The organism is Nocardia sp. CA-129566, from assembly GCF_050956075.1.
Taxonomy (GTDB): domain Bacteria; phylum Actinomycetota; class Actinomycetes; order Mycobacteriales; family Mycobacteriaceae; genus Nocardia.
This window is the reverse complement of record NZ_CP192085.1, coordinates 7690012-7802307: the sequence shown is the minus strand read 5'-3', so window position 1 is coordinate 7802307 and position 112296 is coordinate 7690012. Positions and strand designations below refer to the sequence as shown.

Genomic DNA, 112296 nt, shown 5'->3' with positions numbered 1-112296 from the left:
CACCAACGGGGCCACGGTGCTGATGATCACCAACCTCGACAGTGGGACCGGCAAGGCCGTGATCCAGAAGGCGAAGTCGCAGGGCGTGACCGTAATCGATTACGACAGACTGACGCTCGGCGGTGGGGCGCCGTTCTACGTGTCGTTCGACAATGTGAAGGTCGGCAAGCTGATGGGGGACGGGCTGGCCAAGTGCCTCACCGATAAGAAGGCGGTCAACCCGGTCGTCGCCTACCTCAACGGCGGACCGACCGATAACAACGCGACGCTGTTCAAGAACGGTTACGACAGTGCCCTGAAGCCGAAGTTCGATTCGGGTGAATACGTGAAGGGCCCGGATCAGGCGGTGCCGGAGTGGGATAACACCAAGGCGGGCACCATCTTCGAGCAGATGCTCACCGGCACACCGAATCTCGGTGGCGTGGTCGCGGCCAACGACGGTCTCGGCAATGCCGCGATCGCGGTGCTGAAGAAGCAGAAGTTGAACAGTCAGGTGCCGGTGACCGGCCAGGACGCCACCGTCCAGGGCCTGCAGAACGTGCTCGCGGGCGATCAGTGCATGACCGTCTACAAGGCCATCAAGCTCGAGGCCGATGCGGGCGCGAAGCTGGCGATCGCGCTGGCCAAGGGGGAGAAGGGCGAGGCGAACAGCACCGTCGACGATCCGGAGGCGAAGGCGAAAGTGCCCGCGGTGCTGCTGGAACCGAAGGCGATCTACAAGGACAACGTCAACGACGTGGTGGCCGACGGCTATGTCACGAAGGCCGAGCTGTGCACCGGCGAGTTCGCCAAGTTGTGCACCGATAACGGGGTTCGCTGATAGCCCGGTCGTTCCCGCGGCCGCGGCGGTGCGCGGGAACGACCGACATTTTCATGATCAACGGGGCGGGTGCCCTTCCGCGGTTGTATGAGGGGATCGCGGAAGGGCCGCCCCACACGTCAGGAGCAGTACCTATGCCCGATACAGCGGTCATCGAATTACGGGGGATAGAAAAGAGTTTCGGCCCCGTGCACGTCCTGCACGATGTCGCGTTCTCCGCGTACTCGGGTGAGGTGACGGCACTGGTCGGCGATAACGGCGCCGGCAAGTCGACCCTCGTCAAATGCATCGGCGGCACCCATCCCATCGATGCGGGACAGTTCCTGTTCGAGGGCACGCCGGTGCACGTGCACAACCCGAGGGACGCGGCCGATCTCGGCATCGAGATCGTCTACCAGGACCTTGCGCTCTGCGACAACCTCGACATCGTGCAGAACATGTTCCTCGGCCGCGAGAAGAAGCACGGCATCGTGCTCGACGAATACGGCATGGAGGAGTTGGCTGGAAAGACCCTGGCGGGTCTATCGGTTCGCACCGTGAAGTCGGTGCGCCAGCAGGTGTCGAGTCTGTCGGGCGGACAGCGGCAGACGGTCGCGATCGCGAAAGCCGTGCTGTGGAACAGCAAGGTGGTGATCCTCGACGAGCCCACGGCCGCGCTCGGTGTCGCGCAGACCCAGCAGGTGCTCGAGCTGGTGCGCACGCTGGCCGACAAAGGTCTTGCGGTGGTGTTGATCTCGCACAACATGAATGACGTATTCGCGGTGTCCGATCGGGTCGCCGCGCTCTATCTCGGCCGAATGGCCGCCCAGGTGCGAACTTCCGACGTGACGCACGCGCAGGTCGTCGAACTGATCACCGCTGGCCGCAGTGGAAGTCTCGGTCTCGGAAGTGGAGTGAAGTCATGAGTGAGCGAACAATGGGCACAGCCGCGGTGGCTACGGATAAGTTCGAGGCCACGTCCTCGCCGGTTGCCGAGCTGGTCAACTCGTATGTCGGGCGGGTGCGCAGCGGCAATATGGGTGCGCTGCCCTCGATTATCGCGCTGGCGGTGCTGACGGTGGTCTTCTGGATCGCGCGGCCGGTCTTCATGACGCAGGGCAATTTCGCGAATCTGTTCACCCAGGGCGCGGCCATCGCGGTGATCGCCATGGGACTGATCTTCGTGCTGCTGCTCGGTGAGATCGATCTGTCGGCCGGATTCACCAGCGGAGTGTGTGCGGCGGTGCTCGCGGTATTGCTCACCGATAAGGGATGGCCCTGGTACGCCGCGGTTCTGGTCTCGTTGCTCACCGGCGTCGCGATCGGGCTGACCATCGGGACGATCGTGGTGAAGATCGGAATCCCATCGTTCGTGGTGACATTGGCGGCGTTCCTGGCATTGCAGGGCATCGCACTCAAGATCATGGACAATGGGCGCAATATCTCGATTCGCGATGAGACGATCGTCGCGATCGCGAACAAGAATGTGCCGCCATTGCTCGGCTGGGTCATGTACGCGGTACTGCTGGCGGGATTCGCGGCGATCCAATACCGAAAACTGCGGGCGCGCACCAAACTCGGGCTCACCGGCGAGACGATCCCGGTCATCGCGCTGCGGATCGCGGCGGTCGCCATTGTCGCGGGCGCGGCGGTGCTGATCCTCAATGACGAGCGCAGCCGCAATCCGGCCATCAACTCGCTCAAGGGTATGCCGATCGTGGTGCCGTTGATCGTGGCGCTGCTGCTGCTGTGGACGTTCGTGCTCAACCGGACCTCGTTCGGCAGACATATCTACGCGGTCGGCGGCAGCACCGAAGCGGCTCGGCGCGCGGGCATTCCGGTCGATCGGATCAAGATCAGCGCATTCGTGCTGTGTTCGACAATGGCCGCCGTCGGCGGGTTGATCGCGGCCTCGCGCGCCAACTCCGTCGACCCGAATACCGGCGGCAGCGATGTGTTGCTGACCGCTGTCGGAGCCGCGGTGATCGGCGGCACCAGCCTGTTCGGTGGGCGCGGCCGGATGCTGGACGCGGTGCTCGGCGCGGCGGTGGTCGCGGTGATCAATAACGGGATGGGCCTGATGGGCTATAGCGCGGGCACCAAATTCGTTGTGACAGGATTCGTGCTGCTGTTGGCAGCCGGGGTGGACGCGCTGTCGCGCAAGCGTGCGTTGCCAGGAAGTTGACCGATTGACCGGGAGGAGGTTCGCCCGAATGAGAGCTGCGCCTTCCCCGGACGAGATCCGGCGGCAGAACCTCGCCGTGCTGCTGCGCCATGTCCACCTGAGCGGTCCGGTGTCGCGGGCGGTGCTCGCCGAGCGAATGGGGCTCAATCGCAGCACCATTCTGGCGTTGACCGCCGACCTCGCCGCGGCGGGTCTGGTGAGCGAGGAACTGCCGGGGCAGACGGGCAAGGCGGGGCGGCCATCGTTGGTGGTGCGGCCCGAATCGGACCGGGTCTACGGGTTGGCGCTGGACGTCGGCGCGGACCGGCTCGCGGTCGCGCGGGTCGGGCTGGGTGGGGTGATTCTCGCGCGGCGGGAGACGCCACGTCCCAGTGGCACATTCGATCCCCATGACGTGATCACCGCCTTGGCCGCCATCGCGGAAGACATGATTCGCGAGGCTGGACCCGAGACCGTGTGCGTCGGTGTGGGAGTCGCGTTCTGCGGCATGGTGCGCGAGGAGGACGGCGTCGTCCGATACGGTCCGAATATCGGCTGGGTCGATGTGCCGGTCGGGGCGCGGCTGTCCGAACGCCTCGGTCTGCGCGTCGCCGTCGGCAACAATGCCAATCTCGGCGCGCTCGCCGAACGTGAACGCGGCGTCGGCGTCGGTGTCGCGGACATGATCTACCTGCACGGCGAGGTCGGCATCGGCGGCGGAATCATTATGGGCGGCAAGTTGCTCGGCGGTGAGGGCGGCTACGGCGGCGAGGTCGGGCATATGATCGTCAATCCGGGCGGGCGGGCCTGTACCTGTGGGTCATATGGCTGTCTGGAGGCCGAGGCGGGTGAACTCGCGTTGATCGCCGCCGCCGGGCGGACCGATCTGACCGGCCGTGCGGCGGTCGAGGCGATCGTGGAGGCCGCGGCCCGCGGAGATGCCACGGCCCGAGACGCGTTGCACCGGATCGGCGATTGGCTCGGCTATGGCGTCGCCAATCTGGTCAATATCTTCAATCCGACCATGGTCGTCTTCGGCGGTGTGCTGCGCGAGATCTACCTCGCCTCCGCGGCCCAGGTCCGCAGCAGGCTGGCGGTGAACGGACTGCTCGCCGTCCGCGAGCGGGTGCGCCTGCGCACCTCGGCCCTCGCCGATGACGCTCCACTGGTCGGGGCCGCCGAATTGGCCTTCGCGGATGTCCTGACCGATCCGTTGCAGACCCTGGCCCGCATCACCAGCGGCTGACCGATCAACGCGCCGATTCGGCCTATCGGTGACAGTGGTTCGGCTCAGTTGGCAGTATCAGGGGATGACCGACCACATCGCCGCGTTCCGTCGCGAGCGTGACGCCGTTCTGGCCTTCTGTGCCCAGCTGACGCCAGCGGAATGGGCGGCACCGAGCCGAGCCGCGGGCTGGCGGGTGCGCGATGTGATCGCACATCTCGGGTCGGAGTGCCACCTGAACTTCGGTCCGGACGTGGTCAAGGTGATGCGCTCCCGGAATATCGAGCGGCTCAACGACGATTTCGTCGCCCGCCGCGCCGACTGGGAGATCGATCGGGTGGTCGGGGAATTCGCGACATGGAGTTCGCGGATCGCCATCGCGGCCCGCGCGACCCAGCCGTGGCCGCTCGGATCGATCCGTATACCGATCGGCGAGCTCGGTTCCCATCCACTGCGTTTGCTGCCGTCGATCCTGACCTTCGACTTCCACACGCACCTGCGCCACGACATCGCCCCCGCACTCGACAAAGAGATCCCCGCCACCGACGCGGACCGTATGAGATTGATACTGGAGTGGATGCTGGCTCTATTGGCCGACTTCGGTGCGAACCACCGGATCTGGCTCGACCGGCCGATCGGGTTGACGCTGACCGGAACCGGCGGCGGCACCTGGCGACTCGAACCGATCGGGCGCGGACGGCTGCGCGCGGTCGCCGGTGGTTCCGATGACCGGACGGCGGCGCAGATCACCTGTGCTGCGACGGATTTTCCATCCTGGGCGACAACCCGAACGCGCTGGCGATTCCACGATGTAGCCATCACCGGCGATGCGGAACTTGCCGAACGCTTCCTCGACTCGATCGACTTGGTCTGAACCCGGCTCGCACCCGGGTATCGCGACCAGGCGGCATCGCCTCCGCCACCAGTTCCGGCTGATCTTGTTCGAGCGGCACCTATCGGTGCCAGAGCGGTCGCTTGGGTGGTTTACCTGCGGGGATATCCGTGGCATGCTGTCGCGGTCCGAGCTCGGGGGTTGTGGTTCGAACTCATTGGGGGTGCTGCGTGGAGAGACATCCGTCGGGGCTTTCTTATGCGCCGAGGACGGAGCCGCCGCTATTGCCCTACCGGCCGGGTGGGCGTGTGCAACCCGAACATCCGCCGCGCGCGGCACCGTGCCGCACGCCGATTCCGGGTCGGCATGATCAGACGGGACGGTCCGGCCCGGCGGGACTGCGGCGCGCGCTCAGCGGTGGGCATTGCGCGTTACCGCCGGTTGTCGAAGTCGATTCGGCGGCACAGCGATTCGTGGAACGGGCGCTGCGGCTGGCGCTCGAGATTCTGGATCATCGACGGCCGGTCGCCCAACTCACCAGCATCGCCACGCCCGCGGTGGTCGCCGCCGTGCGGACCCTGGTCCGAGCCGACCTCGCACCCGGCCGCACCCTCGGTGCCGCGGTGCTGTACCGGGCGAACCTGATGATGGTCGACGCCTCGACGGCGGAGGTATTCGCGGCTTACGACCGCGGCCGCCAACACTTCGCCATCGCCGCCCGCATCGCCTGCACCCGTTCAACCGGCTGGCGGCTGACCATCTTCCGGGTGCGCTGAAATCCGCGGGAATCTGGATGCCGAGGCGTGCTCGGGATCTCGTTATCGGCGGCTTCGGTGGTGCGGCAACCGGATGTTGGGCGCGCTCCGGTCCTCCGGTTGAAGGGCTGCGGCCGGGGCGGTAGACGGCGCTTCGGGTCGGTGAATCCGAGACGGATGTCGGGTGGGTTCTCTGGTTTCGTTGGTCGCCGCGGTGCGGGCCGTGGCGGTCAACGGTGTTTCGAGTGCGGTGAGTCCGAGACGGATGTCGGGCAGGTTCCTGGTTTCGGTGGTCGTCGCAGCGGCCGACGGTCGGCCGGGCGCGGTGCGTCCAACGGCGGCGCGGGGTTCGGCACCGAACTACGCTGATTCGATGATCGGCACCCGATACAGCTATGACAAAGTGGCCGACCACTATGCCGACGAACTCCGGGACGAGCTGCGGCACAAGCCGTTGGACCGGGGGCTGTTGGATGTTTTCGCCGAACTCGTAGGCGAAGGGGTGATCGCCGATATCGGCTGCGGTCCAGCGCATATCGCCGCGTACCTCGCGGCGCGGGGTGTGCGGGCGATCGGGATGGATCTCTCGCCCGCGATGTGCGCGGCGGCGCGGCGGACCACCTCGGTGCCGGTCTGTGCGGCCGATATGACCGCGCTGCCGGTGCGGTCGCAATCGCTGGCGGGGTTGGTCTGCCTGTATGCGGTCATCCACCTGGATGAGTCCCAGCGCGCCGCGGCCTACGCGGAGTTCGCTCGGGTACTGCGCCCGGGTGGCCACGCGCTCATCGCATTTCATACCAGCGATGCGGATGTTCCGGTCGGTGGCGCCAAGACGCTCACCGACTGGTGGGGCCATGAGGTCGATCTCACCTTCCGCTACCTCGACCCGTCCACGGAATCCGAGGCCCCTGGTGGCGGCCGGTCTGGTTCCCGCGGCGCGCCTGGACCGTGCGCCGCATCCGGGCACCGAACATCCGAGTCAGCGCAGCTACCTGCTCGTCCAGCGGAATTGACGCTAAGGTCGAATCGCATTCAGGCGGAAAGGTGCGGATCGTGCTGCGGGCATTGCTCTTCGATGTACAGGGGACGGCGACGGATTTCCATTCGACGGTCTGTGCGCAAGCGCGCCGCATCGGCGGCGAGCGATACCGGGACATCGATTGGCCCGGCTTCGTCGATCATTGGCGTGCCGAGTACTTCGCAGCACTGCGCAAGGCCGAGCCCGACCGGGACAACTGGGTCACTGTGCATTCGGTCTACGCCACGGCATTGGACGGCCTACTGGGTGATTACGACATCGACCTGTCGCCCGAACAACGCGCCGATCTCACCTTCGCCTGGCAGCGCCTCGAACCTTGGCCCGATGTCGTCGCCGGATTGACCAGGCTCGCAAGCAAATTCACGATCGCGACATTGTCGAACGCGGATGTCGCCGCCGTGGTGAACATTTCGAAGCGGGCCGCGCTGCCCTGGGATGCGGTATTCACCGCGGAGATGGCGGGCGCGTTCAAGCCCGACCCCACGGTGTATCGCATGGCCGCACGGTTTCTGGGGCTGGAACCAGCCGAGATCATGATGGTCGCCAGCCACAAGTACGACATTCGGGCCGCGGGCGCCCTCGGCTTCCGGACCGCCTTCGTCGCCCGACCACTCGAGTTCGGCGCCGATGGCGATGTGGACGTCTCCTATGACGACGACTTCGACATCAACGCCAGCGACTTCCTCGATCTCGCCGACCAACTCGGCTGCTGACCCGGCCTACGCGGTTCGGGTGGCACGCAGCACGTGTGACGGAACGGTGGACGACGGTTGCGGGGGAATGCCCAGGTACCCAGCGATGAGTTTCGGCGCTTCGTAGTCGTCGACCTGGTCGAATCCCGTCTCCCGCAGCAGATCTTCGATCTCCTCGGCGGTGAAGAAGCTGAGCCACGGCTCGCCGACGGCGGCCACCCGCTCGGCCCGCGCCGCGCGCAGTACCGCATCCTCGGACCTGGAAGCCGAAGCGGGGTAGAGGTAGTCGAATACCACCTGCACCGGCGTCGCCTGGCCCGCGACGAAACGCAGGGTGTCCAGGATCGTCTCCTGGGTCAGATACATGACGACGCCGAGCCAGATGAACACGGCCGGCCGATTGCGGTCGAAGCTCGCGGCGGCCAATCCCGCTGCGAGCGTTTGGCTTTCGAAGTCGACAGGGGCGAAGGTCAGCGACGCCGGGATCTCGATGCCCGCCGTCTCCAGCCGCTCGCGTTTCCATACCTGGGTATCGGGATGGTCGACCTCGAATACCCGCACATCCGGGTGCGGATTGCGATAGGCGAAGGTATCCAGCCCGGCCCCGAGCACCACTACCTGCCGGGTGCCCGCCGCCACGGCGTCGGCAATGGTCTCCTCGGCGAAGCGGGCGCGGGCCGCCAGGAACATGCGGCGTCGGCGGCGCATCGCGCCATCGGTGTCGCCCTGCGCCATGGTCGCGGCATCGAGGTCGGCCAGTTGGTCGGGGGTGACATCCGCGATGCGGATGGCCAGGGGATCGGTGAAGATTCGCGGCTCGCTCGCGATCTGGTGGTAGGCGCGAGCGTAGGCGGTGGCGAGTGCGGTGCGACTGGGTTGACCGAGCTGCATAGGCCGAACCTACGTCTGCTCCGGGGTGCTGCGCTATGGCTCGAGTCTCGATGATGCCGTGCTATGAGCTATGTCTCAGTGATGATCAGCGAAGTCGCGATGGGGGCCAGCACCTCGACCAACTGGGTGATCGGCGGGCGCGGGTCCGCGAGAATCCACTCGTGCGCGACACCGTTGATCGCGCCGATGAGTGCGCTTGCCGCCCAGGTGATTCCGCCGCGGACGCGGATATCCGGACCCGCGATCGTGATGAGCAGGGCCTCGATGGCCGCCGCCCAGGCATGGCGGCGCTCGCGACGATGGTGTTCCATGCGCTCGCTGACACCGACCACCTCGACGAAGGCGACCTTGGCCCGGTAGGGGTCGGAACTGATGGAACCGATGAACGCGGTCAGCACCGCGGTGAGCCCGTCCGCGATATCCGTGCCCGGCCCCAGTGCCGCGACGGCCTGTCCGACGACGGCCGCGGACTGGTCCTGGATGTAGTCGTAGGACGCGATGAGGACGTCCTCCCTGGTCTGGAACTCCTCATAGAACTGTCGCTTGGACAGTCCGGCCGCGGTGCACACATCGGCCAGTGAGCAGTTCGCATAGCCGCGCTCGGCGAAGGTCCGGATGGCGGCGTCGAGGAACCGCTGCCGTCGCTCGGCCTTTCGCTCACTGACTGCGCGGCCGCCGTACTGCCTATCCACGATGGTCACCGCACCACGGTAGCCGAGCGGGTAATCGGCCCGCCCGGCCCGATGCGCCGACGCTATGGCGGATTCGGCGGGTGTTCGGTCAGCCCATGATGATGGCTCTGCCCAGCGCATCCTGGGCGCTGTAGAAGAGCAAGAAGATGTAATACAAAACCGTCGAGACCGGTTCGTTCCGATCTTGCATATTCCTCGGCGCTTCCCTGCAAGCTGTCCGGCACCTACTGGCCGGTTCGGTGTTGATCGAAAAAGCTACGGCATATGACGCCGCTCGGCACGGCGAGTCGTGAAATCGCCGGATTTCCGGCCCGTGATCGGGGCCGCAGCACGGGCTTGTTGCGACCTGCATCACGTTTGTGCGATAGTCCCACCTATGTGAGACGGGGTGGTCTCACAGTAGCGAAGGGGCTGAAAGTTGATCAATCCGTTGGCGGGTCGCGCCCGGCGAATCATGTTCTCGGCCGGGATCACGGCCATCGCACTGCTCGCGACGACCGCGGTCACGGTTGCCGAACCACCACAAGATCCGGTCGCGGTGCACCCCGCGGCACCGGTTCCGCTGCCGCCCGAATTGGATCCGGGTTTCTACCAGCCGTCCGCGGAGTTGGTGGCGAGCAAGGCGCCGGGCGAGATCATCGCGGCGCGGCAGGTGAATCTCGCCAATTTCGGGCTGATACCGGTGAATGTCGATGCCTGGCAGGTCTCCTATCGCTCGAATAACAGTCGGGACGAGCCGATCGCGGCCGTCGCGACGGTGGCGAAGCCGCGCGGCTCGGCCCCGGACAAGCTCGTCTCGATGCAGATCGCCGAGGACTCGCTGGCCGGGTACTGCGCGCCTTCCTATGCGCTGCAACAGTTTTCGGTCAGTCCGTTCGTCGGGCAGATCGTCGCGCCCGCGGAGTGGGTCATCGCCCAGGGTGCGGTGCAGCAGGGCTGGGCGGTCGTCGTTCCCGATCATGAGGGACCGAACAACGCCTACGCGGCCGGACCGCTGGCCGGGCGGATCACCCTCGACGGCATCCGCGCGGCGCGCAACCTCGAGCAGCTGCGGCTCGCGCCGGATACCCGGATCGGTATCTACGGGTACTCCGGAGGTGCCATTGCCACCGGGCACGCGGCCGAGCTGAAGCAGAGCTACGCACCAGAACTCAATATCGTCGGCGCGGCCGAGGGCGGTGTGCCCGCGGATCTGGGCGTGACACTGCATACCGCCAACAATCAGCTCACCTCCGGGCTGATTCTGGCCGCCGTCAACGGACTCACGCGCGAATATCCGGATTTCGCCCGATTCATCGATGCCAATATCGATCTGCTCGGCCGGACGCTGTCGACCGTCCAGGGCGGGCTGTGCGTGCAGTATGTGACGCCGCTACTGCCATTCCTGAACCTCGAGGGCATGATCCGGGTGCCGGGCGATCCGATCCAGCACCCGGCGGTCGTGGATGTGCTCGATAAGACCCGAATGGGCAAATCGGTACCCGATATGCCGATGTACATCTGGCAGGGCAATCCGGATGAGATCATTCCGGTCGGCCAGGTCAATGCCCTGGTCGACACCTACTGCCAAAACCCGTCCGCGAGTGTGCAGTACATCCGGGAACATTTCGCCGAGCACGCGGTCACCGAGGTCTCGGGTACCGCACCCGCCCTGCTCTGGCTGCGCGACCGGCTCAATGGTGTTCCGGCGCAACAGGGTTGCAGCACCACCGATGTCGGCTGGTTGGCCCTGGACCCCAATGGCCTGGAGTTGTTGAAGTCCACCTTCGGCGAGACCTTCGCCTCGTTCTTCGGTAAGCCGATCGGCGTCAAGTGAGCTGCCTCCGGTCCGGATCGGCCGATCCGGACCGGAGGTCACCTGAGGCGCGGATTCGTCCGCACCGCCGTGGCCACCGGATGCGGCCCGGGTCTGTCGAACAGGCTGTGCGCGTCAGCGAGCGGTGACGGTGAACATTTCTTCGGCGCGACGGGTGTCCATGTACTCGCGCACGCGGTGGATCAGGCCGTCGCGGAGTTCGAAGATGAAGCAGTAGTCGTTGTCGTAGTGATTGCCGTTCATCAGCGTCGCCCGCATCCGCTCTTCGACGACGACCGTTGTGCCCTCGGCGGTGATGGCGGTGAATTCGACGCTCCGGTCGGCCACGAATACGGTCGGAAACTCGGTGGCGAGGAAGCGCACGATGCGATCCCTGCCGACGAGGTGGTGGGTGCCGTCGAGGGCGCGGGCGGTGGCATTGCGTGGTGGTGCGAGCCATTCGGCGTCCGGGGTGAATACCTCGGCAATGCGGGCCGGATCCTGTGTCGCGAATGTGCGCCAGGCTCGGATGATCAGATCTTTGCTCGTCGGTGTGTCCATTCGGCCAATCCTGGGTGGACCGCGGTCGCCGCTCACGCCATATTCGGACGCAGCTGTGTCCGAATATGTCTGGTCAGTGTCGATCGCCGCGTGCAGACTCGGGTAATGGGATCGTTCGAGGGCGTCATCACGACCGGCATCTACTGCTTGCCGCCCTGCCCGGGACGTCCGCGCTCGGAGAATGTCGTCACGTTCACCTCGGCGGCGGGGGCCGAGGCGGCGGGCTTTCGGGCCTGCCATCGCTGTCGCCCGTATCGGGGTGATCGACGGATCGCCAGCGGATCCGAATTGGTCTGTCGCGCTGTCGATCTCATTGCCGCCGGAGCGCTGGACGACGGCAGTGAGGCCGAACTCGCCGCGCGGCTGGCGGTTTCGCAACGTCATCTGCGCCGAATGTTCGATGAGCAGGTCGGTGCGACACCGGATCAACTGGCCCGCTCACGGCGTGCGCATTTCGCCCGACGGCTATTGGACGATACCGACCTGTCGGTCACCGATATCGCCTTCGCCGCCGGATTCGGGAGTCTGCGCCAGTTCAATCGCGTGATGGTCACGACGTTTCGGGCAACCCCCGTCGAGTTGCGCAAACGGCGGCGGCGCGCGGATCGTCTCATCGCGGACGGCGGTCTCGCCCTTCGAGTCCCGTTGATCGAGGGCACCGATATCGATCGACGGTTGGCGCAGTTGGCCCGCGATGCGATCGGCGGCATCGAGAGCGCCACGGCCGCCGACTATCGGCGAACGGTCACGCTGGACGGCGATCCGGGCGTGATCGAAATCAGCAGGGCCACAATGGATGCCGCCCGGCTCGTCGTGCACCTACCGCGTATCGAAGGGCTGATCCATCTGGTGGCCCGGGTGCAGCGGCTGCTCGCGGGCGATCCGTGGGATCCATTCGAGGCCGCTGTGCGCGGCCTCATGGCGGACCGAGCCGAGCTCCTGGAGGATCTGGTCACCACCTACGGCACGCCGGTTGCCGGGCTCGGGGAGTTCGGACTGGCCTACCTGTTCCCTACGCCGACCGCCTTCGCCGCTGCCGACCTGAGTGGCATCGGGCTCGATGCTGTTGGTGCACAAACGATCCGGTGAATGTTCAGCGAGCGCGCGGTCTGCTTGCGGTGCGGTTTCTCGGCGACATGGCGGGGCAGCGTCGCCAGTGCGCGGCGAGGCGCGAATGCTAGCCGACGGAATCGTCCTGGCACGGGATCGGCCGCACCGTGGAGGGATCGAGCGCGTTCAGGACGAGTGCCGCGGTGGTGGGCGAGAAGACGGTGCCGTTGTGTCCCGCTTTGCTACTGGGGCAGACGTTTTGGAGCACATAGTTGTCGACGCCGGGCTCCGGAATCGTGGCCAGGTTCTGACCGAAGGCCGCGATCGGATCGAACCGGCTGCTGATCGTCGTATAGGCGACACCGGGCACGGTGATCGGTCCCGAGTTCAACTCCTTCAGGAAGGCCGACCCGGCCAGTAGATCCTTCACTGCGGGCGGTACCGGGAGCTCGTCGCGCACGCTCGCGGCGTTCAGCAGGGTCGCGCCGAGGTCACCGAGCGCGCCGCGCGTCGGCGAGGAGATGGTGGTCACCGAGCGGACGCCGCGGGCCAGCTCCGGATCGGTCTTCACCAGGTACTGCGCCATGATGCCGCCCTCGGAGTGACCGATCAGGTCGACCTTCGCGACGCCGAGCCGGGTGGTCAGCGCGGCGAGCTTCTGCTCGATCTCGACCGCCGAATCGGCGAGTGGACCATTGCCACCGCCCTGCATGGCATTGCTGCCGCCATAGGAGAACGAGTAGACACACAGCCCCGCATTGGCCAAGGCCGGTCCGAGATAGCCCCAGGCCCGGTACTCGTCGCCCGCGAAACCGTGGAGCAGGACAACGGGAACCGCGCCCGGCACGGTGGATGTGCAGTCGTATCGATTGACTCCCGGCGGTGTCGGCGCCTCCACCTTGCCCTCCTGTGCCCACCGGGTCTCCTCGTCCTGCACCTGCTCCCAGGTGGCCGTCGGATAGGGCCCCGGCTCGGCAGCGGCCACCGATGTCCCTGCCGTGCAGAGGGCAAAGGCGCTGAGTCCGAGGACGATTCGGCGCAATATCATGCGTGCGGTCCTTCGAGCTGAATGGTGGTGGTCAGGCGGATATCGGCGACCGATCGACCGGTCAGCAGGTCATAGGAGGTGGTGGGCAGCACCCAGTCTTCGGTTGTCTCGTCCCAGGATTCGGCGGCGCGGCGGGGGATGGGGATCGCCGCCTCGGCCGTCGCACCGGGCTCGGCTTCGACGACCGCGAAGGCGGCCAATCGCCGGTCCGGCCGGGAGGCGTGGGCGATATAGGTCTGGATCGTCTCGCGGCCAGGACGATCACCGGTATTGCGCACCCGAACGGTCAGCGTGCCGAGAATGCTGCCGGTCGCGGGGGCGAAGGTGGCGGCCTCGTACTTCCACCTGGTGTAGCCGAGCCCATGTCCGAACCAGAACCGGGGTGCGATCGAAAGCCGTTGCCAGGCGCGGTATCCGAGGTAGATGTCCTCCTCGTAGGCGAGAACACCTTCGGTGGGCGTGACATTCAGAACCGGCGAATCATCCTGGTGCGCGGGCCAAGTGGTGGGCAGCCGCCCGCTGGGCTCGGCCCGGCCCACCAGCACGTCGGCGAGTGCCGCACCGCCCTGTTGCCCCGGAAACCAGGTGAGCAGAATCGCCATGGCGTCCTGGGCCCATGGCATCTGCACAGGGGACCCGGTATTCACCACGACCACGGTGCGTGGGTTGGCCGCGATGACGCGTGTGACGAGCTCATCCTGTCGGCCGGGCAGCGACAGCGACGTGCGGTCGAAGCTTTCGCTCTCCACTTCCGGCGTGGTGGCGACGACCACCACGGCAATATCGGCCGCCGCCGCCGCGGCGACCGCCTCCTCGATGAGCGCATCCGGATCGATATTCGGTTCCTGATGGCCGAGCGCGAACTTCTCGAAGGCAATGGGCAAGTCGGGCAGTATCGTCACCGTGTGCCGCAGACGCACCGAAACAGGCTGTGCCGCTTCGAGTTCCACCTCGATCAGCACTTCGGGCGGCGCGAGGAGGGCGGCCACCGGATCACCATCGGGGACGATGGCCTCATCGAAATAGGTCTTATCGCCGACCGTGAGCTGGAACGGCCCGACGCCAGCGATTGCCAAAGTATGGGTTCCGGTCACCCGCGGTGTGAATGTGCCGGTGACGACGACACGGTGGAGTTCACCGACCGCGATCCCGTCCGGGAATTCGCCGATCCATTCGATGCTGCCCTCCAGCAGCGGATGCTCGCCGAGCGGGTTTCCATCCGCGCCGAACAGTTGGACCCGCAGGTCGAAACCCGCCTCGGCGGGCGCGATCTTGACCCGGGGATCCGCGCCGACGGCATAGACCACGTCGGTCTGCTCGTCGAGCAACGCCCGCAACCCCTCGAGCGGGGAAACCGTGTGTGGCGGGAAGACCTGGGCGCTGCCTCCGCCGAGTGCCCTGGCCTGGTCGGCGGCCTGGCCGATCACGGCGATACGCCCGACCCGTCCGAGCGGGAGTACATCGTTGTCGTTGCGCAGCAGCACGATCGAGCGTTGGGCGATCTCGTGCGCGAGCGCTTCGCCATCGATCGGTGCGGGGAGCGCGTCTGCTGCGACCATCGGCGGCGCGTCGGCCAGCACCCCGACCCGGGCGGCCAGTCGAAGCATATGCCGGGTCATCCGCTCGACCGTCTCCGCCGGAACCCGACCTGCGCGAACAGCTTCCGCCAGTGCCGAGCCGAAGACGCTGCGCGGCCCGGGCATCGCGATATCGAGCCCACCGCTGGCCGCACCGACGGTATCGCGTGCCGCCGTCCAATCCGAGACGATGGCCCCGTCGAATCCCCAGCGCGCCCGCAGGATGTCGTTCTGTAGTGCGCCGTGCTCGGTCATCGTGGTGCCATTGACGCTGTTGTATGCCGACATCAACGCCCACGGCCCGGACTGTTCGACCACGGCCTCGAACGGCGCGAGATACAGCTCGTGCAATGCCCGCTGCGATACCCGCACGTCGACGGTGAATCGGTCGGTCTCGGAGTCATTGGCCACGAAATGCTTCGGCGTCGCCGCAACGCCGCCCTCCTGCACTCCGGTGACATAGGCCGCGCCGATCGCCCCGGTCAGTAGCGGATCCTCCGAATAGCACTCGAAGTGTCTGCCGCCCAACGGGCTTCGGTGCAGATTGAGCGTCGGCGCGAGCAGCATGTGTACGCCCTTGCGCCGTGCCTCCTGCGCGAGCAACTGTCCGGCCCGTCGCGCCAGGGCGCGATCCCAGGTGGCGGCCAGCGCCGTCGGGCTCGGCAGGGCGATCGAGGGATCCTCCGGACTCCAGTGCACGCCGCGCACGCCGATCGGACCGTCGGACATCACCAGCGAGCCGAGCCCGATTTCGGGAATCGCGGGCAGGGTCCACATGTCCTGTCCGGCGAGCAGGCGGCAACGGGCATCCAGATCCAGTGCGGCCAACGCCTTTTCGACCGCTGCCTCGCGTTCGGCCTGGTGATTCCCCATGGTTGCGACTCCCTTGATGGTCGGACGCGCGGGCCTCCACCTCGAAGTATGGGCGATACACCTAGTAGTCGGTAGGTAATGTTATCGATACGTTATCAATCGGCTGCGTCGGTGACCGGCCGGATCAATTGCAGAAATTTGCGCAGCAGGGCGGGCATATCGACCTCATCCGGCGAGAGCAGCCACTGCTGCTGCAATCCGTCGAGGACCGCTATCAGCAGCGTCGCGGCGTCCTGCTGGGAGACGCCGCGCGGTGGCTCGCCGCCGAGGTCGCGCTCGAGCATGGCGGTCAGCATCGTCCGGGCCTGTGCGTACCGATCGACGAAGTAGTCGCGTGCCGGATGGTCCTGGGTGACGCTCTCGGCCGCGAGCACGGTGAACGATTGCACGATGCCGGGGCGCTCGGCGTTGCGTTCGACCAGCTCGGCGAGGAAATCGAGGGTGGTGGCACTACCCTGGGCGGTGGCCAGCAGGACGTCGAGGTCGTTCTGATCACGCAGTGCGAGCACATTCGCCAGCAGGGTCTGCTTATTGGGGAAATAGTGCAGCACGCCCTGCTGGCTGAGTCCGACCCGTTCCGCGACGATCGCGATGGTCGCGCCCTGGTAGCCGCGTTCGGCGAAGACCTCGAGTGCCGCCTCCAGGATGGCCCGGCGCCGATCCTCGTGACCGGCCCGGCTCGGCGGGCGTCCCTCGGCCCGCTTCATGCGGCCTGCTCTGCTGCTGCGTCCATTGTTCGCAGCGTAACGAACCGCCATTGACAGCAGCGGATTCGGCGAGTCTACTATCTACCAATGCTAGATCTAGCATCGATAGATTTCGGAGCAGTGATAGAAGTGGGTGTGTCATGTTCTTGGTGGTAGGCGGAACCGGCGTTGTCGGGCGGCACGTGGTCGAGAGAGCGGTCGAGTCGGGCGCGCGAGTGCGAGTGCTGACGCGTGAAGCGGGGCATGCGCCGTCGGGAGCTGAGGTCGCGGTGGGCGACCTGCGCGATGCCGACTCGGTGGCGACGGCGCTGGCCGGGGTCACGCGCGTGGTGTGCACCGTCCACGGCGGAGAAGGCGTGGGACGCAACGGTCCTCGCGGTATTGAGGGCGCGGCACTGCCGGGACTGATCGACGCCGCGGAGACGGCGGGTGTCAGGAATTTCGTGTACGTGTCCGCGACGAGTGCCGAAGTGGACAGTCCCGTAGATCTTTTCCGGGGCAAGGCGCAGGTGGAGGCTCGGCTGAGTCGCGGTCGGATGCCGTACGTGATTCTGCGGCCGACCCATCTGATGGAGACCTGGGTGCCGATGCTGGCCGATTCGCTGGTGAAATCGTCACGCGCACTCATCTTCGGTTCCGGGGACAATCCGGTTCCCTTCGTCTCCGGTGCCGATATCGCGTCAGCCGCAGTGCAATTCGCGGCGCGGCCCGGGAGCGGGCAAACCGTGGAACTGGGCGGGTCCGACGACTGGACGCTGCGCGAGTTGAACACGGCCATCGCGGGACGGCTCGGCATCGCGATTACCAAGGAAACCGTGCTATCGGCCCGCATTCTGCGCATGTCCGCCGCCGCGGTACGGCCGTTCAATGAGCTGCAGGCTCGTCGAATGCGGTTGGGGGCATTACTGGATTCCCGACCGCAGACCCTCGACGCGGCGGGGGCATGGTCGGAGCTCGGCATCGCGCCCACCCCGCTGTCCGACTGGCTCGACCGCCACTTGCCCGCCCGTGACGGCGTGCCGCGATGACACCCGCCCGCGCGGCGGGCGCCACCGGTCGCTGGGGTGTTGTCGTCCAACCAGGTCACGACCTCCCGATAGGCGTCCAGCAGGTACGCCAGATCGTGCCGCAGAACCAGTTGTTCAGATCGGCCGAACCGCTTGCAATCCCGCTGTTGCCGATCGCCTGGGGCTCGACCGGGGCCTGAGCCTGCTCGAGCTCGAGCGGGGCCTGAGCCTGTGCGGGAGCGACGGACATCAGCACCGCACCGGCCAGCAGGGCACCCGCGACGATGTGGCGATTGACTCGAATCATCTCAAACCCATTCTTCTTTAATAAAGTTTCGGTCACGGATATGACCTCGGTGACTGAATCGAGCACCGGGCTCCGCCCGTTACAAGCTCCAAAACCCCTGCATTGCAATAGAAGTGGATCGTCCCGCGTCTGGATTGCCTCGAGCGCCTCGAGCGCCGCGGTGAACTGCGGGCAGTCGGTACGCCGACCAGCGGTGAGCGCCAGTGACAGCAGCTTGCAGCCTTGCTCGCACGCCAGATGAGTCTTGGCGTCCAGCCACCCTCGGCGCGTCGCATCTCATGGTTCGAGGTATAGCCGTTCACACGGTAAACGTGGCCACCCCGACGTATCGTCCACAACGATCGACACGGCATCGTGGTAGTGCTCGCGCTGGTGTTCCTGCGCGAAAATCAGTGCCGCGGTGAGGCAGGCGGTGAAGTCGAACCGCGCGCCATGCAGGAACACCGACAGATGCACATCGGGGTCACCCGGTCTCGGGGAAACCTGCTCACTCATGGCCGGAGTTCCGCGGATGACCGGTGCGGGCCACTCGCATCGAGCGAGATGACACCAATTGCTTTGGCTGCCATCGTGTTTACGTTCATGGTCGGCCCTGTGCTGCTGGTGCATGTGGGGCGGTCCATCGCCGCACGGGCTGATACGGTCCCGAGCGGGCGCGGATCGCATCGACCACCACAAGCCCGGACGGCCGGAACGTGCATCGGGGCGGTTCGATCCAGCGCCGGAACTGTACGCCGATATCGACGGGCGATGGCAATGCGATGGTGCCACCGGTTCGCACCACCGACACGTTCAGCCGGAACAACTCGGCGAACAGGCGCACATCGTCGGGGATGTCCGGCCGAACGAGCAGGGTCCACCGGTTCGAGCGTGGATGCGACAGAATCGGCCCGATGTCCGAACCATGGTGTTGCATATAGGTTTTCACGGCTTTGCTGAGATCGGCAGGAAGGATGAGCGCCCACACGTACTCGGCCTTCATAATGATCCGGCCCAGGTGCGGCGGGTCGACGGTCGCGGGCAGGTCGCATACTCGCCGGTAGAAGTGGCAGCGGGACCCGGGTGTGTCCCCGAAAGGTATGTGTTCCATCGGTTTCAGACCTCTTGGTCGGGTTGCTCGGTGAGGGTTTGCCTGGGTTGCCACTCGTGTAGGGCGCGTAAGTACCGCTCGACAACATCGGCAGGGACATTGACCGCCAGCGCGGCAGGCAGGCCGACGAACGGGTTTCGATGCGGAAGCTCGTTATTCGGCATGTGCCGACCTCCTAGACCGTTTGTTGATGTTCCCCATGCCCGTACTTCCATCGCAGCGGCCCGCACCTTGCGGAGTCGGGTAGTCGCCGCCGTGCAAACAGCATGTTGTCGAGAGGCGATGTTTGGTACGCGGCGCGATTGGTTCGCGAAACTCGCGCGAAAGCACAGCAAGCCTTCTGTTGACAGAGCTACGCTCCTTCTGTTGGGGAAGGAAGCCGCATCGCAAGGCGGAAGGGGATCACAAGCCGTGACCGAAGACGATGGCGGGCCAGAGGACGACGGAACCACCCTGCCGCGTAGGCAATTGGGCCGTTTGCTGCGAGAGGCACGGACGGCGGCGGGCCTGAGCTTGGAGGTGGCAGCGCGGACTCTCGGCTGGGGTAACGCAACCATCAGCAGACTGGAGAACGGGCGCAACAAGAAGGTCAGGGCGACAGACCTTGACGCCCTGGGCGGACTGTACGGGGTCGACGCGGAAGACCTTGTGGCGTGGAAGGAACTTGCGGGATATCCTCCGGTCCGGTCCTGGCTGCGCACCTACAGTGACCTACTGGTGCCGAAGTTCAACACCTACATCGAACTCGAATCCGCCGCAAGCGAATTGGCTATGTTTCAGCCGCTCATCATGCCCGGTCTGCTCCAAACTCACGACTACGCACAGGCCATCAACCGAGCCAAGCAGCCGCCAGTCTCGGACGCGGATCTGGAACGGATGGCCGCCGTTCGAGCACGACGCCAGCATCTGCTCACGCGACCTCGAAACCCTTGCAAGCTCACGGCCGTGATCCACGAGAACGCGCTGCGGACTATTATCGGTGGCACACAGGTGATGGCTGATCAGTGCAGGCACGCAGCGGACATGAGTACGCTCGATAACATCGAGGTACGCATACTCAGGCAAGAAGCTGGCTTGCCGATTGGCAGGCTGGTCACCCCGTTCATTGTGATGACCTTCCCGAAGGACGGACAAGGCAAACGGGTGGAACCGGCGGTCATCTACGCGGAGAGTTACACAGGGGATGCGTACCTGGAGAAGCGCGACGACGTGCAACGGTGTCGGCAGACGTTCCGTACGCTGATCGGGGCGACGATGGATGCTCGGTCGAGCCGCACCCTGTTGAGAGAGATGGCAAGGAGTTATGGCTGTGAACGCTGAAGTCGACCTGACGGGGGCGAAGTGGTTCAAATCAAGCCGCAGTTCGGGGAACACCGGCGAATGCGTAGAGGTCGCGCACCTGGACGGGGGCATGGTCGGCGTACGGGACTCCAAGAATCCGACCGGCCCGGCGCTGGTCTTCACGCCTTCGGAATGGGACGCCTTCACAGCTGGCGTGAACGATGGCGAGTTCGATCGGCCCTAGACCGCAGACTGACCTACGGGGCGCACTCGAGCTGCTACGCCCCGAGGAACAGGAAGCCCCTCAGCCGAGCGAAGCCGAGGGGCTTCGTCGTTACGTCACCGCAGTGCGGCCACCACTTGGCGTGCGATGTTCTGTTCACCGAAGGTGTTGGGGTGCAAGGGGATGAAGGAGGGGGTCGACAGCGAGGGGATCAGCCCGTTGATCCACTGCTGGTCGGGTGCGGCGCACATATCGTGTCCGATGCTGGAGGTGGCGGTATCGACGAAGATCGCGCCGTGCGCGGCGGAGACATCGCGCAGTAGTGCGTTGAGGTCGACCAGCACGCCCTGGAGGTAGTCGGCGTCGCGCGGCCAGGCGGGCTGCTGCTCGGGGCAGGCGCCAGCGCGCGAGGCGGTCGGGTATCCGACGATCACGATGGTGGCTTTCGGTGCGCGCGAGCGGATTTCATCTATCGCGGTGCCGTACACCGGTGCCAGGGCTGAGGTACGTTCTGCGAAGATGTCGACCCCGCCTGTGGTGAAGGCATCCGCACATGACGTGCCATTGGGCTCCGGCAGCAGATTGCCGCACCGCAGTGCCTGCTTGGCCAGGCCGATGTCATTGCCGCCCATGGTCATGGTGACCAATGTGGTGTCGGGGGTCAGCGCATCGAACTGCGGCGCCGCGGTTCCCGAGACAACGCCGCGCTGTGCACTCGCGAGGTCGTCCAGAGTGGCCCCGCCGCAGGTGACGTCCTTGAAGGTCTCGACGCCGAGCTCCTTGGCGACCAGTGCCGGATAGTTGACCGCGGACCGCGAACAGGTGGTGAGTTCGGCCTGCGGAAACACCCCGGCGCCCGCGGCGAAGGAATCTCCCAACGCGACATAGTGGATGTCCGTCGTCGGTTCGGCAATGGCTTGCCCGGTGATTGCTGCGCCCGCCCCGAGTGTCATCGCCGATGCGATGACCGCCGGTCTCGCCTTTCTCATCAGGTGCTTCCAGCTGCCAAGAACTTGCATTGTGTCTCCTTGTGAACCCATGGCCGGACGAATTCGGGCACGTAACTCGCTACGGGGTTCGAACCTGTCGATACATCCGACCTATACGGGCAGAGTCTAGCCACGATCCGGTAATTGCGAATAACTTTCATGTTTCCCGTCGTCGGGTTTTCTCATGCGGCCGACTCGGCCGCGTGACGTTCGGCCCCGCGGTTCGAGGAATGTTGGGGGATAGGACATTTCGGCACGCCGGAGGTGAGCGGGTACCGTTCCGGATTCATGCGAAGGGGTGGGGCACTGTTGCGTTCCTCACTAATCGCCCGCAACCTGCGGAAAGTTCGACGACGTCGATCGATCGGGTTGACAGCGCCTGCTCGAACTGGCTACCGTCGCCATTGTTCGCGCTGAGTCATCGCCCGCCTCGGCATTCATGGTTGGACGGCCGTCCATATGGCCGCGCCATATGTTCCGACTGCGGGGAGGCTGTCGTTATTGCCGCACATTCGTCGCATTCACGGAGAAACTCGGCGCCTTTGTCCGCGTCCCGGTAATAAACTCTCGCGCCTTTTTCTCGACCGCCGAGATTCCATCAGTTCATATCGACGTTAGGCGCCAGGTTGTCCGTCTCGATCTCACCCGCCAAGTCCGTGGACGATCTCCCCGGCCCCACCCGGTGGCCGTTGCTGGGGAATCTCCCGCAGATGCGGCCCTCGCTGCTGCACCGTCAGTTCGACCAGTGGTGCGATGAGTTCGGCCCGCTCTACCAGCTCCAGATGCCCGGGCGGCGCATTGTCGTCGTCAGCGATCCCGACCTGAATCGCGAGATCTTCCGGGACCGCCCCGGCGGGTTCCGGCGGCAGTCGGCGATCGAATCGGTCATGGACGAGATGGGATCCAACGGACTGTTCTCGCTGGAGGGTGAGGCGTGGCGACTGCGCCGCAAGCTGGCGATGCCCGCCTTCAACGCCGCCCACCTGCGCAGCTTCCATCCCAGCCTGGAGACGATCACCGGACGTCTGCAGCGACGCTGGGAACAGGGCTTGCCCGAGGACATTCGTGGCGACCTGACCCGGTACACGGTGGATGTCACCGCCAAACTGACCTTCGACTACGACATCAACACAATCGAACAGTCCGGCGATATCATCCAGCGGCATCTGGAGCTGATCTTCCCGCTCATCAACCGGCGGATCAACAGCCCCATCCCGTACTGGCGCTACGTCAAACTCCCCGACGACCGGGCGCTGGAGCGCGCACTCGCCGCGCTGCGCACCGACCTGACCGGCGTCATCAGCCGGGCGCGCGCGAATCTGCCGGATAAGCCGACCAATTTCATCGAGGCATTCCTGCTGGCGCAGGACGGGAGCACCGCCTTCACCGATGACCAGCTGTTCGCCGAGGCGCTCACCATCCTCATCGCCGGTCAGGACACCACCAGCAATGCGATGGCCTGGCTGCTGTACCACCTGGCGGGCAATCCCGCTGTGCAGGAACGCATTCGGGAGGAAGTCGCGCAGATACCCTCCGCGCTGGACCGGCAGCCGTATCTGGAAGCCGTTGTCGCCGAATCGATGCGGCTGCGCCCGACCACACCCATTGTCGGGCTGGAGGCCATCGAGGACACCACCATCGACGGTGTGCGCATTCCGGCGGGCACCTGGGTGATCGTCAATGTGCAGCATGCGAGCGTGCAGGAGACGAACTTCGCGCACCCGCTGCGCTTCGATCCGGACCGCTGGCTGAACACCGGCCACGGCACGCATCGGCCCGAGGTCTCCACGCCCTTCGGCTCGGGTCCGCGCTTCTGCCCCGGGCGCGGCTTGGCGATGTTGGAGATCAAGAGCGTCACCGCCATGGTCTGCCGCAACTTCGATGTGCGCCTGCCAGCTGGTGCGCAGCCGCCGAAGGACCGCTTCCATTTCGCCGTCATCCCCATCGATCTCGATCTGGACCTGACCCGGCGCGCCGTCGCCGCGTCCTGACTGCTGAGGAACTAGATGTCGTTGCATCGACTGACCGCGACCGACGGAGTCTGGCTGTCGCTCGAATCGCCCGATATGCCGATGCATATCGCCTTCCTGCTGGAGTTCAGCGCGCCCGAGGGCGGTGCGGCGCAATTCCTGCGGCAGTGGCGGGCCGGACTGGACGCACCGGCGAGCCTGCCGCAACCGTGGAACTTCGTGCCGTTGAAGTTCCCGCCGCCCGGTGTCGCGGCGCTGGTGCGCGAGGTCGACGATATCGACCTCAGCGAGCACATCCGGGAATGGACACTGCCGGAGCCGGGCAGTCAGGACCAGTTGACCGAGCTCGTGTCGACGATCCATCACAAGCAGCTCGATATGAGCCGTCCGCCATGGGAATTGCACGTCATCGAGGGACTGGCGCAGGATCGCTTCGCGCTGCTGCTCAAGGTGCATCACAGCCTGCTCGACGGCGCATCGGCCATGCGGCTGTTCACCGATACCTTCACCGAGGACGAGACCGCACGCGATGTGCCGGACCTGTTCACGGTCCGCCCCGCCGCCGAGTCGGCGGAAACCGCTGTGCCCAAGGCGAATTTGTTCAGTGCCCTGCTCGATGCGCTGACCGGCCTGCTGGCCTTGGTGCGCGGCGTCGGATCCGCCGCCCGTGACGCCTACCGGCGGGCACGCGGCGATAAGACCATGGCGCAGAAGGCCTATCAGCAGCCCGACACCATCCTGAACGGCACCATCACCGGTGCGCGCGATCTGTCCAGACGGCGCTATGACCTCGCGCTGTTCAAGCGACTGGCGAAGGCGGGTGACTGCACGATCAACGACATTGTGCTGTACCTGGTGAGTACCGCGCTGCGCGACTATCTGTCCAACCACGCCACCCTGCCCGAGACCTCATTGACCGCGGGCGTGCCCACCGATCTGCGCGAGGAGGACGACGGCCGCGTCGGCACCCGCGCGGGCATGATGTTCACCGCGCTCGGTACCGATATCGCCGATCCGCGCGATCGGCTCAGCGCGGTCAAGTACTACATCCGTGCCGCGAAACAGCATATGGGCGCGATGGCACCGAATGCGGTCATCGGCTACGGACTCGCGGTCACCCTGCCGTGGATTCTCGGCCTCAGCTTCGGCTTCACCAATACCGCCGCCTCGCACCCGATGGGCATCTCCAATGTGCCGGGACCGCGAAACCCGTTGTACTGGAACGGTGCTCGGCTGGAGACGATCTATCCGATTTCGCTGCTGATGCACGGCAACCCGCTGAACTTCACCTGCATCGGCTATTCGGGCGGGTTGCATTTCGGTGTGCTCGGGGTCCAGGACAAGCTGCCGCCGATGGCATATCTCACCGCGGCGATGGATACCGCACTCGATGAACTCACCGACCTGCTCCTACCGGACAATGTCCGCGCCGCGGGGTGATGTCCATGTCGAACTACGATGTGGCGATTATCGGCTCGGGATTCAGCGGGCTCGGCGTCGCGGTGAACCTGCGCCGCCTCGGCAATGACAATTTCGTCATCCTCGAACGCGCCGCGGCCATCGGTGGCACCTGGCGCGATAACGTCTATCCCGGCTGCGCGGTGGACGTGCCCTCGGTGCTCTACTCGTATTCCTATGCGCCGAACACGGATTGGACCCGCGTCTACGCGACCCAGCCCGAATTGCGCGCCTATACCGAGAATATTGTCGACACCTTCGATCTGCGGCGGCATGTGCAGCTGAGCAGCGATGTCGCCGAGGCCGATTTCGACGAGGCCGCCGAGCAGTGGGTGCTGCGGTTGACCGACGGCAGGCTGATCCGGGCTCGCGCCGTCGTCATGGGCTATTTCTCGCTGCATGCCGAGGCGATTCCGGATATTGCGGGTCGGGCCGACTTCACCGGGCCGCAGATGCATTCGAGCAAATGGGATCCCTCGTTCGAGCCGGAGGGCAAGCGGATCGCGGTGGTCGGCGCCGGGGCGAGTGCGGTGCAGATCGTGCCCGCGCTCGCCGAGAGCGCGGCCGAGCTCCTATCGTTCCAGCGCACCCCGGCCTGGGTGATTCCGCGCCTGGACCGGCCGATTCCGCCGACGGTACGCAAGATTTTGCGGTACGTGCCGCCGATCCGGCTGGCTGCACGCGGATTCGTCTTCCTATTCCTGGAGACGATGCACTTCGCCGAATTCCATCCTCGGCTGGTGTCGGTCTATGAGCGGCTGGTCCGTCGGGTATTGGCGCGGCAGGTGCCCGATCCCGAAGTGCGGCGCAAACTCACGCCCGACTACGCGTTCGGCTGTAAGCGGCCGATGGTCTCCGATGAGTACTACCGGTCGTTCGCCCGTCCGAATGTGCGGTTGAGCACCGAGAAGATCACCGAGATCACCGCCACCGGCATCCGCACCGCCGACGGTCAACTGCACGAGGTCGACGCGATCGTGTGGGCCACCGGATTCCATGTCCAGGATTCGATCGCGCACTTCCCGGATTTCCGGACCGCGCAGACCTCGACCCGCAAGAAGTTCCAGCGCGACGGATTCCGCGCCTATCGCGGCATCGCGTTCGCGGGTCTGCCGAATCTGTTCGCGATCACCGGACCGAATACCGCGCTGCCGCATACCTCGCAGTTCCTCGCCATCGAACCGACCACAAAGCTGGTCGCACGGACCATCGAATACATGCGGGCCAGGCGAATTCGCCGCTACAGCCCGTCCGAACAGGCCGAGCGCGCATGGGTCACCCGCGCGCGCGAATTGCTCAGCACCCGGGTGTGGTCGACCGGCGGCTGCACCAGCTACTTCATCGATGAGGACGGCACCAACACGCTGACCTGGCCGGGTGGGACCTGGAGCGTCCGACGCGACCGGCGTCGAATTCGACCGCAGGACTGGGACACCGGAGCTCTTCGCCGTTCCGCATAACAGAATCCAATTCCATAGGGGAGGCCTTGTGCACCGCACACGATTCGAATCGATCGGCTCGTATACGCCGACATCGATAGTGTCCACCGACGAGCTGATCAATAGTCTGGCGGTGCCGAGGTCACTGAAGTTGGAGGCGCTCACCGGTATTCGCAATCGGCGCGTCTACAACTGCGATCCGGACGCCTACGAATCCTCCTTCGACTTGGCGCGCAATGCGATCGACGACTGTCTGGCGCGCTCCGGCTACGCCGCGGCCGAACTCGATATCGTGATCTCCGCATCGATCACCCGAACCAAAGGGGCCGGGCAGTTCTGCTTCGCGCCGTCCTTCGCGCTGATGCTGCGCAATGCCATCGGCGCGCAGGCGGCCCGCTATTTCGATGTTTCCAACGCCTGTGCGGGCATGGTCACCGGAATCATGGTGCTGGACCGGATGATCAAGGCCGGTGTGGTCCGCAATGGTCTGGTGGTCAGCGGTGAACAGATCACCCCGATCGCCGAGACCGCGGTTCGCGAGATCAGCGAACCCTATGATCCGCAGTTCGCGGCGCTGACCGTCGGTGACGCCGCGGTGGCGGTGCTGCTGGACGGTCGCGGTGACGACGCCGATGAAATCCACTACGTCGAGCTCATGACCTCGGCCGAGGGCGCCGAACACTGCATCGGTATGCCGAGCGACCGCTCCAATGGCATGGCGATGTATACCGACAACCGCGCGATGCAGACCGAGGACCGCTACCGCCAGGGCATCGCTCGGCTGGAGGACTATCTGCGCGGCAACGGAAGCGACTGGCGCAATGAGGAATACGACTTCTGGATCCATCACCAGTTCAGCGCGCCCGCGATCGAGTACATCGCGAAACTGGCCGAGGAACACTTCGCCACGCCGATGCCCGAGGCGCTCAATGTGCTACAGGAGTACGGCAATACGGCTTCGACATCGCATTTCCTGGTGCTGCACGAACATCTCGGGCGCAAGCACATTCCCCAGGGTTCCAAGGTGCTGATGATCCCCTCGGCCTCCGGCACGGTCTCCGGATATCTGGCGGCCACGATCTCGCGATTGGCGGCGTGAGCCATGCCGACAACCATCATCGCCGCGGCGACCAATACCGACACCGATACCGGCAGCTACTTCGAACATGCCGCACGTGCCGCCCGAGAGTGCCTGGAGCGCGCGGATATCGCACCCGATCGGGTGGGCATGCTCATCAACGCGGGCGTCTACCGGGACAGCAATATCGTCGAACCCGCCGTTGCGGCGCTGGTGCAGCAGCGCATCGGTATGGGCCTGCGCTATGCCTCGGGCAATGTGCCCTCGTTCTCGTTCGATCTGATGAACGGCGCGGGTGGCGTGGTACACGCGCTGGCCGTGGTCGATTCGTTCTTCGCATCCGACGCAATCGACCACGCGCTGGTCATCGCCGGTGACACCCATCCATCGACACAGTTCCAGGTGTCCGACTTCCCATATACCAGCACCGGTGCGGCACTGCTGCTCGCACGAGACGGTGCTGCGGGCGGTTTCGGCGGCCTGTACACCGCAGAGCCGGACGACCCCGTCGAACCGCTCGGGTTGGTGCCGCTGAGCGAGGTCGGCACCCAGGGACGCTCGACAATGGTCGTGCGCGCCGATGCCGGCGATCCACTGCATTGGGCCACCAGTGCGGTGCGCGCCTGCATTACCGGCGAAAGCATCCCCACCGCAGACTTTTCGGCGGGTTCGGCGGTGCTGCTGGCCCCGGAGCCGGTACCCGGCTTCGCGAAACTGCTCGCCGCCGCCCTGGATCTACCGAGTGAATCGGTGCTCGCGCTCCCGCCCGAGGTGGGCGATCCGCACACCGCCGCACCGATTTTCGGCTACACCAGCGCCCAAGGCAGCTTCGACACCCTACGAACAGTGCTGTTCCTGACGGCCGACGGCAGCTCGGCCGCCTGCCTGCCCTACCACCCATCGACCGAAAGGCCGTGATATGTGCGGCATCAACGGAATAGTCGACTTCGCCGCCCCGGTCGACCCGACCCCCATCGGGGCGATGAACGAAATCCAACGCCATCGCGGCCCCGACGGTTTCAGCACCTGGCACACCCACAATGTCGCCTTCGGCTTCCAGCGCCTGGCCATCGTCGATGTAGCGCACGGCGCCCAGCCCGCCCGCAATGAGGACGACACCATCCATGTCGTCTTCAACGGTGAGATCTACAACCATCGAGAACTGCGCAGCGGCCTCGCCGCGCGCGGGCACCAGTTCCGCAGCCACTCCGACGCCGAGGTGATCCCGCACCTCTACGAGGAGTACGGCACGGGCTTCGTCGAGCGCCTGGACGGCGATTTCGCCATCGCGCTGTGGGACGCCCGCCGGGAACGGCTGCTGCTCACCCGCGACCGGGTCGGCGTGAAACCGCTGTTCTACCACCAGTCCGGCAGCCGGGTCGTCTTCGCTTCGGAGATCAAGGGCATCTTCGCATCCGGGCTGGTCGAGGCGTCCATGGACCCGCAGGGGCTCAGCGACTGCCTGTTCTACGGGCACACCATCGCACCGCGCACCTTCTGGCAGGGCATCGACGATCTGCCACCGGCGACCATCGTGACCATCGATCGCCGCGGCACCTCCCAGCAGCGCTATTTCACGCCGTTCCTGCGCCGCGATCCGGATGCGCCGCTGCTCACCGGCCGGGCCGCGATCGAGCGGTTCGACGCGGCCTTCACCGCCGCGGTGCGCAAGCGTCTGCCCGACGAGGTGCGGGCCGGAGTCGCGTTGAGCGGCGGCCTGGACAGTTCCGCCATCGCCGCGGTCGCGGCTCGTCGCTGCGACGCACCGCTGACCACCGCGAGCATCCGTCTCACCGGCGAAGTACTCGATGAGACCCCGATGTCGCGGCTGGTCGCACAGTCGCTCGGCGTGCCCAATGACGAGGTCGAGATGACCGGCGCGCGAGCCTGCGAACTGCTGCCGAAGAGCCTGTGGCACTTCGAATCACCGTTCTGGTACGGCGCGGTCGCCACACCCTTCCTCGAGCTGACCGAATTCGCTCGGCGCAAGGGCCTCAAGGTCGCCATGAGCGGTGACGGCTCCGATGAGCTGTTGGCGGGCTACGACTTCTACCGGCTGATGAAGCTGAGCGCCCGGTTCGAACAGCTGAAGTTGGGCCGGGCCCAGACTGCGATCTGGCGCAATGCCACCAAATGGGTCGGTGCGCCATCGGGTCTGGACGACCACATCGTGTCCGTCGCGGGACGTCGTCCCGAATACACCGCGCGCTACGGCGAGGTGCCGCCCTGGATCTACCTGTGGAGCGCGCTCGGCGACACCACCGGCCCCATTGCGCCCGAGGGCCTCCCGGTGCCCTCGGCACTGGCCCCGCCACCGCGGCACGACAGGTTGCGCCGCCAACTGCATTTCGAGTTCTACACCCGCCTGCCGCACTGGGTACTGCCGATCTCGGACCGCCTGGGGATGGCCAACAGCATCGAGGTCCGGGTGCCCTATCTCGACCGCGATGTCATCGATGTGTGCGCCGATCTGTCACCGGAGATGCTGGTGCACTGGGGAACCGAGAAATACGCGCTGAAGCGGGCGACCGCCGATGTGCTGCCGAAGCAGATCGTGCGCAGGCGCAAGAAGCCGTTCATGACGCCGGTCGGTCCGTGGTATCTCACCGGTTCCGGTGCGGATCTCGCGCACGATCATCTGTCTCGGGATTCGGTGCGCCGCTATGGGATCTTCGATCCGGTTGCCACGGAACGAATGTGGCGCACCGCGGTCGATCGATCCGGAACCTGGGCCGCCACGGCCGCGGAATGGGGCTGTCTGGCCGTCATGTCCACGCATCTCGTGCTCGATCAATTCCGGTCGGTCGGCGCGAGTACGCCCGCAGCGCGGATGGGGGTGGCGTGATGAAGTCCGCCGCGGCGCACGAATACGCACTGCACGGATTCGCCCAGCCCGCATTGCCTTTGGTGCTCGCGGCCGGATCGCTGATCAAACCGATCCGGCGCGTGCCCAAACTCGGCTGGCTGGTCGCGGATCCGGAGCTGGCACGCCAGATCCACGGCGATACCGAACACTTCAGCATTATCGGCGACGGCGCCTCAGGGCACTGGTGGGGCCAGATGCTCGGCGATTGGGTCTTCGAGCTGTTCGAGGGCCAGCCGCATGTCGAATTTCGCGCGAAGGTCCGCGACCTGTTCACCCCGGAACGGTCGAGGGTAATTACCGAACGGTCCGTGGGGCCGATGCTGCGCAAACTCACCGACGACCTTTCGGCCGGAAAAACCGTTGATATGGCACAGTTCTCGCGCGAGTTCACCGGCCGCAGCATGGCGGAGCTGGTCGGCCTGCCGGTCGACGATTCCCCAGCCGCATACGAAGAACTGTTCGGCTTGGTCGAGGCGATGGCCAACCTCGGCAAGGGCAATTACGACACCACCGTGGTGTCCGAGCGCAACATGCGCAAGGGACGTGCGGTGGCCGATCGCATCGCCGCATCGGTGCCCGCCGTGTACGAAACCGCCGACCCGAGCACCACCATCGGGCGCAGTCGCGAACTCGGCCTCGGACCCGAGGTCACCCGCCGCATGGCGGCCTTCCTGGTCGTCGCCGGAACCGCGACGCTGGCGAGCACCCTGGGCCGAATGGTGGCACTGCTGCACGATAGCGGAGCGCAGCACGACCTGATCGAGGACCGGAGCTTGATTCCGGACGCGGTGCGCGAGGCGCTGCGGGTCACCAGTTCCATGCCGATCGTCGGGCGCGGTGTCGTCGAGGATATCGAGTTGGCCGGTAGGCGGTTACGCGCGGGAGACCGGGTGAAGATCATGACCTGGTCGATCAACAATGCGGCGGGTGGCTATGACCTGCATCTGGGCAAGGTGCACCAACTGCGGCAGCTCTGGTTCGGCGGCGGCAGACATATCTGCCTCGGCGCGAGTCTGACCCATGTCGAACTCGCGGCGGTACTGGAAGCCATGACCGCGCCCGGTCGCCCGTGGCGGATTACCAAACGGCGCTACCGCACGAATGTGTTCGTTCCGCTCTACCGGCGACTGGAGATTGCCCTGGTCTGATTTCGGTGCCCTTGCCGCGCAGCCGGTTCCAGGGAGAATGCTTGGCAACTTATTCTGGGTTCGCGGGCCTTGGTTCGCTGTACAGAGCGTTGCCGTGCGTCGTGGTTGCACACCAACCGTGATGCACGTTAATGTACCAACTCGTTGATGGGAACGAAGTAGTTCCTCATTGCCGGGAGGGTTTGGCAAGCATGATCCGACGTCGACGTCAGATTAAGGCAGTGGCTGCTGCCATAGCCACGATCACCGTGTTTGCCGGAGCCGTCGTCGCGGCCGCGCCGACCCAGGCGACGCTGGGGCTCGATGCCCAGTTCACCGCGACTCATGCCGGGCCGCAACAGTATCCGAACGTCTATATCGACTGGGACGTCCCGATCACCATGAGTGACGGCACGGTATTGAAGGCCAATGTCTACCACCCGGCGGACGCGTCCGGCCGACCGATCGTCGAACCGACGCCGACCATTGTGAACCTGACGCCCTACACCAAATTGGTGGCGAATATCGCCGACTCCGTCCTGGCCATACCCGGTCTGGCCGAGCCGCTGATGCAGGCGCTGCACGGTTTCGATCTCTCGGCCTATGGTCTGAGCGGAATCAGTGATCTGGCACAGGCTTTGGCGGGCGGCACCGCACGTACCTTCGCGGTGGATCGCAAACTGGTGCAGAGCGGCTACACCCAGGTGGTCGTCGATGTCCGCGGCACCGGTTTCTCACAGGGCACCTGGCAGGTATTCGGCGAGCGCGAGCAGCAGGACGGCGTCGAGGTGGTCGACTGGGCGGCGGCGCAGCCGTGGTCCAGCGGCAAGATCGGCATGAGCGGCATCTCCTACTCGGCGATCAACCAGTTGCAGACCGCCGAGCGCAGACCCGCCGCGCTGCAGGCGATCTTCCCGATCGTGCCGGGCAGCGATCTGATCCGCGATGTGGCCGCGCCCGGCGGCGCACTCGGCATCGGGTTCATTCCGGAGTGGCTGCTCGCCGTCGACGGTTCGAAGCTGATTCCGGATGTGGTGTCGATGCTGGCCGGGAAGTTCGACTGGACCTGGCTGGCCGACCGCGTCCGTGACCCGTTCACCTTCTTCAATATGATCATCATGGCCCTCGGCACGCAGAGCATGGATGATATTCCGGCCGAGATGTATTCGGTGCTCGACGACCAGAGTCCATTGCGCACGGCCTGGATCGGACATCCCGAGCGAATCGATGTGCCGACCTTCGTCTATGGCGGCTGGCAGGACATTTTCGCCTACTCCGCGCCGCGGGTCTACAACGCGATCAGTATCCCGGACAGCCAGAAGAAGCTGGTGATGGACAACAACTATCACATCACCACCGGCTCGGGCATGGGTGACGCCGACGGACCGGCCGCCCTCGATGTGCTGCAGCGCGCATGGTTCGACAAGTGGCTCAAGGGCATCGACAACGGCATCGATGACTACGACCAGGTGACCCTGTGGCAGCAGGGCGGCGGCTGGACGCACACCTCGAGCTTCCCGCGTCCCGATATGGATTACCGCCGTATGTATTTGAACGCCGCGACCTCGGGTACCGCGCCGGGCAGCGCCTACGACGGCAGCCTCAGCACCGAGCCGGGCGGGCCCGCGCGGGTATCGATCGCGCCCGGCCTGACCACGCTCTGCTCGCGCGACGGTGCCCAGGGCACCGCGGGCATCGTGCCGCTGCCGGATATCTGCACCAAGGATTCTCGGATCGCCGAGACCAACGGCCTGACATTCACCAGCGCGCCGGTGAGTGTGGCGACCCCCATCTCCGGCCCGATCGCGGTGCACCTGAATACGGTCTTGGACGCCACCGACGGCTACTGGACGGTGACGCTGAACGATGTTGCGCCGGACGGACGTTCGACGCAGTGGACGCACGGCCAGCGGACCGCGTCGCTGCGCGCGGTCGACGAGAGCAAGGCCAGCCGCTCGGCGAACGGCGACTATACCGATCCCTATCCGTACCTGACGCTGGACACCCGCGAGCCGATCGTGCCCGGCCAGCCGACGGTCATCGATATCGGCATGCTCGCCACCGACGGCGTACTGCAACCGGGACACCGGCTGCGTGTCGACGTCTTTGCCGGGAACTTCCCGAGCAGTCTTCCGCTGCGCCCCTTGCTGAACGAGAGCGGTCTGCGACCGCAGCACATCGAACTGGATCCGAATCAGCCGAGCTGGGCGAACATTCCGGTCGGGGGCGAGCCGGGCTGGTGATTCAGACCGGGCCGGAGCCGAGCAATACCAGCGCGGCGCGCGTGAGTGTGGGCGCCAACGCGGGTAGCTCCTGCGGCCCGGATTCGATCAGGGTGGCCCTGACCCGATCGTCGATGCCGCCGAGCAGCACATCGAGCAGTCCGGGATCGGGTTCGGCGCGAACTTCGCCCGCGCGCACACCGATTCGCGCCGCCGCGACCATGCGGTAGCCGAACATGCGGTGCGTGCGGGCCCGGCGGGCGATGAGTCCCGGTCCGGCGGCGAGGGTTTCGATATGCAGCGCCCGCGCCGCCGCCGGTTCGGCGGCCAGGAACTCCAGATACGTCCGCAGCGTCGTGCGCACCAGTTCGACGAAGGTATCCGCGCCCGATTCGGCGACCACGCGGTCGAGTTCACGGGTGATCACGTCCACCGCGAAATCGAATGCGGCGGTGAAGCATTCCTCTTTGCTCTCGAACAGCCCGTAGAACGTCCGCCGCGCCACCCGCGCCCGGCCGACGATATCGGTAATGGTGGTCGGGCCGTAACCCAACTCCGCGACCGCCTCCAATGCGGCGATATAGAGCCGTTCGCGCTGTGACGTCGCGACCTCGTCCCGGGTCAATCGATGCGGCCCCCGGGGCAGGCGTTCCGGAGAAGCGCTGGTCAACACGGTCATAATGTCGACGATTCTGCCACACCAGGCACTTTCGCCCAGATGTTGCGGCCAGGCGCGAGAAACCGGCTCAGTGCAGGGCGCTGCCCTCGAGCCACTGATCCCAGGGCAGGCCCCAGTCGCCGTTCTGCCAGACCTCGAGCGGTGCGCCGCCGGTATTGCGGACCTCGACGACATCGCCGGGAATCGCAAAGTTGAAGAACCACTGGGCATTGGTCGCGCTCAGGTTGAGGCAGCCGTGTGAGAGGTTCTGGCTGCCCTGCGCCCAGACGGTGGAGTCGAGCTGGTGCAGATAGATTCCGTCGGTGCTGATGCGGGTGGCCCAGCCGATGGCCTCCTTGTAGCCGAGCCGGGAATTGACCGGCAGGCCATAGGTGGAGGAGTCCATGATCACCGGGTTGCCCTTGTCCATCACGGTGTAGATGCCCGGTTGGGTCCAGAAGCTGAGCGTCTTGCCCGCGATCACTTCACTGCCGCCCCTGCCCATCGAGGTCGGCATGGTGCGGACCAGATTCCCGTTCTCGAAGACCTGAACCTGTTTGGTGTTGTCGTCGGCAATGGAGACGTGCGAGGGGCCGATGGTGAAGGTGGTCTTGCTGTCCTCCTGGCCGTACAGGCCGCCGCCGAGGTCCGCGCCGTAGATATTGGCCGCGACGGTCACCTTGGTACCCGGTGCGTAGTACTGCTGCGGCCGCCAGTGTGCGTTGCGCTTGTCGAGCCAGTACCAGGAACCCTCGACCGGCGGGTCGGTGGTCACCGAGAGCCGCTTCTCGGCGACGGCCTTATCGGGGACGTCCTCGTCGAAATGCGCGACGACGACGGTGCCGACGCCGAAGGTGCCGCCGTCGGCCAGCGGGGTGCCGCCGGTGGTGGTCAGATACACCTTGGTCTGGTTGTTGGGCGCGAGCGTGCTGAAGGTCGAGGTGGTCGGGCCGACGCGGCCGGTGATGGTGAGGCTTTCGGCGGAGATCGTGTAGGTGTGCCCGTATCCGAGCGGTTCGGCGGGCTTCCAGGCCGTCTTGTCCGGGGTGTAGATGCCCTCGACCGACCGGCCCGCCTCATTGGTCAGGGTTACCGAACTCAGCAAGCCGTCGTTCGCGGTCACCACGACCGGCGCGAGCGGATCGATACCTTTGCCACCGTTCGGGGTGATGGCGATCGGGGGCAGCGGCGGCCCGGCCTGGGTGGTCGGTGCTTCCGGTTCGGCCGAACATCCGGCCGTTATCAGCGCCGTCACCAACGCAAAACCCGCAGCTGCTCTCCACCGGAAACGGCGACTCGACATGACTCTCCTGTGTTTCGCCGTGCGTTCCCTGCGGCGCACCTAACGACGTACTGGCCCCTGCCGTAGTTTACCGGCCGTTTCGCGGTGACTTCTCCGCTGAAGATGTGACCTGCGCCGATATGCGGATCAGTTGACGCAGGGCACAGAGCTGCCGATCGTGGTCGCGACCGGCTTACCGGAATCGGGTACTGGCAGGGCGGAGGTGGTGGCTTTGGCGGTGGTGGTCGGGGTCGCGCTGGAGGTCGGCGTGAGTTCGGCGGGCATGGTGAAGTCGCTGGCGATGACGACGGCGATATGACCCGCTTCGACATTCGGCGATGCCGTGGCGGTGAGGCCGAGGGTATCGGCGAGTTGCGTGGCATCGGCCTGCGCGCCGAGACCATAGGTGATCGTGGTGGTCGCACCGTCGGTCTGCGTGCCATTGCCCACGATGCCCTGCGGATAGCCGCGTTTGGTGAGTGCGCCGGAGAGCTGGGCGGCCCGGCCGGGGTAACCGCTCGCATTCTGGACATCGACGATGCTGGTCGGGGTGTGCACCGGTGTCGTCGGCGCGGCCTCGATGCCGAAGGCGGCGCGCACTTCCTTCTTGATGGCCGCCGGATCGACGATATTGACGTCCTGACCGTCGATAGTGTCGTAGCGCAGCACCGGCAGGGTCCGGAATTCGACCGAGATCGAGCCCGCCGCGCCGAGGTCGCGGGCGAAATCGAGCAGATTCCAGCCGTCGGACAGCACGATATCGCGGTGCGCCACATCCATCAGGCCGGAGAGCTTGCCGAAATTGGTCAGGGTGCCGGTTTCCTTCAACGATTTGGCGACCGAGGTCAGGAAGGCCTGCTGGCGGTGGGTGCGGTCGAGGTCGCCGTTCTCCAGCCCGTGCCGCTGGCGCACGAACGACAGCGCGTTCGCGGCGTCCAGGTGCTGCGGGCCCGCGGGGAAGACCGCGCCGGAGTAGTAGCTGTCGTCGACCGCGTGATTGAGGCAGACGTCGACGCCGCCGAGCTTGTCCGCCAGGTCGTAGAAGCCGACGAGCGAGATCTCGGCGAAGCGGTCGATGGGGACGCCGACCAAGTTGCGCACGGTCTGCACGATCGATGCGCGGCCCGCCTCACGGCCCGCACGCTCGAGGGCGACCTTGTCCTTTTGGCCCGAATTTTCCAGTTTGGTCTCGGTGGCGGCCTTTTTCAGCCCGTAGGCCTCCTTGATCTTGGCGTGGTCGTAGCCGGGGATGCCGGAGACCGCGACATAGTCGTCGCGCGGAATGGAGAAGGCGACGATCTTGTGCATATCGGCGGGAATATGCAGCAGAATGAGCGAATTCGCGTTGTATCCGCCGTTCTCGCCGTCACCCGCGTGCAGCTGGTCCAGGATCTCCTTCGGCAGATCCTTGCCGTCGAGGTCCTTGCGGGTGTCCAAGCCGATCAGCAGGATATTGAGGTCGCCGCCGAGTGACCGCGGCGCGTCCTTGCCGATCGCATCGGTATGGGTGAAGCCATTGTCGAATTCGGTCTTGGCCGACCAGGCGAATCCGGTGCCGGAGAGCACGGCGAGGGCGGCCATCGAGACCAGGACGCGCGTCGCGATCTTCGCCGCGCGGCGGCCGCGGTGTCGGTGGGGGCCCGCGTGCCGGTGCCGGGCATGGCGCGCGCTCGGCCCGATCTTGGGCAGCTCGACGGTGTCGTCATCCATGGCGCCCGACTCGGTCCCGGATCATTTTCGCCGCCTCAACTCTCGTCTCGACTCATTCGACACAGCGCACGTCCGGGATTACCCGCTACCGACCAGTTGTCACGCTCAACCTTCCCAGTGATACCGGCTGCACCCGGCGCAGGCAAGAATCGGACATTGTGACCTGCGGAGATTCGTGTCTAGGGTCATAGTCATGACTGGTCGCTTACTTCTCGTCCTAGGTGCCGGTCCCGGCGTCGGGCTATCCGTCGGCCGCCTTTTCGCGCGTGACGGATATACGGTTGTACTGGCATGCCGCTCGGCCGAGGAGGCCGAGCCATTGGCGCGGGAACTGCGGGCGGAGGGGTTTGCCGCCGAGGGGGTCGGTGTCGATCTGGCCGATCCCGCCGACATCACCCGCACCGTGACCCAGGTGGGTGAGCGGCATGGTCGGATCGATGTACTGCACTTCAACCCGAGTATTTTCCGGGAGGCGGATCCGTTGACGCTGACCGTCGCGGAGTTGATCGAGGATTTCACCATCGGTGCCGCGGCGCTGCTGCCCGCGGTACAGGCCGCGCGGCCGTTCTTCGCCGATGCCGCGCGGGTGCTGGTCACCGGCAGTGCGGCGGCGGACCGGCCCTGGAATCAGGCCGCATCGCTCGGCGTGCAGAAGGCGGCGGTGCGCAATCTGGTCACCAGCCTGGACACCACCTTGGCCCCCGAGGGCCATCGCGCGGTTGCGGTGCAGATCAATGGCGTCCTCGGCGAGGGCGCGTTCACCAGGGATCGGGTGGCCCAAGCGCTGCACGCGGCCGCCATCCGCGCCCCCGATGACTGGACGCCGCACGTCGCCTACGAGGGCTGAGGTGATGTGACGCGCCGACCTGCGACTCACCCGCTCGGGATGCTGCTTCGAACCGAACGGTCTCTATTCCGGTATCCCCGTTCGCACCGGTGATCATCGGCCGAGCGGGCCGTAGCAAGGGAGGATGTATGCGGCGGTTCGCGGTAACGGCGGGTTTGGTCATTGCGCTGGTGATCTCGATGCTGCCGAGTCTGGCTACGTCCACCGCCGAACCGGGTCCGCTGCGTGTCGAAGTGCTGCGAGTCGGGTTCGAGGCGCTGGTCAGGTCGACCGCCGTTCCCGGTGGGCAGCTGGTCCTGACCGCTGACGGCAGGGATACCCAGATCAACAGCGGCGTAGGCGATCTCGCGACGGGCGCCGCGTTCCCGGATACCGCGCAGGTCCGGATCGCCAGCAATACCAAGACATTCGTGGCGACAGTGGTGCTGCAATTGGTGGGAGAGGGGCGCGTTGAACTCGACGCTCCGATCGAGCGGTACCTCCCGGATGTGGTGCGTGGTCCCGGCGGCGACGGGAATCTGATCACCGTCCGAAATCTGTTGCAGCACACCAGCGGTATTCCCGATTACCTGACCCGATTGGATCTGGACTCCCCGGAGGCATTGCGGCGGTACCAAACCGCTGATCAGTTGATCCGGCTCGGTCTGGACGCACCGTCGCGATTCGCTCCCGGCTCGGCTGTCGGCTACTCCAACACCGACTACCTGCTGGCCGGGAAGCTGATCGAGCAGGTCACCGGCCAGCCGGTGGGTGATGAGGTGACCAGGCGCATTCTGCAGCCGCTCGGATTGCGTGACACCTACTGGCCCGCGTTCCCATTGGAGACCGTGATCCGCGGCCCGCACCCGCGCGGATATCAGAATTTCAACGGCACCCTGGTCGACATCACCGATATCGACCCGGGCTGGGGCCTGGCCGATGGCGCGCTGGTCTCCACGGGCGCCGACCTGAACCGCTTCTTCGAGGGACTGCTCGCCGGAGGACTGCTCGCCCCTGCGGAACTCGCCGAGATGCAGCGCACGAGACCGACCAACAATCCGGCGCTCCCCAACGATATCGGCCTCGGTCTGTTCCACCGCACCAGCTTCTGCGGCGTAGATATCTGGGGCCACGGCGGCGCCATGGACGGAACCTTCGTCTACGGCGGGTACACCGCGGCCCGCTCTGTCACCTTCAGCCTCAACCAACTCCCGCCATTGTTCGGCCTGATGCACAAGCCCGGCATGGATGGTCTGGTAGACGCCGTCTTCTGTGGATAGTCCGGCTGGCCGAGCACGGACCGACCGGACGCTGGCCTCGCACTCGGCCAGCGACCGGTTGTCGCCGAAACGATTTCGGTTAGTTCGGCTGTGCTGCGGTGGTCGGCGCGGGCTGAGTGGTCGTGGTCGGCGCGGGTTGGGTGGTCGTCGGCTTATCCGCGAACCGGGTGGTGCCGTCCGGGGCCAACATCGTGTTGACGAAATCCACGCCAGTGGCCAGTAGCGTTGGACCACCCACGACAATCGTTCCGATGATCCCGCCGACCGTCGCACCGGTAGTGAGTCCGCCGATGCAGCCCGCGGCGATGGTGACCACGCAGCCGATGACCGCGCCGATGGCGGTGCCGACGAAGCTGCCGATCGCCGTGGCCAGACCGAACTGACTGGCGAATTCATTGCGGGCGCGCTGGTTCTCGACCATCGATGCCACCGGTTTGACGGCCAGCGGTTGGGTGATGTCGAGCCCCGCGGGCTTCTGCGGCGCCAGCTCGAGTACCGTGCCGTCCTTCTTCAGCACCGGCTCGACCGGGATTTCGGTATCGGCGATTCGGAACTGCAGCGGCAGTGTCACCACGACGTGGCCGTTGGTATCCGCGAGATCGACCACATCGACAACGTCGGCGATATCGGCGGCCTTACCGTCCTTATCGACCAGCGTGCCGTTCTTATCGGCCAGCCGCCCGTCGCCGCCCGTCGCCAGCTCACTGCTCGTGGTCTTGGACAGGGTGAAGGTGCCGCCGCGCACGCTGGCGACGACGGTTTTCTCGACCAGTTTGACCGAGTAGGTGATGTCGTGGCGCGCGGGCGCGGTGTCCGGCTCGGCATACGAGACTCCGGCGCCCATGGTCACGGCACCGATGACAAGGATCGCCGCCGCAGTGCTATCGCAAAGCTTCATTCGGTATTCCATTCCGTCATCAGAATTTTCGCCTCCGCGCCTCCCGCGCGCAGGCTCGGCTCTCCCCACGCTCGCGAGGTGGTCTCCGCGCAATGTACTCATCTGCGTGGCAAGGAGGTCGAGGGGAGCCTAGCCGAGCCTGCGGCGTGAGGCGAGCAGATTGGAAACGAACCCGATGTCGGGCTACGCCACGGTTACTTCCTCCGGCGTGTCGACCTGCGGCACGGGGCGGGTGCGCAGCAGAGCCAGCCCCAGCAACGCGGCGGCGATGCTGAAACCCGCACTGATCCACGCACCGGTCGACATCGCCGCGGTGAATGCCTCCTTGGCCGGTTCGGTGTAGCCCAGTTGGAAAGCGGCGCCGATGGATTCGCGCGCGGCATCGGGTGCGTCCTCGGGCATATGCGAGGTGAACACACCGGCCAGCACACTGCCGAGAATCGCGATACTGATCGCCATGCCGACCTGCTGCAGGGTGTCGTTCATCGCCGAACCAACGCCCGCGTGCTCGAGCGGAATGGCGCTCATGATCGCGGCATAGGCGGCCGGACCCGCCAGACCACCGCCGACCCCCATGACCAGCATGCTGGCCAGGACCGCGAAGTACCCGGAACCGAGGGCCAGAATGCCGAAGGCCACACCCATGACCAACAGACCCGCGACGATGAGCGTCTTATTGCTCAGCTGCTTGCCCAGTGTCGCGCCGAGCCCGTTGCACACCGCCGCCGCCACCGCGTACGGCAGTAGCGCCAGGCCCGCCTTCATCGGCCCGTAGCCGAGCACGAACTGCAGGTACTGGGTCAGCATCAGCATCAGCGCGCCCATCCCGAACACCATCAGCAGCAGCGTGCAGCAGGTGCCGGTGAAATCGCGATTGCGGAAGACCGCCAGCGGCAGCATGGGATGTGCGGACCTGCTCTCCCACACCACGAAGGCCAGTCCGGTGACGACGGCGAGGCCGATCATCGGAATATTCCACTCACGCTCGATGATCACATAGACCGTCGAGCACAGCGCGATGATCGACAGCAGCACGCCGACCAGGTCGACCGGTCGCTGCTCACCAGTGGTTTCCGGCATCAACACCAGTGCGGCGACGATCGCGAGCACCGCGACCGGGATATTGAGCAGGAATACCGAACCCCACCAATAGTGCTGCAGCAGAAAGCCGCCCAGCGTCGGTCCCAGCACGATGCCGACCATCGAGACGGTGGACCAACCCGCCATTGCCTTGCGCCGCTCGTCCTCGGCGAAGGTGGTCATCAGGATCGACAGCGTCGATGGCATCAGCACCGAACCGCCGACACCCATCAGGGCGCGGGCCGCGACCACCTGCCATGGTTCGGTGGCCAGCACGGCCGCCAGCGAGGCCACGCCGAACAGGGCCAGACCGAGGATCAGCATGCGGCGCCGTCCGAACCGGTCCGACAGGCTGCCCGCGGTGAGCAGCAGTCCGGCGAAGACGAGCACATAGGCGTCGAGGATCCACTGGATATCCGATGGGGTCGCATCGAGTTCGCGGATCAGGGACGGGATGGCGATATTGAGCACGGTGCCGTCGATCATCAGCACCAGCAAGGACAGACAGAGGACCCCCAGAATCCACCAGCGGCGAGGATCTCGTACAACGTTCGGTTCCACTCGAACACTGTACGATGGAATCGCACAATGTGCGAGAGAATTATGCTGAGCCCGTGACCAAGCAGGAGTTCTCCTCGGTATGGACCCGCGCCCCGCGCCAGCCGAAGGCGGCGGGACTGCGCCGCGACCAGATCGTCGCCGCCGCGATCGAGCTCTTGGACGCCGAGGGCCTGAGCGCTCTCAGCATGCGCAAGCTCGGTGCCAAGCTCGACGCGGGCGCGACCAGTCTCTACTGGCATGTCGCGAACAAGGACGAACTACTCGAGCTCGCCATGGACGAGATCTGGGGTATGGTGCGCCCCCCGGATCCCGAGCACACCTCGTGGCGGGAGGTGGTGACCACCTTCGCCTACAATTTCCGGCGGACCATGCACGACCATCCGTGGGTGGCCACCTTGATCGGCTCCTTGCCGAGCATCGGACCGAATGCCTTCGAACTCAGCGATCGGCTGCGCCGCACCTTTATGGGGGCCGGTTTCACCGGCATGGACATCTACCTCGCGAGCGGCACCGTGACCAGTTATGTACTCGGCCAGGTCATCCCGGAGATCACCGCCGCGAAGGCATTCGGCGAGGAGGGTTTCGACCCCGAAGTGGTGCTCGACGTCATGGATGCGGTGGCCGCCGATTATCCGGAGATGCTCGCGGACTTTCGCGCCACCATGCCCGCCGATCAGCGGACCGCGCGGGCGGTGGCCTTCGATTTCGGGCTGATCTGTGTCATGGACGGACTGGAATCGCGGCTGCGCAAGCCGCACAAGTGATCTTGTTATTCGGTGGGGGAATAGATCGCGGACCGTCTCGGTTCCATTGGTTGCCACATCCACCAAATTGATGGCAGACTTGCCGCGGCGGAGGCGTTACGCGCCGACCTCCTGGTGCAGCGACGCGCCAATCGGTAAGGATCACAACCGAATAGCGATCTGAAACCATGTAATTGAATTCTCAACTATCTGAGGAGACTCCATGTCGACCACCACCGCCAAGGCCTTGACCGCGGGCACCTGGGTTATCGATCCGGCTCACTCCAACCTGGGTTTCACCGTGCGTCACCTGATGGTGAGCAAGGTCCGCGGCCGCTTCGCCGACTTCTCCGGCAAGCTCGTCATCAATGAGGACGGCACCGCCTCCGCGGAGGCCGAGATCCGGGTCGACTCGGTGACCACCGATAACGAGCAGCGCGACGCCCACCTGCGCACCGCCGACTTTTTCCATGCCGCCGACTTCCCGGTAGCCACCTTCAAGTCGACCGGATTCCGCGTCAACGGCGACGATTTCGTCGTAGACGGCGACTTCACCATCCGCGGCACCACCCGCCCGGTCTCCCTCGACGTCGAATTCCTCGGCGTCAACCCCGGCATGGGCCAGGGCCCCGTCGCCGGCTTCGAGGCCAAAACCGTCATCAACCGCCGCGACTTCGGCATCACCATCGACATGCCCCTCCCCGACGGCGGCGCCGTAATCGGCGACAAAATCACCCTCACCCTCGAAATCGAAGTAGCCCTCCAACCCTGACCCCAGTTGGTCGAGTGATCACCATGCGCTGGTGCGGGTAACCGTCGAGTGACACCTGCACCAGCGCATTCTCGATGGGTGGGCATACCCTGGGGGCGTGGTCGCTTCGGGTTCCGCTTCGAGTGGGGATGTCGAGGGGCTTTGTGGGGTGTTGGTGGGGCGGCGGGTGGCTGTTCTGACGGGGGCGGGGGTTTCGACTGATAGTGGGATTCCGGATTATCGGGGGCCTTCGTCGCCGGTTCGGACTCCTATGACCTATCAGCAGTTCGTGGGGGATGCGGGGTTTCGGCGGCGGTATTGGGCGCGTAACCATATCGGGTGGCGGGCCATGGATGGGGCGCGGCCGAATGCGGCGCATCGGGCGTTGGCGCGGCTGGAGCGTTCGGGGGTGGTCAGCGGTTTGATCACGCAGAATGTCGATTTGCTGCATACGAAGGCGGGGCATCGGCGCGTTATCGATCTGCACGGAACCTATGCGCGGGTGCGGTGTCTCGGGTGTGCGGCGCTCATCTCGCGAATGACGTTGGCCGAGCGGTTGGAGGCGGCGAATCCCGGTTTCGCGGCATCGGCGACGGCCACCGGCGTGGAGGTCGCGCCCGATGCGGACGCGGTGGTCGCCGATACCGAGAGTTTCCGGATGGTGGACTGTGCGCGCTGCGGCGGCATGCTCAAGCCGGACATCGTGTACTTCGGGGAGAACGTGCCCAAGGAACGCGTCGCCGCGTCGTTCGAGGTGGTCGACGCGGCGGACGCCCTCTTGGTGGCGGGCTCCTCGCTGACAGTGATGTCCGGGCTGCGTTTCGTTCGCCACGCGGCGAAACAGGGCAAGCCCATCGCCATCGTCAACCGCGGCCGGACCCGAGGCGACGATCTCGCCACCCTCACCGTCGATGCCGGATGCGCGAGCGTGCTGACGACCCTGGCCGACACCCTGGAAACAACCACTCTGTCCCACGACTGAGGGCAGCCGAAGGGGGCGAGGTCGTGGCCGCCACCGCTCAACAAAGGCGTAAGCTTCGGCTGGAGCCGCACAAGGTCGGCTCGGTGTAGCGGTGCGCTCGAGTGCTCGGTGCGGGGATTCGGTCGGGTCAGCCGAAGTGGCAGACGTAGTGCAGGGTCGAGAGCACCTCGATCTCGAATGAGCTGTTGCCGGGGACGTTGAAGGATTCGCCGCCGCGGTAGGTGGTGGCTTCGGATTCTCCGGCGAGGGTGACCTTGCACTCGCCGTCGATCAGTTCCATGATCTCGGGCGCAACGGTGTTGAACGTCAGGGTCGACGGCTGGATCACGCCGACCGACTTCGCGGTGCCATCGGCGAGCACGATGCTGTAGCTCACGCATTTGCCGTCGAAGTACACATTGGCCTTCTTGGCCACGCTGACGTTCTCGAACTGCGCCATGATCTCTTTCCCGAGGTGGTGGAGGTGAAGCCGTCAGCGTACGTGACCCGGCTCGACCGCCCGGACGGCCGGGCGCCGAGTGCGTTAGCGTCGCTGGCATGCGGCTTCACGTGGGATGTGCGATGTGGACGCACGCGGCATGGCAGGAACAGCAACCGGCGCCGGGGGAGCGGTTGCGGCACTACGCCTCGTGGTGCACTGCGGTGGAAGGCAATACGACGTTCTACGCGACGCCGACCCGCAATACGGTGCAATCCTGGGCGAAGCAGACCGGCCCCGACTTCCGATTCGTCATCAAACTGCCCAAGCCGATCACGCATGAGCGCAGGCTGCACGGTGCGGACGCCGAACTGCGGACCTTCCTGGACGCGATGGAGCCGCTCGGCCCGCGCATGCATGCGCTGTGGGTGCAACTGCCCGGCTCATTCGGCCCGACCGACCTCGGGACGCTGGCCGGATTCCTGCGCACACTGCCCGATTCGTATCGGTCGGCCGTTGAGGTCCGGCATCCCGCATTCTTCGAAAATGAGAGCGCCGCAAAGCAATTGGAGCATGTGCTGGCGCGCGTCGGCGCCGAATGGGTGCCCTTCGACACCACGGCGCTTTTCGACGGACCAGCCGAAAGTGCCGCGGAGGCCGAGGCGCGGGCCAAGAAGCCGCGGGTGCCGCGCCGCATCCGAGCGCTGACCGAATTCCCGATCGTGCGCTATCACGGCCGCGATTCGACCGAGCGGACGGTCGCGGGGTGGCAGCCGTGGCTCGATATCGTCACGGCGTGGCTGCGCGAAGGTCGTTCACCGACGGTCTTCATCCACACCCCGGACAATGCCTCATCGCTGCACCTCGCCCGTCGCTTCCACGATGAGGTCGGCATGCGTCTGCCCGAACTCGAGCCGTTGCCCGAACCCATCCCGACCGAACCGATGACCTTGTTCTGAATATCTCGAATAAATAACAATGCCGACTGCTAACTCGGTTAGAATGGAGGTGTGTTGCCGTCCTAGTGCCGAGCGCGCCGATGGAGGAACCGATGAGCCAAGCCACCGCGCAGACCACTCCAGTCACCCTGCGCGGCGGGGCGGGCGCGCTGGCCGCCTGGGAATCCATCCCGCCGCATGACGTCGAAACGCGCGGCACGGTGCTATTGGTTCCCGGGTTCACCGGCTCCAAGGAAGATTTCGAGGCCATGCTGCCGATGCTGACCGCGGCCGGATTTCGGTGCGTCGCTTACGATCAGCGCGGTCAATGGCAGTCGGACGGTCCCGACGAGGTATCGGGGTACGGCATGGCCGACTTCGCCGGTGACCTGATCCTGGTCGTCGACCAGATCTCGGATGACACGCCGATTCACCTGGTAGGCCACTCATTCGGCGGCTATGTCGCCCGCGCCGCCCTGGTCGCCCAGCCGAACCGCTTCCGCAGCCTCACATTGCTCGCATCCGGCCCTTCCTTGGCCTCCGACATCAACTTCACCCCGCCGCAATTGGTCGCTCAGCTCATCGAAAGCGGTGGCCAGCAAGCACTTTGGGAACAGATGAACCAGAGTCTGGCCAACCTCATCCCGCCCGCCGAACTCGAATTCCTGCACGACCGGATGTTCGCGACCAAGAAGGCGAACATGATCGGCATCATGCGCGTCATGCAAGGCTCGACCGATTACACGGCGGCCCTGCGCGCCACCGCCCTCCCGATCCTCATCGCGTACGGCAACTCCGGTGACGTGTGGCCGCCGAGCGTGCACGAGCGCTACGCGGAGGAATTGGACGCTCGCACAGCGGTTTACGACGGTGTCGGCCACCTCCCCAACGAGGAACGCCCGTCCCGCGTCTGCGCAGATCTGGTCGCGTTCTGGAACGATTTCCGCTGACGTTCGAACTCGACCGGACCGAATGCGACGTTGGCCCGCGTGGCCATGGGCCTGATCATGCCGGTGATCTGCAGATCCCTGGGTGGGCGGCAAGCGCATGCGCGAGACCTGCGACTGCCACGTCACCTGGGCGCTAGCTGTCTGAGAAGGCGCCTGCTAGCGTGCAGGCATGCAGGATAGCGTGACGGTTCGAATGGCAGCACCCGCCGAGAAGATCTGGGAGCTGGTCAGCGATATCACGAATACCGGGAAGTTCTCACCGGAGACCTTCGAGACCGAATGGCTCGGCGGGGCAACGGCTCCCGCTGTCGGCGTCAAGTTCCGCGGGCACGTCAACCGCAATGGCTGGGGCATGAAGTATTGGACGGTCTGCCGGATCGTCGCCTGCGAGCCGGGCCGCGAGTTCGCGTTCACCGTGCTCGGCCCGCGCGGTATGTCGGTCAATACCTGGCGCTACCGCTTCGAGCCCGTCGAGGGCGGCACCGATGTGACCGAATCGTTCCAGCTCAACAAGGAGAATCTCCCGCTGCGCCTCTACTGGCTGATCGCCGGACGCGCCCGCGGCAAAACCAACCGCAACGGCATGCGCGAAACCCTCGAACGCATCAAGGCATACGTCGAGGGCTGACCGAGATCAGGTGGCGGCCAGATCCACCTGATCTTCAGGCCCCGGGGCGGGTTCAGTGGCCGCGGGCGATCCAATCGGCGAGCGCGGGTTTCTCGGTGCCGATGGTGGTGCCGTCACCGTGGCCGGTGTGCACCGTCGTGTCCTCGGGGAGGGTCAACAGCCGGTTCCGGATGGAGTCGATGATGGTGCCGAAGTCCGAGAACGAGCGACCGGTGGCCCCGGGGCCGCCGTTGAACAGGGTGTCACCCGTGCAGAGGGCGGTGGCCTCGGGCAGGTGCAGTGAGACCGAGCCGGGGGAGTGACCCGGGGTGTGCAGGACTTCGATATCGGTGCCCGCCACGGTGATTCGCTGGGTGTCGGCCAATGACTCGTATTCGACGTCGGGGTGGGTCATGCGCCACAGCGGATCGTCGGCGGGATGCAGCAGGATCGGGGCGTCGAGCCGTTCGGCGAGTTCCGGTGCGGCGGTGATGTGGTCGTTGTGACCGTGCGTGCAGACGATCGCGCGCACATTGCGGCGACCGACCGCATCGATGATTGCATCGGCGTCGTGCGCCGCGTCCACGATGACGACCTCGGTGTCATCGCCGATCAGCCAGACATTGTTGTCCACCTCCCAGGTGCCGCCGTCCAGGGAGAAGGTGCCGGAGGTGACGACCCGGTCGATGCGCAGGCTCACCAGACCACCACCGAGCGCAGCACCTCACCGGCATGCATTGCGGAGAAGGCCTTCTCGACCTGGTCCAGGGCGATGCGCTCGGTGACGAAGCGCTCCAATGGCAGGCGGCCCTGCCGGTACAGCTCGACCAGCATCGGGAAGTCGCGTTCGGGCAGGCAGTCGCCGTACCACGAGGATTTCAGTGCGCCGCCGTGGGAGAACAGGTCGATCAGCGGCATATCGATGGTCATATCCGGGGTCGGGACGCCGACCAACACCACGGTCCCCGCCAGGTCGCGGCCGTAGAAGGCCTGCTTCCAGGTTTCGGGGCGGCCGACCGCGTCGATGACGACATCCGCGCCGAAACCGTCGGTGAATTCCTGGATCTGCTCGACGACATCGGCACTGGTCGCATCGATCGTGTGGGTCGCGCCGAATTCGGTTGCCCACTCGAGCTTTTGCGGGTCGCGATCGATGGCGATAATGGTCCGCGCACCGGCCAGGCGGGCACCCGCGATGGCGGCATCGCCGACCCCGCCGCAGCCGATGACCGCGACCGTATCGCCGCGCGAGACATTTCCGGTGTTCATCGCGGCGCCGAGACCGGCCATCACGCCGCAGCCGAGCAGTCCGGCGACGGCCGGGTCGGCCTCCGGATCGACCTTGGTGCACTGACCTTCGTGCACCAGCGTCTTATCCGCGAATGCGCCGATGCCGAGGGCGGGGCTGAGTTCGGTGCCGTCGGTGAGGGTCATCTTCTTGCTGGCATTGTGGCTGGCGAAGCAGTACCACGGGCGGCCGCGCTTACACGCGCGACATTCGCCGCAGACCGCGCGCCAGTTCAGGATGACGAAATCACCCGCGACGACATGGGTTACCGCGGCACCGACGGTCTCCACGATGCCAGCTGCCTCGTGTCCGAGCAGGAAGGGAAATTCGTCGTTGATGCCGCCCTCGCGATAGTGCAGATCGGTGTGGCACACCCCGCAGGACTGAATGCGCACGACCACATCGTGCGGCCCGGGATCCGGAATCACGATATCGACGATCTCGACCGGTGCGCCCTTGCTACGGGCGATCACGCCACGCACGGTTTCGGACACGAATCCTCCTAGATAGCGATTGGCGCCGCCGTTGCCGTGCGGCTGATCTCGGCCTCGCTCACGGCCCTCTGTGCCGCCGCCTCCTTGATAGCAGCCGGATCGCTGCCTTCGGCGTAGATCACCGTACGTTCGAGTGCCATATGGGTACGGTTTCACATATGTCGAATGCGGGCGGTGCGATCGGCGGTCGCGTGGCGCGTAGTCGTCCGGAATGCCGAGTACGCCGCGGCGATGCGCGGAGTCTACGAGCGGTTTCCGGATGACCTCGATGTCGCGCGCTGTTCGCCGACGCGCTGATGAATCTGACGCCGTGGGCGCTGTGGGATCAGCGCAGCGGTGCGCCTGCCGCCGGGGCGAGAACGCTGGAGGCCAAGGCTGTGCTCGAGCGGCGTTGGGGACCGCCGAGGGGCGCGGGCATCCGGGCGTGCTGCATCTGTACATCCCTGTGATGGAGATGCCCACGCCGGAAGCCGCGCTGACGGTGGCGGATCGGCTGCGCGGGTTCGTCACCGACTGCGTGGTCGCCGTAGGCGAATGCTGAGGTGTCAGAGATCGTCGGGCAGTATGCGAAAGGCTTTGTGCTGTGTGAGGGGCGTCAAGGCCCGAAAGTCGCGCCGGTCGAGGGTCAAGACCGCATTGGTTTCATAGTCGGCGGCTAAGGCAACGAGGACGGCGTCGGCGAGATCGAGGCGCAAGGCTGGGTAGAGCCGGCGGATCGCGTTTGCTTGGTCGAGGATGTCGGGTGTCACCGTCGCGATCTCAAAGTGTTTGGTGCGTGATTGTGCGGTGAGGTCTTCGATCATGTCGATGGACACCTGCCGTCCGAGGGCGCGGCGGGCGACATGGTCGAGTTCGGCTAGCGCAAGGGGTGAGAGCACGACCAAACCCGCGGATTCGAGGACGTGGAAGGCGCCGTCACTGTCCGGTGACGAGGTGTCGAACGCGGCGATCAGACCGGACGTGTCGGCAACGACAATTCCAGGACCTTCGGTGCCCAAAATCATGGGTGTTCCGTGTCGCGGCCGAAGTCATCGGCAAGGTAGTCGTCGACGCGTTCGGCCAGTGTGGGATCACCGCTTGCGAAACGTCGCAGCCGCAGCGGCTCCGATCGACGCTGCACCCGGAGGGCCGCCAGGTGGATGGCATTGCGAATGATCTCGGCCTCGCTCACGTCGCTCTGCGCCGCCGCCTCCTTGATCGCAGCCAGATCGCTGGCTTCGGCGTAGACCATCGTACGTTTCAGTGTCATATGAGTATTGTGTCATATATGACCATCTGAGCGGTGTGATCGGTGCGCCCGGCGCGTATTCGTCTGGAATGCCGAGATCCAGGCGAGGCCCGGATCATCATCGGCTAGCACGTGAAATCGGCCGTGGCCGATGTTCCGATCGATGCCTCGTGCTTTTGCCGATTGTCCGCGATCGGTCACGCGGATTCGCACTGCTGCGGCGGGCACGAGTGAGTCAGGAGATATCGCCGAGCCCATCGCTGAGCACCGGCCACGAATCCTTCAGCGCGCGTTCCCAATAGCCCCAGGAATGGGTGCCCGTGGGTTCGAGATCATAGGTGGCGGGAATGCCGAGCTGATCCAACCGGTCTCGCAGATTGCGCGTGCACCAGGCCGTTGATCCTTCGATAGCGCCGCCCATGGTCACCTGGAGCGGGAGTCCACCCTCCGCCGGGCTCTGGGTATGCGGATCGGTGGGATTGTCGTACGGCCCTGGCAATCCACTGCCCGCCGACAGGTACAAATTCACCCCGCGCAGCCCCTCGGCATGCACATACGGATCATTGGCCGCCCACATCGGATCCTGCGGCGGCCCATACATATTCACCGGATCGCCGTGCCCCTTACGCACCGACATTTCGACGAACGCCTGCCCGATCGGATCACTGATCTGCGCGCACCCGCTGAACGCGCCAACGGACCGGTACCGCCCCGGACTCGAAATCGCCAGCGACAGCACCGATGTGCCGGATGTCGAGATCCCCGCAATGGCGTTGCGCCCATTGGTCCCCAGCGCCGCATCGATCAACGGCGGCAATTCCCGAGTCAAATACGTCTGCCATTTATTGACTCCCAACACCGGATCCACCGCGCGCCAATCGGCGTAGTAGCTGAACGCCCCGCCGATCGGCTGCACCACATTGACGTTCTTATCGCCGAAAAACCGCATGGCATCGGTCTTCGTGGCCCACGTCGAACCATCGGTGCCACCGTCCACCCCGGCCAGCAGATACACCGTCGGCCGCGCGGCGCCGGTATCGGCGGGCCGCTGTACCTGCACCGAAAACTCCCGGGCCATCGCCCCCGAATAGACCGTCAACACGAGATTGCGAGCATCACGGATATCGACCGCGGTAATCGTCGACCCGTCCTCGGTCGTCACCGACTCCAACACCGAACCGTTGGCAATGATCGGGTCCGGTGCCGCGTTCGAATGAACTCCGGCCGCGATGGATCCGCTCCCGAGCACGACCGCTGCGCCGATAACCGAGGCCAATCGAAGACCACCAACACCCATCGGCTCCCAACCTCTCCCGAATCGGCCTGCTACCGAATCTCACGCCCGTCTTCAACAGCTGCCACATACAGCAAACACGGTACCCAGCACCGTCATACGCACACCTGGCAGCGGACCACGCCGCTGTGCCGGTCGAATTTGCCGGGCCGGATACGTGCACCGGATCAGGGAGAATCGTTCAGCCCTTGCCGGTGAGCTTGCGCTCGGCCGTCCGCAGCACCGTACGGAAGCCGAAGGCGACCGCAGGCGCGAACGCCCTGGTCACCGCGCCGCTAAAGACCGGAGCCCCGACCTCGAATGTCGAGACCCAGGTGACCTCGGTACCGTCCGCGGTCGTCCGCAACCGCATGCTCCCACCCTCGTGCCGCAGTGGCGGAATCGAGGCCCGGATCAGATAGTCCATCCGAACCGGCCGCTCATAGCCCACGATCTCCTCGGTGAGTTTCAATGCGGCCGTGGTGACTTCGCGAACGGTGCCGACCCCGCCATCGGCAGCGGCCCGCGTCACCTCGGCCCGCAACACCCCCGGCACCTGCCGGTAGTTGGCGGCATCGGTGATCCAATCGAAAACCCGCTCGATCGGCGCCGCGATGGTGCGCCGCACGGTCACTGTCCGCATGAGCGACTGTAACTACCAGCCGGCCCGCAGACCCGAGAAATCGCGCAGTACGACGTAATTGCGGTCGGCGCAGCTGCCGAGCGCGTGATCGGGGTGCAGGCCGAGGTATTGGCGGCGGGTGCGAGTGCTCCAGCGGCGAGCGGATTCGGTGCGGGTCTTGTAGAAGTTGACCGTGTACCCGCCCTCGTAGAGGCGCAGCAGGCTGTAGCCGCCCGGATATTCCTTGGCGGCCGCGACTTCCAGGAATTCGACGTCGACACCGGAGTCGGGACGGTTGCGGCGATTGCGGTGGGTGTGCCCGCAGTGGTGCAGGAATACGCCCGGGGTGTCGCGATAGAGCGTGTGCAGGGCGGCGGCATTCGTGCGGTCCAGGACGAATCCGGGGCCACCGGGATTGCTCACCGCCGCATAGGAAGTCACCGGATGGTGGCCGAAGACAAGGGTCGGCCGGTCGGGGTCGGCCGCGAGCAGTTCGCGTAGATGCGTCAATTGCGGCGCCACGATGGTGCCGCCGGATCCGCGCAGGCGGGTGGTGTCGAGGCCGATCATGCGCAGCTCGCCGACGCGATGCTCGACCAGCCGCTGACGGGCATGAAATACCTTGCCCCAGTGGTCGATTCGGTGTTCATCCGGCTTATCGTGGTTACCCCGGCAGACGAAGTAGTCGCGGCCGAGGACACCCCACTCGTCGAGCCGCTCGCGCACGCCGAGGCACTGTTCGAGGGTGCCGGTATCGGTGAGATCGCCCGCGACGATCAGCTGATCGGCCGCGCGGTCGGGTCGGCGCAGATCATCGAGCAAAGCCGTCAGCATGAAGTCCGGATAGTGCTCGGTATCGTGGCGCAGACCGGTGGGCAGCCCGGCCACGACCAGGCCGCTGCTGGTTTCCCCGTAATGCACATCGTTGGCGAGTGCGATGGTGTGCAGCAGCCGTCCCGGTGGCGGGGTGGCGGTGGTGAATGTGCCGGTGGATTCGGGTGTTCCGGCGCGGCGGGTCACCAGGGTGCGGGCGGGGACGACGCGACGTCCGTCCGAATAGGCCTCGAACCGGTAGGTGCGGCCGGGCTCGAGTCCGTCGAGCTCCGCGTAGTGGTAGGCGGTCGGCCGGGAGTCCAGGTAGTGCGGCCGTGCCGAGCACCGACCGTCGACCGGTGCGATCCTGACCTCGGTATCTGCGGGTACCGGCCGGGGCCGCCCATGGCGGTCGCGGGCCCGCGTAGTCCAGGTCAGGATCGCCGAGCGATCGGTCACCGTGACCACCTCGAGGTCGCTGGCCACCATCGAATCCCGACGCACCCGAACGGAATCGGCGACTCTCGGTTGAGCGTAGAGCGGAGTTCGCACGGTGACCGCCGCCGCGCCGGCTGCCACATTCGCCAGCCACAGGGTTCGAAGTCGCGGATCGAGCATGATGATCTCCGTTCGCCTCTGCCACCGACGCTACGGTTGCCGGTTGAACGCTCGGGTCCGCGCACATGACAGGCCGGCTTCCGTTATCGAACATTCGAGCGGTATCGCCGGGCGTGGGGATTCGACTCCGCAGCGGATCCGGGTCGAGAGTGCGCGGATGGGTGGAACGACCGAGTTGTCCCGCGCGATGTTGCGCAAGGTCACGATTCGTTTGGTGCCATATCTCGGGCTGTTGTATTTCATCAACTACCTGGATCGGGTCGATATCGGGTTCGCCGGACCCAGCGGGATGAAATCGGAGCTGGGACTGACCGAAACGGCGTTCGGATTCGCCTCCGGCATCTTCTTCATCGGCTATCTCGTACTGGAAGTGCCGAGCAATCTGGCACTGCACCGGTTCGGGGCGCGGCGCTGGCTCGCCAGGATCATGGTGAGCTGGGGTGCGGTCGCCACCGCCATGGCGTTCGTGCCTCGTGCGCAGCAGTACGGCACCCACTATTGGGTGGTGCAACGCGGGCTCATCAACGCGGTGCCATACGTGATCGGCGCCGTTGTCATGGTGGTGTGGAGCAGGCACGGTGACCGGACGGGCGAGCGGGTCTGGCATGTGGCGCTACCCGCGCTGGTCGGAGGCCATCGGCGCGGTGGATCCGAATTCGCCCGACCTATGGGTCGGTTGGCGGCGACACGCCCGACCATGTCGACACCCCTTGAATGAACCGACTGGTCGGGCTGCTTGCTGGCGGCAAACATTCGGTTGGCCGTGCGCCGATGCCGCTCAACCGCGTGGTCGTTGCGCCGCGGGGCGGCATCCGCGAGTACTAAATCGTCGTTAAATCGAAACCTGTGATGCGTGTGTCGCGCGCGGCGCGCCGCGACACAGCCCACCGGCGGCAAATTGACAGTTTCGCTGGCAACGGTGCATCGACTATGAATGTCTGGTGCCGTTCCCACGCGTGATCACCTGTCTGCCGTCGAATCTCTCCCGCGGGGAGTCGATTTGACCATCGAGCATCCCATCGAGGACGAGGTCGGACAGCTCGCGAGGAGGGTCGAGCGAGCGCGGGGACGACTGGCCTATCAGTTCGATCCCGCGCTCACCGAGGCGCTGTCCGAGGACGAGCTGATCGCCGAACGTGAGCTCGCCGAGAAGATTCGCGGCGAGGATCGCGCGCAGCGATGGAAACAGGTTCAGGCCGCGGCCTCCGCGGCCGACCGCGCAAGGCATACCACCGAAGCGATCGAGAAGGCCGACATCAGAGATCTACTGGTAGCCCGCAAGGCAATTGCGGCGCAGCGGCGGGAGTCGAGTCCGCATGCCAAGCTGGCGTCGCTGTACCGGCACCGAGGATGGTCACTGCGCGCGCTGGCGGGCGTGGTGGCGGCGGGCATGCTGTGGTCCGCGGTCAATGTGCAGCACAACATCGCGCCGGGCGGGCCGGGCGATCCGCTGTACTGGTTCAGCTACCTCATCGAGGCGATGATCAGCGTCTGTCTGATCATCATCATGGTCGGCACCAATAAGGTCGCCGAATGGGGTGTCATCGATAACCGCCGACAGGTGGCCGCGGCCGAAATCGCCCTGCTGACACTGACGGTCACCCTCAACACCTACCCGTACCTGCGCGACGGGGAGTGGTACGAGACCGGTGTGCACGCGGTCGCGCCGGTCATGATCGGTGTCGCCCTGCTCATCCACGATGCCGCGAGCGCACGCTACGGCCTGGCCATCTACCGGGCCACCGAGCAGGTTCGCGAGTTGCCCGATCCGGCCGAGCAGATCCGGGAGAAGCTCCCGTCGATCACCACCTACCGCGCGAATGCGCTCGCGGCTCTGGTGGCTTCGGATTCGGGTAGGGAGTCCGCGGAGTCGGCCCAGGTGTCCCGAGCGGCCGCCGAGAACCTGGACGCGGAACTGGACGTCGAAGCGATCGTGGAGGCCGAAGAGGCCGAGGTCGAGGAGACGGCCGCGCCGGCCGAAGGGGAAGGCGCTGCCGCGCAGGGTGATTCGGCCACCGTGGCGGAGGTCGATCCCGATACGCGCCGGGCGGCGAGCAACGGCAATGGCCGCGCCGGGGCCGGGAACGGCGGCGCGCCGGGCAATTCGGCGCCCGCGGCACCCGAGCAGCGGGTGACGCCAGCCAAGCCCGAGGACCGCCCAGCGGTCGCCAAGGAACCGACCGCGCCGGTGGTCGCGAAGAACAACCCTTTCGCTCCGTCATCCGACGAACCGGTCGCCGAGACCGCGCCCGTGCCCAAGGTTGAGAGCCGCCCGGCGAGCCCACAACCCGCCAAGGCGACCGCTCGCAAGGCGGCACCGGCCGCCGCCGAGCCCGCTCCCGTCGCGGAGAGCAAGCCATCGGTGGTGTCGGCACTGCGCAGGAACAGTTCGTCTGCGGCGGTATCGCGCAAGGCCAGCTCGCTCGAGGGCCGCAAGGACAGCAGGTCGACCGAGAACACCCGGGGCAAGGGCAACGCGTCCGCCGATCCGGATCCGCACCTTCAGGTCGTTCGCACACCCGACATCCACGACACCGGACAGTTCCGCATCGCCGAGATGCTCGAACAAGAACTTGCCGAACTACAGGCGGAGCGCAGGCGGGCCAGGGCGAGCAGACAACGGTGATCCCGGCGCTTGCCAGCCGGGAGACTTCGGGGCATGATGCTGGCTCGGGTCATTAGGTACGTTAAAAACTGGCGACCGCCGCGTGCATCGGGTGTGGGAACGAAGGGATGGATCGGTCCAGTGATGAGGTCTTACCACTCAGCAGGATCCAGAACCATCAGTTCCGCGTCGGCGCTGTCGCGTTCATAGCGAAGCGGTGCGAGACACCCGGAAGCTGGAGTTTCCGCGCAGGGGCCCGGCGATCTATATCCTCGCCGGGAGCGCCCTGCTGTCGGTGATCCTGCTGTTCACCACCATCGACCCCTTCCTGGACAAGGGCGGGTTCCTGGTCGGCGGGCTCGACGTGCACATCTATCGGGACGGTGCGTTCCGGATCGTGCACGATATCCCGCTGTACACCGAGCCGACCATGCGTGGGCTGCTGTATACCTATACGCCGTTCTCCACGATCGCGTTCGTGCCGATCTATCTGGTCCCGTGGGGGTACGTCACGAACACCTGGCTGGTGTTCAACCTGGGCGTGCTCATCGGCTGTGTGTTGCTCAGCTGGCGGCTGCTCGGCTATCGGATCACGGCCCGGCTGGTGGTGATCAGTGTCCTGCTGGCGGCGACCTGCGTATTCATCGAGCCCGTCCGCCAAACGCTCTACTTCGGGCAGATCAACCTGGTGCTGATGCTGCTGATCCTGTTGGACGCGCTGCGCGACGACTACGGCAAGGTGCGCGGCATCGGCGTCGGACTCGCGGCAGGGATCAAACTCACCCCGATCTACTTCGTCGCCTATTTCGTCGCCCTGCGCCAATGGCGTTCGGCGGTCACCGCATGCGCCACCTTCCTCGCCTCCATCGCCTTCGCCTGGGTCATCCTGCCCGCCGATTCCCGGGAGTACTGGACCTCGACGTTCTTCCAGTCCAATCGGATCGCGGTGGACACCCACCCGGCCAACCAGTCCATTCGCGGTGTCATCGCGCATGTGCTGGATCGGCCGGCACCGGTGTGGCTGTGGCTGCTCATCGCGGGTTCGATCGCGATCGCGAGCCTGGTCGTCACCACGGCGCTGTATCAGCGCGGTGAGCGGCTGCTGTCGATCACACTGGCCGGTCTGACCGCCTGTGCGGTATCGCCGTTCTCCTGGGGACACCATTGGGTGTGGTTCGTGCCGCTGCTGGTCTATCTGGTGCACAAGGCGCGGGACAACTGGCGTTGGTGGGTCGCCGCGGCGGTGCTGTTCACCGCGACCGCCGCATGGACCTATCACTGGAGCAGAACCTGGGTGTCGATCGGGGTGTTCTTGCTGCCCCCGTGGTGGCCGATCACCAAGGTGATGATCAATGGTTACGTCATCGCCTTCCTCGCGGTGCTGATCGGCGCTTGGATCCACCTGCGCCGCGACGGTTGGTCGGCGCTCAGCGAGCGCTCGGCCGAGCGCTCGATCCGCTTGCCGCTGCTGCGACGCCGCGACCCCGAATCCCCTTCTTGCCCAACTCCTTCTCCGTAACCGCGGCGGATTGCGCCGGATTCCGCCAGGAGTACTCGTGCGTTGGTCGGTTGCTGTGGCCACAGATCAGGTAGGCGTTCGGCACGGCGGCGGCCGCGGCCGCCGCACCATACCGCCAATGGGGCAAAGGCTTTGCGTTCTCTTTACCAGCGGATTCCCTTCGCTTTCAGCCCGAAATCGGTCCTTGCCGGGCTCGTCAAGCGGAGTTACCTTTAGCTCCTGCGCCGCGAAGCAATCCGGTCACCCGAAGATTGCTGCACCCGCTCGACGGGAGGTTACTTCGATGTCGCACGAACATATTGCTCGGCCGGGCCGGAGGGATATCGCAATGACGAAGAAAAGGACGCAGCCCGCGCCCATGTTCAAGGTGACAGTGGTCAACGCCATTCACCAGGATGTCGATGGGTACGGTGACAGATGGGTCGCCACGCTGGACCACGAGAATATGCGCGTCGACTGGATTGTCGCGGCAGTCGCCAAGGATGCGCGGACGGTCCGGGTCTGGTGCGATGACTGCGGGGCCAGCGTTCATCTGTGCCCCGAAATCCGCGAACATCTGCCGGCGGATGTGCGCCAAGCGCTCGCCGCGGCATGGGAGCACTACCACCCGACGTACCACGCCTAGACGAATTCGAGTACCTGACACAGCGGACGACGCACTGAGCGCGCCGTCGGCGGTCCCGCGTAGGCGAGCCGGAACAGCAGCACTTCGGCATGGTCCGGCTCGGCCTCGAACAGCCGTCGATAGCGCTCGCGCAACTGCTGGAGTTCGGCCTGTTCGCGCCTGGACAGACCGTTGCCCCCGCCGCGCTCGAGTCGGGCGAAAAGGTAGGGCAGCGCCGTCATCGGTTGCAGCGCAATGCCTTCCGCTGTCGCGGTGAGCCACATCCGCTGCATGGCGCGTCCGCCACGCAGATAGCTTTCGCGCGACATACCAGGCACCGTCAGCAGCCCCACCGCGGCGGCGCTGGCCACCGCGCCGCGGGAGAGGTCTTCCAGTGCCCGTCCGCCACCGATATCGGCGAGGCACTGCGCCACGCGCCACTGACTCAGCAGCCGCAGTGCCGCGCGTTCGGCCGCGGTCAGTTCCGCGGTGGCGAGATCGAGCCCGTAGGGTTCGGCCCGTACCTCCTCGGGCGTCCAGCGGTAGCCGCTCATTGCGTCCTGGTGCATGGCCCGGTTCAGCAGGCCGATCCGGTCGCCCGCGCCGATGAGCGCGCCGATTTCGGCCAATTCCGTTCGCTCGCAGCGCAGTTGCAAATGACCGCCGGATTCGGCGCAGACCGCGGCCAGCGATTGCGCCACCCCCGCACCGAGCGGGCGACGGGTATCGCGGCGCCGATTGGTGATCCGTGCCGCGATCTGCGCGACGAGCGGCGACGGCTCGAATTCCGGTGCGGCGGACAGTTCGACCGTCCCGACGAGGTGGGTGTCATGCGGGCGCGGCCAGGTCCGGATCCGTGCGCGCAGGCCGAGATGGCCGGCCGCCAAGTCGATATTCTCGAATAACGCGCCGAAGGCGACCCAGGTGGCGCCGTGTGCGAAGTCGAGGCTCGGCAGGTCGCGCGTCGGGTCGTGGCGGCACGCGAGGACGGCATCGTCGCGATGCCAGGTCAGCGCCCAGGGCTGGGCGTTGTAGGCGGATGGCGCCAGTGTGCCCATGGCCGCGATCCACCGCGCCGCCTCATCGGAAACGGTGCCGCGCTCGGCCGGTTCCGGTGGCAGCGGCGGGGCCGCCTGTGCGTCGGCGGCGATCGCGAATGGTGGTGTGGCGGAGACTGGTTCGTGATGGGTTCGGTGTCCGGCATCGATCAGTTCGGCCGGGTCGAGGTAGTAGCGTCCCGATCCGACCGGCTCGCCGAGCAGCAGTCGCCGCGCCGCATCCGCGACGATCGCGCCACCGAGCGCGACCCCCGAGGCGAGCTGCGGCCAACTGCCGATCGTCTGTCCGACCTCCGGCAGCGATGCCGCCGCGCGGGTGCTGATGCGGTCCGCGTCGAGGATTTCGAGCACGAACGGGATCTTGTCCGCCGCGCTGAGATCGCGAAGCTCTTCGGCCCGTACCGAACCGAGCAGACCGTGGAAGATGGGCCGATCCGCTTCGAGATCGAAGCGTTCGATATCGAGCAGCCCGCGATCGCTGGTCTGCATGATCACCGGGATGCCGTGCAGGCGCGCCCGCTCCCGGAGCAGCACCTTGGTCGGCAGGTCGTCGCATTCCTCGACCAGCAGATCGAGACCACCGCCGCCGAGCAGGAAGTCATCGATGGCCTCCGGCCGAATTCCCCTCGGACACCGTTCTATTCGCAGATACGGATCGATCTCGAACAGCTGCCGGGCGGCGATGACGGTCTTCTCGATGCCGAGGTCGGCCACGCGGGCGCGGATGCGGTTCAGATTCGCCAGGCCGAGGCGGTCGAAGTCCGCGATCTTGAACGAACCGCCGATGCCCTCCTGTGCGAGGGTGAGCACGGCGGCATTGCCGACCGAAAGCCCGACCACACCGATCCGCATCCGTGCGAGTCGCTGCTGTTCGGCCGGGGTGATGCAGTAGCGGTTGCGATCCGTGCGCACCTCCCGAAACTCCGCCTCGGGCAACACATGTACGAGATCGGCCGACCACGGATACCACACCCACACGCCGTACTCGCTGGGTTCCTTGCCGTTCAGATGCCGATGTGCGCGCCGGTCCACCTCGGCACGCGAACAGGCGGGGTCGCGCGCGGAGATGAGCTGACGTAACTGTTCGCGAACCGGGTCATGTACCCGTTGCAAGGTCGTACCGGCCAACAGCGCAGATAATGCCGACCGGTCTCTTTCCATGGTGAGATCGAAATGCATTGGCCGCCACTCAGAAAGGTCATCATCTTTGTTGGCGAGCTCACGGAGACCCCGGCCCAACTCGTTGCGCAAAACCCCTCCCGGTAGGTGCGTGCGGATCGCTCCTACCAAGGTCTACACCCGACTCGCCGGTAACTAGCTATGATTGAGCAAGCCGCGATCGGCTGAATGCTCCTGTCTCGAATGGTCACCCCAATCGACAGCACGACCTGACCGGCACGCAGATCGCTGGTCGTCTCAACGCGCCCGGCCGCGACTCCAGCCGCCATGCAGAGCACTTCCCCAATCACCACAACCAGAACATCGCCCCCGTTCGGCACACAGCCCGCATTCACCGCATCCCCGAACAACGTTCCGAATGAGTCGAGAATGCGTTGGTGCACTTTCGCTCTCGACGTTCACCTGTATGAGCGCATGGTGATCGCTTGTCCAAGGGGCTTGTGCCCGCTGGTGGGGTGGGCGGGGTCAGGGTACGCGGGTTGTCGCGGTGTCGGCGGGATAGATCATGCGGTCGGGTGGGTTGCTGGTGCGGCGGGCGAGGGGGTAGTAGATGGCGGCGGTGAAGGCGATGCCGACGATCCAGGAAATGTCGGCGCCGCCGAGCATGTCGGTGATCGGGCCGGTGTAGAGCTTCTGGGCGAGGAATGGGATCTGGGCCAGAATGCCCAGGGCGTAGCAGGTCAGTGCGGCGACGTTCCAGCGCCCGTAGCGGCCGTCGGGATCGTAGAGCGCCGGGATGTCGATGCGTTCGCGTGAGATCAGGTAGTAGTCGATCAGATTGATCGCGCTCCATGGGGTGAACACCATGAGCAGCACCAGCACGAAATTCTTGAAGTTGTTCAGGAAATCGGCGCTGGCCCCGACCGCGATCAGCATCGACACCGCGGTGAAGCCGACGATATAGGCAGTTCGGGCGGCCTGCGTGGTGTGCGAGCGACCGTTGAACGCGGTCACCGAGGTCAGGATGGACATGAACCCGCCATAGGCATTGAGACAGTTCACCGTCAGCTTGCCGACAACGATCACCAGGTAGATCAGCAGCGCGATCGCGGACGGGCCCGCGAGATCGCCGATGAACCCGACTTGATTGCCGAGGAACGCCTTTCCGGCCACCGCGGCCACCAGCGCGCCGAGCGTCATCGCCCACTGCGAGCCGAGTACGCTGCCCGCGAAGGTGGACCAGAAGGTGGTCCGCGCACTCGTCGAGCGGGGCAGATAGCGCGAATAATCGGCGACGTAGGGTCCGAAGGTGAGCTGCCAACCCGCGCCGAGGGAGATCGCGAGCACGAAGGTCACGATGTCGAAGGATTTGCTCCCGACATAGGCGCTGACATCGTATTCGGCGAACAGGCGAATGCTCAGGTAGGTGAAGCCGATAATGCCGACCACGGTGGCGATCCGGCCGATGACGTGGATCAGCCGGTAGCCGGTTACCGCGACCACCGCGGTGAGCGCACCGAAGACGAGGATGCCGACCGTCGAATTGTCCACGTGCAGAATTTTGTTCACCGCTTGACCGGCCAGTACCGTGCCGGTCGCGGCGAAGCCGAGATACATCACGATCACCAGCAGCAGCGGCAGCACGGCACCGAGGACGCCGAATTGGGCTCGGCTGGAGATCATTTGCGGCAGACCGAGTCGCGGCCCCTGCGCGGAATGCAGGGCCATGACGATGCCGCCGAGGATATTGCCCAGGAGCAGGCCGATGATGGCCCAGAGCGCGTCGGCCCCGAAGACCACCGCGAGTGCGCCGTCGACGATCGCGGTGATCTGCATATTCGCCCCGAACCACAGGGTGAACTGGTTCCGCGGCGTGCCGTGGCGCTCGGCATCCGGAATCACTTCGATGGTGCGGTGCTCGATCTGGAGTCCGGTGTCGAATTCGTCGTTGTGCGGCATGAATCCGCCTTCCGTCAAGAGAAGGGGAGCAGCTGCGACAAGTGCGGTGCGGGGTGGACCCGGTGTCGCGCTCGGTCTGTGCTCTGGGCCATAGAGGCTGCCCAGATGCATAGTCCTGTATATACAAGTGGCTGTCAACCGGAACGGATAGGGTGGCGCGCAGAGGTCGTGGTCCGAGCGACGGGCCCGGCGGCGGTTTGCGTGACCACGGCGGGCCCACGCGGCCGCCGATGAGAGACCGAGAGGTGGAGGCGATGAACCGCCCCGTGCGCGATGCAGACCTGGCGGTCTTGTTCGCGGCGTCCGGACCGGATTCGGCGCCGGCGTACGAGCGGATCAAGAATCTCATCCGCTCGCAGATCGCCGCCGGGCGTTGGGGCGCGGGCGATCTGCTGCCCTCGGAGCATCAATTGGTCGACGCGCTCGGGATCTCCCGCATGACGGTCAACCGTGCGCTGCGCGAACTGGCCGCGGCGGGTGTGGTCGTTCGGATGATGGGCGTCGGCACCTTCGTCGCGCCCGCGAAGGTGGCCTCGCCGCTGTTCGAGGTGCGCAATATCGCCGACGAGATCCAGCAGCGCGGCCACCGGCATCGCACCGAGGTGATCTACCTGCGCAGCGAATCCGTCGATGCCGACAATCGGCTGCTCGACGACTGGCCAGCGGATACGGTATTCCATTCGCTGCTGGTGCATTTCGACGATGACGTACCGATCCAGTTGGAGGACCGCTACGTCAATCCGGCCGCGGCCCCGGGCTATCTCGACCAGAATTTCGCCGATATCACCCCGAACCGCTACCTCAGCGAGGTCGCGCCGCTGGTTCGCGGCGAGCATGTGGTCGAAGCGGTGCAGGGCAGTCGCGAGGACTGCGAACTGCTGCGGATCCGACGCACCGAACCCTGTCTGCAGATCCGGCGGCGCACTTGGTCCGCCCATGCGCTGGTAAGCGTCGCGCGGCTGGTGCACCCCGGTTCGCGCAGCCGTCTCGAGGGCGCGTTCGGAGCCTGATCCGCTGGGTGCGAACGCCTCCGGGCCGAGGATGGGCTCAGGTACCGAAGTTCCGCACGGCATGCGTCACGATCGCGTCGAGGCTCGCGTGATGTGCGCCCTTCCAATAGGTTCGGCCGCAGTCGACGCACTGCGCGAAGGCTTCGTAGGTGCCTTCGGTGTCGTCGGGGAGTTGTCCGCGCAGGGTCTGCTTATCGGTCACCCGGAGCTGGCCGTTGCAGGCCGTGCAGCGGGTCCATGGCGCGAGCGGTGGTGCGAAACGTGACAGCACATCATCGAGTTGCTCGGCGGGGCGGTGGCTGTAAATGTATGCGCCCGCGAAGATTTCGCGGCGCCGCAGTAGTCCGCGATCGCGGGAGAGCAGTATGCGGTGTTCGAGCGCCGAGCGCGTGGCCAGTGCCGCGTCTCCGATATCCGGTTTCTCGTAGGCGGCGTCGATACCGAGCAGGCGCAATCGCCGTGCGAGGGTCCCGAGGTGGATATCGAGGAGGAATCGCACCGGTTCGGCGATGTGCTGGGGGCGGACCACGGCGCGCACCGAGACCGCCTCGCCGTCGGCGGGCAGATGGGCCGGATCAACCGGGTGACCGTCGACCAGCAGCGCGCCCACCTCGGTGAGCGGCACACCGAGCGACTCCACGATGTGCCCGAGCGTCGAGCTGTCGTCGATCCGCACGGCCGAGCGACCCGCGCGCTGTGCCGCGGCGACGAACAGCCGCAGTTCGGGTGCGAAATCGACCGTGATCTCGGCAGTGGTCACGCGGTCAGCATGCCAGGGCAAGCGGTCCGGCGACCACCTGGTTTCACAATGCCCAGGGTTGGGCGCGGCGGCGGATCGGCGGTTCCGCGTTGGCCATGGCCTCGAGGTCTTCGAGGAATTTATCGATGCTGTCGGCCGCTACGTGGGTGGAGCCGATTTCGTAGCGGACCTTCTCCTCGGTGCTGTCCAGCACCGTATCGATGAGGTCGGCCTTCAGATCGCGGATGAGCTGGGTGCGCATCTGGGCGATCTGGTCGCGGCCTTGGCTGCGGACCCGGGCGACCTCGGCGTCGGCGAATTCGCGCATCTTGGCGACGATGCGCTCGGCATCGATGCGCGCATCCTCGCGGATGTGCTCCAGTTCGGCCTGGGCGTCCGAGACGGCGTTGTCATAGGCCCGCTTGGCCTCTACCAGGCGCGTCGCGGCGGCCTCATTGTCGTCTATTTGTTTTTGAATATTGTTCTGCGCCTTGGCCATCAGCCGCCCGACCGGCGGCGCGATGTATTTGACGATGATGAAGATAATGACGGCGAAACCGAACAGCTGGCTGAAGAAGATCGGCCAGTCGAAGGTGATGTGGAAAATGCCGGAGTCTTCGGATGCCGCGGCGAGGATGTTGGTGGTGAGGTTCATTGTCTACGCTCGCTCTGACTGATGGCCCGCGCTGGAACGGGCGTGCCGATCCTTGATGCCGAGCACACGATCGGCCAATGTCTCGGCGAGCGGTTCGACAGTCTCACGCAGCTCCGCGGCCACTTGGTCCGCCTGGGCCCGCAGTTCCGTCGCGGACTCCGCGACAATCCTGTCGGCCTCTTCCTGCGCCTCACTTCGCAACTGCTCGAGGATAACTCGGCCCTCGGCCCGTGCCTGATTCCTGATCGCGACCGCTTCACTGCGCGCCTGCGCAACGGCCGCCTGATACTTCGCTTCGGCGTCGGCGAACAAGGCTTTGGCTTGCTTGTTGTCGACCGCGGTCTCCGCGACTCTCTCCTCGCGTTCCGCCAATACCTTGCGTATCGGCGGAACGACGAACAGCCACATGACCCCGAGCACGATCAGGAAGATCAACAGCTCGACGAAGAATGTGCCGTTGGGAATGAGGAAATTCCCCTCGGCAACTACATCCGTTCGCGGAGTCATGCTTTATTACTTACCGGGAGTAGCGAATACGAAGAGCGCCATGAACGCTAGATTGATGAAGTACGCCGCCTCGACCAGACCGACGGTCAGGAAGAAGTTACCGCGGAGGCGACCCTCCGCTTCCGGCTGACGGGCAACGCCGTTGATCAGCGCGGCACCGGCAAGGCCGTCACCGATACCCGCGCCGATGGCGCCGCCGCCCATAATGATGCCGCCGCCGATGAGGGCGCCCTGGACGATGGCCGCCGTTGTTGCGTCTGCCATTTTTCACTTCCTGTTCTGTTACCTGAGCTCGATCGGCGGCGCCGATCAATTGTTGTTTCGAGCGACCGAGCAAAGCAGTCGCTGGCTGTTAGTGTTCGTGCTCCAGCGACATCGACTGACTGAAGTACAGGACGGTCAGCAGGGAGAAGATGAATGCCTGGATGGCTCCGACGAACAGGTCGAAGAGTTTCCAGATGGCATTCGGACCCCAGCTGATCCAGAACGGGAACAATGCGATCACCGAGACCATGACGCCGCCCGCGAACATGTTGCCGAACAATCGCAGCGACAGCGAGAGCGGTTTGGCGACTTCCTCGATGACATTGATGAAAACCATCGGGCCCCAGCCGGTGTGACCCTTCAGCAACTGCTTGGCATGCCCGCCGGGACCGCGCCGGTACACACCTGCGCCCTGATACATGATGAATACGAACAGGGCCAGCGCGTAGACGAAATTGACATCAGATGCGGGCGGTGCGATCAATTCGCCGTGTCCGTACTGCACCGGCAGCACCGACAGCCAGTTCGACAGCAGGATGTAGATGAACAGGGTGACGGCCAATGGCAGCGCGAACGGCGCGACCTTCATGCCGATGGCGCTCTCCACCTGGTTGCGCATCCCGACCGTCACGGTCTCGAAGAACAACTGCACGCCGTTGGGCACGCCCGAGGTCAGCTTGGCCCGCAGGTAGAACGCCAAGCCGAGCACGATCGCCGCGGCCAAGGCCGTCGAGATGATCGTGTCGACATTGAAGTCCATGCCCCACAGATGTGCGACCGCGTGTTCGCCGACCTTGATCTTCGGCTCTTCGGCGGGCTGCTCCTGCGCGAGCACCGGAACGGCCGACCGGGCGATGAAGGCGAGTTGATTCGTCATGATTGCTGGCGAAGCTCCTTCACTTCAGGCAAGACGGTCACCAACACCAGAATCACTTGAAAGGCCGCCAGGCCGAAGAAGATTCCGATGCCATGGGGTCTTGCCAGGAAACCCACGACGAGCGAACCGCCCGTTATTCCGGCCAGTCGAACCGCCGATGAGAGGTACAACCCCTGTTTCCGCGGTTTCTCGGCATCGGCGACCCGGTTGACGGTCAACCGGGTGAGTTGGGCATTCAACCAACCGAGTCCGAGTCCGAGACAGATGAACAGACCGAGCAGCAACCGATCGAGCGGCCCGGCTGCCGCCAGAGTCAGTACGCCGACGCCTATTGCGAAGACAGTCGCACGGCGCATTCGGAGTGCATTCACATCCACTTCGACACCGTCCTCGGTCATCATCCCACCTCGTAGTGGGGTCGTGATTGATCGATAGCATACACATCAACAACGCCTTTGCGAGGCAACGTTTTTGATCTTTCTCTGGCGGATTTTCGAACTGTGTCCGTTCGGCGACAGTGTCACCCCGGAGCCATCAAGATCAACTAATTACCTCCTTCGTAACAAGATCAACAAGACCGTCCGCTCGGTATTTCTGCCACCCGCTAATTCGCAGCATATTTCGCCGGGTGGGTGCGACGGCGCAAACGGGCAGCATGGGTGTGTCAGGCCGGTGCACCGACCCAGACGGTGAGGGCCTCGGGCAATCCCGCGGCGGCGGGTTCCTCGCTCGCCCATGCGACGTAGCCGTCGGGTCGCAGCAGGACCGCGGCCGGGGCCGGGATCTCGCCGACGCCGGGGACGGCCCACTGCTCATCGCGGCTCTCGGCGCGGACGATGGCGATTCGGTCGTGCCATTGCGGTACCGCTGGAACGTCGTTTCCGTCGAGTACGAGCAGCACCGGGCGGCCCGCGCGCAGGAGTTCGTGCACCCGGGTCGCGCCCGTCGCGGTCGTGAGATCGGCATCGGGGATGCGGCGGCCGACGAGCGGGTGCTCGCCCTTGATGTCATAGCGGATATCGAGTGCGGTGATCATGAGGCCGAGGCGATGGCGCACCTGCTCCATATCGATCAGATCGCTCATGACCTCGCGCAGCGCGTCGGTGTGCGGGCCGGGACGGCCCAGCGCGGTTTGGGCCCGGGTGTTGTTCAGGACCCGGGCCGCGATGGGGTGGCGCTCGGTCTCGTAGGTGTCGAGCAGTTCGTCGGATGCGTTGCCGCGCAAGGTCGCGGCGAGCTTCCAGCCGAGATTCACCGCATCCTGGATGCCGAGGTTCTGTCCCTGGCCGCCCGCCGGGTAGTGGATGTGCGCGGCATCCCCGGCCACGAAGACGCGGCCGACGCGGTAGCGGTCGGCCTGACGGGCGGCGTCGCCGTAGTGCGAGACCCAGCGCGGGCTGTGCATGCCGAAGTCGGTGCCCGCGACCTCGACGAAGTTGGTGCGGAAGTCCTCGAAGCTCAGTTCGGTGCCGCGCTCGAGAACACGGTCGTGACGCTGCACGACGAGTCGGTACCAGCCGGGCTCGAATTGCACCACGGAGAAGTCGCCAGCACCGCGCCGATGGCCGAAGAAGGGCTGTGCGGGCGGATCGGCCAGTTCGACATCGGCGAGCATGCCGGTCACGGTCGCGTCGGTACCGACATAGTCGATGCCGGCGAGTTTGCGCACCGCGCTGCGGCCGCCATCGCAGCCGACCAGGTAGGCGGCGCGGATCCGGCGCGGATTCGGGCCGCCGATCTCCACCTCGACACCCGTCGCGTCCTGCCGGAAGTCGATGACCGGCGAGGCCCACTGCACAACCGCGCCGAGTTCGGTTGCGTGCCGGTCGAGTTCGCGTTCGATCACCGACTGCAGTACCGCGAGCATGAAGGGGTAGCGAGTGTGGAAATCGCTGAAGTCCAGGGGCAGGCCGGCGAAGTGTCCGGCCTGCATGATGCGGCCGAGTGGGAGCAAATCGTCGAGCAGGCCGCGCTGATCGAGGATCTCCATGGTGCGGACATGGATGCCACCCGCCCTGGATTCGCCGGTCCGCGCCGGGAGTCCGTCGACCAGCGCCACATCCACTCCGGCCAGGCGCAGTTCATAGGCCAGCATCAGGCCGGTCGGTCCGGCGCCGGCGATCACTACCTCGGTGGTTTCCATGTCGGTCTCCTTAACAACGTTAAGCGATTTAACGTTGTTAAGGAGACCAGAACATTGTTAAGCTGTCAAGGGATTCGAACAGCGGAGGTGACAGTGAAGATCGATGCCAAGGTGATCGCCGATGCCGCGCTCGGGCTGCTCGATGAGGTCGGTCTCGATGGGCTGACCATGCGCAAGGTGGCCGCGGCACTGGACGTGCAGGCGCCCGCGCTGTACTGGCATGTCAAGAACAAGCGCGAACTGCTCGACGCGATGGCACAGCGGGTCTTCGTATCCGCGGTCGACGGCGTCGAGGCGCCGCGGCGGGGAGAGGACTGGCAGGACTGGGTGGCGGCGCTGGCCGGACGGTTGCGCCGGTCGATGCTGCGCTATCGGGACGGGGCGAAGGTGCTGGCCGGTACCTACGTGAGCGATGAAGCCATGTGGCGCACCGCGGAATTGACACTGCGCACCCTCGAGGATGCGGGGTTCTCGGCGCTCGACGCCGAGCGGGTCTTCCCGATCCTGCTGCACTATACGGTCGGGTTCGTTATCGAGGAGCAGTCCCACTCCGGTGCGGAGTACGCCGACGGCAATCCCTACGATCTCGCCCAGCTGGCGCACGCCGTCGATGCCGACCGCTACCCCCGAGCCGCCCGCATGGTCGCCGACTTCTTCGAGGCCGATACCGATGCCGAATTCGACCACGGGCTACGCGTCATCCTGGCCGGAATCCTGGCCACCCGAACCGTTTCCGAAACTTCCTGACCTCGGTAGTCAGCGACCGAATCCCAGCAGACCGTCGGCCAGCGTCGAGATCTGCAAGGCGTCGAGAGCCTGTTGCCGGACGTCCGGGCATGTGGTGCCGGTAATGCGATCGACGACGGCGCGATCCCTGATGACGGTGTCGTTGAGGCCGCCGTTGCGGGCGGCCCAATCGTGCACGGTGCCATTGAAGCTGATCTTGCCGAGCTGTGTGCCCTGGGTGCGCCACTTGTCGACCTCGGGTCCGATCATCTCGCACAGCTGTCCCGCCGCCGCCGGCGTGATCTCATCCGTATTGGGCACCTGCGCCGGGCTGCCCGGAGAGGAGAACGTAATGGTGATGTTCGGATGTGAGGTGGGGGTGCCGGGCAGCGGATTGATATCGCCGTTGGCGTCGCAGCCGACGAGCAGGACCGCGGCCAGCATCGCCGCGGCCAGCGCGGCGGTGGATCCGAGCGAGGGCATCGGTACTCCTTATTATTTCAATTATTTCGCTTCGGGCGTCAGTTCGTAGACGACGTAGGCGGTGCGCACCACCGGCAACGCGACATTGCGCACGCGAATGCCGCCGGGGGTGGTGCCGCGTTCGATGCCCGCGTGTGCGTGCCCGTGGATCGCGAGGTCGGCGCCCTGGTCGTCGATGGTCTCGCCGAGTAGGTAGGAGCCGAGGAACGGATAGATTTCGCGCGGCTCGCCGTGCAGGGTGTCGCTGATGGGGGAGTAGTGGGTCATGGCCACGGTGATGTCGGTGTGCAGGCCGGCCAGTGCCTCGCCCAGTTTCTGCGCGAGATCGACAGTGTGCGCGGCGAATTCGCGCATGACCCGCTCGCCGAAGACGCTCGCGCACTTCCCGGCGAAGCCACCGCCGAAGCCCTTCGTCCCGGCGATGCCGAGGGTGTGTCCGTCGACCGTGAATTCGGCCGCCGTTCCTTCCAATACGGTGATGCCGTGATCGGTGAGCGTCGCGGTGATCTCGTCCTGTGCGTCGCTGTGGTGGTCGTGATTGCCGAGGACCGCGACCACCGGGATGCCGAGATCGGCGAATTCCGTGGCGACGACCCGGCCTTCGGCCACGGTGCCGTGCCGGGTGAGATCGCCGGCCAGCAGCAGCACATCGGCGCGGTCGGGCAGTTGCGCCAGCGCGGGACGGAATTCGCCGCGCGATTCGACGCCGAGATGTACGTCGCCGATTGCCGCGATCCGCATGCGTCGCCCTCCTTTCCGGTCTCAGTCCGCCAGCGCCTCGGTGTCCCCGGGCGCGGCGGGCGGCGTGACGTGCACATCGTTGTGGATGCGTGCCTGCGGAAGCTGTTCGCGCACAACGTTTTCCATCTGCTGCTTGCGTTCGGCGCTGCTCACCTCGCCCACGAGAACGACCACATCGCCGCGGATCGTCACCTGAACGCCGAGTTCGGCGGTGCGCGGATCCTCGGCCAGTGCCCGGCGCAGGTGCGCGACCAGATATTGCGGCCGATCCATCTACTGCCCCTCCTTCGGCTCGATCAAGCCGAGGTCGTCCACCAGTCCGAGAAAGGCTCGGGCGTAGGGCGACCCAGCGGCTTCCTCGCGTACTCGGTCCCAATCCACCTGCTCGCGCAGATCGCGCGCGACGTGCAGCAGCGGGCTCAGATCCAGTCGGTGCGCATCGAAGACCAGCAATTTGTCGATCATCAGATCGGTCGCACTGATCACCGGCGCTATCGCGGGACCGACGCGCATCACGGTGGCGCGATCGAGCAGTTCGTCGGTGACGTCGCGGTTGTTCGGCCGGTAGATCAGGTCGATGAGGACGCCGCCGTCATAGACCTTGGCCAGCCAGTCTTCGGGCGGATCCGCGACCCGTAGTCCGCCACGGGCCAGTGCGCCGCGGGCGCGGGCGAGATCGGCGGGTTTGATGAGGATGTCCACATCGTGTTCCGAAGCGGGCCCGCCGCGCGCGTACACCGCGCACCCGCCCGCGACCGCGAAGCGGATATCGGTATCCGCCAGCGTGTTCACGGCGCGGGTCAGCGCGTGTAGTAGCTCATCGATGGTCGGGACCATATATGCGCCATACCCGCGGTCCGCCCCGCTAATCGCCGCCGCCGGGGCGTCGCCCGGGGGGGCGCGTTATCAGGGTTTGCGCGCGATGGCGCCGACCATCAGGCGCTCGATAGTGGTCAACTTGTCGCGCACGATGCGGTTCGGACGCCACCGGGGCAGGTAGACCAGGCCGGGCTCGACCAGGTCGTAGCCGAGGAACAGGTCGAGTATCTGGTCCTGGGTGCGGAAGCGGCCGCTGCCGAGGAATTCCAGGAAGGATTTCTCGGTTCGCTCGGCGTCCGGGCCCGAGTCGCAGAAGTGCGTGATGAACAGGTGACTGCCCGAGGGCACGGCGTTCATATATCCGTCGACGACGCCTGCCGGATCTTCGTCATCGTCCAGATAGTGCAGCAAGCCGACGAGCATGACGGCCACCGGTTGGTCGAAGTCGATCATCCGTTGCACATCCGGGTGCTCGAGCACATTATCGGGATTGCGGAGGTCGGCGGTGACGACGACGGTTCGGTCGTTCTCCTCCAGCAGCGCGCGTCCGTGCGCCAGCACGATCGGATCGTTGTCGACGTAGACGACGTGTGCGCCCGGCTGCAGCGATTGGGCGATCTGGTGGGTGTTCTCCTCGGTCGGCAGGCCAGCACCGAGGTCGAGGTACTGCCGCAGTCCGACCTCGCTGGCGAGGTAGCGCACGCCGCGACCCAGGATCTCGCGGTTCAGTTTCGCCAGATCATCGATGTGCGGTGTGGTCGCACGCAGGTTCTCGCAGACTCTTTCGTCGACGGGGTAGTTGTCCTTCCCGCCGAGCAGCGCATCGTAGACGCGGGAAATGCTCGGTTTGGTCTGGTCGATCTCGACCGTCGACCGAGAACTTGTCATATCCACCCCTCCGCGCGATATCGGATTGCGTGTGCGTGCACCGAAAAGCGTAGTCACGCAAGCGGATGCCGTGCGCACCAATTCCCGATTCGAGCCGAATTCGGTCGGCTCAGTGAACCGAGGTTCGCACTGCCGATCGCGGCCTATACGACCTCGTACTTCCTGACCGCGCGTCTTGCCGCGCGGCACATGGTGTCGATCTGTCGAGGGGATCCTGTACGACCAGGCCGGTGCCTCGACCGAGCGCGCTGGCGTCGGTGAGGTGGGCCAGGTCGGAGCCGTTGCGGCCTCGGCTCGGGCCGGGGGTGGACGTGGCCTGCGTACATGGAAGACCATGGGGCGATGTTGCTCAGTACGCACGAAGCCGATCTGTTCGAGGGGTTCCGAGGCCGCTTGGAGGCGATCGCGTATCGGCTGCTGGGGTCGGCCAGTGATGCCGAGGACGCGGTGCAGGATGTGTTTCTGCGGTGGCATGCGGCGCAGCGGGAACTGATCGAGACGCCCGAGGCGTGGCTGACGAAGGTACTCACCAATCTCTGCCTCAATCAGCTCACCTCCGCGCGGGCCAGGCGGGAAACCTATGTGGGGCAATGGCTTCCGGAACCCGTCCTGGCCGGGGACCGGATGCTCGGTCCGGCCGATACCGTCGAGCAGCGCGAGTCGGTCTCCATGGCGATGCTCACCTTGATGGAGCGGCTCTCGCCCAATGAGCGCGTGGTGTATGTGCTGCGTGAGGCGTTCGGGTATTCCCACCGCGAGATCGCCGAGATCCTTGACGTCACCGAGTCGAACTGCCAGCAGATCTACCGGCGTGCCAAGCAGCATGTCAGCACCGGCCGGGCCCGCACCGAGGTCGATGCGGCCGCCGCGCGGAAGATCGTCGAGGAATTTCTCGCCGCTGGCCTCAGCGGTGACACCGAGCCACTGATCCGGCTGCTGACCGTTGACGCGGTCAGCATCGCCGACGGCGGTGGCCGGATTCCGGCCCGCAAGGCCCCGGTCATCGGTGCCTTCGTTATCGCGCGGTACCTGCGTGGTCTGTTCCAGCCGACCGCTGCCAAGCGCGCCTTTGTCGCTGGCCGCCCCGTCTTCTATGCCGCCGTAGTCAACGGCGGTCCCGCGGTGCTGGTCGAGGTCGACGGGCGGGTCATCGGCGTGTTCTGCCTCGACCCGACCCCGGGCGGCGTCGCGGCGATCCACCTTCAGGTCAACCCCGACAAGCTGGAACGCATCACGCGCCAGTGGGCGGCCACCGGACCCCATCGCCCACTCGCGGCTCAGTGGTGACTCACATCACAATCTTTTCCTGTCAGGGATCGTGCGGTCGATGTGGACCGCAAGACCGTCGAGTTCACCGGTGCGCACGGCGCCGAGACCATCGGTTATGACACCCTCGTGTACGCCCTCGGCAGCACCGTCGCCGACTGCGGCGTTCCCGGTGTCGCCGAGTACGCCTACAACGTTGCCGGGAAACCGGCCGCGCTGCGGCTGCGGGCGCGCCTGAACGAGCTGGCTTCGGGTGCGACCGTGCTGGTCGTCGGCGGTGGCTTGACCGGTATCGAAGCGGCCGCCGAAATCGCCGATGCCCGCCCGGACCTCGCGGTCACGATCGCCGCCCGCGGCGGGGTCGGCGACTGGCTCAGCGATAAGGCCCAGCGCCACCTGCGCGGCGCCTTCGACCGGCTCGGCATCACGGTCCGCGAACATGCCGACATCACGCGCGTCGAATGCGACGGCGTGGTCACCGGTTCGGGTGGGCAGATTCCGGCCCAGCTGACCGTGTGGACAGCGGGCTTCACCGTGCACCCGATCGCGGCCGCCACCACCCTGGCGGTGACCGATACCGGGCGGATCGTCGTCGACCCCACGATGCGCTCGGTATCGCATCCGGATGTGTACGCCATCGGCGATGCCGCGAACGCGGTAGGGGTGGGCGGTAAGCCACTGCGGATGGGCTGCGCCACGGCATCCCCGATGGCGTGGCAGGCCGCCGACGCCCTCGCCGCCCGCTTGACCGGTCGCAAGGTCCCCGAGGCCCCGATCGGCTATGTGTCCCAGTGCATCAGCCTCGGCCGCCGCGATGGCATCTTCCAGCGCGTGACCGCCGCGGACGAGCCCACGGACACCGTCGTCACGGGCCGGATCGGAGCCCGCATCAAGGAGTTGGTCTGCGCGGGCGCGGCGTGGAGCGTTACCCAGCCGACCATGCTGATGCCGAGCCGCCGCCGCCACCTCGCCGCACCCGCCGAAGTGGAGACCCGCTTCGTGACCGCGTGACGTGGCCGCCACATTCGGACATAGCGGAGAGATGGGGCGGACCGGTGGACCGGAACTCCCGAGTCCGGTGCGTCCGATACGCGACACAGCGTCTCGAGGGCCGCGTGGCGTGCGGTCCGGGGTCTGCTCATTCGTTTAGGGACAATGGTTGCTGCCCGTGCCCGTCAGGTGGCGTCGAACCAATGGTCGGCGGGGGCGAGGCGGCCGACGGTGTTGGAGATTTGAGCGACCAGGGCCCAGGGGCGTTGGGTGTCGGTGGTGGCCTTGCCGTTGGTCAGGATCGCGCCGGACAGGCCGCGGGCCGGGTCGGCCCAGCCGTATTGGGTGGTCAGGCCGCTGCGGCCGAAGTGGGACTGGGTGTTTCGGCCGAATTTGGATCGGCGGGCACCCAGTTCGTAACCCGCGCGGCTTACCCGTCCGGCCAGGCCGGGTAGCCGCGGCGCGGGTTGGATCGCTGCGCGGAGGGTTTCCGGCTTCATGATCCGGATTCCGTCGAGTTCGCCACCGCGGGTGAGGATTTCGTAGAAGCGCGACAGTTCGCAGGCCGTGGTGACGAGGTTGCCCGAGGGCAGTTCGGCGGTCAGGAAGGCGTGGTTCGCGGATTTGGCGGTCGCGCCGTCCACGCGGCCGCCGAGTGCCTTGCGCGCCAGGAAGATCGACATTCGCGACGGCGCGGGGCCGGTCTTCACGCTGGGGACGACCTTGTCGACATCCTCCGGGCGGACTCCGAAGTTGGTCCAGCGGAAGCCGAATGGCTCGAGTACCTGTTCGGCGAGGTGCTCGCGCATCCGCTTGCCGGTGGCCCGCTGCACCAGCAGGCGCTGGATCAGGCCGCTGGTCAATGCGTGGTAGACCCGGAATCGGCCAGGTCGCCAACTCGGCACCAGATCGGCCAGCCCCCGCACGGCCAACTCCTCGTCGAGCACCAGCTCGACCCCCTTGTACGGCGGCGTGACAAAGGGCACCCCGGCCGAATGCGACAGCACATCGCCGATCGTGATCGCATCCTTGCCATGGGCCGCGAACTCCGGAATGTACTTGCACACAGGATCATTCAGCTCGAAGGCGCCCTGCTCGACGAGCATGAACATCAGCGCGGCGGACACCCCCTTGGCGGTGGAGAAGCCGAGGAACGGTGTCTGCGGCGTCGCGAGCACCTTCTCCGCATCAGCGCTGTCGCGCGGCGAATTTCCCCAGCCGTGCCCGATCGTCCGGTTCAACACGATAGTGCCGTTGCGCCGCACACACGTCTGAATTGCGGGCGTCGTCCCCAATCGGTACCACGCCTGCACCGACGCCCACAGCGACTCGACCTCGACGCTGGTCAGTCCGGCATCGGCCGGATCGTCCTCGTGCCCGACCGTCGTCACCGCGTCCAGATCATCGGCGACGGTCACCAACGTGGCAGGAAGTACCTTCACGCGGCCAGCATATCGACGCCGATCACTCGGCTGGTCGCGCCCGCGACCACATCGACTCCCGACGCTCGGGGACGATTCGGCGGCAGCGCGCAATCGGCGCGCAACATCGGCCGGATCGTGGTTTCGCAGCCGAAGTGCGGGTATCCGGCAGGCAGGAGGTGTTCGACATGCCCAAGGAATGGAGCAGTAAGCAAGAACGCCAGTATGAGCACATCAGGGAGTCGGCGCGGGAACAGGGTGCGACCGAGAAGCGGGCGAAGGAGATGGCCGCGCGCACGGTCAACAAGAATCGCGCGCAAGCCGGGCAGACCAGGACCGCGAGCCGCAGCTCGATCCAGGACAAATCGCCCCAGCAGCGCGGCGGGCAGCGCTCGGGCCGCCGCGGCCCGAAGGGCCCGACGCGTGACCAGCTGTACAACGAGGCCAGACAGCGAAATATCAAGGGCCGTTCGAAGATGACCAAGGGACAGCTCGCGAGGGCGTTGGGCAAGGCCTGATCCGGGCCGGGAATCCGGAGGATTGCCCGCCGCTTACCGTGGTATCCGACCGTTGTGACGGCCGAAAAGATCACCCAGCCGCAGGTGCTGCGCGATTACGCATTACTCGCCGATGGGGAACGCGGCGCACTGGTCGGTCCGCACGGAGATTTCGACTGGATGTGCGCGCCGCGTTGGCACAGTGACGCGGTCTTCGCCGCATTGGTCGGCGGCGGCGGAGTGTATTCGGTGACCCCGACCGGGCGATATGTGTGGGGCGGGTACTACGAGCCGGGCACATTGATATGGAATTCGCACTGGGTGGTCGGATCGTCGGTTGTCGAATGCCGGGAGGCCCTGGCGTTTCCCGGCGATCCGCACCGCGTCGTCGTGCTGCGGCGCGTCATCGCGGTGCACGGCGACGCCGAGGTCGATGTGGTGCTGCGCCCCGCGGGCCGATTCGGCCGGGCACCGGCCCGCGACCTGCACCGCACCGAGGACGGGGTGTGGTACGCGCGGGTCGGTGACCTCGCGCTGCGCTGGGGTGGTGGCTCAGCCGCGTCGGTGCGCGACTCGACCGGCTGGAGCGAACGAATAACACTGCGGCAGGGCGAGATTCACGATCTGGTCCTCGAATTGTCCGATGCGACCCTGCCTGTCGATGCGCCCGATCCGCACACAGTATGGGCCAGCACCGAAGCCGCGTGGCAGCGCGAAGTGCCGGAGCTGGGGCCATGTGTCGCGACCCGGGATACCGCGCAGGCCTATGCGGTCATGCGCGGAATGACCAGTGGCACAAACGGTATGGTTGCCGCCGCCACCACCAGCCTACCGGAGCGCGCGGACCGCGGCGAAAACTACGACTACCGCTATGTGTGGATCCGCGACCAGTGCTACGCCGGGCTGGCGGTGGCCGCCGACGGACCGCATCCGTTGTTGGACAATGCAATACGGTTCGTTGCCGAACGGCTGCTCGCCGATGGTCCCGAGCTGCGGCCCTCCTATACCGTCACCGGTCATGCGATCCCGGAGCCGAGCGAGTTGGACCTGCCCGGCTACCCGGGCGCTCGGACGCTCGTCGGCAACCGGGTGAGCCACCAGTTCCAGCTCGACACCTTCGGCGAGGCGCTGCTGCTATTCGCCGCGGCCGCGCGGCACGACCGGCTGACCGAGGACGATCGCCGGGCGGTCTCGGTAGCGGTCGCCGCGATCGCCGACAACTGGCATCGACCGGATGCGGGCATCTGGGAGATCGAGAACCGGCATTGGACCCATTCCCGGCTGGCCTGTGTCAGCGGCCTGCGCGCGGTCGCCGGGGTCGCGGCCAGCGGTGCCGACCCGGTGATCTGTGCGGAACTGGCCGATACCATCATCGCCGAAACCGCCCGCACCAGTGTGCATCCCAACGGCGCTTGGCAGCAGGCGCCGGATGCGGCGGGCGTCGACGTCGCCCTGCTGCTGCCCGCTATTCGTGGTGGCATGTCCGTCGACGATCCGCGCAGCCTTGCCACCTACCAGGCCATCGAGCGCGAATTGTGCACGGACTTCTACGTTTATCGCTACCGCCACGACGAGCAGCCATTGGAGACCACCGAGGGCGCATTCCTGCTCTGCGGATTCATCATGTCGATCGCGGCCGCCCAACTCCGATACCGGGTTTCGGCCGCACACTACTTCGAACGCAACAGGGCGGCATGCGGCACGCCGGGGCTGTTCGCCGAGGAGTTCGACGTCACCCAGCGTCAGCTGCGCGGCAATATGCCGCAGGCCTTCGTACACGCGTTGCTGTTCGAATCCTCGGTACGCCTGCCCCGATTCGGTGACGACCACGAGTAAGGAGCCGTGATGACCATCGGTGCTCCCGGACACCGCATACCCGCAGATTGTCCGGCCATTCGCTGGGTATCACCGCTCTGACCAACCCGGATACCTACAGGAGTTCCCCATGACACAACAGGTTGGCGACCATGTCCTGCAGCGTCTGCGCGAATGGGGCGTGAAACACGTTTTCGGCTACCCGGGCGACGGCATCAACGGCCTGGTCGCCGCCTTCGGCCGCGCGGACAACAAACCCCGGTTCGTCCAGGCCAGACATGAGGAGATGGCGGCCTTCGAGGCCACCGGATTCGCAAAATTCAGTGGTCACGTGGGGGTGTGCACGGCCACCTCCGGTCCGGGGGCGATACATCTGCTCAACGGCCTCTATGACGCCAAACTCGACCACGTCCCGGTCGTCGCCATCGTCGGTCAGACCGCGCGCAGCGCGATGGGCGGCAGCTATCAGCAGGAAGTCGATCTGCAGAGCCTGTTCAAGGATGTCGCCAGCGATTATCTGGTCGAGGTGAATGTCTCCAGTCAGCTGCCCAATGCGCTGGACCGGGCGTTCCGCACCGCGATGACCCGGCGCGCGCCCACCGCGGTGATCATCCCCGCCGATCTGCAGGAAGAGCCCTACGAGCCACCCGAACACGCCTTCAAGCAGGTGCCGTCCAGCCCGCCGCATTCGGTGACCGCGACGGTGATCGCGCCCTACGGCGAGATCGAACGCGCCGCCGAGATCATCGACGCCGGATCGAAGCTCGCGATCCTCGTCGGACAGGGCGCGCGCTCGGCCGTGCGCGAGGTGGTGCAAATCGCCGAACTCACCGGTGCCGGTGTGGCGAAGGCACTGCTCGGCAAGGATGTGCTGCCCGACGATCTGCCCTTCGTCACCGGCCCGATCGGATTGCTCGGCAGCAGGCCGAGCTATGAGCTGATGCGCGACTGCGACACGCTGCTCATTGTCGGATCGAATTTCCCGTACACCCAATTCATGCCGGAGTTCGGCCAGGCGCGCGCCGTGCAGATCGATATCGACGGCACCATGATCGGAATGCGCTATCCGACCGAGGTGAATCTGGTCGGCGATGCGAAAGCCACACTGGCCGAGCTCATTCCGCTCCTGCGCCGCAAGCAGGATCGGTCGTGGCGGGAGCGGATCGAGCGCAATGTGGTCCGCTGGTGGGAGACGATCGAGCGGCAGTCGATGCTGCGGGCGCAGCCGGTCAATCCGATGCGCGTGGTATGGGAACTCTCGCAACAGCTTCCGCATAACGCGATCGTCACCGCGGACTCTGGTTCGTCCACCAACTGGTACGCCCGCTGCCTGCGGTTCCGTGCCGGTATGCGCGGTTCGCTCTCCGGCACCCTGGCGACCATGGGGCCCGGTGTGCCCTATGCCATCGGCGCCAAATTCGCGCATCCGGACCGACCGGCGATCGCATTGGTCGGCGATGGCTCCATGCAGATGAACGGCCTGGCCGAATTGCTCACCGTCGTGCGCTATTACCCGCAGTGGGACGATCCCAGATTGATCGTCTGCGTCTTCCACAACAACGATCTCAACCAGGTCACCTGGGAGCTGCGCGCCATGGGCGGCGCGCCGAAATTCGAAGAGTCACAGACACTTCCGGACACCTCATACGCCGATCTCGCACGCTGTATGGGCTTGTCCGCGCTCGCGATCGACGATCCGGAGCAGATCGGCGACGCGTGGACGCAGGCGCTGGCCGCGGATCGCCCTGTCCTGCTCGATATTCGCTGTGATCCGGAGGTCCCGCCGATTCCGCCGCATGCGACCTACGAGCAGATGAAGGACACCGCGGAGGCCGTCATGCGCGGTGATCCCGAGGGGTGGCATCTGATGGTGCAAGGCGCGAAAACCAAAGCGCAGGAATTCGTTCCACACCGAGCGGGGAGGCCGTCGCCATGACGGGGCGGCCCGGGTTCGGAGCAGCCGCGGAAGTCGCCGGGTGGTGGGCGGTTCTGGTGGTGGTCTGGATGGTGACAACCAGCGCGGTCGCCATCGATGAGTTGATCGCGGCGTGCGTGATCGCCCTACCGATCGCCTTCGCGGCACGGGTGGGACGTATTGCGGTGCGGGGGAATTGGCGACTACCGGCCGCAGCGGCGCGGTTGTTGGCAGCGTTGCCGGGCGCGATCGTGCGCGAGGGAGCGGGCGCGCTGCTGCTCGCGGCGCGCGGCAGGCCGGTCGGGCGGTTCGAGCAACTCGACATCGGCCCGCGGACAAGCGCGGACCGGCGAGCGGGGCGGGCGGCGCTGATCACCGGCGTGCTCTCCGCGACCCCCGGTTCGCTGGTCATCGACGCCGATCACGAAGGCCTGCTGCTGCACGCGCTCGCGACGCCAGCGACCCGACTGCGCCGGATGTTCGGGAGCTGATCGAAATGTCCACCGCGCCTTGGCTGCTCGCATCGGGTGTGCTGCTGGCCGGTGGTATCGGTCCGGCCGTGCTGTTATCCAGCCGGGGTAGGTCCGCACATCGGCTCGTCGGGCTGCAACTGGTCGGATCGCTGCTGGTCGTCGGCTTGGTGACCCTGAGCCTCGGCCTGGGCAGACCGGACTATCTGATCGTGCCGCTGGTACTCGTGCTGCTGTCGTTCGCTGGCACCCTGGTCTTCACGCGCCTGCTGGGGGTGCGCGATGACTAGCCTCATTGTCGAGGCTCTGCTCGCGGTCGGCACCTTGGCCGCGGTCGCCGCTTCGCTGGCGGCACTGCGACCGCGTTCGGTCTATGCGCGACTGCACTATTCGTCGATCATCAGTTCGTTCACCGGGCCATGCATCGCGCTGGCCGTCCTGATCGCGCAGGGACCCGGGCTGACCGCGGCCATTGTCGCGGTCACCCTCGTGCTCCTGGCGCTCACCGGCCCGGTGCTCAGTGCGGCCATCGGCAGGCTCAATGCCCGCATCGACGGCAGAATCGAGAGTCCACAATGAATGCCCTGATAGTGATCACACTGGGGCTGGTCGCGGTGACCGCCACCGTGGTCGTGCTGACCACCCGACCGCAGCGGCAAGCGGTCTCGCTCGCGGTATTCGGCGCAGTACTGGTACCGGCGTTCCTTGTGCTCGGTGCACCGGATGTGGCGTTGTCCCAGGTCGCGGTGGGTACCGCAGTAGTGCCGCTGATGGTGCTGCTGACCGTGCGCGCCGTCGAGCGGAGGCGACGATCATGAATCGCACGGCCCGGTTGGTGGTCTTCCTCGTCGGCGGGGCCGGGCTGGTGCTACTGCTCGGACTCGCGATGATGCGCTTGCCCGCGTTCGGCGGCGTGGACCATCCCTACCGGGACGCCGCGGTCGAGGCGGCGCTGCGGCGGCTCAGCCCGAATGCCGTCTCCTCGGTCAACTTCGACCAGCGCGGACTCGATACCTTCGGCGAGGAGGCCATTCTGGTGGCGGCCGTGCTCGGCGCGGCGACTCTGCTGCGCACGGAAGGGCAACGGCGGCAACGACGGTTGGATGATGTCGGGCGCATTGCGTCGGCGACCCGATTTCTCGGCTATGCACTCTTGCCGGTGACCTTGCTCATCGGCGCAGATGTGGTCGTGCACGGACATCTGACGCCGGGTGGGGGCTTCCAGGGTGGGGTGGTGCTGGCGACCGGACTGCATTTGATGTACGTGGCGGGCAGCTATCCCGCGCTGCGGCGGGTGCGTCCGCTGGCCTGGTACGAATTCGGCGAGGCGGCCGGTATGGGGACGGTGGTCGTGCTCGGCCTTGCCGGAATAGTCAGCGGCGCAGGGTATCTGGTGAATGTGCTGCCGCTCGGGCAATTCGGCCGCCTGGTGTCGGCGGGCACGCTGCCGCTGTTCAGCGTGGCGGTCGGGCTCGCGGTCGGCAGTGGCATCGTCGTACTGCTGGCGCAGTTCCTCGACGAGTACCTGACAATCGAGAGGCGGCCGTCACGATGACCGTATTTCCCTACGTGATCGCCGGTTGGCTGTTGCTGATCGGCATCTATGGCGTGGTGCGCAGCCCGCATCTGGTGCACACCGTGGTGTGCGTATCGATCGCGCAGTCCGGGACCTATGTCCTGCTGTTGGCGATCGGCTATCAAAAGGGCGCCTCCGCACCGATTTTCGGCTCCGCCAACCCGCCCGGCTCACCGGTGATGGATCCGGTGGTGCAGGCTATGGCGCTGACCGATATCGTCGTCTCCGCGACGGTGACCGCGTTATTGCTGGCACTGGTCGTGCAGATCGCCAAGCGGCACGGCACCGTCGTGCCCGACGAACTGCACGCGCTGCGCGGCTGATGGCCGCCCTCGATCAGGCACTTCCGGCACTCCTGATCGCGCTGCCGGTCGCCGGTTCGTGTGTGCTGGTCGCCTTCGGACGCGTGCTGCCCAGGTTGCTGGTCGATGTGATCGGGACCGGGACGGCGCTGGCCGGAACCGTCCTGGCCGGATGGCTGTTGTATCGCACCGCCGCTGGCACCGTGGTGTCGTGGTCGGGCGGGTGGCGGCCGACACCGGGACTGACCGTCGGCATCGTGCTGGTGGCCGATCGGCTCAGTGCCGCAATGGCCTTGCTGATCGCGCTGCTCACCACCACCGCACTGCTGTACGGCTGGCGCTACTTCGACAGCCTGCACGCGCATTACCCGGCGTTGGTGTTGCTCTTCGCCACGGGGATGACCGGATTCGCGCTCACCGGTGACCTTTTCGACATGTTCGTCTTCTTCGAGCTGATGGGCGTCGCCGCGTACGCGCTGACCGGATTCAAAATCGAGGAGCCCGAATCCGTCCAGGCCGGACTGAATTTCGGGGTCATCAACTCACTCGGCGCCTACCTCTGTCTCTTCGGGATCGGACTGCTGTATGCGCGGACCGGGCAGCTCGGACTGGCTCAGTTGGGGATCGCGATCGAAGAACGGGCCGGTGATGCCCTGGTCATCGCCGCATTCGTGTTGATCGCCACCGGATGGCTGGTCAAGGCGGCGGCGGTGCCATTCCATTTCTGGCTGGCCGACGCACATGCGGTCGCACCCTCACCGGTCTGTGTGCTGTTCTCCGGAGTGATGGCGCCGCTGGGTGTCTATGGACTGGCACGGGTGTATTGGACCGTATTCGACGCGGTGCTACCCGCCGCGGGAGTGCGCCGAATGCTGTTGGTGCTCGGGATCGTTACGGCCGTGCTCGGCGCGGTGATGTGTGTACTGCAACGACATATCAAACGGCTGCTCGCGTATTCGACGATCGCGCATATCGGACTGTTCCTGCTCGGTCTGGCCGCGCTGTCGCCGCTCGGTGTCGCCGCGTCGGCGCTGTATCTCGGCGGCCATGCCGCGGTGAAGGGCGCACTGTTTCTGCTGACCGGCATGCTGCTGTCGCGGTATCGCAGCGTGGACGAGTTCAGCCTGCACGGCCGTGCGCGCGGTCAGCGGACCATCGGTGTGCTGTTCATACTTTCGGCGTTGGTCCTTGCCGGGCTGCCGCCATTCGGGGCCGGGCTCGGCAAGGCATTGCTGGAGGAATCCGGCGCGTCCATTTTCCTGGTCACCATTGTGATCGTGGTATCGGCGCTGACCGGCGGCGCGGCATTGCGTGCTGGACTGCGTGTCTGTTTCGGCGTCGGCGCGGTGCCGGATGACAAGCTCGACGCCGACGAGACCACCGGGGAACATGAGCAACCCGATATCGCCGCACCGCGGAACCGGACACCGATCACCATGATGGGTGCGGTGCTGGCATTGTTGCTGGTCGCGCTATTACTGGGTCTGCCGACCGGATTCACCAGGGCCGTCGGTCCCGCCGCCGTGACGTTCGTCGACCCGCAGGCATACCGGGCGGCGGCGTTGATCGGCACGAGTGGCCATCCCGGCACGGCCCCGCATATCGGGTGGACGGGCGCCGGTTTGGCGCTCGGTCTGTTGTCGACCGCTCTGGCCGTACTCACGGCACTTGCCGCGCTGTCCTTCGGCACGTCGCGCGCACGCGCGAGGCCGTCGATTCCCCCGATCACCTCGGCGGTGCACGAATTGCACCGGCTCCACAGCGGGCATGTCGGTGACTATGCCGCTTGGCTGGTCTTCGGTGCGGCCGCTATCGCCGGACTGGTCGCGAGCGGTTGGCTGTATTGACGCGTTGATGGCGCTGCTGCCGGGCAGCGCGGGTGTGGGTGCCTCGGGAGCGAGTCCTGGCAGCGGGGACCGGTCGCGTTACCGGCGCGGTGAGCCAGCGATAGCGCCGGGCAGCAGATGGGGCAGCACGGTCGACCCGGCGGTGGCCGCCGCGGCGGACCACGTGGCGATGGTCCAGCCGACCGGCCCCAGTGGCGTGCAGCCGAAATAGGCGGACATTCCCGGAACCATGACCACCGCGCCGAGTACCGCGCCGCTGGCGGCGGTGGTGAGCCAGACCAGGGGACTGCGGTGGCCCGAGATCAGCGTCTGGCCGAGTTGAGTGCCGATGAGCGCGACCAGGCCGATGGTGGCCGCGCGTCGCCTCGTTCCGGTGTAGCGGCCGATCGTCCACGCGGTGCACGCGCCCGCCGCCGTTGCGATGCCGCGCACTGCGATGGTGCGGGTCAGATCGGGACCCAGTCGGGCAGCGGGTATTTCGGCCAGTTGTCGCGCGCGCTGTTCGGCGCCGTGCTCAGTGTCCTGCGGGGCGGGGCTGTCACGATCCGGCGAAAGGGCAAGGGCCAGTGCGGGAAACATGTCGGTGAGCATGTTGACGAGCAGGAACTGCCTGGTGCCGAGCGGCGCCTGCCCGCCGACCACGGTGCCGTAAATGGTGAACGCGATTTCCCCGGCATTGCCGCCGACCAGCACGCCGACGGCTTCGGTGACGCGCCGCCACATGCCGCGCCCCTCCACCAGCGCGTGCAGTAGTGCGAGCGGATCCGGGTCGGTGAGCACCAGATCCGCCGCATTGCGGGCGGCGGCGGATCCGTGTGCGGCCAAACCGATTCCGATATCCGCGCTGCGAATGGCGGCGGCGTCATTGCTGCCGTCGCCGGTCATGCCGACCACATGTCCGTTGCGGCGCAGGGCGGCGACGATACGCACCTTCTGTTCCGGGGCGACCCTGGCGAAGACGGTGCTGCGCTCGATGAGTTCGGCCTGTGCGGTGTCGTCGAGGCTATCCAGGTCGTCGCCGGTGGTGACGGTATCCACGGCGATGCCGAGTTGCCGGGCCACCGCGGCCGCGGTGACCGGATGGTCTCCGGTGATGATGCGCACGCCGATATCGTTGTCCTGCAATGCCGTCACCAGCGGCAGCGTCTGCGGCCGCGGGGTATCGGCGAGGCCGAGGAAGCCGAGCAGGGTCAGCTCGTCGACGGCGCGTTCGACATCATCGGGCTTGCCGGACAAGTCACGGCGGGCCACGACGAGTACGCGCAGACCTTGGTGAGCGAGATCATCGATGACCTCTCGCGCGTGCTTGCGCACCTGTTGCGAGAACGGTTGCGCGGTAGGCGTTCTGGTGCAGCGCGGGAGTACCACCTCGGGTGCGCCCTTCACGAGCAGGCGCAGTTCGCGCGATGTGTGGCCCAGCGTCGCGGCATAGCCACGGTTGGATTCGAACGGGACCTCGTCGATCGGATCCCACCGATGCGCGTCGTTGCCCAGGATCTCGGCGGCGTCCAGCACTGCGCGGTCGGTGGCGTGCAGTACCGGTCCCTCGTCCGGATCCGGGCAGGCGCGGGCGGCGGCGCGCAACAGTCGACGCGCGTCGTCGGAGTCGTCGTCGGGTTGCCACCGGTGGTCCAGATCGGCCAACATGGTCAGCCGCAGCCGGCCCTCGGTGAGGGTGCCGGTCTTGTCGAAACACAGGGTGTCGACCCGGCCGAGTGCCTCCACAGTGCGGCTGGCCCGGACCAGCACACCATAGCGCGATAAGCGCCGCGCGGCCGCCAGCTGCGCCACGGTGGCGACCAAGGGCAGTCCCTCCGGCACCGCCGCGACCGCGACCGCGACGCCGTCGGCGATCGCGGCGCGCAGCACCCGGCCGCGCAGCGCTCCGAGCGCGGTGACCACGGCACCACCCGAGAGGGTGAGCGGCAGCGCGCGATCGGTGAGTTGCCGCAGTTGGGCCTGCACACCGCCCTTATCCGGCGCGACCGCGCCCGCGGCGGCGCGACCGGCCTGGGTACCGGCGCCGACCGCGACCACGACGGCCCGGCCGGTGCCGTTTACGACGGTGCTGCCCTCGAAGATCATGCAGGTGCGCTCGCCGAGCGCCGCACCGGGTGTGCCCGCGACGGTCTTCGCTACCGTCACCGATTCGCCCGTCAGACCCGACTCGTCCATTTCCAATTCGTCGGCGCGCAGCAGTCGCGCATCGGCGGGCACCACATCGCCCGCCTGGACGGCCAGCACGTCTCCGATGGCGAGACGGTCCGCGGGCACCGAGACTTCGGCCGGCTCGTCCTCGCGTACGTCCGCGCGGTCGACCAGTCGCCCCGTGAGCCGTTCGCCCGCGAGCAGGTCGCGCAGTTCGCTCTCGGCGCGCTGACGCTGGAGTGCCGAGATCACCGCATTCACCGCGAGCACGGAGGCGAGGAGTGCGGCATCGGAGGGCGCACCGAGGATCGCGGTGGCGGCGGCGCCGACGCCGAGAATCGGCGCCAGCGGATCATTCAGCTCATGGCGCAGGTGGCGGGCGAATGACATCATCGGCGCGAAAGTTGTTGCTACCACGCCTCGTTCGGCCCCGGTCGGTGTTCTCCGCTCGTCGATCGAGGGAGGTTGCGGCAGGCGAGCGAGCACCTCGCCGGATTCCAGTGCGTGCCAGGGCAGCAGGGGTGCGAGGGTGGCGGGCGGTGCGGTCCTGGCCGCTCGAACGCCGGTGAGTGCGCCGGCCATCAGGCCGGTCCACTGTGCCGCGAGCATCGGAGTGGTTCGGACGTGGCGGTTCGGCGCGACGGCGAGCAGCAGCCCGCCGAGTGTGCACGCCGATAGGGCCAGGGTGCGGCCGCGTTCGCTGACCTGACGGGCGGGACCGACCGTGGCAAGGATCCGCTGGACCTGATCGAGGTCGCGGCAGAGTGCGTCGGCGGCCCACGACGGTTCGCCGTGGTCGGCACCGAACAGTCCGATCGCCACATCGGCTCGGGCCAATGCCTTGTGTGTGCGCGGGCTCAGCACCGCGACCACATGCCCATCCGCTTGCAGGCGCTGCACGAGTTTGCTGGTCGACGCGCTCGCCGAGACGAATTCGTCAGCGAGCGGGCGCAATTCGCCCGCATCCTCATGGGCGCTGAGAATGACCCGCAACCCCGCCCGCCGCGCCGCTGTCAGCACATCGTGGGCGCTGGGGTCGAGCTCGCGCCCGAGCAGCACCCGCCCGACCGGATGGTCGCCGTCGCGCAGTTCACGCCAGACCGGACGCAGCGTTGCGCAGCGATCGGGCGCGCCCGTCTTCGGATGTACCAACCGTGGCGTCTGCGCGGCAGCGTCGTCGTCGGACTCCGTCGCCCACAGCACACGCAGCGCGGCACTCCAGACCTGCGCGGCCGGCCATTCGTCATCGGCCGATTCCGCATCGAGCACCAGCCGACGTGGCGTGAGCAGCGCCTCGCCGTCGACGACCAGGGCGGACAACCGGTCCAATCTGCGCCACACGCCCCGATGCAGGGTGAGCACTCCCGCCCGCGCGAGGACGGTGGACACGGTGGCGGCATATGCCTCGCGGCTGGCGCGCGCCGCCTTCGGCGCGCCGAGCCCGAGCGCATCGGCGGCATCGCTCAACCGGCCGAGGCCCAGGAGTGCCGCGGTGCCGACCAGCGATCCCGCGGCCGTCTCGTCCGCGACCCGCTCGATGGGGCCGCGCGGCAGCTCGGCGGGGCGGGTATAGGGCGGCAGCGGATCGGCGACGTCGGTATGTTCGCGTCGCACCAGCTCGTCCTCCGAGCTACGCCATTGCCAGCGCTGGGCGATCGCCTCGGCGAGCAGGAAGGTGCGCTGCACGGTATCGGCGAGCAGAGTCGCAATCCCGTCGGCCGCGTCCTCGCCCAAGGCGGTTCCAGCCGCGGTGACGACCGTCAGCACCATATCGGTACGGGTGCGTCCGAGCCGCGATTCGAGCATCGCGCGGAGCCGGGGCTGGGTGTCGGTCAACGCGGCGATCGCCCGTACCGCGCGCATCGGCCTGCGCAGCGGCAGCGTCGCGGTGACCGTGGTCATCGCGATCGCGCATACCTCGCTCGCCACCTGAATTCCGGCCGCCAGCAACGTTTCCCGATCCTCGGGGTACTCCTCGGCCCGACTCCAGTCCAGTTCGGTGACGTCATTGGCCTGCTCGACCGCTTCGATGACTTCGAGCAGTTCCGGCAGTCCGGCCGCGCCCTCGCGCACGGTGGCGACCACCCGGCCGGTCACCGCGTTGACCTGCGACCAGCGCACACCGCGGAGGTGGCCGAGCCGTTTCTCCAATGTCCGCGCGAGTGCCGGGCCACGTCCGGTGCGCAGGCCGCGCACCTCGATGGTGGCCATGTCATCGTGCAGCGCCACCCGTCGGTTGGCTCGTCGCATTCGTGGGTCGACCAGGTCTCGAAGATCGTCACCCAGCTGGTTGTCCGGGCCTGGTGCCAAGCCATCGGTCGCGGCGGAGGCGGTATCGGCCGCCGTCGTGGCGGCATCGGCCACGGCTGCCACCGCCCGCAGCGGCGCCTCGGCGAGGTGCACGCCCAACCCGATGGCCGCCGAGAACCCGGCGCGCACCGTATCGGTCAGCGCCGCGGTCGGTGCCTCGATCCACCACGGTGACAACACCGCAGCTACCGATCTGCCCATAATCGGCAACTACCCGGCATCGTCGGATGCAAACAGCACTGAAAACGGTCGGTGTGCGGGTACGTAGCCGCGGATTGTCGCCACTCGAGCGGGTATGCGCGAAGCAGGTCGATGTTCGGAGGTAGCGCGGGTGTCGAGGCGATGGTCGCGGCTGCCAGCACCGTCGACGAGGACGAGGAGCGCGGTCCGGGCACGACAGTCCCTGCGATCTCGCCTCGATCCGGCGTCTCGGGCTAGCCTCGGGTCATGTGCCGAAATATCACTGCGCTACGCGGGCTCGAGCCCGCGGCGACGCCGGAAGAAGTGCATGCGGCTGCACTGCAGTACGTCCGCAAGGTGGGCGGGCTTTCCAGCATTTCCGCCGCTACCCGTCCCGCGGTCGATGCCGCGGTCGCCGAAATCGCGGCCGCCACGATGCGGCTGCTCGAGCAATTGCCGGAGCGCAAGGTGCCGCCGAAGACCGTGCCGCCGCTGCGCCGTCCCGAAGTGCAGGCCCGCATCCACGCCCACGCGCACGACTGAGTCTCGGCTGCTCTGAGCAGATCTGCTGAGGGCAGCGCGGCGAGATTTTCGCGGTGCGCGCGGGGCACGGTGGAGTCATGGCTCACGATGACAAGACACCGTTGTTCAGTTGGCGCGCCAGGGAGCAGCTGCTCAGCAGGCGAATATTGGTACTGGACGGTCCCCTCGACGACGATAACGGGACGCTGCTGATGACTCAGCTGCTCACGTTGGCCGCCGAGGATGCCGAGTCGGGGATCTCATTGTGGATCCACTCCCCGGGTGGTTCGGTTCCCGCGATGCTCGCCATTCGCGATGTGATGCGCCTCGTGCCGTGCGAGGTATCCACCCTGGCGCTCGGATTGGCTTGCAGCGCAGGGCAATTCCTCTTGTCCGCGGGTACGCAGGGGCGGCGCTTCGCGCTGCCGCACGCGCGGGTGCTGATGCATCAGGGGTCGGCCGGAATCGGCGGCAGCGCCGTCGATGTCGAGGTGCAGGCCGATGATCTGCGCTACACCGTGGAGACCGTACTCGGCATCATCTCCGGCGATACCGGACAGCCCTATGACCGGATCTACGAGGATTCGCTGCACGACCGCTGGTTCAGCGCGGCGCAGGCCAAGGAGTACGGCTTCATCGACCACATTGTCGACTCGTTCGGGCAGATCGTGCCCCAGCGTCAGCGGATCGGAATCACGGCATGACCTACACCATTCCCAATGTGATCGCCCAGCATCCGCGCGGCGGCGAGCGCATCACCGATATCTACTCGCACCTGCTGGCCGAGCGCATCGTCTACCTCGGCACCCCGATCGACGCCGGGGTGGCCAATGCGCTCATCGCGCAGCTGCTGCATCTGGAGTCGGAGAGTTCGGAACAGGACGTCAACCTGTACATCAACTGCGAGGGCGGCGATCTGTCCGCGATGCTCGCGATCTACGACACCATGCAGTTCATCAAGGCTCCGGTGCTCACCACCTGCGTCGGCCAGGCCATCGCGGTCGGCGCGGTCCTACTGGCCGGTGGCGCGCCCGGTCGCCGATCGCTGCTGCCCCACGCGCGGGTGGTGCTGCATCAACCGGCCGCCCGCGGCCAGGGCGCGATTCCGGATCTGATCCTGCAGGCCGATGAGCTGGTGCGGATGCGCGGCGAGATCGAGTCGATCCTGGCTCGGCATACCGGACAGTCGGTGCAGCGGCTGCGTCACGATACCGACCGCGATCGCGTATTCACCGCCCAGTCGGCGGTCGACTACGGTCTCGTCGACACCGTGCTCGGGTCCTAGTTCCGGCTGATGCTCGGCCGGACCCGCCGGGCCGCCCAAGTCACGATGGCGCCGACGGCCGTGCCGAGCAGCCAGCCGACCAGTACATCGGTCGGCCAGTGCACGCCGAGATACACCATGCATCCGCCGATGAACATCACCGCCGCGGCGAGTGCCGTACCCGCCGTGCGGCGGGTGCGGGCCGATTCCCACTGCACGGTCAGAAAGACGGCCATCGCCAGTGCCGAGGTGGCGGCGGCATGGGTCGATGGCATCGCCCAGCCCTGGATCTCGGGCCACACCGTCAGATGCCCGCTCGGGCGCGGCCGAGCGATCACCTGCTTCAGGTTGTGCGCGATGAGGTCGGCGAGCAGCAGACTCGTCGCTGCGGCCGCGCCGACCCGCCAACTCCTGGTCGCGACCACGGCCGCCACCCCGGCGAGCGCGAGCAGTCCGAGCAGTTCGATGCCGATCCCGGCATCGCCGATCGCCCGGACCGCCCGTGTTACCGCATCCTGGCGCGTGTCGGCGACGACACGCATGATGCCCTCGTCGAATCCCACTACCGGCAACTCGGTCAGGGGCAGGCTATGCCGCAAGCGCCATGAGAGTGGGCGTTGCGCTGGCACGCGGTGCGGACTGCCGGGCGAACGCGGGCCGACGGAGTGCGCGCAATTCGTCGGCCACCTGTTCGGTCAGACCGAAGAGGGTGGTGCCGAGCGCACCTGCCAAGGCCGCGATCATCTCGCTCGACGGCTCCTTGCGCCCACGCTCCACCTCCGAGAGGTATTGCGGCGAAATACCCGCTCGCCCAGCGGTTTCGACGAGCGTCTCGCGCTGCTCGCGCCGCAGCGTACGCAACCGTTCGCCGAGCACCTCACGCCACAGCGGCTCGGTCTGCCTCGGCTGGTCTTCGCGTCCGCCCGGGATCGAGTGCAGTCTCGGATGCTCGGTCATATCCAGAGCGTACGACCGCGACCACCGATGCGGTCGACCATTACGCTCTGGGCGTACAAACCGCGAAGGCCCCATGTCCCCAACGGACACAGGGCCTTTCGCGTCGCGTCGGGATCAGGGCAGCGGAATCCATTGGCCGAACAGCCAGAATCCGTGTCCGGCCGGCTGCTGATCCGGCCGCTGCTGATCCTGATGCTGATCCGGTCGCTGCTGGTCGCGTCGCTCTTGCTGATCGTGCCTCTGCTGCTGCTCGGCGGCCGGACGCTGATCGGCCCCCGGATCGGCACTCGCCACACCGGCGCCGACACCGAGCAGACCGACGAGCACACCGCCCGCGATGGCACCCTTGGCCAGCTTCGACTTGATCTTCATCCACATTCCTCCTGTTGTCGGGCCTCGATCCGAGGCCGTCGACCCGTTCGAACCGGACCGACACGACAATCCTCTGGGCTCGGTATTTGCGTCCCCTAGGCCGTGGCTGTGAGTTAGCTGTATGAACTACCCGGCCGCTTCTGCACCGCGCGACGGTTCATCCGCAGTGCCCGACGCCCTTGTGCGTTGCACAAACTCTCGATCATGTTGCGTGTGAACACAACCCGCGCGATGTGCTGGCTGGATAGCCGGGGGTACGCTCAACTATCGGCGGCATGCTCGATCAGCTCACCAGATCGTTGCCGGATTCTGCGCGGCCTTCGGCGACCCTGATGATGTCACGGGGCGAACTTCGCCTCGTGGAGGAAGGAGAAGGCAATGACCATCCGGAAGGTGACCGTTCTCGGGACCGGGGTGCTCGGTTCGCAGATCGCGTTCCAGACCGCGTTCCACGGATTCGCCGTCACCGCCTACGACATCAGCGACGACGTGCTGGCCGGTGCCCGCGACCGCATTGCGAAGCTGGTGGCGACCTATCGCGACGAGGTGTCCGGGGCGGGCGGCGGCAAGGCCGAAGAAACCGCGGCGGGCATCGCGCTGACCACCGATCTCGCCGCGGCGGTGCGGGATGCCGATCTGGTGATCGAGGCGGTGCCGGAGGTCCTCACCATCAAGGAGCAGACCTATCGGCAGTTGGGCGAGCTCGCGCCGGAGCACACGATCTTCGCCACCAACTCCTCCACCCTGCTGCCCAGCGATATGAAGGACTTCACCGGTCGGGCGGACCGGTTCCTCGCATTGCATTTCGCGAACCAGGTGTGGAAGTACAACACCGCCGAGGTGATGGGCACACCCGAGACCGATTCGAAGGCGTACCAGGCGGTGGTCGAATTCGCCACGGCAATCGGCATGGTGCCGATCGAATTGCACAGGGAAAAGGCGGGCTACGTCCTCAATTCGCTGCTCGTGCCGCTGCTCAACGCCGCAATGTCGCTGAGCGCTGGCGGCTTCGCCGAACCGGAAGCGGTCGACGATACCTGGCGGATCGGCACCGGCGCACCGTACGGGCCGTTCCAGATTCTCGATGTCATCGGCCTCACCACCCCCTACAACATCCTCGTCAACGGCGGCGAGGACGGGCAGCAGCTCGCGGCCTGGCTCAAGACCAATTACATCGACAAGGGCAAGCTCGGCATCGCCACCGGCGAGGGCTTCTACAAATACACCGCGTAGTTCACAGTTCAGAAGTACCGAGCTGTTCCCGTCCGCGTGCATCGGGGTGCACTCGAGTTGCTTCGGCCGCCGCTGGTGCGCAACGGGTTTCGGGCCGGTGGCCATCGCCGAAAGCGCAGCCCAGTGCCGGGTAGCGAACTAAAATCGCTTCGGTGGGGCAGGACTCGTCGACGAAAGATGGTGCGGCGCGGTCGAAGCTGGTGCGCCTTGCGGTAATCGGTGGCGTTGCGGTGGTGATCGTGCTGGTTGTGATCGTGGCGTTGGTGGTCGGCTCCGACGACAGCGGCAGCGTGGCCGCTCCGGTCGACCGCCCGAACGATACGACACCGGTGGCCGCGGTGTGGGCGGTGCCGAAAGTGTTTCTGGGCGAATGGAAGGGCATTGCCAGCGACGGTCACGCCGCACACGACATCGTGTTGACCATCAAGTCCGGTAAGAATGCCGAGGAGGTCGCCGCCTCCTCGGATACCGATCAGAGTTCTGGTAACCGCTGCGATCGCATCGGACGTATGGTCAGCGGCACCGAGACCGAACTCGTCTTCGCCGCGCGACTGACCGGCGGTATCGGTTGCGAACTCGGCATATCGACGGTCGAGCTGCGACCGGATGGCACCGTCACCTACCGCGCGGGTCAGGGCGGTGCCATTACCGGCACACTGCGCAAGAGCTAGCTGCTCGATACCTTTTCGCGGATATCCGCTTCGGCGAACCAGGTTCGGTAGAAGGTGTACGCCAGCGCGGCGAAGACACCGAGCAGCGCGACGCCGAACGGGAACGGGGAGTTCGCCATTGGCAGCGCGAAGTAGCGGACGCACAGGAGTACGCCTGTGAATGTCGCGATACCGAAGGCCACCACCCGGGCGCGTCCGCGGTCCCAACCCCGGTCGGGATCGCGCAGAACCGATTCCACGGTCAGGCACAGTGTCGCGCCCGCCACCAGATCGACGCCGTAGTGCGCACCGAGGCCGAGCGTCGCGATCAGTGTGCAGACCAGCCAGAACCCGCCACCCCAGCGCAACCAGAGCGGCCCGCGCCGGGAATGAATGAACAGCGACAGCGCCCACGCGGTATGCAGTGACGGCATGCAATTTCGCGGGGTGATCCCGTCGAACCGCATCGATTCGACCGAGGACGGTAGTGCCGCAACGATATTCGGCCAGACATCGGCGAGTTCGAAACCATGTCCTTCCGGCCCGAAGGCGAGCACCGGTCCCACCACCGGGAAGACCACATAGAACAGCGGACCGACCACCCCGAGGGTGAGGAATGTTCGCACCAGGTAGTGCCGAGGCCAGATCCCGGTCGTCACATTGCGCAGCTGCCAGGCGGCGACCACGATCGCCGCCACCGGCAACTCGAAATACACCCACCGCACCACACCGAGTGGTACCGGTCCCGCCGCGTCGAGTGCCTGCCCGACCAGCCACGACGGATTTCCGAGCGCGTGATCGGCTAGTTCCGCATAGGGATCGAGCACCATGGGGCAGGCCCACGCGGTGATGTCCAACCAGATCTCGCCGACCTTCGTCGCCAGGATCAGCAGCGCACCGAGCGCGATGGTCCGCAGCGCCGTTTCCCGCCGTGCCCCCGTCCAGCGCACCGCGGCGATGACGGCCAGCGCCGTCAACACAATGGTCGGACCATTGCCGACGGTGAACGACCGCCCCTCGATCGCCCGAATGATCACAAAGATCACGTCGATACCGATCGCGGCCGCCAAGGCGCGCAACCGAACCGGCCCCGAAACCCCGATCAGCGCCAGCAGAAATCCGGCCCATGGTGTGGTCGCGGACTTGGGCCGCCCGATGTAATCCCAGGAAAGGCTGGTCAGCGGTCCCAACGCCTCGATATGCACGGCCATGAGCTGCCCCGCGACGAGCACCAGAACCGCGCCCGCGATGCTGCCCCAGATCAACCGAGATCGAAACCGACGCGCAACGCCCACTCGCTCGCCAGGTGGACTGGAACTGTCTTGCGCGTCGTAAATCAGCATTCCGACATCGTAAACACGACGTGAACACCGCTGTGCGCGCCGATTAACGGAGCCTGTGAGTTCCGGTCGAGGCGCGGTCGCGGCGCCCCTACTCGGAGCTGAACTCACTCATGGCAATGGCGCCGAGCAAGACGGTGCCGCCGCGCCCATCGTCCAACGGACGCGTGCGTGCCGGTCACGACCGGAATGGCCGAATCCCCTGGGACGGTGTCGGATTCAGGGGCGGGCGATGATCATAGGGCAGTCGGTGGCGTGCAGGACGGCTTGGCTGACCGAGCCGAGGGTCATGCCCGCGAAACCGCCGCGGCCGTGGCTGCCGACGACGATCAGTTGGGCGTCTTCGGATTCGGCGAGTATGCGTCGGGCCGGGCGGTCCTCGGCGACCACTCGCTGCACCTCGAGGTCGGGGTACTGTTCCGCGTAACCGGCCAGGCTCTCGGACAGCAGCTGCTCGGCCTCTTTCTGCATATCGGCGCGGGCGATGTAGCGGTTGAATTCGGACCAGGTGAGTACGGCGCGCACGGCGGTGTCGCGTCGCGCGGCCTCATCGAAGGCGATCTCGATGGCGCGGACGCTGGCGGGTGAACCGTCGACGCCGACCAGGACCGGACCGAGCAGCCGATCCGGTGTGTAGTTCTCGGGTTCGGGGATGACCGCGACCGGGCAGTGCGCGTGGCGGGCCACGGCGGTGCTCACCGAGCCGAGTAGGCCGCGGCGGAAGGCGCCGAGGCCGCGGGTGCCGACGACCAGCATGCGGGCGTCCTTGGATCGATCGAGCAGGACCGGGATCGGCGGCGCTTCGACCACGAAGGTGCTGATGTCGAGTTCGCCGACGGGTGCGGCCGCGGCGGTGGCGAATTCGCTTGCGGCGGCGACGGCCGAGGCACCGGTGGCCCGGTAGGCGTCGTAGTCGATGCGGTCGAAGGCGATTCCGGGACCGAAGTCCATCGGGGCGCCGATGCCGTACACGATGTGCAGGGGTGCGTGGTGGTGGATGGCGTCGACGGCGGCCCAGCGCACGGCCTCGGCCGCGACCCCGGAGCCGTCGATACCGACGAGCACGGGGGGATTGATGGTGTTGGCGGACATATGATTTCGCCCTTCTGCGGGACCGATACTGCCTACTGTGGGCGGACGACCATGGTGCCGTCCGCACCCGCCGCGCCGATCGCGACCAGATGCGCCGCCTCCGACCGGGCAGTGTCGGTTCGGATCCCGATCGATCAGCTACTCGAAGACTAGGAATCGGAGGCGGTCCGGCACGCCTGGCGTTGGTCATGAACCGCAAGGCACAAAGGCCGCTCCTGAGGTATCCGCGTGGCCCTATGCGGCTATCGTTCGGCCGGATCGCGCATGACTACCCGGGCAACGGTGCCGACCACCGCAGCACCGTGCCCCCCTCCTCGCCTTTGGTCACGCTGAAGCTGCCGCCCGCCTGCTCGGCCCGCGCCGCCAGATTCGCCAGCCCGCTCATCCGCTGCACGTCATCGGGCATGCCGGTACCGTCGTCGGTCACCTCGATGGTGACGTCGTCGCGCACCCGCAGCTGGACCGAGAGCGTTGTCGCATGCGCGTGCCGCACCGCATTGCTCACCGCCTCGCGCAGCACCGCCTCGACATCGTCCGACAGCGGCGACTCCAACACCGACACCGGCCCCGCGAGCCGGATCGTGGTGCGCAGCCCGCTTTCGCCGACCATATCCGCGATCACGCCGTGCAGGCGCTTGCGCAGCGTCGGCGCACCCGCGGTGGTGGCGCTGTGCAGATCGAAGATCGAGTGCCGGATGTCCTGCACGATCGACTGGATGTCCTGAATGGTATCGGCGAGCCGGGCTTTGACCTCGGGCACGCGGGCCCGCTGCGCGGTGCCCTGCAGCGACAGGCCGACCGCGAACAGTCGCTGGATGACGTGGTCGTGCAGATCGCGGGCGATCCGGTCGCGGTCGGCGAGCACATCGAGCTCCCGCATCCGCCGCTGCGTGTTCGCCTGCCGCAATGCCAGTGCGGCCTGGTCGGAAAAGGCGGCCATCATCGATTGCCCGGCCGCGTCCAGCGGCTGGGCGCCGTTGGACCGCACGGTGGCGAGTACACCGATGACCGCGTCTTCGGCTCGTAGCGGCAGGATCAGTGCCGGGCCGTATTTTTTCGGCACATCGAAGATCGGGCTGAACTTCAATTCGTCGATCGCGATCACCCGTCCGTTGCGGAACACCTCCGCGGAATGTGATTCGCCCATCGGGATTCGGTGTCCGAGCAGTTCATCCGCGCCGACTCCCGCGGCGGCGACCACCACCAGCTCGGTGACATCTTCGGCGGGGACGTCGGAATCTTCGGGGAGGGCCAGGAACGTGCAGGCCGACTGGGTGAGGTGCAGCGCCCGATCGGCGACCAGTTCGAGGGCGGCGCCGGGTTCGCCGCCCGCGAGCAGTTCGGTGGCCACATCACGGTTGGCCTCCAGCCACTGCTGCCGGATTCGGGACTGTTCGTAGAGCCGGGCGTTGGCGATGGCGATACCCGCGGCGGCGGCCAGCGCCTGCACCACGACCTCATCGTCCTCGGTGAACTCCTGGCCGCCGGACTTCTCGGTGAGGTACAGATTGCCGAACACTTCGTCACGGACCTTCACCGGAACGCCGAGGAAGGTGCGCATCGGTGGATGGTGGGCGGGGAAGCCGACCGATGAGGGGTGCTTGGAAAGGTCGGTCAGCCGAATGGGTTTGGGTTGTTCGATGAGCAGCCCGAGCACACCGTGACCGCGCGGCAGATCGCCGATCATGACCCGGGTCCGATCGTCGATGCCCTCGTAGACGAATTCGGCGAGCTGGTGGCTGGACTTATCGGTTTCGCGCACACCGAGCGCCCCGTATCGGGCGTCCACCAGTTCGATGGCGGTGTGCACGATCGAGCGCAGCGTGTTGTCGAGGTCGAGCCCGGCGGTCACCACCAGCATCGCCTCTAGCAACCGGTCCATCTGATCGCGGACGCCGACGATCTGCGCGATCCGATCCTGAACCTCGCCGAGCAGCTCACGCAATCGCAGCTGCGACAAGGTTTCGGTCACCGGTGTCCGGTCGGACAGCTCCGACTCGTCTTCCATATCCTGCATTTTCGCACGTGTGGTGCGCGGCGAGGCGATGTCGATTCGCTGAGCGCTGCTCAGTCCGGTTTCGTCGGCGTGTTGAGCTTCGAGGCGAGCACCGCGGCCTGGGTGCGTCGCTCGACCCCGAGTTTGGTCAGCAGTCGGGAGACGTAGTTCTTGACGGTCTTCTCGGCCAGGAACATCCGAGTGGCGATCTGCCGGTTCGTCAGCCCCTCACCCAGCAGATCGAGCAGCGTCCGCTCCTGGTCGGTGAGGTTCGCCAGCGGCCCGTTCTTGGCCCCGGCCTCCTCGCGCAGCTTCGCCATCAGGGCGGCGGCCGCACGATTGTCCAGCAGGGACTTGCCCGCGCCGACCTCGCGAATGGCCTCGACCAGTTCCAGGGTGCCGATGTCCTTGACCACATATCCGCTGGCCCCGGCGAGGATGGCATCGAGCATGGCCTGCTCGTCGGTGAACGAGGTGAGGATCAGACAGCGCAGCGTGGGGTGGTGGTCCAGCAGTTCGCGGCACAGTTCGATGCCATTGCCATCGGGGAGCCGAACGTCGAGGACCACGACCTGCGGTCGCAGCGCGGGAATGCGTGCCAAGGCCTGCGCGACGGTGCCCGCCTCGCCCACCACATCGAGATCCGGTTCGGCATCGATCAGATCCTTCACACCGCGGCGCACGATCTGGTGGTCGTCGACCAAGAACACACTGGTCATCACGGAGCACCTTCCTCCAATACCACTTCAGCGTACTGACCGGCCCGGTGCGGCGTGTCGGAGATGGTCCCCGGATCGGTGACGAAAGTCCCTTAGTTCCTGCTGGAGTTGGTCGGCTCGGGATCAAGAGCGCGGCGCGACTACCGCTCGGGCTTTTCGTCGCTCATCGTGAGGATGTCGGCGAGCGGGCGGCGCGGTGTCGGCTGGGGCGGCGGTTCTTCCTCGGGGGCGGAGCCGACGCGGATCACGACCTGGGGGACACCCGGGTGGGCGAGCATGCGCGCGATGGCCGTTCGGCTGGCGGGTATCTCGGTGATGTGGGTCAATGCGCAAGTGGCCGAACCGGTCGCCGCGCATTCCAACAGCACAGCCGAGAGGGCTTCGCCGGTGTGCAGCCACGTTGTGATGGATTCGCTGGACGAGCTGAGCACCAGCACGCGCGCGTGGTCCTCCTGCAGGTTGGCGCGGCGCGCGGAATGCGGTGCGGACGGGAAGGTCCGCCCGACGCCGACGCGGGCGAATTCGGCGTCGGAGACGAGCGCTTCGCGCGGAACGCCCTCGGCATCGCCGGAATGTCCACTCCACCAATGTAATTCGGTCTGATAGGGCATATCGTAGCGGCGGGTTGCGGTGGCCTGCGCCGAGGCCGCCGCGATGTCGGCCGTCGCGTTCTCGTCGAGGACGTCGAGTTCGAGGTCGTGCGGGGTGACCAGCATCCGTGCGGTGTGCATGAGCTGGGCCCAGTTGGTCGGCGGGTAGAACGGCAGCCGATCGGTGTACCGGTGATCGATGGCGCGGGCGCGGGCCAATATGCCGATCGGGGGATCCGGCCAGGGGCGGAACTCGATCACCGCCAGATAGTCGGAGCGCCCGGGTTCGGGCAGCCGCGTCGTATCGGTGTGCCACCCCACCGCGGCGAAGGCCGTACGGACGTGGTGCAGCATCGCGCCGCAGCTGATCACCAACTGCCTGCCCATGGGGTCGGCCGAGGTCAACAGCCGGTCATTGTCGCGGTACAGGTGCATCCGGGCGCCGTCGAATACCCAGTGCCACGGCTGGGTGTTGTGCACCGACGGCGCCCGACTGGCTTGGCCCATGACTGCCAGCACCGTCGCGCCGTTCGGCGCAGTACCTACCGAGGAGGAGCCGTTATCGGTCATACCGTCGAGTGTCGTCCGGCGCTGTGGCGTTCGATATGGGCTTTGCGCCCGTTCTCGAAGGCCCATGGTCACCCCGGCCGGTGTGCGATCCAGCGGCGCCGCGACGAAACCAAGGTCCTCGATTCGCGTGCCCTTCGGCCCTGTTCGGCATGCGCGCGCCGCGGCGACACTGCCAGCGTTGGGTGCACTGTGTCCGAAGAAAGGGTAACGAGTGAGTACATCCGAACTGTGTTCGACCGGAACGGTTTCTAACGGGGTCTGCACCACGCGGGGCGCGGTGGACCCCGTGCAGATCTCCCGCACGATGCGCGCGATCGACCGGGTACTGCGCTGCCACCGAGTCGATGCACCGGCACGGGTGCGGCTCATCGGCTCGCCGTGTGCGGATGGGCCCATGTTGGCGCAGGCGAATGTGGTGTTCCGGGATCTCATTGTGCGCGCTCAGGTTCCTGGGCCGACCGGATTCATCGCGACCGTGATCGCCGACCGGCTCGACCGGCAGCTCGCGCGGCTGATCTCCGGTGATATCCCGCGGTACTGGCCCGATCCGGCCCGTCCACCGTTGGCGGCGAGCACCGAGGAACGCCCGATCGTGCGCGAGAAGTCCTGCGCCCTGCTGACCGGGACGCCGACCGATGCGGTGCGGGCGATGGAGGCGATGGACTACGACGCCTACCTGTACACCGATGCAGAAACCGGCGAGGACGCCACCGTCTACTGGGCGGGCCCGCTCGGCGTGCGCTTGGCGCGTCAGCATCGAGGGCAGCCGCCCGAGTCGATCTCGGGGCTGTCGCTGACCATGAATCCGCACCCGACGCCGCGGCTGACCCGCGCCGAGGCCGCGGCCCGGCTGTGCCGGTACGGCCTGCCGTTCCTGTTCTTCACCGATCCGGGCAGCGGACGGGGACGATTGCTGTATCGCCGCTACGACGGTGCGCTCACGCTGGTCCTACCCGAGGCGGCTGCGCGATGATGACCGAGTTCACCGCGAGCGACCACCCGGGGCATGCCGTTGTGGAACTCGATCGCAATACGGCATTGAGCCTGCTCGCGACGGTCCAGCTCGGTCGAGTGGTGTTCAGCCGCAACGCATTACCCGCGATCCGCCCGGTCAACCACCTGGTCGAGCCAGACGGCCGGATCATTGTGCGCACCCGCGTCGCGTCCAGACTCACCTTGGCCGTGCGCGCCAATTCCGATGTGGTGGTCGCCTACCAGGCCGACGATATCGACCCGCAGCTGCGCACCGGGTGGTCGGTCGTGGTGACCGGTCTCGCCCGCACCGTCACCGATCCCGTCCGTATCGCCCGCTACGAGCGCCTGTTGCACTCGTGGGTCGACCGGGTCATGGACGCCGTCATCGAGATCGAACCGTCCATCGTCTCCGGCATCCGCCTCATCGAACAGGTCGCCTGAGCCTGCTGGGACCGGCAGCTGTCGACGGCGATGCCGATCCGGACGGCCCGGTGACTATTGCGGGCGCAGGACGACGATGCCGGGCGTGGAGCGGACGTAATCGGTGAACGGGGAGTCGACGACCTTGTTGTTGGCGGCCAAGGAGGAAGCGTTGCGGAAGACCGGGCCGTTGGGTGTCATGACGAAGATGCCCACATGGGTTACGTCCAGGCCGGGCTGGTCGGCGTAGGCGCCGATGTAGTCGCCGGTGCGGAGCTCGGCGATGACGGTCTCGTCGACGGCGCCGCTCGGGATGTAGGTGATATCGCGATCGACCAGTGGTAGGCCGGGAAGGTACTGCCCACCATCGGCTTTCGCATTGAGGCGCTTGGTGACGGTCACGGCGGCGGGGCCGAGCGCCGCGGTGGTATCGGTGGCGGCGATGCGCGCGGTATGCGACCAATCGCTGAAGAAGTGTTTGCGCTGTTGGAATTCGACGCGTCCGTCGGTGTAGCGGGTCTCGATCAGGTTCGCCACGAACTGATCCCGGTCGGTGGACCTGCTGAGCGCTTCGACGTAGTCCAGGTAGGTGAAGCAATCCACCCGCCGCATATCGATGACCAGCTGTTCGGGCTGACTCGCCGAGCCGATGAGCAGGTCCGCGCCGTACGGCGTGCCGAGGAACCGACTCGACAGCAGGTCGATCAATTCGCCCTTGCTGCGCGCGCCCGGCGTGGCCGCCCGCAATGCGAGCAACTCATCGATCTTCCGCGCGGTGACGTCATCGATGGCCGCGCTCGGCGTACCGACCGCCGCTGGCAGCGCCGGCAGGGCAATGCCGACGAGCGCCAGCACGACGAGCAGTATGCGAGCGATGGTGCGCAAGAAGCCTCCAGCAGGGTGCACGGTCGCGATCACTGCTGCCACCGTAGTCCGGAGGCTGCCCGAAACCGGCATCGAACTCGAAAATCCCACGGGCTCTTGATGATCGCGCCGTGGCCTCCGAAGCGAGTCGGACATTCCGAGTCGAACAGTTCGGTCACGGACAAGTCTCGATGTTGCCGTTTCGTTATCTGAAAACGGCCTCGGTCGACCGATCACGCCTGAACGAGCGCCGTGAGCGTGGTCGTACAGATGCACGCGCGTGCCCCGCGGCCGTACCTGCGGCGCTCGGCGCGCTGATTCCCGGCAGATGTGGCAGGCTCACTCATCGAGGCCGGGGTGCAGAGGATTCGACTCGCACAACGGTCGGCGCGACCACGGGAGACCCCAGCTCCGGCTGGGGTCTTCGTGTGTTCATGGCGCCTTCGGGACCGACGCGCATGACGTGGATTACATTTCGGGTTCCCTGGCTCTGTTAAGCATCAGTTACCCGCGATGGCTATCGCGGTGAAGCCTTCGTTAAGGTTCGTTACGGCGTGCGTTCTGGATTTGTGACGCCGGAATCGGCGTGTGAGGATATTTTTCGATAGCGCACGAACAAAACATCCCGAAGCGTTTACCAAGGGCAGGATCCGGTTTCCACCGTCGCGCCGGATTCGGCCTCCTTCGGTGTGTTCGAATGCGGGTCGAATCGCCACTTCTGGCTGTCTTGCGCATATCCGCGCGCGAAAAATATCTGAGGAATGGTGTACGTGAGTGGGTTTTGGAGTCTGAGCTCGTCGGCGGCCTGTGTCAGCGTCGGTATCTCATTGTATGGGGTCATCGCATATCTGGCCGGAATTCTGGACGGCGGTACGCGCCCGCGCATGGCGTCGTGGGTGGCGTGGTGTACGGCCAATACCGTATTCGCGGTGGTCGCGTATCTCGAGGGGGCCTATCTCGCGGCCGGTATCAATGCGGCGTCGGCAACTATGAACGCCGCGGTCATCGCCCTCGGTCTGCGGCGTGGGGTGAGTCTGCGGCCGGGGGACAACATAGATTGGGCGTGTCTGCTCTCGTCCATTGCATGTGTGCTGGTCACCGTGGAGATCTCGGAGAAGACGTTCGGTGCGCTGCTGGCCATCTGCGCCAATCTCATCGCCACCGTCCCCACGCTGCGACACGCCTGGTCGAAACCCCGGGAAGAAACCTGGCAAATGTTCGCGGCGAATGCCTTCGCCGGGGCACTCGGAGTGTTCGGGGTACTGCTGGCGAGCGGATATCAATTCGCCACGGTCGCCGGTCCATTGATCACCGCCATCGGAAATGTTGGTCTGGTGACGCTTACGGTCGGCCGCGGCCGAATTGCCGAACCCGCCGTCGTGCCCATGCGAGTTGGTTAGCGAAATGCGATCGATCATCTCCAACTTGGGCGATTGTTTTTCGGATCCGGGTGAACTAACGCCCGGGCAGGCGCAGCGCGCACTCGCCGTACATCGATTGTGTTCTCCGAGTTGTCTAATTCTTCAGCAGGCCGAGCGCACCCTCGGCGTCGAAGATCGAGGCGGACCATCGTTCGGGGCACTGTCATCGGATCGAATCGGACACATCGGCAAATATCCGTCCATCGAATTGATCGGATACGGTGAGGTCAGTACCGGATATCTACGCTGATTGTTCCAGCAATAATCCGGTTTCCGGGTCGTACCAGCGACAGGCCAGTGGTGGCAGGTGCAGCTTCAGTGCACTGCCCTGGTCGGCTCGGAAACTCGGCCGCGCCTGGATCTTCACCACCTGACCGCTGACGTCGGTGGTCAGCAGGGTCGACGAGCCGAGCGGCTCCAGCACCTGGAGTTCGCCGACGAGTGCATTGTCGTCGGGGTTGTCCGCGCCGACGACAATGGCCTCGGGCCGGATGCCGAGATCGAGCTTGCGGCCGCGCAACGATGCGAGCCCCGCGGGTACCGGCAGCGACTGCCCGCCCAGGTCGATGCGCGGTCCGGCATCGTCCACCTCTACGGTCCCGGTGAGGAAGTTCATCGGCGGGCTGCCGAGGAAGCCGCCGACGAATTCGGTTGCGGGACCGTCGTATACCGCTGTCGGCGGGCCGCATTGGACGATCGCCCCGTCGCGCATCACCGCGACACGGTCGCCCAGTGACAGCGCCTCCAGTTGGTCATGGGTGACGTAGATCGTGGTGGTACCCAGTTGGCCGACCAGTTTCTTCAACTCGGCGCGGAACGAAAGCCGCAGCAGCGCATCGAGATTGGACAGCGGCTCGTCCATGAGCAGCACGTCGGCATCCATCACGATCGCCCGCGCCACCGCGACGCGCTGGCGCTGGCCGCCGGACAACTTCGCCGGATACCGGTCCAGGTAGGGCGTCAGCTGGAGCAGATCCGCCGCCCACGCGACCTTGCGACGGATCTCATCGGCGGGTACGCCGCGTACGCGCAGGCCGAAGCCGATATTGTCGGCGACCTTCTTATTGGGGAAGACGGCATAGGACTGGAACACCATCGACAGGTTGCGCCGACGGGGTTCCAGGTAGGTGACGTCGTTGCCGCCGATGACGATCTGCCCCGAATCCGGCAGTTCCAACCCGGCGATCATGCGCAACAGGGTCGTCTTACCGCAGCCGGACGGCCCGAGCAGCACCATGAATTCGCCGTCGGACACCTCGAGTGAGACCTGGTCGGTGGCGCGCGTCGAGCCGCCGGGATAGGTCTTCACCAGATCCCGCAGAATCACTTCAGCCATGAGCACACCTCTGTCATCCGCGAAGCCATGTCATCGCGCAAACCTCTGTCATCTCAGCGTGGTCCCCCACATATTCACCAGGTAGCGCCGCATGACGAAGATGAACGCCAGCGCCGGAATGATCAGCGCGAAGCCGCCGGCGAACCGGTACGGGGTCGACGCCTCGCCGAGCGTGGTGAGCACCTGCGCGGGCAGCGTGCGATGGCCGAGCGTCACGATGGTCGCACCGAGGATCTCGTTCCACGACAGCACGAAGGTGAAGATCGATGCTGCCGCGAGTCCGGGAAGCGCCAGCGGCACAACGACCTTGCGCGCGGCCTGCCAACGCGTACAGCCGAATACCCGAGCGGCCTCCTCGAGGTCGGCGGGTACCGCGACGAAGATGCTGGCCGTGATCAGCACGGTCGTCGGCAGGGCGAGGGTGGTGTGCACCAGCGTTACCGCGAAGACGGTGTCGTAGACGTCCAACCGCAGGAACATCGTGGCCAGCGGCACCGAGAGCACCACGATCGGCAGCGCGCGCACGAACAGGATGAATACCTGGTAGGTGTCCTTACCGCGGAAGGCATTGCGGGCCAGCGCGTATCCGGCGGGCGCACCGATGGCCAGGGACCAGAACACCGTGTAGAGACCGACGAGCACTGAGTTGCCGAGCGCTGGCAAGGTGCCGGTGGCCCGAAAGAACGAATGCAGTGTCTCGGTGGAGAATTCGCTGGGCAACAACGGCTTCGGGAACTCGTTGAGCGCATCGCGCGAGGACACCGCGGCGAGTCCGATGAGCACGATCGGCAGCGCCATGAACAGCGTCACCGCGATGCACGCGACCTGCACGCCGATGGCGCGCCACCGCCGCCGGCGCAGCGGTGCGCGGTCGATCGGCGGCAGCGCGGTCGGCTCGGTCATCGCGACCCCTCCGGTGCCCGCACGGTCCGCAGATAGAACACCGCGGTACCGAGCGAGATCGCCAGCACCACAAGGGAAACGGCGCTCGCGACGGCCGGGTTCTGCAGATTCGAGTACCACTCGTAGGTCTCACCGACCAGCAGCGGAAAGTCGCGTCCGGTGAGCGCCTGCGCCACCGCGAACGCCTGTAGCGCCAGGATCGTCCGCAGGATCAGCGCCACCTGCAGACTCGGCCCGAGCTGCGGCAACGTCACATGCCGCAGCCGCTGCCAGAAATTGGCGCCGAATACCTGCGCGGCCTCGTCGTAGTCGCGCGGGATCAGCTGCACCCCGGCCACCACGATGACGAATACCAGCGACGTCGCCCGCCAGATCTCGGCGATCACCACCGCGAGCAGCATCGTGCCGGTGTGCTGATAGTTGAGCCACTGCACGCCGTCCTGCGACAGGCCGAGCCAGACCAGCAGGGAGTTCAGATAGCCGCGATTGCCGAAGATCGATAGCCACACCAGACCGGCGGCCAGTTCGGAGACCGCCAGCGGCACACACCACAGGTAGAAGTGGCCGCCAGCGAATCGTGGCCGCGCCTGCATCAGCAATGCCATACCGACCGCGAGCACCAGCTGGATCGGCACCACGATAACGATCAGCAGCAGCGTATTGCGCAGTGCCGTCAGGAAATACGGATCATCGAACAAGCGCCGCCAATGCTCGAAGGTGAATCCGCTGCCGTCGCTGAAGGCGTCCACCACGGCCCGTACCAGCGGCCAGCCGAACAGCGCGGCCAGCAGCACGATAGAGGGCAGCAGCAGGATCCAGGGGGAGCCGAGTCGGGCGCGCATTCCTACTCCACCCCGCAGCTCTCGGCGGCCGGGTCGGGTGCCCAGCACGGCACCTTCAGCTCGTCGAGTATGCCCTGCAGCACCCGCGCCTGCTGGTCGAGCGTGGCTCGAATATCGGCTCCGTCCAACACAATCGAACGGAAGCTGTCCTTGAACACCTTGCTCACCTCGCCCTCGCGCTGGCCGAGGCCGACCGGCGGCAGCGACAGGATCGCGCCCTGCGCCTGCTGCTGTCGGTGCACGGCATCGGCCTCGAGTTTCACCGCCGGTGGCAGATCGTCCGGGATGGCGGTATCGACGGACGGAAAGAAGCCATTGGATCGCAAGAGCTCGATCTGGGTTTCCGGCTTGGTGAGCGCGCTGATCGTGCGCTGGGCGAGTTCGGCATCGGTGCTGCCCTTGGGAATCGCGAGTCCGGCGACCACGGCCATATAGCCGAGGCCGCGCGCACCGCGCGGTGCGGGCAGCATGCGCCAGTTTCGCGGGTCGCGCTCGGGCGCGTGGACCAGGCGCACGACGTGATCCCATGCCATGCGCACCTCGCCGCTGGCCAGCGGTTCCTGCATGAAGTCGTAGTTCGTACTCGCCTGGGCGCAGTTGGCCCACAGTTCGCGCAAGTACCGCCACGCCGTGACGGCCGCATCCGAACGGAAGGTGGTGATCTGGCCGCCGGTGAACGAGGGCAGCAGATAGCCCTGGGTGAACCGGTGCAGCAGACCCTTCGGACCGGCGGGCAGGCCGAGCATCGGCCGGTTGCCATTGGCGCGACGCGCCGCGATGGCCCAGTCGAGGAACTGGTCGTAGGTCAGCGCCGCGGCGTCCGCACCGGAGGGCAGGTGTTCGAGCGCGTCGGCGTGCGCGGCGAGCACGTAACTCGCAGTGGCCCACGGGATATACCAGGTTCGATCGGTACCTGCCTTCGCAAGCTGGAGGTAGGCGGCGGGCCAGCCGCGGTTGCCGAGGTCGGCCAGCAAACCGGTGAGGTCCTGGAGATAGCCGTCGGCCAGCGGTGCGATATCACCGTGCAGACCGCCGAGCAGACCGACTTGCGTCGAGCCCGCGCCGACCTGACTGCGCACCTGGCCGGCGAATGGGCTTTCCTCGATGGTGACATAGCTGACGCCGGGCGCGGTCTTGCCGAGCAGGTCGCGGAAACGTTCGGCCTCGTCGGCGGGCCGGAATTGGGTGGACAGGAAGAGCATGCCGCCGCTGCCGGTGGTGGCGAAGCCGGTGCATGCGGCGGTGAGCGCGACCGCGCCGAGGCCGGTCGCGCCGAGGAACGATCGGCGCGTCAGGCCCGATGTCGGCACAGGTGGCTCCCGGCGCAGTAATGAACCCGGGTGAGCCGACACGAATCCATCATGCCCCGATACAAACAGATGCTCGCGATGCGCCGATCGCGCAACTTCCCATCACTGAGAACAAAAATCCGAGTTGCGTTGCGGCGCAAATAAAAAGGAAGTCGCACCTCTCAAAAAGTTATGAACTTCTTTGGATAACGAATTCTTTACGCACGGCCACGCCGGGCGGTCGGCACACCTATGCTCGAAGCCTTCACGAGTGAGTAACGCTGGGATACATGAAGAAACGAGTAGCCGTATGACCGCCAGGTCCGACCTCGAACGCGAACTACACGGGCCATTGGCGGCAGCCGGGTTCCTCACCGAACAAGAGGCCGCCGAGTTGCTGGTGATGTTCCGCGCGGCCAAGCAATTGGAGACGGCCGCACTGATCGAGGCCATCGATGAGATGGTCGGTGCCCTGCCCCGGCCGTTTCGCGCGGTGACGAAGAAGATCATGTTCGGGAGTCGGCTCGGCTGATGGGTGATCTGGTAACCGGTGCCCAGATCGTGCTGCTGTCACGAACTTTGCACGCCCCGGTGGAGCGATTGGCGCATCTGGAGCGGTTGGGCAGCGAGAATCTGCACCAACTCCAGGAACGGCTGGCCGGTCTGATCTTCGATCAGCACAACGAGACCTTCGAGCGGATCAGCAAACTGGTGCCGATCATTCCGCTGCGCATCTCGATGCCGCTGGTGCAGCGCCTGGTGCCACCGATGATGACGGGCCGGGCCGCGGGCGCGGTCGGCGTCGACCATCCGAAGAAGGCGGCCGAGACGGTCGCCATGCTCGCGCCGGCGTATGTGGCCGACTGTGCGCCGTATATGGATCCGCGTACCGTCGGCCAGCTCGCCGATGTGGCGCCACCGGAACCGATCGTGCGCATCCTCAACGAAATGCTGGCGCGCAAGGACTACATCACCGCCGGACCATTCCTCGATGCCTTTGCCACACCGGAATTGGTGCTGGCCATCGAACAGGGTGTGCTCGATGACGAGGGCCTGATCTTCTCCGCCGCCTATGCCTATTCCGTCAATGGCGTGAGCGCCATCCTGCGCCAGCTGCTGGCCGGGCCGCGGCAGCGGGCGCCGCGGATGTTGCACACCGTGCTCACCGGGTCGACGGGGCTGCAACTGGCCGCGCTGGCGGCATTCGCGCGCTGCGACCCGGATCTGATCGCGGCGATCGGCGATGTGCTGTTCAGCATCGGATCCGTCGAATTGATCGGCAATCTCATCGCGACCTATCTGCGGGCTGGTGCGGTGCCGGAGTTGCTGACGTTCATCGGACACCTGAGCCCGTGGGGGCTGGGCAACCTGGCCGTGAATCCGATCCTGGGGAACGATGCGGCGCTGGCCGGACTCATCGGCGGCCTCGAGGGCCGTATCGAATCCGAGCTGTGGCGTGGACTGTTCAACCTGATCGAAAACGCCGACGCCGGGATCCAACACCGCGCGGTGGCCCTGCTCGCGCAGTTGAGCGACGCGATGGTCGCCGCATTGCCCGGTATCGCCACCGACGCCCACTTCTGGCCCTTGCTGCTGCGCCTGATCGCGGCCACCGATGTCACTGTGCGCGCCCGGTTCGAAGCGATGTGGTCGGCATTGCCTCCGGAGCGCCGCATCGATCTGGAACATCGCATCAGCGCCCTCGGACTGGATATCCATCTGGCACCGATCGCCGCCGCGACGACGCTATCGGTGGACGAGGTGTTCTATCGGCGACGTCAGATGCGTCGTCGGTACGATGCCGCGCAGACCTGGGACTGATCCGGCGCTCAGCTCTTCCTTGCCACGTAGTAGCTGTTGAGGATGTCGGCTTCGACGTGCTCGATATCGATGGACGCGAAGCCCGCTTCGCGGAGCATGCGCGTCGCGAGCTGTTCGCCCCACATGGTGCCGAGGCCGTCGCCGCCGAGTGCCAGCGACACCGTCATGCAGTGCATCGTGGAGATGCCGTACAGGCAGGGCCCCACGGGGTGGTCCAAGTTCTCCTCCAGGTTGCTGGAGGCCTGCACGTCCACCATCAGGAAGGTGCCGTCGTCTTTCAATGCCTCGGCGATGCCGCGCAGCACCTGTTTCGGATGGGCCTGGTCATGGATCGTATCGAAGGCGGTGATCAGGTCGAACCTCTTGGATTCGGCCAGATATGTGACATCGCGCAGTTCGAAACTGGTATTGGCCAGGCCCATCGCCCGCGCCTGCGCGCGGCCCGCCGCGACCCCTTCCTCCGAGAAGTCGAAGCCGACAAAGTGGCTATTGGGAAATTCCCTGCCCAACAGGTTGATGGCGTGCCCGCTGCCGCAGCCGATATCGGCGACCACGATGCCCTGGCGTAGCCGCTCGGGCAGTCCCGGCGCCAGCGTGATGGTGACGTCGATCAGCGCGACATCATGAACCGCGGCACTCTCCTCGGCCGCGAGTTGCTGAAATCGCCCGTACTTCGCATACCCGACGCCGCCACCGTGGCGGAAACAGTCGATGATCTCGGGCTCGACGCTCGCGGCCAGCGGCACGAACTGCGTGAGGGATGCGATATTGTCCGGGCCGGCCGCCCTGGTCAGCGCGGTGGCGTGCACCGGAGGCAGTGCATATGTGCGATCGGCGGGGTGGTAGTCGACGATCCGTCCGACGGTGAGTGCGGCGAGCCATTCGCGCACATATCGCTCGTTCAGCTTCGCGGCCTCGGCGATCTGCGCGCTCGTCGCGGGCGGCATCGTGCTCATGGTGTCGAAGAGGCCGGTCTGGTGGCCGATGCTGATCATCAGTGCCAGGAATCCGTCATTGACGATGTCCAGCATCCGGGTGCCGAAGGCCTCGGCGCGCGCGGCGAATTCCGGATCCGCCTCAGCTGCGCGGTCATGGGCTGCCAGCGTTCGTGCGTTGTCCGACATGGTGTTTCACGCCTCGGCGTAGTCGGCGACGCCGTGGCGGTCGAGCATGACACAGCGGTTGTGCACCAGTCCGGACATGATCGTTCTCCTCGGTCCTGCGATCCGCGCCCCCACTCGCGCTGCGACAGCCACCCCACCCGCGGTGCTGTCGGAGACCCACGCCCATTGATTGTGACGCGCATCACAGTCTATTCAGGGGGTCGCCCAGCTGCAAGGTAGCTCCCGCTCGGCGCAGGCCATCGTTTTCGGGCGCTCGGCCATGGTCGGGAGCGGCGGGACGCGTTTGTGATCCCGCCGGACGGCTGTATGGCGTCGCGCGACAGGATTCGACGGCTCGCTGGCGTCGGTGCAGGTCGCTCGACCCGCAGGTCTCCTGGGTTCGGGGCCGATCGGGTCAGTCACTGACGAAATCCGCTGTGTCTATGACCGATCCCGCCGGGCCTACCGACAGCCGCTGTTTTCCGGCGTTCAATTCGACCCATATCGCGCACGTCGCGACGATCGAAATCGCCTGGAAGGTAAGCAAATGACCGAGTTCGTGACTTTCGAGGAAGGGCGCCTGGCCTGCGATGTCATCGGTGACGGGCCGCTGGTGGTGCTCTCACACGGCATCGGTACCTCGCGGCACGACTTTCGCCACCTCGTACCGCCACTGGTCGCCGCGGGATACCGGGTGGTGAACGCCGACCTGCGCGGACACGGCGAATCCAGTCTCGGCTGGCCCTCGGTCACCAGGAAGGCGGCCATCAGCCGGACCGACGTCGCC

112 protein-coding genes and 2 pseudogenes (2 of these 114 cut by a window edge) are annotated in these 112296 nt (G+C 66.1%); 59 read left to right on the top strand and 55 right to left on the bottom strand.

Going from position 1 to position 112296, the window contains the following annotated elements; translation table 11 throughout:
- The 8 genes and pseudogenes from ACQP0C_RS34630 to ACQP0C_RS34595 all read left to right on the top strand — a co-directional run.
- Positions 1 to 820, top strand: partial view of a sugar ABC transporter substrate-binding protein gene (locus ACQP0C_RS34630; RefSeq protein ID WP_433726935.1) — the 3' portion only. Its footprint begins 263 nt before the window's first position; 820 of the gene's 1083 nt are visible here — the last part of the coding sequence; its start codon lies beyond the left edge, outside the window; it ends in the stop codon at positions 818 to 820.
- 134 nt (positions 821 to 954) lie between these two features.
- Complete coding sequence (locus ACQP0C_RS34625; RefSeq protein ID WP_433726933.1) at positions 955 to 1725, top strand: ATP-binding cassette domain-containing protein; 771 nt, start codon at positions 955 to 957, stop codon at positions 1723 to 1725.
- A complete protein-coding gene (locus tag ACQP0C_RS34620; RefSeq protein WP_433726931.1) occupies positions 1722 to 2984 on the top strand; it encodes a sugar ABC transporter permease in 1263 nt (420 codons plus the stop codon). The genes ACQP0C_RS34625 and ACQP0C_RS34620 overlap by 4 nt, the downstream gene beginning before the upstream one ends.
- Before the next feature lie 28 nt (positions 2985 to 3012).
- Positions 3013 to 4209 (top strand): ROK family protein, encoded by a 1197-nt coding sequence (locus tag ACQP0C_RS34615; RefSeq protein ID WP_433726929.1) that lies wholly within the window; start codon positions 3013 to 3015, stop codon positions 4207 to 4209.
- A 64-nt stretch (positions 4210 to 4273) separates the two neighbouring features.
- A complete protein-coding gene (locus ACQP0C_RS34610) occupies positions 4274 to 5062 on the top strand; it encodes a maleylpyruvate isomerase N-terminal domain-containing protein (RefSeq protein ID WP_433726927.1) in 789 nt (262 codons plus the stop codon).
- 266 nt (positions 5063 to 5328) lie between these two features.
- The gene (locus tag ACQP0C_RS34605) at positions 5329 to 5796 is read left to right on the top strand and encodes an Rv3235 family protein (protein WP_433726925.1); all 468 of its coding nucleotides are present in this window, start codon (positions 5329 to 5331) and stop codon (positions 5794 to 5796) included.
- Between the two features lie 244 nt (positions 5797 to 6040).
- Positions 6041 to 6616 (top strand): annotated as a pseudogene (locus ACQP0C_RS34600) (class I SAM-dependent methyltransferase); the annotation flags it as partial.
- A 203-nt stretch (positions 6617 to 6819) separates the two neighbouring features.
- Positions 6820 to 7527 (top strand): haloacid dehalogenase type II, encoded by a 708-nt coding sequence (locus tag ACQP0C_RS34595; protein ID WP_433726924.1) that lies wholly within the window; start codon positions 6820 to 6822, stop codon positions 7525 to 7527.
- 6 nt (positions 7528 to 7533) lie between these two features.
- Here the strand turns inward: ACQP0C_RS34595 and ACQP0C_RS34590 are convergent, their stop codons facing one another.
- On the bottom strand, positions 7534 to 8397 hold the full coding sequence (locus tag ACQP0C_RS34590; protein ID WP_433726923.1) for a class I SAM-dependent methyltransferase: 864 nt from the start codon (positions 8395 to 8397) through the stop codon (positions 7534 to 7536).
- Between the two features lie 68 nt (positions 8398 to 8465).
- Complete coding sequence (locus tag ACQP0C_RS34585) at positions 8466 to 9098, bottom strand: TetR/AcrR family transcriptional regulator (RefSeq protein ID WP_433726921.1); 633 nt, start codon at positions 9096 to 9098, stop codon at positions 8466 to 8468.
- 445 nt (positions 9099 to 9543) lie between these two features.
- Between ACQP0C_RS34585 and ACQP0C_RS34580 the strand changes: the two genes are divergently transcribed.
- Positions 9544 to 10905 carry a lipase family protein gene (locus tag ACQP0C_RS34580; RefSeq protein ID WP_433734731.1) on the top strand — a complete coding sequence of 454 codons (1362 nt, stop codon included), beginning with the start codon at positions 9544 to 9546 and terminating at the stop codon, positions 10903 to 10905.
- Positions 10906 to 11019: 114 nt separating this feature from the next.
- Here ACQP0C_RS34580 and ACQP0C_RS34575 read toward each other — a convergent pair whose 3' ends face one another.
- Positions 11020 to 11445, bottom strand: a complete 426-nt coding sequence (locus tag ACQP0C_RS34575) for a nuclear transport factor 2 family protein (RefSeq protein WP_433726919.1) — start codon at positions 11443 to 11445, stop codon at positions 11020 to 11022.
- Positions 11446 to 11550: 105 nt separating this feature from the next.
- Here ACQP0C_RS34575 and ACQP0C_RS34570 point away from each other — a divergent pair, with 105 nt between their 5' ends.
- Complete coding sequence (locus ACQP0C_RS34570) at positions 11551 to 12534, top strand: helix-turn-helix domain-containing protein (RefSeq protein ID WP_433726917.1); 984 nt, start codon at positions 11551 to 11553, stop codon at positions 12532 to 12534.
- 88 nt (positions 12535 to 12622) lie between these two features.
- Here ACQP0C_RS34570 and ACQP0C_RS34565 read toward each other — a convergent pair whose 3' ends face one another.
- The 3 genes from ACQP0C_RS34565 to ACQP0C_RS34555 form a co-directional block, all read right to left on the bottom strand.
- Positions 12623 to 13543 carry an esterase/lipase family protein gene (locus ACQP0C_RS34565; protein ID WP_433726915.1) on the bottom strand — a complete coding sequence of 307 codons (921 nt, stop codon included), beginning with the start codon at positions 13541 to 13543 and terminating at the stop codon, positions 12623 to 12625.
- Entirely contained in the window at positions 13540 to 15993 is a 2454-nt protein-coding gene (locus ACQP0C_RS34560) for a beta-glucosidase family protein (RefSeq protein WP_433726913.1), read from the bottom strand. The genes ACQP0C_RS34565 and ACQP0C_RS34560 overlap by 4 nt, the downstream gene beginning before the upstream one ends.
- A 95-nt stretch (positions 15994 to 16088) precedes the next feature.
- Positions 16089 to 16700 carry a TetR/AcrR family transcriptional regulator gene (locus ACQP0C_RS34555; protein ID WP_433726911.1) on the bottom strand — a complete coding sequence of 204 codons (612 nt, stop codon included), beginning with the start codon at positions 16698 to 16700 and terminating at the stop codon, positions 16089 to 16091.
- Between the two features lie 140 nt (positions 16701 to 16840).
- On the opposite strand from ACQP0C_RS34555, the gene ACQP0C_RS34550 reads away from it, so the two are divergent.
- Positions 16841 to 17728, top strand: a complete 888-nt coding sequence (locus tag ACQP0C_RS34550; protein WP_433726909.1) for an SDR family oxidoreductase — start codon at positions 16841 to 16843, stop codon at positions 17726 to 17728.
- A 55-nt stretch (positions 17729 to 17783) separates the two neighbouring features.
- Here the strand turns inward: ACQP0C_RS34550 and ACQP0C_RS34545 are convergent, their stop codons facing one another.
- From ACQP0C_RS34545 to ACQP0C_RS34530, 4 genes are all read right to left on the bottom strand, one after another.
- Positions 17784 to 18050, bottom strand: a complete 267-nt coding sequence (locus tag ACQP0C_RS34545; RefSeq protein WP_433726907.1) for a hypothetical protein — start codon at positions 18048 to 18050, stop codon at positions 17784 to 17786.
- A 240-nt stretch (positions 18051 to 18290) separates the two neighbouring features.
- Positions 18291 to 18509 (bottom strand): hypothetical protein, encoded by a 219-nt coding sequence (locus ACQP0C_RS34540; RefSeq protein ID WP_433726905.1) that lies wholly within the window; start codon positions 18507 to 18509, stop codon positions 18291 to 18293.
- An 85-nt stretch (positions 18510 to 18594) separates the two neighbouring features.
- Positions 18595 to 19104, bottom strand: coding sequence for a DNA-directed RNA polymerase subunit beta (locus ACQP0C_RS34535; protein ID WP_433726903.1), 510 nt, complete (start codon positions 19102 to 19104; stop codon positions 18595 to 18597).
- Between the two features lie 5 nt (positions 19105 to 19109).
- Positions 19110 to 19268 carry a hypothetical protein gene (locus ACQP0C_RS34530; protein ID WP_433726901.1) on the bottom strand — a complete coding sequence of 53 codons (159 nt, stop codon included), beginning with the start codon at positions 19266 to 19268 and terminating at the stop codon, positions 19110 to 19112.
- A 247-nt stretch (positions 19269 to 19515) separates the two neighbouring features.
- Here ACQP0C_RS34530 and ACQP0C_RS34525 point away from each other — a divergent pair, with 247 nt between their 5' ends.
- Both ACQP0C_RS34525 and ACQP0C_RS34520 read left to right on the top strand, forming a co-directional pair.
- Positions 19516 to 20424, top strand: coding sequence for a helix-turn-helix domain-containing protein (locus tag ACQP0C_RS34525; RefSeq protein ID WP_433726899.1), 909 nt, complete (start codon positions 19516 to 19518; stop codon positions 20422 to 20424).
- Positions 20408 to 20629: a DUF397 domain-containing protein gene (locus ACQP0C_RS34520; protein WP_433726897.1), complete on the top strand. Its 222-nt coding sequence runs from the start codon at positions 20408 to 20410 to the stop codon at positions 20627 to 20629. The genes ACQP0C_RS34525 and ACQP0C_RS34520 overlap by 17 nt, the downstream gene beginning before the upstream one ends.
- Before the next feature lie 95 nt (positions 20630 to 20724).
- Here the strand turns inward: ACQP0C_RS34520 and ACQP0C_RS34515 are convergent, their stop codons facing one another.
- A complete protein-coding gene (locus tag ACQP0C_RS34515) occupies positions 20725 to 21597 on the bottom strand; it encodes an SGNH/GDSL hydrolase family protein (RefSeq protein ID WP_433726895.1) in 873 nt (290 codons plus the stop codon).
- Between the two features lie 626 nt (positions 21598 to 22223).
- Here ACQP0C_RS34515 and ACQP0C_RS34510 point away from each other — a divergent pair.
- From ACQP0C_RS34510 to ACQP0C_RS34475, 8 genes are all read left to right on the top strand, one after another.
- Complete coding sequence (locus ACQP0C_RS34510; protein WP_433726893.1) at positions 22224 to 23588, top strand: cytochrome P450; 1365 nt, start codon at positions 22224 to 22226, stop codon at positions 23586 to 23588.
- A 15-nt stretch (positions 23589 to 23603) separates the two neighbouring features.
- Positions 23604 to 25007 carry a wax ester/triacylglycerol synthase family O-acyltransferase gene (locus ACQP0C_RS34505; RefSeq protein WP_433726891.1) on the top strand — a complete coding sequence of 468 codons (1404 nt, stop codon included), beginning with the start codon at positions 23604 to 23606 and terminating at the stop codon, positions 25005 to 25007.
- A 5-nt stretch (positions 25008 to 25012) separates the two neighbouring features.
- Positions 25013 to 26485 (top strand): flavin-containing monooxygenase, encoded by a 1473-nt coding sequence (locus ACQP0C_RS34500; protein ID WP_433726889.1) that lies wholly within the window; start codon positions 25013 to 25015, stop codon positions 26483 to 26485.
- Between the two features lie 28 nt (positions 26486 to 26513).
- The gene (locus ACQP0C_RS34495) at positions 26514 to 27563 is read left to right on the top strand and encodes a 3-oxoacyl-ACP synthase III family protein (protein ID WP_433726887.1); all 1050 of its coding nucleotides are present in this window, start codon (positions 26514 to 26516) and stop codon (positions 27561 to 27563) included.
- A 3-nt stretch (positions 27564 to 27566) separates the two neighbouring features.
- On the top strand, positions 27567 to 28460 hold the full coding sequence (locus ACQP0C_RS34490; protein WP_433726885.1) for a hypothetical protein: 894 nt from the start codon (positions 27567 to 27569) through the stop codon (positions 28458 to 28460).
- Position 28461: 1 nt separating this feature from the next.
- Complete coding sequence (gene asnB / locus ACQP0C_RS34485; protein WP_433726883.1) at positions 28462 to 30387, top strand: asparagine synthase (glutamine-hydrolyzing); 1926 nt, start codon at positions 28462 to 28464, stop codon at positions 30385 to 30387.
- Positions 30387 to 31556 (top strand): cytochrome P450, encoded by a 1170-nt coding sequence (locus tag ACQP0C_RS34480; RefSeq protein ID WP_433726881.1) that lies wholly within the window; start codon positions 30387 to 30389, stop codon positions 31554 to 31556. The genes asnB and ACQP0C_RS34480 overlap by 1 nt, the downstream gene beginning before the upstream one ends.
- Positions 31557 to 31747: 191 nt before the next feature.
- Positions 31748 to 33778 (top strand): CocE/NonD family hydrolase, encoded by a 2031-nt coding sequence (locus ACQP0C_RS34475; RefSeq protein ID WP_433726879.1) that lies wholly within the window; start codon positions 31748 to 31750, stop codon positions 33776 to 33778.
- A 1-nt stretch (position 33779) separates the two neighbouring features.
- On the opposite strand, the gene ACQP0C_RS34470 is transcribed toward ACQP0C_RS34475, so the two are convergent.
- The 3 genes from ACQP0C_RS34470 to ACQP0C_RS34460 form a co-directional block, all read right to left on the bottom strand.
- On the bottom strand, positions 33780 to 34436 hold the full coding sequence (locus ACQP0C_RS34470; protein ID WP_433726877.1) for a TetR/AcrR family transcriptional regulator: 657 nt from the start codon (positions 34434 to 34436) through the stop codon (positions 33780 to 33782).
- Positions 34437 to 34503: 67 nt separating this feature from the next.
- On the bottom strand, positions 34504 to 35718 hold the full coding sequence (locus tag ACQP0C_RS34465) for a L,D-transpeptidase (protein ID WP_433726875.1): 1215 nt from the start codon (positions 35716 to 35718) through the stop codon (positions 34504 to 34506).
- Positions 35719 to 35844: 126 nt separating this feature from the next.
- Positions 35845 to 37407, bottom strand: coding sequence for an LCP family protein (locus ACQP0C_RS34460; RefSeq protein ID WP_433726873.1), 1563 nt, complete (start codon positions 37405 to 37407; stop codon positions 35845 to 35847).
- Between the two features lie 193 nt (positions 37408 to 37600).
- On the opposite strand from ACQP0C_RS34460, the gene ACQP0C_RS34455 reads away from it, so the two are divergent.
- Together ACQP0C_RS34455 and ACQP0C_RS34450 are read left to right on the top strand one after the other, a co-directional pair.
- Positions 37601 to 38254, top strand: a complete 654-nt coding sequence (locus tag ACQP0C_RS34455; RefSeq protein ID WP_433726871.1) for an SDR family NAD(P)-dependent oxidoreductase — start codon at positions 37601 to 37603, stop codon at positions 38252 to 38254.
- 128 nt (positions 38255 to 38382) lie between these two features.
- Entirely contained in the window at positions 38383 to 39513 is a 1131-nt protein-coding gene (locus ACQP0C_RS34450; protein ID WP_433726869.1) for a serine hydrolase domain-containing protein, read from the top strand.
- 79 nt (positions 39514 to 39592) lie between these two features.
- Here ACQP0C_RS34450 and ACQP0C_RS34445 read toward each other — a convergent pair whose 3' ends face one another.
- Both ACQP0C_RS34445 and ACQP0C_RS34440 read right to left on the bottom strand, forming a co-directional pair.
- The gene (locus tag ACQP0C_RS34445; RefSeq protein ID WP_433726867.1) at positions 39593 to 40411 is read right to left on the bottom strand and encodes a hypothetical protein; all 819 of its coding nucleotides are present in this window, start codon (positions 40409 to 40411) and stop codon (positions 39593 to 39595) included.
- A gap of 183 nt (positions 40412 to 40594) precedes the next feature.
- Positions 40595 to 42052 carry an MFS transporter gene (locus ACQP0C_RS34440; protein WP_433726865.1) on the bottom strand — a complete coding sequence of 486 codons (1458 nt, stop codon included), beginning with the start codon at positions 42050 to 42052 and terminating at the stop codon, positions 40595 to 40597.
- A 53-nt stretch (positions 42053 to 42105) separates the two neighbouring features.
- Between ACQP0C_RS34440 and ACQP0C_RS34435 the strand changes: the two genes are divergently transcribed.
- The 3 genes from ACQP0C_RS34435 to ACQP0C_RS34425 all read left to right on the top strand — a co-directional run bounded on the left by ACQP0C_RS34435 (position 42106) and on the right by ACQP0C_RS34425 (position 44528).
- On the top strand, positions 42106 to 42816 hold the full coding sequence (locus ACQP0C_RS34435; protein ID WP_433726863.1) for a TetR/AcrR family transcriptional regulator C-terminal domain-containing protein: 711 nt from the start codon (positions 42106 to 42108) through the stop codon (positions 42814 to 42816).
- Between the two features lie 202 nt (positions 42817 to 43018).
- Positions 43019 to 43567, top strand: coding sequence for a YceI family protein (locus ACQP0C_RS34430; RefSeq protein WP_433726862.1), 549 nt, complete (start codon positions 43019 to 43021; stop codon positions 43565 to 43567).
- Between the two features lie 97 nt (positions 43568 to 43664).
- Positions 43665 to 44528, top strand: coding sequence for an NAD-dependent protein deacetylase (locus ACQP0C_RS34425; RefSeq protein ID WP_433726860.1), 864 nt, complete (start codon positions 43665 to 43667; stop codon positions 44526 to 44528).
- A gap of 127 nt (positions 44529 to 44655) precedes the next feature.
- Here the strand turns inward: ACQP0C_RS34425 and ACQP0C_RS34420 are convergent, their stop codons facing one another.
- The gene (locus ACQP0C_RS34420) at positions 44656 to 44967 is read right to left on the bottom strand and encodes a pyrimidine/purine nucleoside phosphorylase (protein WP_433726858.1); all 312 of its coding nucleotides are present in this window, start codon (positions 44965 to 44967) and stop codon (positions 44656 to 44658) included.
- A 98-nt stretch (positions 44968 to 45065) separates the two neighbouring features.
- Here ACQP0C_RS34420 and ACQP0C_RS34415 point away from each other — a divergent pair, with 98 nt between their 5' ends.
- The 3 genes from ACQP0C_RS34415 (at position 45066) to ACQP0C_RS34405 (ending at position 47462) form a co-directional block, all read left to right on the top strand.
- Complete coding sequence (locus tag ACQP0C_RS34415; protein WP_433726856.1) at positions 45066 to 45905, top strand: DUF72 domain-containing protein; 840 nt, start codon at positions 45066 to 45068, stop codon at positions 45903 to 45905.
- Between the two features lie 92 nt (positions 45906 to 45997).
- Positions 45998 to 46834, top strand: a complete 837-nt coding sequence (locus tag ACQP0C_RS34410; RefSeq protein WP_433726854.1) for an alpha/beta fold hydrolase — start codon at positions 45998 to 46000, stop codon at positions 46832 to 46834.
- 169 nt (positions 46835 to 47003) lie between these two features.
- Positions 47004 to 47462, top strand: coding sequence for an SRPBCC family protein (locus ACQP0C_RS34405; RefSeq protein ID WP_433726852.1), 459 nt, complete (start codon positions 47004 to 47006; stop codon positions 47460 to 47462).
- Positions 47463 to 47514: 52 nt separating this feature from the next.
- Here ACQP0C_RS34405 and ACQP0C_RS34400 read toward each other — a convergent pair whose 3' ends face one another.
- From ACQP0C_RS34400 to ACQP0C_RS34390, 3 genes are read right to left on the bottom strand one after another with little or no spacing between them, the layout of a single operon-like run.
- Positions 47515 to 48141 carry an MBL fold metallo-hydrolase gene (locus ACQP0C_RS34400; protein WP_433726850.1) on the bottom strand — a complete coding sequence of 209 codons (627 nt, stop codon included), beginning with the start codon at positions 48139 to 48141 and terminating at the stop codon, positions 47515 to 47517.
- Entirely contained in the window at positions 48138 to 49223 is a 1086-nt protein-coding gene (locus ACQP0C_RS34395; protein WP_433726848.1) for an S-(hydroxymethyl)mycothiol dehydrogenase, read from the bottom strand. Before ACQP0C_RS34395 ends, ACQP0C_RS34400 begins: the two co-directional genes overlap by 4 nt.
- An 8-nt stretch (positions 49224 to 49231) precedes the next feature.
- Positions 49232 to 49363 carry a hypothetical protein gene (locus tag ACQP0C_RS34390; RefSeq protein ID WP_433726846.1) on the bottom strand — a complete coding sequence of 44 codons (132 nt, stop codon included), beginning with the start codon at positions 49361 to 49363 and terminating at the stop codon, positions 49232 to 49234.
- Positions 49364 to 49614: 251 nt separating this feature from the next.
- On the opposite strand from ACQP0C_RS34390, the gene ACQP0C_RS34385 reads away from it, so the two are divergent.
- Positions 49615 to 49764: a hypothetical protein gene (locus ACQP0C_RS34385; RefSeq protein WP_433726844.1), complete on the top strand. Its 150-nt coding sequence runs from the start codon at positions 49615 to 49617 to the stop codon at positions 49762 to 49764.
- A 4-nt stretch (positions 49765 to 49768) separates the two neighbouring features.
- Here ACQP0C_RS34385 and ACQP0C_RS34380 read toward each other — a convergent pair whose 3' ends face one another.
- From ACQP0C_RS34380 to ACQP0C_RS34360, 5 genes are all read right to left on the bottom strand, one after another.
- The gene (locus tag ACQP0C_RS34380; RefSeq protein WP_433726842.1) at positions 49769 to 50227 is read right to left on the bottom strand and encodes a PIN domain-containing protein; all 459 of its coding nucleotides are present in this window, start codon (positions 50225 to 50227) and stop codon (positions 49769 to 49771) included.
- Positions 50224 to 50472 (bottom strand): hypothetical protein, encoded by a 249-nt coding sequence (locus ACQP0C_RS34375; protein WP_433726840.1) that lies wholly within the window; start codon positions 50470 to 50472, stop codon positions 50224 to 50226. Before ACQP0C_RS34375 ends, ACQP0C_RS34380 begins: the two co-directional genes overlap by 4 nt.
- A gap of 214 nt (positions 50473 to 50686) precedes the next feature.
- Positions 50687 to 51748, bottom strand: a complete 1062-nt coding sequence (locus ACQP0C_RS34370) for an alpha/beta hydrolase (protein ID WP_433726838.1) — start codon at positions 51746 to 51748, stop codon at positions 50687 to 50689.
- Between the two features lie 178 nt (positions 51749 to 51926).
- Positions 51927 to 52367 (bottom strand): SRPBCC family protein, encoded by a 441-nt coding sequence (locus ACQP0C_RS34365; RefSeq protein WP_433726836.1) that lies wholly within the window; start codon positions 52365 to 52367, stop codon positions 51927 to 51929.
- A gap of 12 nt (positions 52368 to 52379) precedes the next feature.
- Positions 52380 to 53777, bottom strand: coding sequence for a metallophosphoesterase (locus ACQP0C_RS34360; RefSeq protein WP_433726834.1), 1398 nt, complete (start codon positions 53775 to 53777; stop codon positions 52380 to 52382).
- A gap of 157 nt (positions 53778 to 53934) precedes the next feature.
- On the opposite strand from ACQP0C_RS34360, the pseudogene ACQP0C_RS34355 reads away from it, so the two are divergent.
- The 4 genes and pseudogenes from ACQP0C_RS34355 to ACQP0C_RS34340 form a co-directional block, all read left to right on the top strand.
- Positions 53935 to 54255, top strand: a pseudogene (locus ACQP0C_RS34355) (MFS transporter); the annotation flags it as partial.
- Positions 54256 to 54777: 522 nt separating this feature from the next.
- Positions 54778 to 56403, top strand: coding sequence for a hypothetical protein (locus ACQP0C_RS34350; RefSeq protein WP_433726832.1), 1626 nt, complete (start codon positions 54778 to 54780; stop codon positions 56401 to 56403).
- Positions 56404 to 56599: 196 nt separating this feature from the next.
- A complete protein-coding gene (locus ACQP0C_RS34345; RefSeq protein WP_433726830.1) occupies positions 56600 to 57901 on the top strand; it encodes a glycosyltransferase 87 family protein in 1302 nt (433 codons plus the stop codon).
- 328 nt (positions 57902 to 58229) lie between these two features.
- Positions 58230 to 58526 carry a hypothetical protein gene (locus ACQP0C_RS34340; protein ID WP_433726828.1) on the top strand — a complete coding sequence of 99 codons (297 nt, stop codon included), beginning with the start codon at positions 58230 to 58232 and terminating at the stop codon, positions 58524 to 58526.
- Here ACQP0C_RS34340 and ACQP0C_RS34335 read toward each other — a convergent pair.
- Positions 58523 to 60802: an Rv1355c family protein gene (locus tag ACQP0C_RS34335; RefSeq protein ID WP_433734730.1), complete on the bottom strand. Its 2280-nt coding sequence runs from the start codon at positions 60800 to 60802 to the stop codon at positions 58523 to 58525. The two genes, ACQP0C_RS34340 and ACQP0C_RS34335, sit on opposite strands and share 4 nt — an antisense overlap.
- Before the next feature lie 405 nt (positions 60803 to 61207).
- On the bottom strand, positions 61208 to 62641 hold the full coding sequence (locus ACQP0C_RS34330) for a purine-cytosine permease family protein (protein WP_433726826.1): 1434 nt from the start codon (positions 62639 to 62641) through the stop codon (positions 61208 to 61210).
- A gap of 254 nt (positions 62642 to 62895) precedes the next feature.
- Between ACQP0C_RS34330 and hutC the strand changes: the two genes are divergently transcribed.
- Entirely contained in the window at positions 62896 to 63651 is a 756-nt protein-coding gene (gene hutC / locus ACQP0C_RS34325; RefSeq protein ID WP_433726824.1) for a histidine utilization repressor, read from the top strand.
- Between the two features lie 37 nt (positions 63652 to 63688).
- On the opposite strand, the gene ACQP0C_RS34320 is transcribed toward hutC, so the two are convergent.
- The 7 genes from ACQP0C_RS34320 to ACQP0C_RS34290 form a co-directional block, all read right to left on the bottom strand.
- The gene (locus ACQP0C_RS34320) at positions 63689 to 64411 is read right to left on the bottom strand and encodes a Mut7-C RNAse domain-containing protein (protein WP_433726822.1); all 723 of its coding nucleotides are present in this window, start codon (positions 64409 to 64411) and stop codon (positions 63689 to 63691) included.
- 43 nt (positions 64412 to 64454) lie between these two features.
- The gene (locus ACQP0C_RS34315; protein ID WP_433726820.1) at positions 64455 to 65045 is read right to left on the bottom strand and encodes a hypothetical protein; all 591 of its coding nucleotides are present in this window, start codon (positions 65043 to 65045) and stop codon (positions 64455 to 64457) included.
- Between the two features lie 3 nt (positions 65046 to 65048).
- On the bottom strand, positions 65049 to 65552 hold the full coding sequence (locus tag ACQP0C_RS34310; protein WP_433726818.1) for a F0F1 ATP synthase subunit B: 504 nt from the start codon (positions 65550 to 65552) through the stop codon (positions 65049 to 65051).
- A 6-nt stretch (positions 65553 to 65558) separates the two neighbouring features.
- Positions 65559 to 65816: a F0F1 ATP synthase subunit C gene (locus ACQP0C_RS34305; RefSeq protein WP_040687366.1), complete on the bottom strand. Its 258-nt coding sequence runs from the start codon at positions 65814 to 65816 to the stop codon at positions 65559 to 65561.
- 88 nt (positions 65817 to 65904) lie between these two features.
- Complete coding sequence (gene atpB / locus ACQP0C_RS34300; RefSeq protein ID WP_433685868.1) at positions 65905 to 66576, bottom strand: F0F1 ATP synthase subunit A; 672 nt, start codon at positions 66574 to 66576, stop codon at positions 65905 to 65907.
- 113 nt (positions 66577 to 66689) lie between these two features.
- Entirely contained in the window at positions 66690 to 67091 is a 402-nt protein-coding gene (locus ACQP0C_RS34295; protein ID WP_433680454.1) for a hypothetical protein, read from the bottom strand.
- A gap of 266 nt (positions 67092 to 67357) precedes the next feature.
- Positions 67358 to 68836, bottom strand: a complete 1479-nt coding sequence (locus ACQP0C_RS34290) for an FAD-dependent monooxygenase (protein WP_433726816.1) — start codon at positions 68834 to 68836, stop codon at positions 67358 to 67360.
- 93 nt (positions 68837 to 68929) lie between these two features.
- On the opposite strand from ACQP0C_RS34290, the gene ACQP0C_RS34285 reads away from it, so the two are divergent.
- Positions 68930 to 69583 carry a TetR/AcrR family transcriptional regulator C-terminal domain-containing protein gene (locus ACQP0C_RS34285; protein WP_433726814.1) on the top strand — a complete coding sequence of 218 codons (654 nt, stop codon included), beginning with the start codon at positions 68930 to 68932 and terminating at the stop codon, positions 69581 to 69583.
- Between the two features lie 9 nt (positions 69584 to 69592).
- Here the strand turns inward: ACQP0C_RS34285 and ACQP0C_RS34280 are convergent, their stop codons facing one another.
- The 5 genes from ACQP0C_RS34280 to ACQP0C_RS34260 form a co-directional block, all read right to left on the bottom strand.
- Entirely contained in the window at positions 69593 to 70045 is a 453-nt protein-coding gene (locus ACQP0C_RS34280) for a hypothetical protein (protein WP_433726812.1), read from the bottom strand.
- Between the two features lie 21 nt (positions 70046 to 70066).
- The gene (locus ACQP0C_RS34275; RefSeq protein ID WP_433726811.1) at positions 70067 to 70786 is read right to left on the bottom strand and encodes a metallophosphoesterase family protein; all 720 of its coding nucleotides are present in this window, start codon (positions 70784 to 70786) and stop codon (positions 70067 to 70069) included.
- 21 nt (positions 70787 to 70807) lie between these two features.
- Entirely contained in the window at positions 70808 to 71059 is a 252-nt protein-coding gene (locus ACQP0C_RS34270; RefSeq protein ID WP_433726809.1) for a BON domain-containing protein, read from the bottom strand.
- Positions 71060 to 71623, bottom strand: a complete 564-nt coding sequence (locus tag ACQP0C_RS34265; protein WP_433726807.1) for a nucleotidyltransferase family protein — start codon at positions 71621 to 71623, stop codon at positions 71060 to 71062.
- A 69-nt stretch (positions 71624 to 71692) separates the two neighbouring features.
- On the bottom strand, positions 71693 to 72493 hold the full coding sequence (locus ACQP0C_RS34260; RefSeq protein ID WP_433726805.1) for an SAM-dependent methyltransferase: 801 nt from the start codon (positions 72491 to 72493) through the stop codon (positions 71693 to 71695).
- Between the two features lie 342 nt (positions 72494 to 72835).
- On the opposite strand from ACQP0C_RS34260, the gene ACQP0C_RS34255 reads away from it, so the two are divergent.
- Complete coding sequence (locus tag ACQP0C_RS34255; protein ID WP_433726803.1) at positions 72836 to 73780, top strand: RNA polymerase sigma-70 factor; 945 nt, start codon at positions 72836 to 72838, stop codon at positions 73778 to 73780.
- Positions 73781 to 73822: 42 nt separating this feature from the next.
- Complete coding sequence (locus tag ACQP0C_RS34250) at positions 73823 to 74770, top strand: NAD(P)/FAD-dependent oxidoreductase (RefSeq protein WP_433726801.1); 948 nt, start codon at positions 73823 to 73825, stop codon at positions 74768 to 74770.
- A 164-nt stretch (positions 74771 to 74934) separates the two neighbouring features.
- Here the strand turns inward: ACQP0C_RS34250 and ACQP0C_RS34245 are convergent, their stop codons facing one another.
- Positions 74935 to 76191, bottom strand: a complete 1257-nt coding sequence (locus tag ACQP0C_RS34245) for a serine hydrolase domain-containing protein (RefSeq protein ID WP_433726799.1) — start codon at positions 76189 to 76191, stop codon at positions 74935 to 74937.
- A 167-nt stretch (positions 76192 to 76358) separates the two neighbouring features.
- Between ACQP0C_RS34245 and ACQP0C_RS34240 the strand changes: the two genes are divergently transcribed.
- The 10 genes from ACQP0C_RS34240 (at position 76359) to ACQP0C_RS34195 (ending at position 84592) form a co-directional block, all read left to right on the top strand.
- Positions 76359 to 76688, top strand: coding sequence for a plasmid stabilization protein (locus tag ACQP0C_RS34240; RefSeq protein ID WP_433726797.1), 330 nt, complete (start codon positions 76359 to 76361; stop codon positions 76686 to 76688).
- Between the two features lie 54 nt (positions 76689 to 76742).
- Positions 76743 to 78503, top strand: a complete 1761-nt coding sequence (locus ACQP0C_RS34235) for a glycoside hydrolase family 15 protein (protein WP_433726795.1) — start codon at positions 76743 to 76745, stop codon at positions 78501 to 78503.
- 109 nt (positions 78504 to 78612) lie between these two features.
- Complete coding sequence (locus ACQP0C_RS34230) at positions 78613 to 80418, top strand: thiamine pyrophosphate-requiring protein (RefSeq protein ID WP_433726793.1); 1806 nt, start codon at positions 78613 to 78615, stop codon at positions 80416 to 80418.
- Positions 80415 to 80888, top strand: a complete 474-nt coding sequence (locus ACQP0C_RS34225) for a Na+/H+ antiporter subunit E (protein ID WP_433726791.1) — start codon at positions 80415 to 80417, stop codon at positions 80886 to 80888. The genes ACQP0C_RS34230 and ACQP0C_RS34225 overlap by 4 nt, the downstream gene beginning before the upstream one ends.
- 5 nt (positions 80889 to 80893) lie before the next feature.
- Positions 80894 to 81157: a monovalent cation/H+ antiporter complex subunit F gene (locus ACQP0C_RS34220; protein WP_433726789.1), complete on the top strand. Its 264-nt coding sequence runs from the start codon at positions 80894 to 80896 to the stop codon at positions 81155 to 81157.
- Entirely contained in the window at positions 81150 to 81446 is a 297-nt protein-coding gene (locus ACQP0C_RS34215) for a monovalent cation/H(+) antiporter subunit G (protein ID WP_433726787.1), read from the top strand. Before ACQP0C_RS34220 ends, ACQP0C_RS34215 begins: the two co-directional genes overlap by 8 nt.
- Positions 81443 to 81685 (top strand): Na(+)/H(+) antiporter subunit B, encoded by a 243-nt coding sequence (locus ACQP0C_RS34210; protein WP_433680437.1) that lies wholly within the window; start codon positions 81443 to 81445, stop codon positions 81683 to 81685. The genes ACQP0C_RS34215 and ACQP0C_RS34210 overlap by 4 nt, the downstream gene beginning before the upstream one ends.
- A complete protein-coding gene (locus tag ACQP0C_RS34205; protein ID WP_433726785.1) occupies positions 81682 to 82422 on the top strand; it encodes an MnhB domain-containing protein in 741 nt (246 codons plus the stop codon). The genes ACQP0C_RS34210 and ACQP0C_RS34205 overlap by 4 nt, the downstream gene beginning before the upstream one ends.
- Positions 82419 to 82766 carry a sodium:proton antiporter gene (locus tag ACQP0C_RS34200; RefSeq protein WP_433726783.1) on the top strand — a complete coding sequence of 116 codons (348 nt, stop codon included), beginning with the start codon at positions 82419 to 82421 and terminating at the stop codon, positions 82764 to 82766. Before ACQP0C_RS34205 ends, ACQP0C_RS34200 begins: the two co-directional genes overlap by 4 nt.
- Positions 82766 to 84592 (top strand): complex I subunit 5 family protein, encoded by a 1827-nt coding sequence (locus ACQP0C_RS34195; protein WP_433726781.1) that lies wholly within the window; start codon positions 82766 to 82768, stop codon positions 84590 to 84592. The genes ACQP0C_RS34200 and ACQP0C_RS34195 overlap by 1 nt, the downstream gene beginning before the upstream one ends.
- A gap of 78 nt (positions 84593 to 84670) precedes the next feature.
- Here the strand turns inward: ACQP0C_RS34195 and ACQP0C_RS34190 are convergent, their stop codons facing one another.
- Positions 84671 to 89251: an HAD-IC family P-type ATPase gene (locus ACQP0C_RS34190; RefSeq protein ID WP_433726779.1), complete on the bottom strand. Its 4581-nt coding sequence runs from the start codon at positions 89249 to 89251 to the stop codon at positions 84671 to 84673.
- 246 nt (positions 89252 to 89497) lie between these two features.
- Between ACQP0C_RS34190 and ACQP0C_RS34185 the strand changes: the two genes are divergently transcribed.
- From ACQP0C_RS34185 to ACQP0C_RS34175, 3 genes are all read left to right on the top strand, one after another.
- Positions 89498 to 89773 carry a DUF2277 domain-containing protein gene (locus ACQP0C_RS34185; RefSeq protein WP_433726777.1) on the top strand — a complete coding sequence of 92 codons (276 nt, stop codon included), beginning with the start codon at positions 89498 to 89500 and terminating at the stop codon, positions 89771 to 89773.
- A 77-nt stretch (positions 89774 to 89850) separates the two neighbouring features.
- Positions 89851 to 90456 (top strand): ClpP family protease, encoded by a 606-nt coding sequence (locus ACQP0C_RS34180; RefSeq protein WP_433726775.1) that lies wholly within the window; start codon positions 89851 to 89853, stop codon positions 90454 to 90456.
- On the top strand, positions 90453 to 91037 hold the full coding sequence (locus ACQP0C_RS34175) for a ClpP family protease (protein WP_433726773.1): 585 nt from the start codon (positions 90453 to 90455) through the stop codon (positions 91035 to 91037). Before ACQP0C_RS34180 ends, ACQP0C_RS34175 begins: the two co-directional genes overlap by 4 nt.
- Here ACQP0C_RS34175 and ACQP0C_RS34170 read toward each other — a convergent pair.
- The 3 genes from ACQP0C_RS34170 to ACQP0C_RS34160 form a co-directional block, all read right to left on the bottom strand.
- Positions 91034 to 91615, bottom strand: coding sequence for a phosphatase PAP2 family protein (locus ACQP0C_RS34170; RefSeq protein ID WP_433726771.1), 582 nt, complete (start codon positions 91613 to 91615; stop codon positions 91034 to 91036). The genes ACQP0C_RS34175 and ACQP0C_RS34170 overlap by 4 nt on opposite strands.
- Positions 91605 to 91973 carry a helix-turn-helix domain-containing protein gene (locus ACQP0C_RS34165; RefSeq protein WP_433726769.1) on the bottom strand — a complete coding sequence of 123 codons (369 nt, stop codon included), beginning with the start codon at positions 91971 to 91973 and terminating at the stop codon, positions 91605 to 91607. Before ACQP0C_RS34165 ends, ACQP0C_RS34170 begins: the two co-directional genes overlap by 11 nt.
- A gap of 114 nt (positions 91974 to 92087) precedes the next feature.
- A complete protein-coding gene (locus ACQP0C_RS34160; RefSeq protein ID WP_433726768.1) occupies positions 92088 to 92345 on the bottom strand; it encodes a hypothetical protein in 258 nt (85 codons plus the stop codon).
- A gap of 378 nt (positions 92346 to 92723) precedes the next feature.
- Here ACQP0C_RS34160 and ACQP0C_RS34155 point away from each other — a divergent pair, with 378 nt between their 5' ends.
- Entirely contained in the window at positions 92724 to 93578 is an 855-nt protein-coding gene (locus tag ACQP0C_RS34155) for a 3-hydroxyacyl-CoA dehydrogenase (protein ID WP_433726766.1), read from the top strand.
- 152 nt (positions 93579 to 93730) lie between these two features.
- The gene (locus ACQP0C_RS34150; RefSeq protein ID WP_433726764.1) at positions 93731 to 94249 is read left to right on the top strand and encodes a hypothetical protein; all 519 of its coding nucleotides are present in this window, start codon (positions 93731 to 93733) and stop codon (positions 94247 to 94249) included.
- Here ACQP0C_RS34150 and ACQP0C_RS34145 read toward each other — a convergent pair.
- The 5 genes from ACQP0C_RS34145 to ACQP0C_RS34125 all read right to left on the bottom strand — a co-directional run bounded on the left by ACQP0C_RS34145 (position 94246) and on the right by ACQP0C_RS34125 (position 100535).
- Entirely contained in the window at positions 94246 to 95571 is a 1326-nt protein-coding gene (locus ACQP0C_RS34145; protein ID WP_433726762.1) for a DUF5933 domain-containing protein, read from the bottom strand. The two genes, ACQP0C_RS34150 and ACQP0C_RS34145, sit on opposite strands and share 4 nt — an antisense overlap.
- Positions 95572 to 95787: 216 nt before the next feature.
- Entirely contained in the window at positions 95788 to 96660 is an 873-nt protein-coding gene (locus ACQP0C_RS34140; protein WP_433726760.1) for a universal stress protein, read from the bottom strand.
- A 268-nt stretch (positions 96661 to 96928) separates the two neighbouring features.
- Positions 96929 to 98668, bottom strand: a complete 1740-nt coding sequence (locus ACQP0C_RS34135) for a sensor histidine kinase (protein ID WP_433726758.1) — start codon at positions 98666 to 98668, stop codon at positions 96929 to 96931.
- Between the two features lie 59 nt (positions 98669 to 98727).
- Complete coding sequence (locus ACQP0C_RS34130) at positions 98728 to 99375, bottom strand: response regulator (protein ID WP_433726756.1); 648 nt, start codon at positions 99373 to 99375, stop codon at positions 98728 to 98730.
- 140 nt (positions 99376 to 99515) lie between these two features.
- The gene (locus tag ACQP0C_RS34125) at positions 99516 to 100535 is read right to left on the bottom strand and encodes an Acg family FMN-binding oxidoreductase (protein ID WP_433726754.1); all 1020 of its coding nucleotides are present in this window, start codon (positions 100533 to 100535) and stop codon (positions 99516 to 99518) included.
- Positions 100536 to 100746: 211 nt separating this feature from the next.
- Between ACQP0C_RS34125 and ACQP0C_RS34120 the strand changes: the two genes are divergently transcribed.
- Together ACQP0C_RS34120 and ACQP0C_RS34115 are read left to right on the top strand one after the other, a co-directional pair.
- Complete coding sequence (locus tag ACQP0C_RS34120) at positions 100747 to 101508, top strand: sigma 54 modulation/S30EA ribosomal C-terminal domain-containing protein (protein ID WP_433726752.1); 762 nt, start codon at positions 100747 to 100749, stop codon at positions 101506 to 101508.
- Entirely contained in the window at positions 101505 to 101951 is a 447-nt protein-coding gene (locus ACQP0C_RS34115; protein WP_433726750.1) for a pyridoxamine 5'-phosphate oxidase family protein, read from the top strand. Before ACQP0C_RS34120 ends, ACQP0C_RS34115 begins: the two co-directional genes overlap by 4 nt.
- A gap of 54 nt (positions 101952 to 102005) precedes the next feature.
- Here the strand turns inward: ACQP0C_RS34115 and ACQP0C_RS34110 are convergent, their stop codons facing one another.
- The gene (locus ACQP0C_RS34110) at positions 102006 to 102848 is read right to left on the bottom strand and encodes a DUF1460 domain-containing protein (protein ID WP_433726748.1); all 843 of its coding nucleotides are present in this window, start codon (positions 102846 to 102848) and stop codon (positions 102006 to 102008) included.
- A 716-nt stretch (positions 102849 to 103564) separates the two neighbouring features.
- Between ACQP0C_RS34110 and ACQP0C_RS34105 the strand changes: the two genes are divergently transcribed.
- Positions 103565 to 104194, top strand: a complete 630-nt coding sequence (locus ACQP0C_RS34105) for a hypothetical protein (protein ID WP_433726746.1) — start codon at positions 103565 to 103567, stop codon at positions 104192 to 104194.
- Between the two features lie 262 nt (positions 104195 to 104456).
- Here ACQP0C_RS34105 and ACQP0C_RS34100 read toward each other — a convergent pair whose 3' ends face one another.
- From ACQP0C_RS34100 to ACQP0C_RS34085, 4 genes are read right to left on the bottom strand one after another with little or no spacing between them, the layout of a single operon-like run.
- Entirely contained in the window at positions 104457 to 105551 is a 1095-nt protein-coding gene (locus tag ACQP0C_RS34100; RefSeq protein ID WP_433726744.1) for an ABC transporter ATP-binding protein, read from the bottom strand.
- A 48-nt stretch (positions 105552 to 105599) separates the two neighbouring features.
- Positions 105600 to 106454: a carbohydrate ABC transporter permease gene (locus tag ACQP0C_RS34095; protein WP_433726742.1), complete on the bottom strand. Its 855-nt coding sequence runs from the start codon at positions 106452 to 106454 to the stop codon at positions 105600 to 105602.
- Positions 106451 to 107296: a carbohydrate ABC transporter permease gene (locus ACQP0C_RS34090; protein ID WP_433726740.1), complete on the bottom strand. Its 846-nt coding sequence runs from the start codon at positions 107294 to 107296 to the stop codon at positions 106451 to 106453. Before ACQP0C_RS34090 ends, ACQP0C_RS34095 begins: the two co-directional genes overlap by 4 nt.
- Before the next feature lie 2 nt (positions 107297 to 107298).
- Complete coding sequence (locus ACQP0C_RS34085; RefSeq protein ID WP_433726738.1) at positions 107299 to 108606, bottom strand: ABC transporter substrate-binding protein; 1308 nt, start codon at positions 108604 to 108606, stop codon at positions 107299 to 107301.
- Between the two features lie 289 nt (positions 108607 to 108895).
- Here ACQP0C_RS34085 and ACQP0C_RS34080 point away from each other — a divergent pair, with 289 nt between their 5' ends.
- Both ACQP0C_RS34080 and ACQP0C_RS34075 read left to right on the top strand, forming a co-directional pair.
- The gene (locus ACQP0C_RS34080) at positions 108896 to 109117 is read left to right on the top strand and encodes a hypothetical protein (RefSeq protein ID WP_433726736.1); all 222 of its coding nucleotides are present in this window, start codon (positions 108896 to 108898) and stop codon (positions 109115 to 109117) included.
- Entirely contained in the window at positions 109117 to 110406 is a 1290-nt protein-coding gene (locus tag ACQP0C_RS34075) for a hypothetical protein (RefSeq protein ID WP_433726734.1), read from the top strand. Before ACQP0C_RS34080 ends, ACQP0C_RS34075 begins: the two co-directional genes overlap by 1 nt.
- An 8-nt stretch (positions 110407 to 110414) precedes the next feature.
- On the opposite strand, the gene ACQP0C_RS34070 is transcribed toward ACQP0C_RS34075, so the two are convergent.
- Positions 110415 to 111437, bottom strand: a complete 1023-nt coding sequence (locus tag ACQP0C_RS34070; RefSeq protein ID WP_433734729.1) for a class I SAM-dependent methyltransferase — start codon at positions 111435 to 111437, stop codon at positions 110415 to 110417.
- Positions 111438 to 112056: 619 nt separating this feature from the next.
- Here ACQP0C_RS34070 and ACQP0C_RS34065 point away from each other — a divergent pair.
- Positions 112057 to 112296, top strand: partial view of an alpha/beta fold hydrolase gene (locus tag ACQP0C_RS34065; RefSeq protein ID WP_433726732.1) — the 5' end (the start) only. The gene runs 639 nt beyond the window's last position; 240 of the gene's 879 nt are visible here — the first part of the coding sequence; the start codon lies at positions 112057 to 112059; its stop codon lies beyond the right edge, outside the window.

Coding starts and splice junctions, on each gene's coding strand:
- ACQP0C_RS34625 (WP_433726933.1), top strand. CDS start 955: ATGCCCGATACAGCGGTCATCGAATTACGGGGGATAGAAAAGAGTTTC.
- ACQP0C_RS34620 (WP_433726931.1), top strand. CDS start 1,722: ATGAGTGAGCGAACAATGGGCACAGCCGCGGTGGCTACGGATAAGTTC.
- ACQP0C_RS34615 (WP_433726929.1), top strand. CDS start 3,013: ATGAGAGCTGCGCCTTCCCCGGACGAGATCCGGCGGCAGAACCTCGCC.
- ACQP0C_RS34610 (WP_433726927.1), top strand. CDS start 4,274: ATGACCGACCACATCGCCGCGTTCCGTCGCGAGCGTGACGCCGTTCTG.
- ACQP0C_RS34590 (WP_433726923.1), bottom strand. CDS start 8,397: ATGCAGCTCGGTCAACCCAGTCGCACCGCACTCGCCACCGCCTACGCT.
- ACQP0C_RS34580 (WP_433734731.1), top strand. CDS start 9,544: ATGTTCTCGGCCGGGATCACGGCCATCGCACTGCTCGCGACGACCGCG.
- ACQP0C_RS34575 (WP_433726919.1), bottom strand. CDS start 11,445: ATGGACACACCGACGAGCAAAGATCTGATCATCCGAGCCTGGCGCACA.
- ACQP0C_RS34570 (WP_433726917.1), top strand. CDS start 11,551: ATGGGATCGTTCGAGGGCGTCATCACGACCGGCATCTACTGCTTGCCG.
- ACQP0C_RS34565 (WP_433726915.1), bottom strand. CDS start 13,543: ATGATATTGCGCCGAATCGTCCTCGGACTCAGCGCCTTTGCCCTCTGC.
- ACQP0C_RS34560 (WP_433726913.1), bottom strand. CDS start 15,993: ATGGGGAATCACCAGGCCGAACGCGAGGCAGCGGTCGAAAAGGCGTTG.
- ACQP0C_RS34555 (WP_433726911.1), bottom strand. CDS start 16,700: ATGAAGCGGGCCGAGGGACGCCCGCCGAGCCGGGCCGGTCACGAGGAT.
- ACQP0C_RS34550 (WP_433726909.1), top strand. CDS start 16,841: ATGTTCTTGGTGGTAGGCGGAACCGGCGTTGTCGGGCGGCACGTGGTC.
- ACQP0C_RS34540 (WP_433726905.1), bottom strand. CDS start 18,509: ATGAGTGAGCAGGTTTCCCCGAGACCGGGTGACCCCGATGTGCATCTG.
- ACQP0C_RS34535 (WP_433726903.1), bottom strand. CDS start 19,104: ATGGAACACATACCTTTCGGGGACACACCCGGGTCCCGCTGCCACTTC.
- ACQP0C_RS34530 (WP_433726901.1), bottom strand. CDS start 19,268: ATGCCGAATAACGAGCTTCCGCATCGAAACCCGTTCGTCGGCCTGCCT.
- ACQP0C_RS34520 (WP_433726897.1), top strand. CDS start 20,408: ATGGCTGTGAACGCTGAAGTCGACCTGACGGGGGCGAAGTGGTTCAAA.
- ACQP0C_RS34515 (WP_433726895.1), bottom strand. CDS start 21,597: ATGAGAAAGGCGAGACCGGCGGTCATCGCATCGGCGATGACACTCGGG.
- ACQP0C_RS34505 (WP_433726891.1), top strand. CDS start 23,604: ATGTCGTTGCATCGACTGACCGCGACCGACGGAGTCTGGCTGTCGCTC.
- ACQP0C_RS34500 (WP_433726889.1), top strand. CDS start 25,013: ATGTCGAACTACGATGTGGCGATTATCGGCTCGGGATTCAGCGGGCTC.
- ACQP0C_RS34490 (WP_433726885.1), top strand. CDS start 27,567: ATGCCGACAACCATCATCGCCGCGGCGACCAATACCGACACCGATACC.
- asnB (WP_433726883.1), top strand. CDS start 28,462: ATGTGCGGCATCAACGGAATAGTCGACTTCGCCGCCCCGGTCGACCCG.
- ACQP0C_RS34480 (WP_433726881.1), top strand. CDS start 30,387: ATGAAGTCCGCCGCGGCGCACGAATACGCACTGCACGGATTCGCCCAG.
- ACQP0C_RS34475 (WP_433726879.1), top strand. CDS start 31,748: ATGATCCGACGTCGACGTCAGATTAAGGCAGTGGCTGCTGCCATAGCC.
- ACQP0C_RS34470 (WP_433726877.1), bottom strand. CDS start 34,436: ATGACCGTGTTGACCAGCGCTTCTCCGGAACGCCTGCCCCGGGGGCCG.
- ACQP0C_RS34465 (WP_433726875.1), bottom strand. CDS start 35,718: ATGTCGAGTCGCCGTTTCCGGTGGAGAGCAGCTGCGGGTTTTGCGTTG.
- ACQP0C_RS34460 (WP_433726873.1), bottom strand. CDS start 37,407: ATGGATGACGACACCGTCGAGCTGCCCAAGATCGGGCCGAGCGCGCGC.
- ACQP0C_RS34455 (WP_433726871.1), top strand. CDS start 37,601: ATGACTGGTCGCTTACTTCTCGTCCTAGGTGCCGGTCCCGGCGTCGGG.
- ACQP0C_RS34450 (WP_433726869.1), top strand. CDS start 38,383: ATGCGGCGGTTCGCGGTAACGGCGGGTTTGGTCATTGCGCTGGTGATC.
- ACQP0C_RS34445 (WP_433726867.1), bottom strand. CDS start 40,411: ATGAAGCTTTGCGATAGCACTGCGGCGGCGATCCTTGTCATCGGTGCC.
- ACQP0C_RS34430 (WP_433726862.1), top strand. CDS start 43,019: ATGTCGACCACCACCGCCAAGGCCTTGACCGCGGGCACCTGGGTTATC.
- ACQP0C_RS34420 (WP_433726858.1), bottom strand. CDS start 44,967: ATGGCGCAGTTCGAGAACGTCAGCGTGGCCAAGAAGGCCAATGTGTAC.
- ACQP0C_RS34415 (WP_433726856.1), top strand. CDS start 45,066: ATGCGGCTTCACGTGGGATGTGCGATGTGGACGCACGCGGCATGGCAG.
- ACQP0C_RS34410 (WP_433726854.1), top strand. CDS start 45,998: ATGAGCCAAGCCACCGCGCAGACCACTCCAGTCACCCTGCGCGGCGGG.
- ACQP0C_RS34405 (WP_433726852.1), top strand. CDS start 47,004: ATGCAGGATAGCGTGACGGTTCGAATGGCAGCACCCGCCGAGAAGATC.
- ACQP0C_RS34390 (WP_433726846.1), bottom strand. CDS start 49,363: ATGGCACTCGAACGTACGGTGATCTACGCCGAAGGCAGCGATCCGGCT.
- ACQP0C_RS34380 (WP_433726842.1), bottom strand. CDS start 50,227: ATGATTTTGGGCACCGAAGGTCCTGGAATTGTCGTTGCCGACACGTCC.
- ACQP0C_RS34375 (WP_433726840.1), bottom strand. CDS start 50,472: ATGACACTGAAACGTACGATGGTCTACGCCGAAGCCAGCGATCTGGCT.
- ACQP0C_RS34370 (WP_433726838.1), bottom strand. CDS start 51,748: ATGGGTGTTGGTGGTCTTCGATTGGCCTCGGTTATCGGCGCAGCGGTC.
- ACQP0C_RS34365 (WP_433726836.1), bottom strand. CDS start 52,367: ATGCGGACAGTGACCGTGCGGCGCACCATCGCGGCGCCGATCGAGCGG.
- ACQP0C_RS34360 (WP_433726834.1), bottom strand. CDS start 53,777: ATGCTCGATCCGCGACTTCGAACCCTGTGGCTGGCGAATGTGGCAGCC.
- ACQP0C_RS34340 (WP_433726828.1), top strand. CDS start 58,230: ATGACGAAGAAAAGGACGCAGCCCGCGCCCATGTTCAAGGTGACAGTG.
- ACQP0C_RS34330 (WP_433726826.1), bottom strand. CDS start 62,641: ATGCCGCACAACGACGAATTCGACACCGGACTCCAGATCGAGCACCGC.
- hutC (WP_433726824.1), top strand. CDS start 62,896: ATGAACCGCCCCGTGCGCGATGCAGACCTGGCGGTCTTGTTCGCGGCG.
- ACQP0C_RS34315 (WP_433726820.1), bottom strand. CDS start 65,045: ATGAACCTCACCACCAACATCCTCGCCGCGGCATCCGAAGACTCCGGC.
- ACQP0C_RS34310 (WP_433726818.1), bottom strand. CDS start 65,552: ATGACTCCGCGAACGGATGTAGTTGCCGAGGGGAATTTCCTCATTCCC.
- ACQP0C_RS34305 (WP_040687366.1), bottom strand. CDS start 65,816: ATGGCAGACGCAACAACGGCGGCCATCGTCCAGGGCGCCCTCATCGGC.
- atpB (WP_433685868.1), bottom strand. CDS start 66,576: ATGGACTTCAATGTCGACACGATCATCTCGACGGCCTTGGCCGCGGCG.
- ACQP0C_RS34295 (WP_433680454.1), bottom strand. CDS start 67,091: ATGACCGAGGACGGTGTCGAAGTGGATGTGAATGCACTCCGAATGCGC.
- ACQP0C_RS34290 (WP_433726816.1), bottom strand. CDS start 68,836: ATGGAAACCACCGAGGTAGTGATCGCCGGCGCCGGACCGACCGGCCTG.
- ACQP0C_RS34280 (WP_433726812.1), bottom strand. CDS start 70,045: ATGCCCTCGCTCGGATCCACCGCCGCGCTGGCCGCGGCGATGCTGGCC.
- ACQP0C_RS34275 (WP_433726811.1), bottom strand. CDS start 70,786: ATGCGGATCGCGGCAATCGGCGACGTACATCTCGGCGTCGAATCGCGC.
- ACQP0C_RS34270 (WP_433726809.1), bottom strand. CDS start 71,059: ATGGATCGGCCGCAATATCTGGTCGCGCACCTGCGCCGGGCACTGGCC.
- ACQP0C_RS34265 (WP_433726807.1), bottom strand. CDS start 71,623: ATGGTCCCGACCATCGATGAGCTACTACACGCGCTGACCCGCGCCGTG.
- ACQP0C_RS34260 (WP_433726805.1), bottom strand. CDS start 72,493: ATGACAAGTTCTCGGTCGACGGTCGAGATCGACCAGACCAAACCGAGC.
- ACQP0C_RS34255 (WP_433726803.1), top strand. CDS start 72,836: ATGTTGCTCAGTACGCACGAAGCCGATCTGTTCGAGGGGTTCCGAGGC.
- ACQP0C_RS34240 (WP_433726797.1), top strand. CDS start 76,359: ATGCCCAAGGAATGGAGCAGTAAGCAAGAACGCCAGTATGAGCACATC.
- ACQP0C_RS34230 (WP_433726793.1), top strand. CDS start 78,613: ATGACACAACAGGTTGGCGACCATGTCCTGCAGCGTCTGCGCGAATGG.
- ACQP0C_RS34225 (WP_433726791.1), top strand. CDS start 80,415: ATGACGGGGCGGCCCGGGTTCGGAGCAGCCGCGGAAGTCGCCGGGTGG.
- ACQP0C_RS34220 (WP_433726789.1), top strand. CDS start 80,894: ATGTCCACCGCGCCTTGGCTGCTCGCATCGGGTGTGCTGCTGGCCGGT.
- ACQP0C_RS34215 (WP_433726787.1), top strand. CDS start 81,150: ATGACTAGCCTCATTGTCGAGGCTCTGCTCGCGGTCGGCACCTTGGCC.
- ACQP0C_RS34210 (WP_433680437.1), top strand. CDS start 81,443: ATGAATGCCCTGATAGTGATCACACTGGGGCTGGTCGCGGTGACCGCC.
- ACQP0C_RS34205 (WP_433726785.1), top strand. CDS start 81,682: ATGAATCGCACGGCCCGGTTGGTGGTCTTCCTCGTCGGCGGGGCCGGG.
- ACQP0C_RS34200 (WP_433726783.1), top strand. CDS start 82,419: ATGACCGTATTTCCCTACGTGATCGCCGGTTGGCTGTTGCTGATCGGC.
- ACQP0C_RS34195 (WP_433726781.1), top strand. CDS start 82,766: ATGGCCGCCCTCGATCAGGCACTTCCGGCACTCCTGATCGCGCTGCCG.
- ACQP0C_RS34190 (WP_433726779.1), bottom strand. CDS start 89,251: ATGGGCAGATCGGTAGCTGCGGTGTTGTCACCGTGGTGGATCGAGGCA.
- ACQP0C_RS34185 (WP_433726777.1), top strand. CDS start 89,498: ATGTGCCGAAATATCACTGCGCTACGCGGGCTCGAGCCCGCGGCGACG.
- ACQP0C_RS34180 (WP_433726775.1), top strand. CDS start 89,851: ATGGCTCACGATGACAAGACACCGTTGTTCAGTTGGCGCGCCAGGGAG.
- ACQP0C_RS34175 (WP_433726773.1), top strand. CDS start 90,453: ATGACCTACACCATTCCCAATGTGATCGCCCAGCATCCGCGCGGCGGC.
- ACQP0C_RS34165 (WP_433726769.1), bottom strand. CDS start 91,973: ATGACCGAGCATCCGAGACTGCACTCGATCCCGGGCGGACGCGAAGAC.
- ACQP0C_RS34160 (WP_433726768.1), bottom strand. CDS start 92,345: ATGAAGATCAAGTCGAAGCTGGCCAAGGGTGCCATCGCGGGCGGTGTG.
- ACQP0C_RS34155 (WP_433726766.1), top strand. CDS start 92,724: ATGACCATCCGGAAGGTGACCGTTCTCGGGACCGGGGTGCTCGGTTCG.
- ACQP0C_RS34145 (WP_433726762.1), bottom strand. CDS start 95,571: ATGCTGATTTACGACGCGCAAGACAGTTCCAGTCCACCTGGCGAGCGA.
- ACQP0C_RS34140 (WP_433726760.1), bottom strand. CDS start 96,660: ATGTCCGCCAACACCATCAATCCCCCCGTGCTCGTCGGTATCGACGGC.
- ACQP0C_RS34135 (WP_433726758.1), bottom strand. CDS start 98,668: ATGGAAGACGAGTCGGAGCTGTCCGACCGGACACCGGTGACCGAAACC.
- ACQP0C_RS34130 (WP_433726756.1), bottom strand. CDS start 99,375: ATGACCAGTGTGTTCTTGGTCGACGACCACCAGATCGTGCGCCGCGGT.
- ACQP0C_RS34125 (WP_433726754.1), bottom strand. CDS start 100,535: ATGACCGATAACGGCTCCTCCTCGGTAGGTACTGCGCCGAACGGCGCG.
- ACQP0C_RS34115 (WP_433726750.1), top strand. CDS start 101,505: ATGATGACCGAGTTCACCGCGAGCGACCACCCGGGGCATGCCGTTGTG.
- ACQP0C_RS34100 (WP_433726744.1), bottom strand. CDS start 105,551: ATGGCTGAAGTGATTCTGCGGGATCTGGTGAAGACCTATCCCGGCGGC.
- ACQP0C_RS34095 (WP_433726742.1), bottom strand. CDS start 106,454: ATGACCGAGCCGACCGCGCTGCCGCCGATCGACCGCGCACCGCTGCGC.
- ACQP0C_RS34090 (WP_433726740.1), bottom strand. CDS start 107,296: ATGCGCGCCCGACTCGGCTCCCCCTGGATCCTGCTGCTGCCCTCTATC.
- ACQP0C_RS34080 (WP_433726736.1), top strand. CDS start 108,896: ATGACCGCCAGGTCCGACCTCGAACGCGAACTACACGGGCCATTGGCG.
- ACQP0C_RS34075 (WP_433726734.1), top strand. CDS start 109,117: ATGGGTGATCTGGTAACCGGTGCCCAGATCGTGCTGCTGTCACGAACT.
- ACQP0C_RS34070 (WP_433734729.1), bottom strand. CDS start 111,437: ATGCTGGACATCGTCAATGACGGATTCCTGGCACTGATGATCAGCATC.